Source organism: Collinsella sp. An2, assembly GCF_002160065.1.
Taxonomy (GTDB): Bacteria; Actinomycetota; Coriobacteriia; order Coriobacteriales; family Coriobacteriaceae; genus Limicola.
Genome location: NZ_NFJW01000008.1, coordinates 1 through 115,343, shown reverse-complemented (window position 1 = coordinate 115,343; position 115,343 = coordinate 1). Strand labels below are relative to the sequence as shown.

The window sequence follows — 115,343 nt, the reverse complement described above, 5'->3', positions numbered from 1 at the left end:
CAGCAAGAACGGGCACCAGGGCTGCACCCACATGCCCGCCTCCGAAGATATACACACGTCCTTCGGCGGCAATCGGCAGCATGAAGCGCCGCCCGTCAAACGTGGGCTTCGTGCAAGCGAGCGCCGCGTCGAAGGCAGCCGCATCGAATGCGTCGGGCAGCATGATGGCGCCGCAGGTCGAGGAATCATCGCGCATCTGCTCGAGCACATGGCGCTCCTCCTGGGTCGTGTGCATTGAGGCGACCGCGCGGCCGCCATCATCGGCAACAACCGCTGCTGCAGGGTCGTCGGGGTCCTCAATATCGATAACGAGCACGGCGTGCGAGCCTTGGCGGCGGGCACGAAGCAAAGCATTCAACCCCGTCATGCCCGGCAACAGGTTGAGCAAGCACACCAGAGCGTCGCCGCCGCAAATCATGCCTGTGTCACTCTGCTCGCCGTCCATGGTGTAGCTGCGAACGCACGAGCGCGCCGCCCCAAGCGCCCTACGCGCCTCTTTGACCACCAAGCGCTCGAGCGCACCGCCCCCGACCGTACCCTCGACCGACCCATCTTGGCACACGGCAAGACATGCACCGGCTTTTCGAGGCGATGAGCCATGCGTCGCGATGAGCACGCAGAGCTCCACCGCGCGTCCGGCCTCCAGCTCCTTCTCGATGCACTCGAGCAGCTGCTCATCCATGTACGTTCGCCTCTTTCTCGCCCGTTGTGCGACCTGCTCTCGCCGCCCAGCCGCCTAGCCTCGCAGCGCTCCGGTAAGCGCCAGCACCGCCTCAAGCACTCCCCCGCCCACAGCACGGGCCTTATCGGACACGCTGAAGCAATGCTCCACCACGCCGCGCGGATCGATGTCCCCCGCCTTCATGCCCGGCGTCACCGAAACTCCGGGGGCCAAGAGGCCGCGCAGCACGCCGTCGATCGTGCAGGTCATCGGGATGCCCGCAACCGTTGCAGCCACATCCCCCGCATGCACCACGTCGCCGATTTCACGCACCGGCTCGAAGCGCCCCTCGGCCGGCGCGCGCAGCACGCGGTCGGCACCGTGACCCGCGATAATCCCCGGCACGCCCGTGTTAGGAATCGCGGACCCCTCCCAGATAACGCGCCCCAGGTAATGACCGCGCTTAGTCTCAACGACAGCATGACAATCAAGACCCGCCGTAAAGCCCGGACCTACGCCCACAACCGCCGGGGCGTCCGTGATGTGCGTCCCCAGGTTGCGCTTGGCAAGGATCGCATCAACGAGCGCATCGGGCGAAAGCTTCGAGACGCATGCCGCATCCGGGTCCACCAGCACGGCGATCTCGCCCTTCGCGAGAATGGCACGGGCCTTGTCCACATCGGCGGCAAACCGTGCGCGAACGCCCTCGACCTCCATCGTCCCCAGGCGAATGGCCTCGGAAAACGCGACCGTACGGCGCACCGTGGTAGGACGGGCGATGTCGCACATCACAACGCGGCACCCCGCCGCATGAAGGCGCACGGCAATGCCTGTCGCCAAGTCCCCGGCGCCTCGAACGACGACCAACATAGAAGCCCCTTCCCAGCGCGCCCGCGCGCTACAATCGCTCGTACCCAACAGTGTACCCGCCGTCGCGCGTCGGGACCTGCGGGAAGCCCCTATCCAGTCGATGTGTTCATGGGAGGAAGCATGGTCGAGCAACTATCCTTCGAGGCGCTCCCCGAAGCCCTGGGCATAGAGCGTGGCATCGCGGCCGTCGTGGGCAGCGGCGGCAAGACAACCACCCTCTCGACGCTTGCCCGCCTGCTCACCTCATGCGACCAGCCCTCGCAGGGCGTCGTCCTTACCACCTCGACACATATCCGGCCCTTCCCCTCCACGCCGCTCTACACGGGCGACCGCGTCGACGAGCTGGCCCAGGCGCTGCGCTTGCAGTCCGTCGTATGCTGTGGAACGCCCGTCGAGGACGGCAAGCTTGCAGCCCCGTCCCTCCCCCTCGACAAAATCGCCGCCGTCGCAGAGCACGTGCTTGTAGAGGCGGACGGCTCGCGCGGGCTGCCCATCAAGGCGCACGCCCCCCACGAGCCGGTTATCCCACGTCACACGCGGTCGCTGACAGTCGTTGTCGGCCTCGACGGATTCGGAGGAACTATCGCGGCAGACGTGCATCGCCCCGAGCGATTCTGCGCGCTTGGAGAAGCGCGGCCGGACGATGCCGTGACCCCCGAGCTTGTTGCACGCGTGCTCAGCCGCGAACTCGAGGGCGGCGCGATCCCGATCCCCGCAGGTGTGACGCCGCACGTGCTGCTCACCCATGTGGAAACGCCTGGGGACCTTGAAGATGCTCAGCGATTCCAGGCATCCCTAGGACGAGAAGTGCTTGCGGTGAATTATCCTCGCGAGGCTCTGTGGCGCATCTCCTGACAGAGAGACGGGCACAGCATCAGGCACCGCAGCCGCCCGGACGCACGGCGGCGGCACCCGTCCCACCGACCGGGCCGCGGCTGCTCAGCGCGCAACGTAGGCGCCCGGACGCTCGCCCGTAGGCTCGCCGTCGCGTGCCACAAGCCGCCCGTTCACAAACACCAGATGCGCCCTACCATGCGCCTCGAAACCCTCATAGGGGGTATAGTCGACCGCCTGCTGCTGCGTCGCAGCCGATATGGTCCATCGCGCCGCGGGATCCCACACCACCACGTCGGCGTCGGCGCCCTCGGCAAGCCGCCCCTTACGGGGCCACATACTGAAGACGCGCGCCGGATTCTCGCTCATAAGACGCACGAGGTCGCAGGGGCCCAGCTCGCCCTCGAACGTCGTGGCGATCACCGCCGGCCGATGCTCGATGCCCGGCCCTCCGTTCGGGATCTTCGTGAAGTCCCCGCCCGCCTCCGGACGGCCGCGGTCCTTCTGACCGTGCAGGTTGAACGAGCAATGGTCGGTCGCAATGGTCTCAATCTCGCCAGCAAGCACCGCCTGCCGAAGCGCGCGGCGGTCCGAGGGTTTGCGCAGCGGCGGGCTCATAACGTATTTCGCCCCGGCAAACCCGTCGTCGCCCTCTTCCAGATACCGTTCGTCATCGAGGACCAGGTACTGCGGGCACGTCTCCACATGGATGTTCTGCCGGCCGCGCGCCTTTGCCTCTCGGATGGCGCGAAGACCGAGCTCTGTGGACAGGTGAACCACGTTTACCGGAGCATCGCCCGCCAGATGGGCAAGATAGAGCAGGCGCGAGATCGCTTCCGCCTCGACCGCGGCGGGGCGGCTTAGCGGATGTCCCTCGGGACCGACGATGCCCTGCGAAATCACCCTGCGCTGCAGCTCGTTGACAAGCGTGCCGTTCTCGCAATGCACGCACAGCACGCCGCCGCGGTCGCGCACGGCCTCGAGAACCTCCAGCGTCTGTGCATCGTCAAGTCGCAGATGGTCGTAGGCCAAATAGGTCTTGAACGAGCGGACGCCGCCGGAGCAAACCTCGTCCATCTGTTCGAGCGAACCTTCGCCCCATTCGGAGATAGCCATATGAAACGCGTAGTTTGCGGTGCAGGTTCCATCGGCGCGGCGATGCCACTCCGCAAGGGCATCGGGCATGGTCACGCCGCGATCGGCGGTGGCGTAGTCGACGATGGTCGTGGTGCCTCCGCACGCCGCCGCGCGCGTGCCCGTCTCGAAGCTGTCCGCCGTCCAGTCCATACCGGTCCAGCATTGCAGGTGCGTATGACCGTCGATAAATCCCGGCATGACCCAGCAGCCGGCAGCATCGTGCACCTCGTCACCTTCGGCAGGCGCTATGCACGAAGCGATGCGGGCGATATGCCCACCCTCCAAAGCGATGTCTCCACGAACGAGCCCCTCGGGAAGGACCAGCGTGCCGTTGCGAATGATAATCATGGATGCCTCCTCTTGAAGTCGTGGACGAATACGGTGAGCTGCCCAACGGACCATGCGCGAACATACCTAAGTCGCGTCCCCGCGGCGGGAAGGTGCAGCGTCATGCGATGGATGCTGCACTGCAGCGAACTGCAAGAGCGCGCCCATCCTTAGGAAAACGCAGATCGAAGCCCCTCGCAACAACCTTTCTGCACACTCGCTTCGGAAAAGGGCGTCCTTTTCCGGAACCGCCGAGCAGGCCCTTTTGCGCTAAGCTGTCTACCTGGGGTTTTACTAGGCGGGCAGCCCGGTCTACTCGGCCAATCGCGTTTTGGACGCCCTTTTCCGAAGCGAGCTTGCGCGAGGGGCTCAAAGGCGACCATCAACCGGCGCTTCCTGAGGTTGGAATGTGCGACTCCCTGCAGGCAAGCACGCGCTCTAGCGCTGCAAGGTCCGACGGGGTGTCCACATCCCACAGCTCCTCAGGGCTTTGCGCCTCCACAAGCAGAACGTGCCCCGCTTGGGAGAGAACCGCGCTGCCGCCTTGGCTGCCTGTAAGCGCCATGAGCTGCGGGAAGAGCCATGCAGGAAAGAGCACGGGGCCGCCGGGGGCTCCGCGCCAGCCAAGCCGTACAGCAGCGTCAGGACTTGCCGCGAAGGCAGCGTACAGCCGCTCGAAGCCCTCGCGTGCAACAAGCGGCTGGTCTCCGGGCAAAAACAGACAGCCGTCCCACCGATCAAGCCCAACCACCAGGCCAGCACGAACAGCCTCGCTTCGCAAGCTGCCGTTGTGAAGCACCACGTGCGCACCCAGGTGCTCGCAAAGCCGCGCCACCTCGGGCCAGCGCGTTGCCACCACCACGTCGAAGGGCGCCCGCTCCCCCGCCGCAAGCACCGAACTAACGGTGCGCTCGATAAGGGGCGCGCCTCTAAGGGGGGCGAGGAGCTTCCCCGCACCGGGCTGGAGCGACGAAGCAGAACGCGCGTCTTCAACAGGAATACCCGACGCGGCAGACCCGGCCGCATCGCCGCGCGCGCAGGCCTCGGCAAACCTCCGGCCCTCCCCCGACGCCATGACCACGCATCCGATGCTCATGCGCCCCTCCTACCGTACGTCGCGAGTGACCTCTCTTGCTGCATCCACCATAGCAAATCGGGGTGTCCGGCAAACCGGACACCCCAAATGGATACGATGCTAGGCGCGGGCAATACGCGTGCCTGTCTTGCCGGCTAGGCCGTCTGCTGCCTTCTCGAGCAGGGTGATGAGCGACGTGCGCCCCTCCTTGCTCTCGACAAACGCACTCGCCGCTTGCACCTTCGGAAGCATGGAGCCAGCTCCAAACTCACCGGCAGCGGTAAGCTCGGCGGCGCGCTCGGGCGTCAGGGTGTCCAGCCACTCTTCGTGGTCGGTGCCAAACCCAATGGCCACCCGCTCGACTGCCGTCAGGATGACGAGAAAGTCGGCGTCAAGCTGCTCGGCCAGCTTCTCGGCGGCGAAATCCTTGTCGATCACGGCCGCCGCGCCCTTGAGGTGATGAGCTCCGGTCGGGATGACCGGGATGCCGCCACCGCCGCAGCACACGACGACATGATCGGAGTTCACGAGCGACGAGATCGTGTCGAGTTCAACGATCGACACCGGCTTGGGGCTCGCCACCACGCGGCGGTAGCCCTTCTGCTCGTCATGCATGAACTCGTAGTCGCGGTCGCGCGTGAGGGCGTCCGCCTCGTCCTTGCTCATAAATGGACCGATGGGCTTCGTCGGGGTCTTGAACGCGGGGTCATCGGGATCCACCTCGATCTGGGTGAGCACCGTCGCCACGCCCTTCTCGATTCCGCGGCCCAGCAGCTCCTCACGCAGGGCGTTCTGCAGGTCGTAGCCGATGTACCCCTGACTCATGGCACCGCAAACCGACAGCGGGCAGGGAATGTACTTCTCGGGGTCGCTGCGGGTAAGCTCGGCCATGGCGTTGGCGATCATACCCACCTGCGGGCCGTTGCCATGCACGATGACGACCTCGTTGCCTTCCTGAATCAGGTCGGCGATGGCGCGCGCAGTGATCTTCACGGCAGCCATCTGCTCGGGAAGGTTGGAGCCCAGAGCGTTGCCTCCAAGCGCCACGACGATACGTTTGCTCATACTCTCCTCCTTCTTCGCGCACGGTGACGCGCGATGCTTGAAGTCTTGGTCTCCTTGGTCTCAAAACAGCGATGCCCGGGCCGACACGCGCGGTCGCGCATCCACCCGGGCACGCCGGATCGATCGATTGCATGTGAAACGGCGAGGCGGCCGCGCGGCGTCGGCCCGTTCCGCGGTTTGGTAAAACCGTGGAACCAACTACGCCTGGAACCAGCGGGGCTTCGCGGCCTCCTCGAGGGCGCGCAGGGTCTCGACCGGGTTCTTGACCTTCTGCAGGAAGATCATGGCCGCGATAGCGTACGGCTTGTAGCTGGCCTCCTTGTACATGCCCACGCGATGCATGTCGAAAACGTCGGCCATGACCTCGCCGTGCTCGCAGGACACGCCGGAGATGTCGGCCGGCAGCGGATGCATGAAGATCGTGTCGTCACCATGGGCGGTCTTCGCCATGAGCTCACGCGTGGAGCACCAATCCTTGTGCGTGGCGTTCTGGGCGAGCAGCTCCTTCTCGAGCGCCGCGATACCGGCGTCGTCGCCCTCGGCGTAGAGGTTCGTGCGCTTCTCCATGGCGGCATAGGGAGCCCAGCTCTTCGGAATCACGATGTCCGCGCCCTCGAAAGCCTCCTCCATCGTGTTCACCTGACGGAAGGTGCAGCCGGACTCGGCGGCGTAAGCGCGCGCGGCCTCCACGCGGTCGCTCATGAGGTCGTAGCCCTCGGGATGCGCCAACGTCACGTCCATGCCAAAGCGGGGCAGCAGCGAGATGAGCGACTGCGGGCAGCTGAGCGGCTTGCCGTAGGAAGGCGAGTAGGCCCAGGTCACCGCGACCTTCTTGCCGCGCAGGTTCTCCAGGCCGCCGAACTCGTTGATGAGGTAGAGCATGTCAGCGGAAGACTGCGTGGGGTGATCGGAGTCGGACTGCAGGGAGATGAGCGTCGGGCGATGATCGAGTACGCCGTCCTCGTACGCCTCGGCCACAGAGCGAGCGACCTCCTCCATATAGGCGTCGCCCTTACCGATGTACATGTCGTCGCGGATGCCGATGACGTCGGCCATGAACGAGATCATGGTCGCGGTCTCGCGGACGGTCTCGCCATGGGCGATCTGGGACTTCTTCTCGTCGAGGTCCTGCAGCTGCAGACCAAGCAGGTTGGTGGCCTTCGAGAAGGAGAAGCGGGTGCGGGTGGAGTTGTCGCGGAACAGCGACACGGCCAGGCCGGAGTTGAAGATGCGCGGAGAGATGTTGCGCTCGCGCAGGTTGCGCAGCGCCGCAGCAACCGCGTACAGGGCGCGCAGCTCATCGGTGGTCTTGTCCCAGGTGTGCAGGAAGTCGGCGTTGTACATGCCGGAGAAATCGAGCCCCTGGAGCTCGTCGAGAAGCGCAGAGAAATCCTTGGCCATGAGTGTTCCTTTCTGTGGAAGCCGTGTTATCGAAAACCTTGCAGGTCAGAAAATGCCCGCAAGCGTCGTTGCGGCGAGGCGAGCTGCCCCGGACGGGGAGGCCGAGCGCCTAACGGTAGCGCTCGGCGGATGAGGGACAAGGCCCCGCCACAACGACGCGCTGCGTCAAACCTACTTGATGTCGTTATCGGTGGCGCCGGCGCGGAATACGGTCACGTCGCCGGTCTTCTTGGACGGGTCATAGAGGTTGAGAGCCGCGGTGTAAAGCGCCGCGCAGGTCACGAGGTCCTGCTTGTAGGTGACCTCGTTGGGTGCGTGCGCCTGGCTCTCGGCGCCCGGGCCGAAGCCGACGCACGGAATGCCGTAGCGACCCTGGATGGAGACGCAGTTCGTGGAGAAGGTCCACTTGTCCGTGAGCGGACGGCCCTCACGCTTGTCCATGCTGGCCGCGCAGCCGATGCGCTCGTCGCCAAAGAGGGCGCGATGCGCGTCGACAAGCGCCTGCACGTGCGCCGCGCTCTCGGCGTTGATCCAGGTCGGGAAGTAGGCCTCGGTCTCGAAGACGGTGCCCTTCCAGCTGGGACGGTCGTACATGTACATGGAGACCTTGACGTCATCGCCATACTTCTTGACGGACGGCAGGTTGCGAATCTCGTCCAAACAGGAGTCCCAGGTCTCGCCGGCGGTCATGCGGCGGTCGATGGAGATGGCGCAGGAGTCCGCCACGGCGCAGCGCGACGGGCTGGTGTAGAAGATCTGGGAGACGGTGCAGGTGCCGCGGCCCAGGAAGCGAGCGTCCTGGTAGTGCTCGGGGTTGTACTTGGGGTCGAGCATCTTGACGAGACCCTTGATATCGGTCGACTCGTCGCAGCCGTTGTTGTTGAGCGCGCGCACGTCGGCGATGATGTCGGCCATCTTGTAGATGGCGTTATCGCCGCGATCGGGCGCCGAGCCATGGCAGGAGACGCCGTGGACGTCCACGCGAATCTCCATGCGGCCGCGGTGGCCGCGGTAGATGCCGCCGTCGGTGGGCTCGGTGGAGATGACGAACTCGATCTTGTTGCGTGCGTCCTCCGGACCGTCGAAGTACTTGTTGACGATGTACTGCCAGCACATGCCGTCGCAGTCCTCTTCCTGGACGGAGCCGACGACCATGATCTTGTAGCCCTCGGGGATGAGCCCCAGGTCCTTCATCATCTTCGCGGCGTAGGTGGCACTGGCCATGCCGCCCTCCTGGTCGGAGCCGCCGCGGCCGTAGATGAGATCGTCGGTCTCGTAGCCCTCGTAGGGGTCGGCCTCCCAGTTTTCGCGGTTGCCGATACCCACGGTGTCAATGTGGGAGTCGATGGCGATGATCTTGTCGCCCTCGCCCATCCAGCCGATCACGTTGCCCAGGCCGTCGACCTCGACCTTGTCGAAGCCGAGCTTCTCCATCTCGGCCTGGATGCAGGCGACGACCTCGCCCTCCTCGCAGGACTCCGACGGATGGCTGATCATGGCGCGCAGAAATGCGGTCATGTCGGAGCCGTAGCCGGCGGCGGCTTTCTTGATGGCGTCAAAATCGAGTTCCTTGATCATAGGGCTCAGATCCTCTCTTTGGATGTTGGTGAACGTGTCGGGCGGGCGGGAGGCCCCATATGCCTCCGTGCTCAAACATCCTCACGCTTCGCGCTGCGGAACTGCGCGCGGAGGCATATGGGGCCTCCCTCGCACGGCCGATTTTCCTCAGCGTCCGGTGCGGCGGACAATCGTGCTGCAACTCAATCGATCTGCCACCCTCTCTCGTTGCGGAAGGGAAGATGGCGCGTCGCTTCGCGACGCCTTTAGCAGGAGGGGTAGGCGCCGTTCCAGACGACGTTGCGGTAGTTCACCGGGTCGGTGTCGCCCTCCGTGGAGAACAGCAGCACCGAGCTCTGGTCGGTCAGGCCGATGGCTTCGCGCAGGTCGGCGTACTCGTCGGACTCCATGATCGTGGTGATGAGGCCCGCACCCACGGCGCCCGACTCGCCCGAGATCACACGCGGGTCGCCCGCAAGCGGGGCGCCCAGCACGCGCATGCCCTTGGCCGCAACCCAGTCGGGGCAGGAAACGAAGACGCTCACATGGTTGCGCAGGATGTCCCAGCCAAGCGTGTTGGGCTCACCGCAGGCAAGGCCGGCCATGATCGTGGGCATGTCGCCGTCCACGATGCGGGGCTCACCGTCGCCGGCCACGGCTCCCTTATAGAGGCAGGCCGCCTCGGAGGCCTCCATGACCACGAAGGTCGGCGGGTTATCGGGGAAGAGATTGGCGAAGTAACCCACAACGGCGCCGGCCAGCGATCCTACGCCCGCCTGCACGAACACGTGCGTGGGGCGCTCGACGCCGGCAGCGGCGTACTGCTCGGCCGCCTCGGACGCCATGGTGCCGTAGCCCTCCATAATCCAGGAGGGAATCTCCTCGTAGCCCTCCCAAGCGGTGTCCTGAACGATTACGCCGTTCTCGCAGGCGTCGGCCTCGGCGGCGGCCATGCGGACGCACTCGTCGTAGTTCACGTCCTCGATGGTCACCTGCGCGCCCTCGGCGGCGATGTTGTCGAAGCGGCTCTTCACAGAGCCCTTGGGCATGTGCACGACAGCCTTCTGGCCAAGCTTGTTCGCAGCCCACGCCACACCGCGGCCGTGGTTGCCATCGGTTGCGGTGAAGAAGGTGGCCTGACCGAAGTCGCGCGCGAGCTCCTCACTCGTGAGGTAGTCATAGGTCATGTCCGAGACAGGCTTGCCGATCTGCTCGGCGATGTAGCTCGCCATGGCAAAGGAGCCGCCCAGAACCTTGAAGGCGTTGAGGCCAAAACGATAGCTCTCGTCCTTCACTGCAAGGTTCGCAAGCCCCAGGTCGGCCGCAAGGGCATCGAGCTTGGCCAACGGGGTGACCGAATACTGGGGAAAGCTGCCATGGAAGGAGCGCGCCGCCGCAACATGCTCAAGCGACATGATGGAGAGATGCTCGTCGGCACTTTTCTCCATGCGGTTCTTTACCCATTCGATCTTGCTATGCGCCATAGGTACAGCTCCTTCGAGACTCAAGACGATACTGTCTGTCGTGCGGACATGTCCGAACGCTTTGTTCGTCAAGCAAACTTTTTGTTTGACATCCATGTTGTACCACGCGGACATTACCTTGCGCAAGACAATTCGTAAGGGTCTGTGGACGGATGATTTCTGCCGGTAAACGGTTTTCTAGAGGTGGGAAGTGCGATAACGCTACACACATAACAAACTTTTTGTTAGGTTACCTTCAGAGCTATTGAGGAGGCATACATGACCGAACTCCAGATTGACTTCTATCGGCGTCTTGCAAAGGCCCTCGCCCTGCAGTTTGGGCCGCGCTGCGAAGTCGTGGTGCACGACCTTGAAGCGGACGACCTCGACCACGCCGTGGTGGCCATTGAAAACGGGCATGTAAGCGGCCGCAGCGTGGGCGCCGGCCCGTCGCACGTCGTACTCGAGGCTCTGCAAAGCGACCCGGAACAGCTTCACGACCGCGCGCCCTATCTCACCAAAACGGTTGATGGACGCACCCTGAAGTCGAGCACCGTCTTTATCCACGACGATGAGGGCAAGCCGGTGGGCATTCTGGCCATCAACTACGACATCACGCTTATGGCTGCCCTCGAAGACGAGCTGGCCTCCTTCACCCAGACGCCCGGCGACCATGAGGAAGAGCCCGAGGCCATCACCCGCAACATCGCAGACCTCCTTGACGACCTTCTGGCCGAAAGCGTTCGCCACGTTGGCAAGCCCCCTGCGCTCATGACAAAAGAGGACCGCATTCGCGCCATCGGATACCTCGACCGGCGCGGCGCCTTCCTCATCAGCAAGTCGAGCGAGCGTGCCTGTGAGTTCTTCGGCATCTCGAAGTACTCGTTCTATTCGTACCTCAATGAGGCCAAGGCCGAAAGCACTGAATAGCGGCCAGAACAGCGTCGGCTGACAAACAAAGCAGCGTCGGCGGGCCAAAGCAGCGTCGGCGGACGAAAAAACGGCATCGGCGGACGAAGGACGCAGAAGGACGCAACCTTGCAGCAAAAGCAACCCAATGGCTACCATAGTGCGATGTGTGACATGCCAAACCGCAGCAGGTAGCTATAAGGGGGTCTCATGGATGAGATGGTGACCACGGCGACGGATGCGGCGCCGAAGGTAAGCATCATCGTTCCCGTATATAACGCCGAGGCGCACCTTGAGCGGTGCATTGCAAGCATCCTCGCCCAGGACATCGACGACTTCGAGCTCATCCTTGTCGATGACGGATCGACCGATGCCTCGGGCACCATCTGTGACATCGCCGCTCGCGACGACGAGCGCGTACGTGTGATACACCAGGACAACGCCGGGGTCTCTGTGGCACGCAACGTCGCCCTCGACATTGCGCGGGGCACCTACCTGCAGTTTGTAGACGCCGACGACTGGATCGTCGCCGAGGCAAGCCGGCTCATGGTGCGCGCCGCCGAAGAAACCGGCGCGGATATGGTGATCACCGACTTCTTCCGCATTGTCGACAAACTCGCCTCGCGCAAGGGCGACATCGATCTTGACCGAACGATCACGCCCGAAGAGTACGCCGACTTCATGATCGAGAACCCCGCCGACTACTATTATGGCGTGCTCTGGAACAAGCTCTTCCGCCGCGATGTGGTGGAGCAGCACCACCTGCGCATGGACCCCGAGCTCAGCTGGTGCGAGGATTTCATCTTCAATATGGAGTACATCGTGCACACGCATCGCATCTATCCGCTGCGCGTGCCGGTGTATTACTACGTGAAGACCAAGGGCTCGCTTGTAAACAAAAGCCTCTCTATGGCAAACATCGTGCGCATGAAGCTTTCGGTCGTCGAGTATTACGACGACTTCTTCCGGCGCCTCTACGACGAGGCCGATTACGAGGCGCGACGCGGCGAGATTCGTGGCTTCCTGTTTACCTACCCCCATGACGACAGCGCCATCGGCGTGCTGCCCAGCACCAAAAAGCTCGGCCGCGAACGCGTGCGGGCGCAGGTGACACCCGGTACCGAACGACATCCGTTGGGTCCGCTCTACTTTATCCAGAAGGCATGGCTGCGCTCGCTGCAGGCGGTGGCGGACCGCTTCGACCTCGAACTTCGAGATGTCCAGGTCCTTGCCTACCTGCACTTCGCGGGCGGTATGGCCGGCCTGAGCGAGCTCGTGGACTTCCTGGATGTGCCCACAGTGACCCTTGCGCCCACCATCGCGGGGCTTGCCGCCAAACAGATCGTCAAGGTTGGGCCCAACGTGTCGGCGGTCTTCGACCGCGTCGCCGAGGCCGACGATGAGAGCAAAGTCGCCCAGGTACTTCGTTCGCTGAGCGACAAGTTGGACCTGGGACCCAAGGGTGCCCATGCTGCCGAGACGCGTCTGCGCGAAAGCCGGGGAGACGGCGAGGATACCATTCCCCTCGCCACCATTCGTCTCTACAAGATGCCACGGCATCTAACGGATGCGCTTGATCGAGCCGCCGACGATGTTCGAGAGCGTTGCTTCAAGGGCCTGAGCGCCACCGAGCAAAAGCAGGCCGAGGCACTCTTTAAGCGCGTGGGAGACAACGCTCGCCGCCTATTTGGAGAGAGCTAGGACACCTTAACGCTGGGCCTGATCGCGCGCGCCTCATGCAGAGGTCGGACAAGCCACGCGAGGTGCACGGGCAAGCACGGGCCGGCGGCTCCCCCTGGTCACATTTCTTGTGCGCTGGGCAAGGCCATCCCCAGCCGGCATGCCTGCTGGTCATTTTGCCTGCCCGCTGGGCATAGGCGCATGGGCCCGGGAGCCTTCTGGTCAAATCTCTCGCCCGCTGGGCATAGGCGACGCGCCGATGTCCTCCGCTTGGTCAATTAGGCCCTTGGCTGGGCATGTCCGCGGCATAAGTCGGTCGACGAACACCCTACCAAACCCACGATTATGCCCAGCACGCAGCTTAATTGACCACGCAAGCGCTCGCGAAAAGGCTCGCCATACCCAGCGGACAGGCATTTTGACCACGAGAGTCCATCGCCAACAACAGCGCTGCCCAGCGGAGCTGCTTTTTGACCAGCGGTCCCGCCCCAACGATGCACGCGCACCCAAGCGAAGGCCCTTTTGACCAAAGCCAATCTGAAGCCGACGGCATGGATGACCAAAGCCGGTCTGAAGCGGGGGTGCGGACGATTTCCTGGACAGGCCAAGGCAGCCTGAAGCCGGCCAGCATGGTTGGCCAAAGCTATCCCGAGGCCGGCCTATGCACCTCAAACGGAATCTCTCAACGAACCGAAGCGGCCAGGCGCTTGCGACGCATGACTCGGTTGAGGATCTCGGCCGAGCACACCATGACGACGAGCAGCGCACCAAGGTAGACAGGGTACAGCCGCACATCCACATTCTGCGCGATAACGCCGAAGAACGGCGACATAAGCAGCGAGCCGATGTTGGCGAAAGCCATCTGCATGCCGGTGAGCTCAAGCGCCACATCGTCTCCAAAGCGAGCAGGCGTCGCATGGATAATCGAGGGATAGATGGGGGCGCACCCTACGCCCAGCAGCACGAGCCCCGGCATGAGCAGCGCATCCTGTCCCGGCAGCATGACGGCGATAAGGCCAAGTGCGATTAAGACCTGACCCAGCCGAATCATGTTGTGCTCGCGCACCTTCATGGAGATGAACCCGCTCACCGCACGCCCGGCGGTGATTCCAATGAAGAACAGCGACGCCCAACCAGCGGCAACGCCGGCGTCGATCCCACGCCCCAACGTGAAATAAGTTGCGGCCCATGTCCCGCAGGTTCCCTCAAGAGCGCAGTAGCAAAAGAAGCAGATGAGAACCGGCAGGACCCCTTCGACCTGCAGAAGTTCGCGCCGCGTCTTGTGCGAGCGGTGCTCCAACGTTTCGGTACCCGGGCTCGGAAGCTTGCGATCGCGCCACAGTGGAAGCGAGAGCGTAAGCACCACGGCGATGGCGACTTGGATACCGCCCAACACGAGAAAACCCTGAGACCACCCCGCGCCAGCCAAGCATTGCGCCATGATGAGCGGTCCCGCGCTTGCCCCCACACCCCACATGCAGTGCAGCCAATTCATGTGCTGGGACTCGTAATGTACGGCAACGTACGAGTTCAGCGCGGCGTCGACGGCGCCCGCTCCAAGTCCATAGGGCACCGCAAGCACGCAGAGCTGCCAGAACTCCCCTGCAAGCGAGAACCCCACAAGGGCCGCTGCCGTGAGCACCACGCTCAGCACGGTAACTTTGCCGGTACCCAGGCGCTCGACCACGCGCACCGACATGAAGCTCGAAAAGATCGTCCCCAACGAGATGATCATGGTGATGCCGCCCACCCATGAGATGCCAGCGTGCAGGTCGGCCGACATCACCGGCCAGGCAGAGCCTATGGCAGAGTCGGGCAGACCCAGACTGATGAACGCAAGATAGATGATGGGGAGCAACCCAACAGGCATGGCAGACCTTCCAGACGACATCGATGTATGACCGCGCCAAACGACTCCGGCGGGCCCGGTCGGTGCAACCCGCCCATGATAGCAACTCGACCACAGGGGACAAAATACCCGTCGCGACCGTGGGTATAATGGTGAGCGTTGCTGCGAGGCGCTGCCCGCGTGACCTCGCCCGCCACAAAGGAGAAACCACATGAAGAAGACCTCGTTCATCGTGAACTTTATCGTCTGGGCTGCAATCGTGTTTGGCACGACGGCGTTTCTAGCCTGGTATCACCTCACCGACGCCGACCAGGTCGCGACGCTCGTCGCCAGCTCTCCGGTCGCTCAGGCGGGCACCGTGCTCGCCGCACCCTTGCTGCTTTACGCCATGGGCGTGGTGCTGGGCCTGTTGCTCGTCTTCTTCAAGAAGATTGAAATAGGTCGTACGTCAAGACTTGTCCTGCGCGTGCTCGCCATCCTCGCGCTCGTCCTCTTTGTCCTGGCGGCCATCCCCTCGTTTGCTCCCTCTATGACCAGCGTCTTCGAGCTTCCCATAGTCGTCGTGGTGTACGTCTCCATGGCCGCACCGATTCTCATCATGATGTTTGGCCTCTTCTATGCACTCGGCATTGCGCCCGTCGACTCCTCGCGGCGGGGCCCGTTTGCGAAGTACCTCCCAGACGACCACTTCGAATAACCCAAACGATCCTATCCGCCCTCGACCCTTCTCATCGCCATGACCACTATTTCGGACCTTCTCACTTCACGTCAGAGCGCAGCCGCGACGCAGCGGGCCGCCACAGAGACGCGTGACCGCTTCGTTCGGCTCTCGTTCTATCGGCTCGTGTGGACGTTTGTCATCTGCAGCGTTGCCGGGCTTTTCATCGAGACGCTGGTCAGCTACCCCATCGACCATATGTGGAAGAACCGCGCCGGCTTCGTTTGGGGACCGTTCTCCCCCATCTACGGTGCGGGCGCCGTGATTCTCACGCTGCTGCTCAACCGCTGCGCCGCCCTTCCCAATCTGGCAATCTTTCTCATTTCCGCCGCCACGGGCGCCACCTTCGAATACATAGCAGGATGGTTTTGGGAGAGTGCCTTCGGAATCGTGGCGTGGAGCTACCGAGGGCAGCCGTTCAACATTGGCGACCATACCTGCCTGGGCATGGCTGTGGTTTGGGGCCTAATCGGCCTTGTCTGGATCCGCTACCTGCTTCCCCGCGTGGTACGTCTCTCGGATATTGTGCCCAAGCGGCTGCGTCGGCCTGTCGCGGCTGTTGTCTTCGCCTTCCTTGTTGCAGACGCGATCACCACGGTGGGCGCGTTTAACTGCTGGTATCAGCGAAGCGCCGGCGAGGTGCCCCAGACGCCGGTGCAGATCTACTTCGACCAGCACTATGGCGATGACTTCATGAACAAGCGCTTCCAAACGATGTCGCTCTACACGAATCTGGCGGATCGAACGGACTGAGCAAGACGGCGAAGAGACGCATACTTTGGCAGGGACCCCTCAGTCCCCCGCCCGGCACAACGTTGCCAAGGGCCTCTGGGGTGAGCTGGCACCGAACTGGCACGGCGCTCTCTTCCCGTCCGATAACCCGGTAGCCTGCGGCAACGGACAGAAAGCCTAGAATGGCCACCTGCTCAGCACGCGCTCGATCTCATCCTTGTTCCTCAGAGCGGCAAGCCACGCCTCCGGTATGGCGTCATACCCCCACACGATGCCCGCCAAGCCGCCGGCGACAGCCGCCGTGGTATCGGTGTCCCCACCCAAGTTCACCGCCAAAAGCACCGCCTCAGCATAGCTGCTCGCCGTGCCAACACACCAACGGGCCGCCGCGAGCGTGTCGCCCACGTACCCGCCCGAGCGAATCTCGTCTCGTTGCAGATCGGAATGCGCTGGCGCCTCGCCGTCGATGAGTCGGATAGCATCTGTCACGAGCTCCCAGCAGCATGCCTGCGAGAAACGATGGGCATGCGTGATGGCAGAGACAGCTTCTACCTCCTCGACGGTTACGCCCGGCACAAACGCTAGGGGCAGAATGCGCATGAGCGAACCGTTCCCGTTGCTGTATTCGTCATCCAGTCCGCGGCCCAAGCGCAGCGCCTCCCGCGTGGTGTTGCCGATGTCGAACGTCTCGCCGTTGCAGGTGTACGCGTCGCCGTGCGCCCATGCTCGGAACTTCTCGCGCATGTCGTCGATATCGACCCCACCGCAATCCGCAATCGAGTCCATCGTGGCCAACGTCATGCTCGTATCGTCCGACCAGGTCCCGGCGGGTTGTCTCCATGTACCACCGCCCGTCATGCCGGTGCACGTAAACGTATCGCGATCGCAAAACTCGTAGGGCACGCCCAGCGCGTCGCCCACCGCCAGTCCGTACACCATGCCCTTAAGCGTGTCGTTCATACGACCCTCCTATCAAACCACATTAGGCGCGGGACGCCGGGGCGCCCCGGTTGTCATCAAGCTCCTGCAACCGCCGAAGCCAGCGCGCGATACAACCCGTCTGGAAAAAGCGCAGCAGCGCGCCGTCGCAAAACCGCTCCGCTCGCACAGCACCCACAAGCAATGCCATCACAGCCCTGCCGTCGAGCGCCGAGACATCGGCCGCCTCCATGGATTCAATCCCCCACTTCAACCCGTTGCGCTCAAGGATGTCTCCGTAGTGCCTGAGGCCGAACTCTTCATGGTCGTTGACGAAGGCATAAATCGCGTCCTCGACGTCGATTGCCAAGCGGCCGTACTCGACATAAGGCATCTGTTTGGGATCATCCATCGTTCCAGTATGCTCATGGTCGAAGAACCATACGCCGTACGTCTCGTCGCCCTCGACGAGCGGGATGAATCTGGTCAGACTCTCGTACATGGGCACTCCGTTTCTATGCCATTAGTTTTGCCTGTCCGTCTTGGCATCTGTGAGGCAGTAGACTCCTATCACGCTCTCCAGCGCGCCGTAATACGAGGGAATAGTCTCGCACTTGAATATGCAGTCGAGCTTCGCAGAAGGCAGATGCACACGGTCGTCTGCCGTTTGAGTCAATTGTAGGCGAGGGGGTTCGACGTCGGGGTTCGATACGGTGATGTAATTTGCTGCAATCCACACGCCAGTTGAGAGAATTGTAGCAATCCACACGGAAAGGCCCCTCTAAACAGGCCTTGAGCGTGTGGATTGCTACAGTACGCAGCGGTCTCAATACCCAAGCGTGTGGATTGCTGCAGAACGCAGCGGCCTCATTCCTCGACCTGGCGCAAAGGAGCCATCGCAGTCAGCAGAGAAAGGGCCGGTTACGAGCAGCGAAGAAAGGGCCGTCACGGACGGTAGTACGTATGCTCCAGCGGCAGCTTTGTCCTGAGCTCGCCATCGAAGACAAAGTAGGCGCCCGCCACGGCAGGAGCCGTCGGGATGGCCGCGATCTCGCCGATGCCCTTAGCGCCGTAGGCCACGGGCAGCAGCTCGTCCTTCTCGACGTAGATGGCGTGGACGTCCGGAATGTCCGGCGCACGGAAGAGCCCCAGTGTGCCGAACTTCACCTGCGGCACGCCATCCTTGCAGGGGAAGTCCTCCGTAAGCGCATAGCCCATGCCCATGAGCACTCCGCCCTCAATCTGTCCCTGGATGGAGATCGGGTTCACCACGCGGCCCGAGTCGTGCGCCGCGTAGACCTCAGACACACGGCCCTCGTCGTCCAGAATGACCACGTGCGTAGCGAAGCCGTAGCACACGTGGCTCTTGGGATTCGGCTTGTCCGCGCCCAGCTTGTCGGTCGGCTCGAAGTAGACGTAGTCGAACTCGCAGCCCTCCAGCGCCTCGAGCGCGGCCACGGGGTCGGCAGCCCGCGCGTCATCGATCCAGCCGGCGTTCACCGTGCCGTCCGCATACGTCGAGGTCACGCCGTCGCCCTCAGCACATACCGGCCCGGTCGGGGCAGCCTCGCCACGCTCGACCGCGCACATGGCGTCGCGCATGAGGCGTGCCGCACCGCGGACCGACTCGCCGGTGATGACCGTCTGGCGTGAGCCAGACGTGGTGCCGGAGTCCGGTGCGTTCTCGGTCGAGCACTCGCCGTTCTTGATGCGCGACAGCGGCAGCCCGGTCGCCTCGGCCACATCCTGCAGAAACACCGTGTTGCAACCCTGACCGATATCGCTCGTCGCCGAGCATACCACGGCCACGCCGTCCTCTACGCGGATGTTGCAGCGACCCTTGTCCGGCAAGCCCACGCCCACACCGGCGTTCTTCATAGCGCAGGCGATGCCCGCGCGCTCCGGATGCGCCTCGTACACGTCGCGCACCGCCTCGAGCGTCTCCTTGAGCGCGGTGGAGCAATCGGCAATCTGGCCGTTGGGAAGAACCTTGCCCGGCTCGATCGCGTTGCGGTAGCGAATCTCCCACGCCGAGATGCCAACCTCCTTGGCCAACAGGTCGATAAGCATCTCGAGCGCGAACTCGCTCTGGCACACGCCAAACCCACGGAAGGCGCCGGCCGGCGGGTTGTTGGTGTACCAGCCGTAGCCGCGAATGTCGGTGTTCTGGTAGCAGTACGGCCCCACCGAATGGGTGCAGGCACGCTCCAGCACCGGCCCGCACAGGCTCGCATACGCGCCGGTATCGAAGTTAATCTCGCAGTCCAAGCCACAAAAGATGCCGTTTTCGTCACACGCGAGCGTGAACGTGCCCTCCATGGCGTGGCGCTTCGGATGGAAGTTGATGGACTCCTGGCGCGTGAGACGGCACTTCACGGGACGACCGGTCTTGTAGGCAGCGAGTGCGGCGAGATGCTGGACGCTCACATCCTCCTTGCCGCCGAAGCCGCCGCCCACGAGCATGGTCTCGACGACCACACGCTCCGGCTCGTCGTCCCAACCGAGCATGTGCGCGCACTCCTTGCGCGTATCGTAGGCACCCTGGTCGGTGGAAAGAACCTTCACGCCGTTCTTATAGGGAAACGCCACCGCGCACTCGGGCTCCAAAAATGCATGCTCGGTCGCCGGCGTGCTAAAGCTGCGCGTCACCACGTGCGCCGCGTTGGCAATCGCCGTCGCAGCGTCGCCGCGCACCACGTGGCGGCTCTGGCAGATATTGTCCTCAAGCTTCACGCGCTCGCCAAACGCGAGAAAGCCGTCATGGATGAGTGGGGCGTCCGGACGCCGCGCCTCGGCGATGCTTCGCACGGGCTCGAGCTCCTCGTAGTCGACCTTCACGAGCCTCTTCGCGCGCTCGAGCGTGGCAGGGTCCTCCGCCACGACCAGGCAGATGGCGTCGCCCATGCACCGGGTGATATCGCCTTCGGCGATCATGACGTCCCAGTCGTAGATAAGATGTCCCACCTCGTTCACGGGCACGTCGGCTGCCGTGAGCACGGCGATGACGCCCGGCAGCGCCTCGGCGCGCGCTGTGTCGATCGACAGCATACGGGCGCGCGGGTACTTGGAGCGCACCGCACTCGCGTACGCAAGGTCGGGGAAGTCCGTCTCGTCGATGTCGTCGGGGTACCTGCCGTATCCGAGCACCTTCGGGCGCACGTCGACGCGGAAGGCGCGCGTACCAACACCATAGTCGTCGCCGCGCTCCAGGTCGGGGTCGATCTGGGCGTCGCCGCGCAGCACGGCGGCTGCCAGCGAGATGCCCTCGATGATCTTCTTGTAGCCTGTACAGCGGCACACGTTGCCGCGAATCGCCTCTTTGATCTCATCCTCGGTGGGGTCGGACACGCGGTGGATGAGCGCCGCGCCGGACATCACCATGCCGGGAATGCAGAAGCCGCACTGCACGGCGCCCACTGCGCCAAATGCGTACACGAAGGCCTCCTGCTCGCGCTCGGGCAACCCCTCGACGGTCACGATGGAGCGTCCATCCGCGAGCTTTGTCGTAAGCACGCAGGCCTTTGTCGCGCAGTCATCGACAAGAACGGTACAGGTGCCGCACGCGCCCTCCGAGCAGCCATCCTTGGCAGAGTGGATGTGCAGGTCGTCGCGCAGATAGCGCAGAAGCGACTTGTTCTCGCTGGTAGAGCGGGTAATTCCGTTTACTGTGAACATGTAGGTCTTCTCAACCTTGGCCATAGCACTCTCCCCCTCCGTCAGCGCGCGGCATAGATGCCCAGCGTGTCGTGGATCACGTGCTTAGGACACTTCGTCGCGCACATGCCGCACGAGATGCATCGCCCGTAGTCGATTGCCGCCTGGCCGTCTGCAACACGCATGGCTCCGCAAGGACAAGAGCGCTCGCAGGCGCGGCAAGCGATGCACCCCTCGGGAGCGACCCAGATCCTATGCCGTTGCTCACCCATAGTTGCTCTCCTCACCGTCGATCACCTGGTGAACGAGACGCATCCGCCGCGCAATACGTGCGAATCCGCAGATGGGGAAACGTTCCCACACATCGATTATCTCAGGAGCGCGCCCATGAACGCGGATACATCCATGGGCGTGCGAAGGCTTTACATTAGCGTTCGGCCGATGGCCCCAGCAGATAGCCGTAGCGGTCGCGGACCGCGATCACGACCGAGCGGAACTCGTCGACAAGGCCGCACGCGGCATCGTCCACGTCGTAGACCTCGGTATCGCCCGAGAGCCGCACGCGGAACGTTCCGTCAGGCAGCCGGCAGAAGCCGTCGTTCTCGCTCGCATCCATATCCTCCACGCTCCAGAAGATCGTGGGCTTATTGCGATAGGGACGACCCTCATAGGGGCAGAAGACGGCGCAGTTGCCGCACTCGTTGCACATGCCGTCCACGTGCACGATCTGTTTGCGCTTGAAGCCCGGCACCTCGATCACGACGTTGGCACGGTTCGGACAGACCGTCATACAGGCGCGGCAGGCCAGGCAGTCCAGGAAGGGAAGCTCGGCCGGAAGCGAGCGCTTGCCCTGCGCATGCTCGGGACGACGATACCTATCCCCTGCCACACAGGACTCGTCGAGTGCCGCGACGGCCTCGACGTCCACGTGGCGCTTGCCAGAGCCCGTCACCAGCCCCACGTTCTCGGCCATCTTGGCAAAGCGGTCGTAGCCCGAGGGGCGCAGCAGCGCCGTCGCGAGCGTGACCGGCCATACGCCGGCTTGGTAGAGCTCGGCGATGTTGTTCTCGTCGGCGCCGGCGGAGAAGGAAATGTGGATGTTGCCCTCGAACGTCTTGGCGATGCGATGCACCACGGCGATCGCCAGCGGGAAAAGCGCCACGCCCGACATGTACATCTGGTCGGAAGGCAGCTCGTTGTAGGTCACGTTCACCGGCAGGGTGTTGCACACCTTGATGCCAAACTGACGCCCCTCGCCCTTGGCGACTTCGATGAGCCGGCGGAACATCGCCTCCGCATCGTCCCACTGCAGGTCCTTCTCGAAGTTCGTGCGCTCCATGGAAAGCGCACCGTAGCCAAGGCTGTCGAGACGCTCGCGCACGAAGTCGTATCCCATAAGGGTGGGATTTACCTTCACGCAGGTATCGAGTCCCTTTTCGACGAGTAGGTAGCGCACGATGGCCTCGATCTGCTCGGCCGGGCAGCCATGCATGGTGGACACCGTCATAGAGGTGCTCACCTGCGGGCTGATGGACTCTACGAAGGCGGCGTCGACATGCTCAAAGCGGTCGAGGTTCGCAAGCGCCCAGGCGCGGCACTCTTCCCACGCCGGCGTGTTGCTCGCGTCCTTCATGCCCTCGATGAAGCCATCGACCTTCGGACTCTGGATGCCCTCGAGGTCATAGCCCACGCTCATGTTGAAGATGAAGCCGTCGTCTGCGCCCAGGCCCCATTCGCGGCCGAGCAGCTTCGCCGCAAACCAACCCTTCACGTATTCGCCCAGGGCGTCTTCGCAGGTGAGCTCGGTCGACCACTCGCAGTTGTAGCACACGTCTCCCGGGGCGATGCAGGGCTTGGGGATGCACGCCGTCATCTCGGCGCCGTCCATGACCTGCACGGTCTTGAGCTCGAAGAAGCGAGCCCCCGCGTAGTAGCCGGCCACCAGGTTCTGGGCCAGCTGGGTGTTGGGACCCGCCGCCGGGCCGAAGGGTGCCTCGATGCGCCCGCCAAACAGGTCGATGCCGCTTCCCGGCTCATAGGACGCACTCTTCTTGACGCCAAACACGGTGCCCTCGGCGTCGTGCTCGCTCAGCGCCCAATCCATGAGCTGCGCGAATGGCATGGGTTTCATGATGTCGCTCATAGTTCCCCTCCTGATCTGCCCCGTTGGAGTCGGGTCCCGCCGGGGCATCGTTCGTTGGCGGCGGCAACCTTATGCACCACGCTGCGTCATGGTCGCCGCAGCCGCCTGCCGGCGGCGATGCCGGCCTGGCGGCGCGCTTGGACCCGTCCCAGGCACGCCGCCGCTCGTTGCTAGTAGGTACGCCCGTTGAGGTCGCCCCACAGGCGCTTGGCCTGCTCGAGCGTCCAGGCGTCGATGCGCTCCTCGTCAAGGTCGACGAAGGCGCGGTCGCGATAGAGCACGCGTCCGTTCACGATCGTGGTGCGGCAGCTCCTGCCCATCATGCCAAACAGGATGTGACCGTCGATGTTCTCGCCCGAGAAGGGCGTGAAGCGCGGATAGTCCATGACCACCACGTCCGCGGCGGCGCCCGTCTCCAGCACGCCCAGAGTGCGCCCGAAGTAGCGCGACGCCATGCGTGCGTTGTTGGTGAAGAGCATGGTCATGGCCTCGCCCCAACCCACGTTGGGCATGGCGGCGTTGTGCCGCTGGATGATGAGGAAGACCTTCAGGCTCTCGAGCATATCGTGCGTATAGGCATCGGTGCCCATGCACACGGGAATGCCGCGGCGGAAGAACTCGAGCACCGGAGCGCAGCCCACGGCATTGCCCATGTTGGACTCGGGATTGTTCACGATCCACGTGCCCGTCTCGCGCACGATGTCCATTTCGGCAGGGGTCACATGGATGCAGTGCCCCAACATGGTATCGGGCCCCAGCAGGCCGTGCTGCAGCAGCCGCTCGACCGGCGGAATGCCGCCGCGGTTGGTGCGGGAGTCCCACACGTCGTTCATGCCCTCGCAGACATGGATGTGGAAGCCGGTAAGTCCGTTGTTGGCCTCGGCCATCTTGTCCATCGTCTCGTCGGAGAGCGTGAAGGTGGCATGCCCGCCAAACATGGCGGCGATCATGGTGTTGCCCTGCTTGCGAGCGTCTGCCGCCCACTGCGCGAACTCGGCGTTCTCGCGAATCGCCTCGTCACACTTCTGCTGACCGTCGCGATCGGATACCTCATAGCACAGGCAGGAGCGCATGCCGCACTCCTCGGCCACGTCCTTGATGGCAAAGAGGCTGCCGGGAATCTCCGCATAACTCGCATGATGGTCGAAGATGCAGGTCACACCGTTGCGGATGGATTCCAAGATGGTGGCATAGGCGCTTGCCCGCGTACCGTCCATATACAGGTTGCGGTCGATCTTCCACCACTGCTGCTCGAGGTTCTCGAGGAAGTTGTGAGGGTCGCACCCCTTGATGGAAAGCCCGCGCGCCAGACCGGAATAGATATGGGTGTGGCAGTTGATAAGGCCGGGCATGATCACGCCGCCCTGCGCGTCGAGGTACTCGGCACCAGGATAGGCGTCGACGATGTCCTGCTCCTCGCCCACCGCGACGATGGTGTCGCCGTCGATGGCGACGGCACCGCGCTCGATGAACGGGCAGTCGGGAGTGCGCGTGACAACGGGGCCGTTGGCTACGATAAGCATACATACCTCCCTAGGTAGACGGCGCGCGCCCGGAATGGCACGCGCCGCTCGGTCACAATCAGCGCGGTTCCTCGGATGTCTCGAGGCGCGCCTGCTCGGCTTCGGCGATCGCCTCGGCGTCCTTGGGCAGCACCAGGTTCAAGATGATGGCGCAGATGGCGGATACGACGAGCTCGGAGGCACCGAAGACACTCGACACCCACTCGGGCATGCCGGGGCCGGCCAGGCAGCCGGACACGTGGTAGATGCCCAGGCCGAGGGCGATGGAGGTGCCCACGATGAGCTTCTTGCGCTGCGTAAAGCCGCCCTCGATGATGAGGTCGAGGCCGGAAACCGTGATGGTGGCGAACACGCTGATCACGGCACCGCCGAGCACGGGCTGCGGAATGCAGGTGAGCAGCGCGGCGAGCTTCGGCAAAAAGCCGGCGACGATGAACACGATGCAGGCGAAGGTGAACACCAGGCGGTTCTTGACACCGTTCGAGATGATGATGCCGGTGTTCTGCTCGTAGGTGGACTGCGGGATGGCGCCGATGAACGCGCCCAGGATGCTCATGATGCCGAGCGATACGATGCCGCCGGTGTACTCACGGCTGGTAGGGATGCGGTGGTCAACCGCGTTGGTGGTCATGGCGACGCCGCCCATGTTCTGCAGGCAGTTCACCACGTAGACGATGGCCGCCGTGGCCATGGCTGCCGGCGCGAAATCAAGCTGGAAGTGCAGGATTCCGGGCAGGGCGACCCAAGAGGCGTCGGCCAGGTTGGTGAGGTCGAGCATGCCGAAGGGAATGGACACGATGGTACCGATGATGATGCCAAACAGGAGCGAGCCCTGGCTCAGCATGCCCTTCGTGAAGTTGGTGAGAATGAACACCACGATAAAGGTGATAATCGCCAGCAGCCAGTTGAGCGGGCTGCCAAACATGGGCGTGCCCTCGCCGCCGGCCATCCAGCGCACGGCGATGGGATACAGCGACAGGCCGATCGTGAAGATCACCGTACCGGTCACGACCGCCGGGAACAGGTGCTTGATGTATTTGATGAACAGGCCTACGACGATGGCCACGATACCGCCCACGATCTCGGCGCCCAGGATGGTGCCGATGCCAAAGTCGGCGCCGATGGTCTGGAACACGGGGACATAGGCGAAGGCGGCGCCCATGATGATGGGCAGACCGGTCCCGATGCGACCAAAGAGCGGGAACAGCTGCAGCAAGGAAGCCACGCCCGTCATGATGAGCGATGCCTGGATGAGCAGCGTCTCATCAGCTGCAGACAGGTCGCAGACGCCCGCGATGATCATCGCCGGCGCCACCACGCCCATGGCAGACGCCAGAACGTGCGACAGGCCAAGCGGGATAATCTGGACAAGCGATGGGCGGCCTTCCCAGGTGAAGAGGGGGTTCTGCTCCTGCCCCTCCTCCGGTTTCACGGTGGTTGACTCGGACATGACGTTCTCCTCTCGTGCAGCGGGCGACGCGGCCGCCCGCATGAGCCCTATGCATGTCTCCACCGCCAGCGAGACGGCCTGCAAAGAGCTCTGAATCCGTGAGGCCATTATAAGATAATAAATTCTTATAATTACGTGCAACGTTGCCACGAAGCAGACCAAATCACTGTTGAGACGCTCTGTTTTACCAGCTAAATGGCTGCAAAAGAAAAGTTTGGTCGAAAGAAAATATGTACTGCTAACGAACCGTTTACGGGCGCAAACCTACCGTTGACACCCGGGTGTGAATACGCTGAGCGAGAGCTGATGAGAAGCCTCGCAACATGAAGCCGCAGAACTATCGGAGCCGTGGGCTCCAATGCGGGTCGGAGCCGTGGCTCCGGGCTGGGCCGTGGGATATTTGCCAAATGTACCCGTCCCCAATGGCAATCGGAGCCGTGGGCTCCGGGGCGGGGCGGCCGGACGCATGCCGCCCCGCTCATACCGAACGCCGCGTATCGATTAATCCTCGCTGTCATCCTCGGGAATCACGATGTTCAGCAGGAAGACGACGATAAAGGCAACCATCAGCGAGCTGCCGAACACGTTTTGAACGAGCTGCGGCATGAACTGCAGGATGTCCGGCACGGCATCGATGCCCACGCCCAGCGCGAGCGCGACGCCGACGATCATGCGGTTGCGGTAGTTAAGCGGCTGCTCGGTGAGCAGCTGGATGCCCGACAGCGTGATCGCGGCGAAGACCGTAATCGTCGCGCCGCCCAGCACCGGCTGTGGAATGGTGGCCATGAGCGTCATGAGCTTTGGGCAGAAGCCCGCGATGAGCATGATGACGCCGACGATGGCGAACACACGCTTGGCAACGACCTTGGTGGTGCAGATAAGGCCCACGTTCTGGCTATACGGGTCGGTCGGCAGGCCGCCGATGCAGGCGCCGATCATGCCGCAGATGCTCTGCCCCTTAATGGCGCCGCCCAGCTCCTTGTCGGTCGCGTCGCGACCGAAGCCGCCGATGGCGGTCGAGGAAACGTCGCCGATGGTCTGTACGGCTTGCACCACATACATGAGGATCATCATGATGATGGCATCGACATGGAACTCGAGTCCAAAGTGGAATGGCATGGGAACCGATACGAACGCAGCGTCGGCGACGGGCGAGAAGTCCACGATGCCGCCCATGAAAAGCGCGATCACATAGCCCACCGCAATACCGATGAGCATGCCGGAAACCTTGATGAGGCCCTTGCCCAAAAGGCTGCACACCAACGTGACGGCGAGCGTGACAAGTGCGAGGATCCAGAACTGCGGAGAGCCGAACGTGCCTGCAGCCTGTGCCGCAGACCCGCCGCCGAAGTAGTTAAGGGCGGTCTCGTAGAGCGAAAGGCCGATGGCGACCACGACGGTGCCGCAGACGATCGGCGGGAAGAACCGCCGAATCTTGCTCATGAACATACCGATGAAAATGGAGGCGAAGCCTGCCACCAGCTGCGATCCAAAGATGGCCGCGATGCCATACTGCGTGCCGATGAGCGTAAGAATCGGCATGTAGGCGAAGGCCACGCCCATGACGCTTGGAAGCCCCATGCCGAAGCCCATCACCGGGTAGAGCTGCAGCAACGTCGTGATGCCGCCGATGATCATGGCCGCCTGCATGAGGATGGCCTGGTCGCCAGCCGAAAGGCCACAGGTCCCCGCAATGAGCATGGGCGGCGTGATGTTGCCCACCAGCATTGCCAGGACATGCTGCATCGCTTGTGGAAACGCCTCTGCGAACGACGGCTTGCCGTCTAGCTTAAAGAGTTCGCCTCGTTCCTGAACAGTTGTCTCGTTGGTACCCATGTGTTCTCCCCTCTTCCACGCTGGGTAGCTGTCCTGCGCGCTCCGTACGCGCCCGCAGGTAGAGACATTGTACCGGCCCAAACAGGCGACTGCGGCCCCAGGTTGGCAAATCCCGTACGGTTTGCGCGATTTACCTGCGGTTTCATCGTAATGTAACGCATTATTGACACCAGGGCAACGCACAGGAAACCATTCACTCGCCATTGGGGACGGGTACAAATGGCAGGGGGGTGCTGCGTGGCGCAGAGGACGCAGATAAATTATCATCGATGGTATCGAATACGCGATGCCGAGCACCATAAGGAGAGAGCCCATGCATGAAGCCGTTGCCGCCATGATTCCGCTGGTCGATTTCCTGGAGACGGTGCTTGGCTCCAACAACGAGATCGTTCTGCACGATTTCAGCGACCTTGAGCACTCGGTCGTCGACATTCGCAACGGCCGTGTATCGGGACGAAGCACCGGAGCACCCGCGACCGACTTCGTCCTCAAAGTGCTCAATGACGAGGCGTTTGCCGCGGGCGACCACACGGCAAGCTATCTTTCGCATAGCGTTGCTGGCAAGCCGCTTCGCTCCGCCTCGTATTTCATCCGCGAGAACGACAAGATCGTCGGCATGCTCTGCATCAACACCGACACATCGCTCATCGACGAACTTGAACGCCTTACCACGAAGATCGGCTCAGTCTACCATGCGATGTCCAAGGAGACGACGCTGAACGCCGAGGACGCCGCAGCCAGCGTCGAGCATTTCTCAACCTCCACAGATGAGTTGGTGCAGCGGTGTCTGAGCACCATCGAAACCTCGACGGGAAAACCGGTCGCAGCGTTTTCCGCCGACGACCGCCTGGACGCCGTGCGGCAGATGGACGCCGACGGGGTGTTTCTGCTCAAAGGCGCAGTGGCCCAGGTCGCCGAGACCATGGGCATCTCGGAGCCGAGCGTCTATCGCTATCTGCAAAAGATACGCCGAGCCTGACAGCGCACAAAGAAGCGTCAGACCCGGCATATACAACCGATCGTATGTAGGAGGCACCCCGAGGGATGCCGCTGCGCAGGCTAGCCGCGAACGGCGACGACCTCGATCTCGACGAGACCGCCCATGGGGATGTCCTTCACCGCAAAGCAGCTGCGCGCGGGATACGGCTCGGAGAAGCAGGAAGCGTATACCTCGTTGACCTGCGCGAAATCCGCGATGTCTGCCAGAAGGACCGTGGTCTTGACCACGTTGTCATAGGAGAGGCCCTGGCTCTCGAGCAGCGCACCGATGTTGGCAAGCGACTGCTTGGCCTGCTCGACGACGCCCTCGGCCAGCTTGCCCGTCTGCGGGTCAAGTCCAAGCTGGCCCGACAGGAACACCAGCTCGCCCGTCGCGATGCCAGCAGAATACGGGCCGACGGCCTTCGGAGCGTTCTCGGAAGTCACAACGGTCTTGCTCATGGTTGTTCCGCCTTTCATATCTGCATGCGGCCGTGCCGCGCGGATTGATACCATCCTTACTGTAATAAAAAATTATTATTCGTCAAGACAAGACCTTACGACGCACGCACGCGCACGCGCGGGCCTCCCGCATACTCCCCCACCGTGCCGATGCGTTGAACGGCCGGGACGACGCCTTCAAGATCGGCAAGAAGAGCATCGGCATCCTGTGCGTCCACGGCAAAGAGAAGCCCGCCCGAAGTCTGCGGGTCAAAGAGAGCGTCCGCCATAGCAAGCGGAAGCTCCGGGTCGATGTCGACCTCGGCCTCCGCATACCGACGGTTGCGATAGACGCCAGCAGGCAGAATGCCCATGCTGGCAAACTCGAGCGCCCCGGGGAGAAACTGGAGCGCATCGGCATAAAGCGTGACGCAGGTGTCGGAACCCTGGGCAAGCTCCAGGCAATGTCCCAGCATGGCAAAGCCCGTGACGTCCGTACAGGCATGGATGTCGTGCCCGCGCGCCGCCTCGGCTGCCGCCTTGTTGAGCGTGCACATAAGGCCCTCGACCTCGCGGCGCGCCTCGTCGCCGGCAAGTTCTCCCTTGAGCGCGGTGGTGATGATGCCGATGCCGACTGGCTTGGTGTAGACAAGCACGTCCCCGGGGCGTGCGGTATCATTGCGCAGCAGGCGCGCCGGATCGATGACGCCTGTCACCGACAGACCGTACTTGGGCTCGGCGTCATAGATGCTGTGACCGCCCGCCACGACGGCGCCCGCCTCGGCGACCTTCGTCGCTCCACCGCGCAGCATCTCTCGCACGGCCTCCGCAGGCATGTCCTCGGGCACCGCCATGATGTTGAGCGCCGTCACCGGCGTGCCCCCCATCGCATAGATGTCAGAAAGCGCATTGGCCGCAGCGATCTGCCCAAACACAAAGGGATCGTCGGCGATGGGCGGGAAGAAGTCGAGGGTCTGAACGATGGCAAGATCGTCGGCAAGGCGGTAGACCGCCGCGTCGTCGGCATGGTCGAACCCCACGAGCAGGTTGGGGTCGCGCACGGCAGGAAAACCCTCGAAGAGTTGGGCGAGCTCGCCCGCCCCCACCTTGGCGCCACAGCCCGCGCAATCAGCGAGCTTCGTAAGCTTGACCTTGGTCTCCACAGCATCCACGTCCTTTCGCATCACACCAAAAGCGTATAGAGCCCGTCGGGCACCAGGTGCCCCTCGACCGCCGCCAGAAAGGCGGCGCGCGTCTCGTCATCGGGCGGCATCGACCACGCGAGACCGCATTCCGCGGTAATCTCCACGGGAAGCGGAATGATACGCCCCGGCACCCCTGCCTGCTGGCAGAGTCGTTCCGCCTCCATAGCGTCGAAGGTGCTGGTAAACGAGACGACGGTATGCGGTGTCCGAGGGCGCGGCGGGCGCAGAGCGGCGAGCAACATGTCAGCCCACCTCGCGGGCGATGTGGCAAAGCGCGTCGAGTGCCGCATCCACATCGTGCTCCGTGGTGTACCAGCCAAATGAGAACCGCACCGCACCGCGGTCGAGCGTACCCAGAGCGGCATGCATGCGCGGCGCGCAATGCAGGCCGGCACGGGTGGCGATCCCGTAGTCGTAGGCCAAACGGTCCGCAAGCGTCGACGAATCGAGGCCCGCCAGATTCATGGCCACCACGCCGGTGTGGTCATGTCCGTCATGGATACCATAGACCTCAACGCCGGGTATCTGGCCAAGCCTATCCACAAAGCGCGACCGCAGCGCTCGCTCATGCTCCTCGACGCGCTCGACTCCCAGGTCAAGCAGCACGTCAAGCGCCGCAGCAAGCCCCGCGAGCCCCTGCGCGTTCATGGTGCCCGCCTCAAGATGCTCGGGATAGCTCTCAGGCTGGAGGGGCTCGGCACTCTTCACACCGGTGCCGCCATGAACCAGCGGCACAAGCTCCACGCCGGGAGACACAGCAAGACCGCCCGTGCCCTGCGGTCCCATGAGGGCCTTATGCCCTGTGAAACACACGATATCCGCCCCGATGGCACCCATGTTCACCGGAATACAGCCAAGCGACTGCGCAGCATCGAGCACGGAGACGGCTCCGTGCGCGTGTGCCACGCGGGCAAGGGCTGCGACATCGACCACCGCACCCGTGAGGTTCGAGGCATGCGTGGCGATGATGGCCCGGGTATTCGGCCGAAACATGCCGTCAAGGTCCTCGGTATGGAGGTGTCCCGCCGAATCGGCCGGCAGATGGTCCACCTCGATCACGCCGCGGCGTTCAAGCTCGTTGAGCGGTCGAAGCACCGAGTTGTGCTCGAAATCCGTCGTGATCACATGGTCGCCCGGCCGCAGCAACCCAAAGATCGCCGTGTTGAGCGCCATCGTCGCATTGAGCGTGAACGCCACGCGTTCAGGATGCTCAAAGCCAAGAAGGCGCGCGACGCGCAGGCGAGCACCGGCAACGGAACGCGCGGCGGCCAGGTCATCGGCCGAGGCACCGCGCGACGAGCTGCCCGCGTTCGCCATGGCATCAAGCACGGCCTGGGCTACCTCGGGCGGCTTCTGAAGGGTCGTTGCAGCGTTGTTGAGGTAGATCATGGCCATCTCGCCTAGAGTGTCACCTTGCGGTCGGGTCCAAGAATGATCTCGGATATCGCATAGAGGTTCGTGACCCCGCCCACGGCAAGCTTCTCGCGCAGGCCATGGAAGTCCAGGCAGGTTCCGCAGGTAAGAATTTCGCAACCACGGCGCTCAAGCTCGCGGATATCGTCGAGCAGCGGCGACCCCTCGCAGGTGAGCGGCGCGCCGCCGTTGTAAAAGACCATGCGATGAGGCGGGTTGTCGGCCTGCGACATGGCATAGACGAGCCCCTTGATGAGGATGCCGCCCAGCTCTTCGGACCCCCGCCCGAAGGTCGCAGAACCCACGAGCACCGTCGTCGGCACATCTGTGGGCTCGGGCACCGGACACGCGATGCCGGCCTCGGCAAGCGCCGCCTCGTCCCCCGCCGGATTCTCTGCAGCGGCGGCGGGAACGCCGGAAATCTCGACCGCCCAACCGCCTTCGATCTCAGCGACAGCGACCGAACCCTGTTTGCTTGCCGCCAGACGCTTTAGGTTCTCAACCGCCACGGTATTGTCCACGCGGACGCGCACCGCGCCTTCCGCCTCGGGCTTCTTCAGAGCCCGCATGGCCAGGATGACAGGCTTGGGACAGGTCATGCCAAACGCATCGATCTCAATCATCGTTCATCCTCCTTCTTGGCACCGCTGCCGTCGCGGTGATACACGAACCAATAGCCCATGGCAACGATTAGAGTCCCGCCCACGATGTTGCCGAGCGTCGAGGCGCTCAGGTTGTAGAGGACGCCGGCGGCGTTCAGCGCGTTCGCGCCTGCGACCTCCCCGCCGAAGCCCAGCGAGGCCATAAGGGCGCCCATGGGCAGGAAGAACATGTTGGCAACGCAGTGCTCGAAGCCGCAGACCACGAATCCCGAGATGGGAAGTAGGACGCCCACAACCTTATCGACCACCGACTTGCCCGCAAAGCCAATCCACACCGCCAGGCATACAAAGACGTTGCAGAGCACGCCGCGGAAGAAGATCTCGCCCCACCCGAGCGTTACCTTGCCAGCGGCGATCGAGACCATGGACGTGGCGACCGCGCCGCCGTTAAGGCTATACGTGCCCGCCAGGTAGACGAGCGCCACCACGACGAGAGCGCCGGCAAGGTTGCCGAGCCACACCACGACCCAGCTGCGCAGCAGCTCCTCGGGCATGATCAGGCGCGACCGTAGCGCGCACACCATGAGCGCGTTGCCGGTGAAGAGCTCGGCCCCGCACAGCAGCACCAGCACAAGCCCCAGGCAGAAGCACAACCCGCCCACCACGCGCTGCGGGGCCCACGAGAGCGTCGTATCGGATAGGACGACCGTGAAAAAGAGACCGCCGAACGCAATGAACGCCCCGGCAAACATGGCGAGGACAAATGCCTTGGACACCGGCATGTGGGCTTTGGTGACCCCCACGCCTTCCACTTTCGCCTCGATCTCTGCGGGTGCAAGACATTCCGGCGAGGGCTGTTGCAGCCCAGCGCGCTCCGAGAGCATGTCGTCGCACTTCGTATCCTGTGAAGCCATGCGGCCTCTCCTTCCTTTCACCACGACACGTGCGCCGCAGGAACATGCGGCGTCCCATCCAGCATAGCGTGACGGCACCCCTTCCCGCTCTGAGGGCTGCATTTTTCTTCTCACGGTCATGTTGAAACGGACGGGTTTGGACCCCGACCTCAGCGCAACGAGGGCCACGCATCTCAGAAAACGAGCGGCGGCGTCACCGGCTCAAGGTGATGGCGACCTTGGACGTGCGCAGCAGCTTAGCGGCACACAAGATGGATGCGACGGGCGTCGAAATGCATGCGCAGCACGTCGCCCGTCTGGGGAAGCTCCGCCGGATCTGCCCCCACCAGGTTGACGCGCCACTGCAGGCGGCTCGGAGCATCAACGCGCGGAGGGTCAAGCAGCACGAGGCGCTCGAACCGCGAGTCGCTCACGCGCGAGACGGTGAGGTCGTAGGTGTTCTGGCCCGGCTCGCGCCGGTTGTCGCGATGGAAATATGAGGCGCGTACGCCCAGGTAGGCAACATCGTCTGGCACCGGCGCACCCACGTCGAAGACCATGCCCCAGTCCAGCGCCTCCACACGCGTGGGCCCGACCTTCCGCGCGCGCGACGTATTCTTGCATCCCGTAAGGCGCAGCGTCGCGAGCGTCTTCGGGCTTCTCATGAGCTCGGAGGGAGTGCCTTCCTCCTCAACGCGTCCGTCGTGCATGACCACGATACGATCGCAGAGCCGGCACGCCTCGTCGATGTCGTGGCTCACGTAGAGCACCGTTGCCCCCACCACGTCAAAGAGGTCGAGCATATTCTGCTCGAGCGCGCTTTTGAGATAGGAGTCCAGCGCCGAGAACGGCTCGTCGAACATATAGATGCCCGGACGCGCGGCGATCATGCGCGCCAGAGCGACGCGCTGCTGCTGGCCGCCCGACAGCCGCGACGGATAGCGGTCGGCATACGCGGCCATGCCAAAGATGGCGAGGTAGCGCCGGGCAAGGTCCGCGCGCTTTTCGGCGGACAGCTTGCCGTCCATGCCGGCACAGACGTTTTGCGCCACAGTGAGATTGGGAAACAGCTGGTAGTTCTGGAAGAGCAGCGCCGTCTTGCGCTGCTGCGGCGTGAGGTTGATGCCGCGCTCGGCGTCGAAGAAGGTGACGCCGTTCACTACGATGCGTCCCTCGTCGGGAGTCTCGACGCCCGCGATGCAGCGCAGAGTGCAGCTCTTGCCGCAGCCCGAGGCGCCGAGCAAGGCCACGCGCTCCTCCCCTGCCTCAAGCTGAATGTCCAGGGAGAACCCAGGGTACGCCTTCCGTATGTCCAGCGAAAGCGACATCTAGCGTCTCCCTTCCGACGACGGGCTCACATTCCCACCGGACGTGCCGCCCGTAACGCCAGAGGGTGCACCGCCACCGGCACGCTCCTCGTCCGCAAGCAGAGCCCGCAGCGCCTCGCGGTCGATCACCAAGGCGTCGCCGCCCTGCGACTCCAAGCCGTCGCTTGCCGTCGAAGGCTCGTCGCCACCGCGCCGCGCATCAACGGCAAGCTGGCGCCGCTCGGCACGCGTGAGACCACGCCGGCGATAGGCCTGCGAGTGCGCGGTGTAGAGGTTGATGAAGAGGATCACCAGGAAGCTGAAGACGATGACCACGACCACCCAGAAAAGCGCGACCGAGCTGGAACCTCCCATCCACTGGAAGTAGATGGCGATGGGAATGGTCTGCGTGACGCCGGCGTAGTTGCCCGCAAAGAAGAGCGTGCAGCCGAATTCGCCCATGGCGCGCGCAAACGCCAGCACCGTTCCCGCGGCGATGGACGGCCAGGCAAGCGGCAGCATGAGCGTGCGGAAGATACGCGCCTCGGACCACCCCAGGGTTCGCGCGGCATCGAGCATGGCGGGGTCGAGCGCCTCGAAGGCACCGAGCGCCGTGCGATACATGAGCGGGAACGACACCACCACAGCGGAGACCACGGCGGCGGGCCAGGTGAACACGATGTCGATGCCGTGCGCGATGAGCCAGCGCCCGATGGCCGTAGACTGCCCAAAAAACAGCATGAGCAGAAAACCGCAGACCGTAGGCGGCAGCACCATGGGGATGGTGAAGACCGAATCGAGCACGCCTTTGAGACGGCTCGAGGTGCCCATGGTCTTCCATGCAGCAACAAGTCCCAGCACAAAGGTGAAGACGAGCGCGAGCGCCGAGGTCTTGAGCGAGACCCAGAACGGCCGATAGTCGATGCCCCCAAAGAACTCCTGGGCCTCTTCAAAGAAGGTCGGCGTCGCCTCGCGCGCCGCGGCCCCGGCCGAGACGAGAGCAGCGTTATCACTCCACAGCACCGCGTCACCCAAATCGAGTCCCAGGCTGGTTGCAACGTCGCCGGGGTCTGCCCCGTCGGGAAGCTCCGCCGGCACGACCGAGGTGTAGCTGCGCCCGGCAGCCTCGACACAGAAACGATAACGGTAGGCGCCGCGCACCACCTCGGCATCGCTCGTTACCGTCCAGGGCTTGTCCGCACCTTTCAGAAGGGCGCCGCCGCGCGAATGCGTCTCGTCCAGCTCTTCGATAAGCGTGCGAAGCGCCGAAACGTCGTCCGGATCGTCGATGGCAAAGCCGGCCGAGGCGGCTGCCTCAGTATCTACATAGACGAGCACCTCATCGGATGTGTTGACCACCACCAGGTCGTTGCCCTCGGAGAGCGGCAAGCGGTACCCAAGGTCCACGTCCTCTACCGCGCGCTCGGTGCCGGCATTGTTGCGCACAAACCCGTTCAGGCCAAACCCCGCCTCGTCGTCGACCGCAGAATCCGCCACGGCCCGCTCGTCCTGGCTGGATGTCGACGCGTCCTGCGCCCAAGCAAGACTCGGGTGCGCCGGCACCAGCAGGCACGCCATAGCAAACGTGAGCGCGCACACCAGGCGCAGAAGGAGGGACAGCGCCGCGGCGCCGCCCCTCATGCTTGCGTTGTCGATGTCTGCCATGAGCCCGAAACGCATAGGAACCTGCGCTATTTTGCCAGCTCGAAGCCGTACTGCGACCAGATGGCCAACGCGTCCTCGTTTTCCATGCAGAAGGTGATGAAGTCCTGCGCGACGTCGGGGTTCTTACTCGTGGTGGCCACTGCACCGGGGTACACGATGGCACTATGCGCCTCGGCCGGAACGGTGTAGACGACCTTCAAGCCATCATACCGGTAGACGTCGGAGGTATAGACGAAGCCGATGACGCACTCGCCCGAGGACACGTACTGCGCCGCGGTACCCACGCTGTTCGCCTGGTTCACACGGTCGGCGATCGATGCATCGTACACGCCGTTCGCACCCGAGTCGTCGCTGTACAGGCCAACCGAGGCAAGCGACTGGTTGGCGTATTTTCCTGCAGGCACGGCGCCCGGCTCGCCAATCGCAATGTTGCCGTCGATGTTCACGATGTCCTCAAGGGAGTCGATCGTGATGTCGGAGTCCTGAGCAGCAACGATCACCAGGTCGTTCACAAACATGTCGACGCGGGTGTCGGGATCAACGAGCTCGCCATCCTCGGCGTCATCCATGGTGCCTGCAGAAGCGGTAATGAGAACGTCCACCTGGGCGCCAGCCGTCATCTGCTCCACCAGATCGCCCGAGCCACGAAACTGCGTGTCGGCGAAGGTGGTACCGGTCTCGTCGGTGAAGAGCTCTTGGACCTTGGGCATGGCCTTCTCGAGGGAGTTGGCGGCGAAGATCTGCAGCTCGACCGCGTCGCCATCGGTTGCCGTCGGCTTGGAGCTGCCGGCAGAGCCCGTAGGAGCCTGCGCATCGTTGTTGCAGCCCGCCAACATACCTGCCGCCGCGGCTGCGGCGCCCGACTTAATCAAAGTCCTGCGGCTCATCATGTGGTCGAACATATCGTCCCCTTCCCTCGTCGCCGTCCGTGCGGCGTCCCGTATATCCTCATGTCGAATTATACTCAACTAAGAATAATATGGCAGCATAATTGTTTTCAGTGACCGCCGCCCGCCGTCATTTTCGCCGCGTGCTCGAGCTGGTCGTAGATACCTTCCCAACTCTCACGTGCCGCCTTGGTCGACCCGGGAAAATTGATCACCAGGGTGCCGCCGCGCTGCATGCAGACGGCGCGCGAGAGCATGGCGCGCCGCGTCTTGGTCATGGAGTAGGCGCGCATGGCCTCGGCGATACCGGGCACGTCGCGGTCGCACACCGACCGGGTCGCCTCGGGCGTCACGTCGCGCAGCGAAAGTCCCGTGCCGCCGCATGTGATCACCACGTCGACATGGCGTTCGTCCGCAGCGTCAACGATCGCACAGGAAATCTCCTGCTCGTCGTCGCGCACCACAACATGGCTTGCAACCGACCAGCCTTGGCCGCGAATGAGCTCTTCGAGCGCCGCACCGGCCTCGTCCTCGTCAAGGCCGCGCGTATCAGAGCAGGTGACGATAGAAAAACGCAGGTCCATGGCTACCTCCTAGATAACTGCACCCTCGGGAAGGTCGATGCGCACGCACGGAACCTCGTCGCCCGCGCTATAGCCACGCATGCCCTCCGGCACCATAAGCAGGCAGTTCGCGCGGTGCATGGTTCCCAGCAGGGCGGAATTCTGACTCTTGGCAGAACGCACCTGCAGTTTTCCATCTGCATCCCGCGACACGCACGCGCGGTCGTAGAAGCGACGCTCCTGGCGCTTGGTAACGTCATGGAGCACCTGAGCCGTCTGGACTGGACGCTCAAACGCGGTGTGGCCAAGCATCTTGCGAATAGCCGGACGTGCAAGCATCTCGAAGCCCACGGCCGCCGCCGCAGGATTGCCCGAAAGACCCAGGAACGGCACGCCATGCAGCAGGCCAAACGTAATGGCCTTGCCCGGACGCATGGAAATGCGGTCGAAAAGCACCTCGCCCTCGCGCCGCGCAAGAGCCGTCACGTAGTCGTAGTCGCCGGCCGACGCCCCGCCACTCGTCACGACGAAGTCGCAGGTCTGGACCAGCAACAGCACCGCCTGCGCAATGGAGGCCTCATCGTCCGGCGCGATACCGCCAAACCGCACCTCTGCCCCCGCCTGGATGGCCGCCGCCAAAAGGACCGACGAGTTTGCATCGCGAATCTGGCCGCGCGCAGGCACGGTCGAGGGATCGACGAGCTCGGTGCCGATCGAGAGGATGCCGACCACCGGCGCGCGGTGGACCCGCACCTCGGCGCAACCTGCCGAAGCGAGCAGCCCTGCACCGGCGGCCGTAACGACCTCGCCCGCCTGCATGACCACCTCGCCCGCATGAGCTTCGAGACCGGCCTCGCGCACATTGTCGCCAACGCTGGCAGGAGCATGGAAGGACACCTTCGAGCCCTCGTTGCCATCGCCCTCGAGCACCTCGACGATCTCGTATTTCACCACGGCGTCGGCACCTGCAGGCATGGGCGCGCCCGTCATGATGCGCACCGCCTGGCCGGGCTTGACCTCGCCGTCAAAGACATGCCCCGCCGCCTCGTGGCCCACGACGTCCAGCACGACGGCAGCCTGCGACGAAGCCTCGGCGAGGTCGGACGCATGCACGGCATAGCCGTCCATAGCGCTGTTGGCAAACGGAGAAAGGTCAATATCGGTCGTCGCGTCCTCAGCAAGCGGCAGCCCCACCGCGCGCCACGCCGGAACGACCGTCGTATCCAAAAGAGCCACGTGGTCGAGCACGATGGCGCGCGCCTCCTCGAGCGGAATCATGTTCTCCTGCATATGCTTCCCTTCCCTCGCCGGATGGTGACCCGACGCTCGCAGCAATATTCTCGAACAAGTATAATGCTACCTCGCGCGTTACCATACCAGAGCCTCACCTCCTCTACGCGCCGTCCCACCTTGTGCTCTGTCCTATAATGGCTCCCGTGCGTCCGTGCACAATCCACCCATTCGAAGGAGCCCCATGCCCGTGCCTCAACAGAACGCGTCGCTTGGCGACCATCATGGCCATGGAATCGTAGACCTCATAAGCCACGAGCTCATCCGCACCGAGCGGTCGCTTGCCGCAGACACGCGCCGAGACCTGGGCAACATGCGTGCAACCCTGCGCACGCTCGCGCTCACCGTCGTCGTTTCCGTGCTCATGGGCGCGGCGGCATGGGCGTTCTTGTCGGCGCTCGAGCTGGTCACTGCTGCACGCGAACGCAACCTGGCGCTTTTCGCGCTGCTTCCCGTGGTGAGCGTCGCCACCGCATGGGTCTACCGCAACCATGGTCTTCGAGCCGCGCGGGGCAACAACCTCGTGATCGACAGCTCGCTCGAGGGGACCCCCATTCACGCCCGCATGGCAATCCTCACCTTTATCTGCTCGGTCGCCACGCACCTCGCGGGAGGTTCGGCCGGTCGCGAAGGCACGGCCGTACAGATCGGCGGCACCATCGCAAGCAACGTGGCAGGTATCTTCAAGCTGCGTGGACGCGATCGCCAGGACGTTATGCTGGGCGGTATCTCCGCTGCCTTCGGCGGCGTCTTCGGCACACCGCTCGCCGGAGCATTCTTCGGCATGGAGATGTGCACCGTCGGTAAGCTCAACTATCGCGCCGGCCTTTATTGCCTTGCGGCGTCGTTTATCGGCGACGCGACGGCACGTGCGCTCGGCGTCTCCCATAGCTGGCAGACCATAGCGAGCGTTCCCGCCATGGGGCCTGTAACGGTTGTGGCCGTGGTTGTTTGCGCCGTCGCGTTTGGCCTCGTGGCACGTCTGTTCTCGCTTGCCATCCGCGTCGTCAAGCGCTTCTATTCCCAGCGGTTCCAAAACTATCTGGTCGCCGCACTCGTCGGGTCGCTCGTGCTGCTTGCCGTCTACGTCGCCGGCGACCTCTTTGCCTACGGCGGCCTTGCCGAATGGCTCACGGGCGCGGGCTTTCGCGGCGAGACCTCCTGGACGGATGCCCTCATCAAGCTCGTCATGACCGCGCTCACCCTCGGTGCGGGCTTTCAGGGTGGCGAGGTGACGCCGCTCTTCGACATCGGCGCCGCTTTTGGAGGATGGCTCGGACAGATCACCGGGCTCGGCCCCAGCTTCATGGCCGCGCTTGGCATGGTGGGCGTGTTCGGAGCCGCCCTCAACGTACCGGTCACCACCATCATGCTTTCCATCGACATGTTCGGAGGCCAGGCGGCGCCCTACATGGTGATCGTCGCCTTTATCAGCTATCTCGTCGCGGGACATCGCGGCGTCTATCCCGCGCAGCGCATCGTCACCTCAAAGCGTCGCTCGCTTGAAGCCGACGAAAACCTGACGGTGGACGAGGCAATCCGTCGCCACGAGGCCGCCGAGGAGAACCTCGATGTCTAGCGAGCGGAATGCCCGCTCCCCGCTGGGACGCGTCCTCATCATCGCCAACCCCGCCGCACATTCCGGAGACGCCCGCGAATCCGCAGAGCACCTTCGGCGATTTCTTGCCGAACAGCTCCCCGACAAGGCCTCGGCCACCCTCGTTTACACCGAGCGTCCCCGCCACGCGGTCGAGCTCGCTCGCGACGCCATGGGTTTCGACACCGTGGTCGCCCTGGGTGGTGACGGCGTGGTCCACGAGGTGGTCTGCGGGCTCATGCAGCGCCCCGCGGCCGATCGGCCGACGCTCGGGGTGGTTCCCGTGGGCTCCGGCAACGACTACGCCCGCACCCTCGGGCTTCCGCGCGGCGCGCACGCAGACATCTCCTACCTGCTTTCCTGCGAGCGCGTATCCATGGATGTCGGACGTATCGACGTGATGGACACAGGCGCGACAGCAACAGAGTATTTTGTAGAGACCTTCTCGATCGGCCTCGATGCGGCCATCGCTCTCGGCACGCAGGAGCTCCGCAAGAGCAGCCCGCTCTCGGGTACGGCGCTCTATCTGGCCAGCAGCTTCTCGGTGCTCGGCCCCGGCTATCGCAGTTTCCCTGCGCGTATCGCTATAGACGATGAAGCTCCCCGCGCGTGTGACCTCATCTTTATGGCCGTCCAGATCGGCCCGACCTACGGCTCGGGCTTTCGCATCTGTCCTCAAGCAGACCCGACCGACGGCCTGTTCGACACCTGCCATGCCGTCGGCCCCGTGTCTCGCATCCGCGCCATCCCGGTCTTTGTACGCGCGAAAATGGGCAGGCATGTGACCTCCCGGCTGGTCACCATGGGCCAGGCACGGCGCGTAGCGTTCACCCTGGGCGGTGACGACTATCCCATTCAGGCGGACGGAGAGCGCATTCACGCACGGCGGCTGACGGTAAGCATGGTGCCACATGCCATCTCCGTTCTTCGGCCCAACAACACGCGTCTCTGATACAGCGCGCCGCGAACAGGAACCTTCGACATGTTGTCGCTCCATCGTGAGCAACAGCGCCTCAAACGCAGCAATCCACACACATCGCAGACCCAGCGCGTGGATCGCTGATGCTCTCCCTGCCGCACCACCGTTTGCAGCAGGGTCATGTGCCCGACAGACGAATGCTATTCGATGAAGGTGAGCTCCCCTGTCTCACCGTCCATGGCCGAGATGCGAGCGAGTGACTCCACCCGGAAGCCGCGCGAGCGCAGCGCGTCGCCACCGCCCTGAAACGCCTTCTCGATGGCGATGCCGATACCCTCGACGGTGGCTCCCGCCATATCGCAGAGACGGATGAGACCCTCGAGCGCGCAGCCATTTGCCAGGAAGTCGTCGATGATGAGGACGTGGTCGTCCGGCGAGAGGAATCTACTTCCCACGATGACCGGATACTCGCGCTGCTTGGTAAACGAGTAGATGGTGGTGGCAAACTGGTCGCCGTCCAGATTGATGGAAGGCGCCTTCTTTGCAAAGACCACCGGCACGTTGTTAAAATGGCGCGCCGCGACGCACGCGATACCGATGCCCGAGGCCTCGATGGTCAAGATCTTGCTCACCGGTGTGCCGGCAAAACGCCGTGCCCACTCCTCGCCCATCGCATCGAATAGCTGGACGTCGCACTGGTGGTTAAGAAAGGCATCCACCTTGAGCACGCCGCCCGGCTTGACAACGCCGTCTTTGAGAATACGGTCTTCCAACAACTTCATGGCGCTCCCCTTCGCCCGTGTGAATGAATTGTAAGCAGAATACCACGCGGAGGCTTCGTCACAGGTGTCGGTCGAGCCAGTCCAGCACGTCGGCATATACAGCAGCCCGCCCCGGCTCGTTGAGAATCTCGTGGCGCATGCTCGAATAGATATGCTCTTCGACATCGCTGAAGCCGGCGTCGCGATACTGTGCGACCGCGCGCCGAACGCCCGCACCACAGTCCCCCACAGGGTCCTCGGCGCCCGCGATAACCAAAAGCGGCAGCTCGCGCGGCACAGATGCGAGCAGGTCCCGTCGCTGTGCGTCGCCCGCGAGCGCAGACACCGCCGCATAGCCTCCCACGGTGAACACCTGGCCGCAGAGCGGGTCGTCGAGATAGGCCTGCACCACCGCAGGGTCGGTCGAAAGCCAGTCGTTTCGCGTGGCGGCGCCCCTGACGGCGCGGGCGTAGGCCCCAACCCCCAAGGCATCGATCAGATGGCTGCGATAGCGCTCCCCCCGCACGGCGGCAATGAAGCGCGTGAGCACCCGGCCCACATCGGTGAGAAGGCGCGGCTGCTGGCCCGTGCCGCATATCACTACGCCAGACAGCCCTTCGGGATAGCGCGTCAGATACACGCGCACCATGAAACTGCCCAACGAGTGTCCGAACAGGACATAGGGCACGTTGGTGTAGCCCGCACGCGCAAGCATCTCGACCGTACGCGTCTGGAGGGTGCGCATGTCGGACAGAAGCATATCGACCCCGCCGTGCAGAGGGATGTGCCCCAGGTCATCTGGGCCGGAGGCGGTCAGGCCGTGGCCGATATGATCGTTCGCACATACTGCGAACCCCGCATCGGTGAGCGTCTGGGCAAACCCCGTATAGCGTCCAATGTGCTCGGACATGCCGTGCGCCAGCTGGACCACGCCGCGCAGCGCCGTCGATGGGCCCGTCGCATCGGCGGCATCGGGCAGCCAGAGCATCGCATGGACCTTCGACGTCCCGTCCGCGCTGGGATATCTCAGCTCCTCAGACCGCATGCCATCCCCTTTCCGTACCCCGGGTCGCGGTGTGTCGCGACGTTGTGATACACCAAGCCCCAGACGCCCGGTTCTCAGAACAGGCATCTGGGGCGTAAGCGGCAACTCTTGCTAGATGGTGTCGAGCGCCTGGTCGACGTCGGCAATGAGGTCGTCGGTGTCCTCGATGCCGCACGAGAGACGCACCATGTCCGGCGCGATGCCGGCGGCGGCGAGCTCCTCGTCGTTCATCTGGCGATGCGTCGCGTTTGCGGGATGCAGCACGCAGGTACGGGCGTCGGCCACGTGCGTCGCAATCTGCGCGACATGCAGGTTCTTCATGAACTGCTCGGCCGCGGAACGACCGCCCTCAAAGCCGAAGCTCACCACGCCGCAGGTTCCGTTCGGCATGTACTTCTGGGCAAGCTGATAGCTGGAGTCGGACGGCAGGCCCGGATACTTCACGAAGCGGACCTTCGGATGGTCGTGCAGGAACTCAGCCATTGCCTGACCGTTCTTCACGTGCTGCCTCATGCGCACGTGCAGACTCTCCAGGCCACTGTTAAGGAAGAATGCATGCATCGGCGACTGGATCGGGCCGAGGTCGCGCATGAGCTGAGACGTCGCCTTGGTGATGAACGCGCCGCCCTGGCCGAACTTCTGCGTGTAGACGACGCCGTGGTAGGTCTCGTCGGGCGTGGTGAGGCCCGGGAACTTGTCGGCATGGGCATCCCAGTCGAAGTTGCCGGAGTCCACAATCGCGCCGCCGACGCAGGCGCCGTGGCCGTCCATGTACTTGGTGGTGGAGTGCGTCACGATGTCGGCGCCCCACTCGAAGGGCCGGCACATGACCGGCGTCGGGAAGGTGTTGTCGACGATGAGCGGCACGCCGTGGGCATGGGCCGCCACCGCGAAGCGCTCGATATCGAGCACGTCGAGCGCGGGGTTGGCGATGGTCTCGCCGAAGACTGCCTTGGTGTTGGGCTGGAAAGCGGCCTCGAGCTCTTCGTCGGTGCAGTCGGGCGCCACGAAGGTGCTCTCGACACCCATGCGGTGCATGGTGTGAGCGATCAGGTTGTAGGATCCGCCGTAGATGGCCGAGCTCGCCACGATGTGGTCGCCCGCTCCGACGATGTTGAAGAGCGCGAAGAAGTTTGCCGACTGGCCTGAGCTCGTGAGCATGCCGGCCGTGCCGCCCTCAAGCTCGCAGATCTTGGCCGCAACGGCATCGTTCGTGGGGTTCTGAAGGCGCGTGTAGAAGTAGCCAGCTTCTTCAAGGTCAAAGAGCTTGCCCATGTGCTCGGACGTATCGTACTTCCATGTGGTGGACTGATAGATGGGCACCTGGCGCGGCTCACCGTCTCCGGGTCGATAACCGCCCTGAACACAGGTCGTTCCAATATGCTCTGCCATTCGTTCACTCCTTCGCGCAACGGTCTCGATTCATCTGCGCCGGCAATCGCCAGCAACAGATAAGCTTAGCTGCTTACGATGGACCCCGACTGGCCGGAGGCCATTCTTAACACAGTTGCCACCGTGCTTCCCGAAACGGCAGGTGCCGCCCAGGAATGTCGGCACCCTCAGACGTTGCCCGCCGGATCCAAGCAACAGGCCCGACACCTCACAGCATCGAACTGTGCCACAATAGGTGGTCTTTGAGCATGAAATCACCGAGGCCGGCGCTCGCCCGCGTTCGCGCGCCAGTCATGCACGTACGCCGCGCCACAGAAAGGATCGCCATGACCGAAGAGAACCTCGCCACCATCGCCCCGCAACTTGTCGACCAAGCCCTCGCCCTGCGCTCCGAGTATGGCTACAACTGCGCGCAGGCGATAGCATGCGTGCTCGCTCCCCTGGTGGGCGCCGATGCCGATGCCGCCTATCGCCTCTCCGAGGGCTTTGGAAGCGGCATGGGCGGTATGACCGAAACCTGCGGCGCCATCTCGGCTGCCGTCATGATCCTCAGCCAGCTGACCAGCGCCGGCACTGAACAGCCTGGCACCACGAAGGGCTCCACCTATAAGCTCGTTCGTCAGCTGATCGACCGTTTTGTCGAGCAGAACGGAACCACCATTTGCCGCGAGCTCAAGGGTGTCGGCCGCGAGGGCGGCGCGATCCGCAGCTGCCCTGGCTGCATTGAGGACGCGATTCGCTTCTCCTGCGACATCATCGACGCAAGCCGCGCGTAGAACAGCCAGGGTCCCGGTTTTCAGCACAGGCACATTCCTTCAAACAGTATTACACGCCTTGCAGCCGAGAGCCCTCAAACAAAGGTACGTGCCTTCAGGTGAAATTACGTGCGCTCAAACGAAGTTGCGTGCGCCGTTTTAAAGTTGATAGAGCTTTAGGGCCATTTTCAGGTGTCCAAAGACCAAAAAATGGACGAATCCGTCTATCAACTTGAAAAGGCCGCACGCAACTTCGAGAGAGCGCACACGTAAGGCGCTCGTCCCTCACCCGCCGCTCACTTAGAACTCGGCAAAGCGCGGCTTTCCGACCTCAACCTGCTCGCGTCCAGCGAACCGTTCGGTCAGAGCTGCCAAAAACGGAACCTCGTCCCCCTCTTTGAAAACCACATGGATAGCTACCGCATCGGTAAAATCGCTCGATGAGACCTTACCGCCAGCCTGTTCGATCAAATGCAGCATCTGGTCGTAATGGGAATAGGCCACCCCAACGTCCACCGGAACCACCGACGTCATCTCTACAAGCATTCCCTGCGCACGGGCGACTTCGATAGCCTCTTGAGCCGCCGCTGTATAGGCGCGGACGAGCCCTCCGGGCCCCAGCAGCGTTCCTCCAAAGTAACGTGTCGTCACGCAGCACACGTCGCGCAGGCCGGCTCCTCGCAACACCTCAAGCGTCGGCATGCCGCTCGTACGCTGAGGCTCACCGTCGTCGCTCGCACGCTCGCGGCCATCGGCCAAGATCCAAGCCGGCACGTTGTGGCGCGCGTCGTAGTGCCGCGCCCTCACGCGAGCGATGTGCTCCGCCGCTTCGTCTTCGCTCTCAACGTGGACCAACTGGGCGATAAAGCGGCTCTTTCGGTCGTCGTACTCGGCCTGCGCCTCATACCCCGCACGAACCGTGATATAACTTTCCATCGTACGCCCCGCTCCTCGCCGTTCGCCTTAATGTGTCCGCACCCCATTGTATCTGTGAGCCACATCGCCGCCAAAGCCCAAGCGCGGCTACGCTCTGCAACCTCAGCGTAAGACGGCTGCCGCCCCACATAAAACAGCGCCGTAGCAAAAGCGGCCCCGAAGGACCGCTCGCTTCAAACCGAATTACATACAGGATGATGAACTCACCCGCGGTGAAAACGCATTAGGAGTTCTTCATCACGATGCTGTCGACCGTGTCTGCCACGCTCTCGCAGCAATCGACGCAGTACTCCATGAACATATACACCTCGCGCCACGCCAGAATCTCCAGCGGATCGGTCGAGGTCGTATGGAGGGTCCTCATAGCCTTGATAAACAGGTGATCCGCCTCCTCCTCGAGCGAGTTCAGGGCGATCACGTGGTCGTGCAGGGTCTTCGAGCGCTTGAAGTGAGCCATCTCGCCCAGGAGCTCACGCATCTCCTCGCAGCTGCGGCAGATCATATCCACCATCTCGTGCGCGTCGGGACGCATGACCTGGATGTTGTCGAAGTACAGGCGGTGCAGCACACCCTCGATGCGATCGGTCACGTCATCCAGGTGCTGGCTCAGCAGGGCGATGTCCTCGCGCTCGATCGGAGTTACGAACGCGGTGATCAGTGCGTCGCGCACCTCATGCTTCTTCTCGTCGGCAGACTGCTCGATCTCGTGCATGGCGTCAAGAGCCTCGCCGATGCGATTGGGATCGTAGTTCTTAGTCACCTCGGAAAGCAGGTGCGCAGCCTTACATGAAAGGTCCGCGCATGCGATGAAGGCGTCAAAGTAGAACGCGTCATTCTTCCTGGCCATGATAGTTCCTCCTTGCTTGGAGAGTAAGCGATCGCGAGAGTGGCGTCGCCCGCCTGTTCGAACGGCTGGCACACGCCGAGGCCGCTCGATGAGAACCGACGAAAATATGGTGCCTAGAACACCATCATAAAGAGCTTAGCCATCACAAAACTGATGAGGCCGCAGCCCGGGAACGTGAAGACCCACGTGAGCATCATGTCTTTGACCACCGAGAAATTGATGGCCGAGAGACGCTTCACCGCGCCTACGCCCATGATGGCGCTCGTCTTGGTATGTGTCGTGGATACCGGAATGCCGGTCAGCGTCGAGAGCAGAATGCAGATGGCACCGGCGAGGTCGGCCGAGAATCCCTGGAAGGTCTCGAGCTTCACCATGTCCATGCCAACGGACTTGATGATCTTCTCGCCACCGACGCTTGTGCCCACGCCCATGGTCACACTGCAGATGAGCATGAGCCAGACAGGGATGACCGCACCCACCAGATCGGGCTGGCCGTTGCAGAACGCCACGCCCAGCAGCAGCACGCCGATGAACTTCTGGCCGTCCTGCGCTCCGTGCATGAAGCTCATGGCCGCGGCGCCGAAGATCTGCGCGTACTTGAAGACCTTGTTCGTACGCCGACGGTCCATGTTGGCACAGATGATGGTAAGCAGCTTGCAGATCACCCAGCCAAGCGCAAATCCAAGGGCGAGGCTCAGCACGAGGCCGTAGATGACCTTGATCCACTCCTCGCCGTTTACGCCGTCCAGGCCGCCCTGCACCGCGAGCGCCGCGCCAGTAAGGCCGGCGATAAGGCTGTGGCTCTCGCTCGTAGGGATACCAAAGATCGACGCACCGACGCTATAGACCACGATGGAGAACAGCGCGGCACAAAGCGCCACAAGCGCCATATCGGTGTTGGTGCCAAAGTCGACCATGTTCGAGATGGTCGAAGCGACCGACGAGTTGACGAGGGTCATGATGAGCACGCCCAAGAAGTTGAAGACCGCGCTCATGATGATCGCCGGGCGAATATTGATGGTTCGCGTGGTTACTGCTGTCGCAATGGCGTTTGGGGCATCGGTCCAACCGTTGACGAAGATGACGCCCAACGTGAGCAACACCGTGATAGCGAGGATAGGATTGGAGGCAAGCTCCTGCAAAAACAATCCCAACGTCACGTCCAAAACGTTCCACTCCCCCAGTAGATGCAAACTGGACCTCGACGCACCGGGATCTGGCTCCGTCAGCGGGACGGGCGACCCGCAGGGACGGCCGAGAGCGCTGTGTAAAGAGAAAGTCAGCTGATTATGTGGGCAAACTGTCTCATTTGCGCTACAACAGGGTAACACTTTACTTTTCTCTAGCCAACAGCTTACGCATGTGATTGATTGTAAGGGTTTTGTAAGCCGATTCCTGATATACCCTGTTCGCGGGTGAGGGGGTTGGTGAATGAGCGCGCTCGGCGGGCGTGAGGCAGACGCGCGGCTGCTCTCGGCGGCGGCTCGAAGCAGCGTCTAGGAAAACGCTGATTACAGCTTCCTTGCGCCTCCTCATGCTCACTCGCTTCGGAAAAGGGCGTCCGAAACGCGATTCGCCGAGTAGACAAGGATGCCCGACGGACAAAACACCTGGTAGATGGCTCGGAGCTTAAGAGTCTACTCGGCGATTCCGGAAAGGGACGCCCTTTTCCGAATCGAACGTGCGAGGGGCCGCCGCGAAAGCTCATATTCAGTGTTTCCCTAGCGACGGCTCGATACGGCAACTAACTACGACAGGCGGCAACTTGCAGCCCTTCGCAGAATATGTGCACCCCTGAGAGCGGCAAACAGACATGATACAATACCTCCCGCAAAGCGGGCCAGACGGTCGCGCGACCGGCGCTTCGGCGCCGGCGTGAGGAAAGTCCGGGCTCCACAGGGCAGGATGCTGGCTAACGGCCAGGCGGAGCGATCCGACGGAAAGTGCCGCAGAAAAGAAGACTCCCACCTGCGCGCAAGCGTAAAGGGAAAAGCTGAAACGGTGGTGTAAGAGACCACCAGCGTCGTGGCAACACGGCGGCTGGGTAAACCCCATCCGGAGCAAGCGCGAATAGGGGCGCTATGGGTTGGCCCGGCCCGCGCCCGGGTAGCGTGCGAGGAGCCGCGCAGCGATGCGTGTGCCAAGATAAATGACCGTCCTCGACAGAACCCGGCTTACAGGCCCGCTTTGCACCTCTCTCCCAACAATCGGCTGTATCACTTCGTATGCATGGGCGCACACGGGGATGTATCGCGCCTGGGCCCGATTCCACGTCTTGGACCCAGCCTCACGCCTGAACCCGATTCCGCGCCTGAGACCCGGCCCGCGCCGTGCCCCCGATTGTGCTCAACTACAAACGCGAAGCGATGCTCTGCGCGCAATCATTGGGGTATAAGGTTGCCGACACGCCAACCGCAACCGATGGGAGCCCCATGTCTTTCACCGATCTTACCCGCGCCCGCTATTCCTGCCGCTCCTATGAGAAGCGCGCCGTCGAGCCCGAGAAGCTCGACGCAATCATCGAGGCGGGCCGCATCGCGCCATCCGCCCACAATAACCACCCCACGCGCCTTGTCGTCTGCGACACGCCCGAGCTGCGCGAGAAGGCTACCAAAGCGGCGCATCACTTTGCTAAGGACGGCAGCGTCTTCGGTGCGCCCGTGGTGCTTCTCGCCTGCGCCAAAACCGAGGAGGCCTGGGTGCGTCGAGGCGACGGCATGAACTCGTCGCTCATCGACACCTCGATCGTGGTCGACCAGATGATGATGCAGGCCGTGGAGCTGGGGCTGCAGACCTGCTGGGTCTGCATGTTCGACCCCGACATCGCGCGCGAGGAGTTTGGGCTTTCCGCCGACACGCTGCCGGTATCCATGCTCACCCTGGGCTATGCAGCAGACACCATCGCCGAGCCCGATGCCCGCGAGGCCCGCTGCATCCCTCGTAACGAGTTCGTGCTCTAAAAAACTACGTCACCTATCCCACACCTAAAGACAAAAGTGCCGCCCCGAGAGGAGCGGCGCTTTCTATGCAAACTCTCTGTGAATGGGCACAGGCCTAGTCCAGGTCATCCATGCCGAAGTTGTCGAGCGGCGCGAAGGGGTCGGCCACCGGAGCCGCAGCGGGCGCGGGCTCGGGATCGGACGCCGGAAGCGGAGCGGGAGCAGCCGCAGCAGAGCCCACCGGCGTAGAGGACATGAGCTCGGGCGGGAACGAGTTCTGGGCATCGTCCATGAAGTGCTGGATGAGCTTGATGTACTCGGCCTTGAACTCCTCGCGGGAAGCCTTCAGGCGATCGATCTCCTTGATCTCCTCCTGCTTCTCCTGCAGCGCCTGGCGAATGACGTCGCGGGCCTTCGCGTCGGCCTCGTTGGCGATGCGCTCAGCGTTCTGCTGAGCGTCGTTGATGATGGCCTCGGCGGTCTGCTGCGCCGAAATAAGGGCCGCAGAGATCTGACGCTCAGAGGCGGAAATGCTGGGCTGGACAGGAGCAGGAGCCGTCACCGGCTGAGAGGCAAGCTGGGCCTGGGCGTCGGCGAGCTGCTGCTCGGCGGCATCGAGACGGTTCTTAAGATCGACGATCTTGGAAAGCATCGCGTCGACCTCGGCGGAAACATGCTCCAGGAAGACATCGACCTCGGCGGGATCATAGCCGCGCTTGGCCTCGGAGAAGGTCTGGGCCTGAATGTCTGCAGGTGTGATAGCCATGTCTGGTACTCCTTTTCGTCGCGTGAGCAAGCCGATCCATGCACGGCTGCCCTGCGTTTCCTAAACGATTATACCTATTACAAATCGAGCGATGAGATTGAGCGCAAGAATCGCAATAACCGGCGAGAAGTCTAGGCCGCCCATCGGCGGAATGATACGCCGGAACAGACCCAGAAACGGCTCGCAGATAGATTGAAGCACCACAGCGATGTCATATGCCAAGCCACCCTCGCGCAGAGGAAACCAGCGCAAGATGATATAGATCAGAATCAACATCTCGTAGAAGTTGACGAGCGTGCTGATTAGCTCGGCGAGCGAGTATGCGGTAATGATGAGAACCCCCTGTTATTTCAGGTAGCCGTCGTCGCGCAGCTTCTGCAGGTCGGAGTTTTTGACCTCGCAGCCGGCAGGCAGAACCATGAAGATGCGGTCGCCGACCTCCTGGACCGAAGCGCCCAGGCCGCAGGCGAAACCGTAGCTAAAGTCCAGGACGCGCTTGGCGACCTCGGTGCGCACGCCAACAAAGACGAGGGCCACGGGCTGCTTGGTGCGCACGCGGCGAACGACCGTCTCGACGTCGTCATAGCTCTCGGGACGCAGGATGTAGGCGGGCAGCTGCGGCGTCGCGTTCAAGATCGCGCTCGCGTGCTGAGCCGTCTCGACCGCAGACGGGGTGGGAGCCGGCGTCGAAGCCTGGCTGCGCACGGTCGCCGCATAGCTCGAAGGCGTGTCGTAGGCACCCGGACGATAACCGTCCTGACGCGAAGGCGGGTTATACGTGGTGGCATGACGGTCGGCGTCGCCCACGAGCTGACCGGAGCGGGTATACACCGCCACGGACTCAGCCTCGCCGCGGCGCGTCTGGCCCAGGATGCCGTTCGTGGAAGGCTCGGAGCCGCTGTATCCGCCGCCGCTGTAGCCATCGGCGGATGTCCCGTAGCTATCCTGCTGATAGCCGTCGGAGTAACCGGCGCCGTCGTAGTAGTCGTCACCATAGCCGTCGTCCTGGCCATAGCCGTCCTGCCCATACGAGCCCTGGTTCTGACCGAACGGAAGCCTACTCTTGATATCGTCTAAGAAGCTCACGTCTCTCAACCTCTCTGCGTGCACGATGGATGAGCGGTGCGGTAAGGACAACGCTAGTTCGTCTATTCTAGCTCAAACGCCGGGTCAAACACCACCCTGCCCAGGCGAACGAGCGTAGAGCCCTCCTCGAGCGCAATCTCGAAGTCCTCGCTCATCCCACAGGACAGCTCGGGCAGGCTCATGTCGGCGTAGGTTGCCTCAAGCTCGTCGCGAAGCGTCCTGAGTCCCGCGAACGTCTCGCGGGCACGTCCTTTATCCCCACGGGGGGCCATCGTCATAAGTCCCTCGATGTGAATTCCACGAAGTTCGCGCAGCGCGTCCATGGAAGCGCGCAGGTCGTCGGGGGCAAAGCCGGACTTGGAGGCCTCGCCCGAGACATTCACCTCCAACAGCACGGGCTGCGGAGCCGCAAGAAGCCCCTCCCCCATGCGCCGCTCGGCACGGGACGAGACGGCCTCGGCAAGATGCAGCGAGCTGATGGAGTGGATGCAGGCGGCCCTGCCGAGGACGGCGTTGATCTTGTTGGTCTGCAGGTTGCCGATCATGTCGAAGCGAACGTCCTCGCTTACGCCGGCGGCCTCGAGTCCCTCAAGCTTGCGCACGAGCTCCTGGGGCCGGTTCTCGCCAAAGAACCGATACCCCGCTCGAATCGCATCGAGAACCTGCTCGACACCGACGGTCTTCGACACCGCCATGACCTTCACATCGGACCATGAGCGCCCCGCCCGCGTCAGCGCGGCATCAGCCCGAGAGATGATCTCCTCGCGACGGCGGCGAATCAGGTCGAGATATTCAGTCATGGAACACACCCTCTTTATCACGTTGGTACGCCTTCATACTAACGCAGGGCGCGACCCCGTGAAACGGAGCCGCGCCCTGGACACGCAAGGTTTATAAGCGCACAGAGGCGATGGCCTAGGCGTCGAAATCCTCGTCGTCGGACTCGTCGTCATCGTCGTCGTCCTCGTCGACCGGGTTCTCGATGAGCGCCTTGAGCTCAGGGGTGACCTCGTCGACGGGAATGTCGGCCACATAGGCGGCATCGATCTCGGGGCGCAGGATGACGCCCTCGCCGGACGGCACGCGCAGCGCCTCGAGCTCATCCTCGTCGAAGCCCGCGATGTCGACGCTGTTCCAGCGCTGCCCCGTAAGCAGGAACATGATGCGGCTCGCGGCGTCGATGCTGTACTGCGCGCAGCGGTCGAGGTAGCGGGAAACCATGATGACGCGGCGGAAGTCGTCATAGGAGCGGTCGTCGGCCAGCTCGACCGAGGACATGCGGTTGAAGGCGCGGAAGAACTCCTCGTAGATGCTGTGCGCCGACTCCTCCTGGCCGCTCAGGGTGCGCAGCAGGGTCAGGTCGTTGGTCACCAGCACGGAAGCCGCGGTGCCCATGACCTTGTAGACGCTCGCCGCCTCCTGGTTCACAAGATCGATGAGCTCGGCAGGAAGCTCGATGTCGGTCTTCACCTTGAGCTTTGCGGCGCGAGCGACACGCTGCACCTTGTCGCACATGCGCTGCAGGCAGAAGTCGGTATAAATGAGGGTCTGAAGCAGGCGGAAGTCGGAAGCCACGGGCGCCTGCGTAGCGATGAGGTTGTAGCAGACGGCCTCGAGGTTGGCGCAGCGGGCGTCGATCTTGAGGGTCTTCTTCTTGGTCTTGGAGGCGAGCTTCTTGTCGCCCTCAACGAATGCGCGCACGGCGTCATGCAGCGTGAGGTCGATCGCCTCGTAGATGGAAAGCATCTCGTGACGAGCCTCGATGAGCTGGCGAGAATACAGTTTACGCATGTCAAAACTCCAATCAGTGTGTGCACAAAACGCGCCTTCCGCCCGTGGGGCGGCAACCGGCGCCTAAAAGCGACCGGATGGTACGGCCCGCGGGACGTCGCCGCGCGAGACGCGGGAGCCTGCTGTCATACCCTGGTTAAGTGTAGAAACTCACCATTAAGGATTTGTAAGGAAACGGCTAGCGAACGGTCTGCAATGAGCTCGCCATCGCAGGGTGTCTCCCATACACGCAACAAGGTGTCCCGCCCTAGCAGAGCACCTTGTTCTTGTCGCATAGAGACTGATTGGTGAAGGTCCTAGCCGCGCAGCATGGCGATGGCGCCGTGGCGCCCGCACCTGCCGTTCTCGGCCCGATACGAGAAGAAGCGGTCGTTGTCCTTCATGGTGGAAAGGCCGGTGTCCCAGATGTCCTCGTCGGCCACGCCGGCATCCCTCAGCGACGCCCGAATGCATGCCGAGAGGTCAAGCAGGCGGCCCTCCCCCACCCGGGTATTCGGGAAGCTATTGCGGAAACGCTCCATAAGCTCCTCGGAGACCTCGTATTCGTCACCCAGGATATGGGGGCCGATATATGCCCGGATATCTTCAGGGCGGCATCCCGACGCGCGGACAAGCTCGCGCGCAGCCAACCCCGCAATACCCGCGACGGTGCCTTTCCATCCCGAATGGACAACGGCAAACGCGCACGGAGCGACGAGGACCACGGGCACGCAGTCGGCGAAACACAAAAGCACAGGTACGTCGGAAGCGGTGCATACGACGGCGTCTGCCCCTGCGGTCGCCTCGGCGCGCGCAACCTCAACGGCGGCAGGCGCGTTGTCGGCAATCGTCACGATATGGGAGCCGTGCACCTGGTTGGGAACGATCAGACGATCTGCGAACGGCTCGGCACCAAGGGCGGCAAGCACGCGCCGACGGTTCTCGGCCACGGCAACTGGATCATCCTCGACATGGGTGCCCAGGTTGAGCGACGTATACGGCGCAGACGAGACGCCGCCAGTGCGCTCGGTAAACCCAAAGGGAACCGGCCCCTCCAGGTTGCCCACAAGCGTCACACCGCCCCGCGTCACCCGCTGCAAGATATCCCGTCCGTCACTCTTCATGACTCCTCCTCCTTATCCATCGTGTCGCCGACGCTCCTCGGCAAGGTGCGCCACCGCATACGTACACAGCACATGTACCCAGAGTGGCGCATCCACGCCACAGCTCACGATTCCAACACGCCTGCCCCTCACACAAAAGCCCCTGCCGTCAGCATGACGACAGGGGCTCCGGAACGGACGTGTAAATGCTCTTAGAACGAGCCACGCTTCAGGAAGTCGGGCAGCTCAAACTGGTCGTTACCGAAGTTGGGAACCTCGGTGCCACCGATGTTGCGCGTCGGAGCAGCCTTCTGAGCGGGAGCCGCATGCGAGCCAAGCGAATCGCGCTCGGACGACTTCGACGAGCTCGAGGTGAAGAGGTCGTCCTGACGGTTGACGTTGGAGTCGGAGAAGCCAGTCGCGATGACGGTGATGCGCACCTGATCGCCCAGAGACTCGTCGACGACGGTACCGAAGATGATGTTGGCCTCGGGATCGACGGCGTTCGCAACGAGGTCGGCGGCGTCGTTGATCTCCTGGATACCCAGGTCCTTGGAGCCGGCGATGGAGAGCAGCACGCGCGTGGCGCCATCGATGGAGCTCTCGAGCAGCGGGCTGGAGATGGCCTGCTGGGCAGCGTCCACGGAGCGGTTGTCGCCAGAGGCGGTACCGATGCCCATCATGGCCGTACCGGCCTGCTTCATGATGGTCTTGACGTCAGCGAAGTCCAGGTTGATGACGCCCGGCACGGTGATGAGGTCCGTGATGCCCTGGGTGCCCTGGGACAGGACGCCGTCGGCGTTGGAGAAGGCCTCGAGCATGGTGGTCTTCTTCTCGGCCGTGGCGAGCAGGCGGTCGTTCGGGATGACGATGAGGGTGTCGACGCTCTGGGACAGCGTGCGGATGCCCTCCTCGGCGGCCTGCTTGCGCTTGCGGCCTTCGAAGGTGAAGGGCTTGGTGACAACGGCAACGGTCAGCGCGCCGACGTCGTTCATAGCGATGTCGGCGACGATGGGAGCAGCGCCGGTACCGGTGCCGCCGCCCTCGCCGGCGGTGATGAAGACCATGTCGGCACCTGCAAGGGCCTCGGCGATGTCGTCACGGGACTCGTCGGCAGCCTTGCGACCCACCTCGGGGTTCGCGCCAGCGCCAAGGCCACGGGTTAGGTCGGTTCCGATGTGAACCTTGATGTCCGCATCCGAGATCGCAAGCGCCTGCGCGTCGGTGTTAATGGCAACGAACTCGACGCCGCGGATGCCCTCTTCGATCATGCGGTTGACCGCGTTGGTACCGCCGCCGCCGACGCCGACCACTTTGATGACGGCAAGATAATTGTTGATCTCGTTCTCGTGCATGTCGGTCCTCCGATAAACGGTACTGCGGGAAACTATGTCAAACTCTAAGGTTCAAGTTTACATGAAACGTCGAGGTAGACCGCCTTATATTTGCACAAAATGCAGGTAGCGGTCAAATCCGGTCTCCTGGATTGTGGAATTGGCGAACAATGCGCAGGTGGCGGCGGCAACCGTTCGCCGAAAAGATGCGGTCATCAACTGTCGGGTGCACTGCGGAACGAATAGTTGTCGGGCGTACGGACGTTGATATAGGTCACACCCTGCTCCTGTTCGAGCAGACGAGTCACCACGCGCTCCTTGAGAGCGATGTCGGTGGGCTCGCCGAGCGACACCTCGACACCCGAGTCCAGATCTGCCGAGATCGCCTCTTCCGAGGTGAGCGAGATCTCTTTGATCTGCGCGATGAAGTCGCTCGAGAAGCCGCGTGCATACTCGAGACCCGCAAGAATCACCTCGGAGGTGACCTCCTGGCCCGAGACAGGCTCCACGTCGGAGGCGATATCGGTAAACAGGACCGCACCGTCACGCCGCGCAAGGGCCTGCGCCGCAGCAAGACCGGTGAGCGTCTGGGTTCCGTCGGGATTGTTTGTGACCTCCCCCTCATCCGTCGTGTCGGCGCCCTGGTCGCCCGTCCCGTCCGACGTGTCGCCGGAGGCGTCTCCATCGGTCGCAGCGGCGTCGTCCCCAGAGGTCTCGGTGCCGGAAGCTTGATCTTCCGACGTCGCGTCGTCACCGCTTGCCGCGTCGGTTCCGTCCGCGGCGTCGCCCGATGCGGCGTCACTGCCAAGCGTGCTTCCTGCGGCGCTGCCGGAATCGGAGACGATGTTGCCGTCGGCGTCGACGGTCACGGTGAGCGAGACGGGCGAGATCCATTTGTTATCGCTGCTAATGGCCCACGCGACGTCGCTTGCCGTGATATAGGCGATGGCCGAGACGTCCCATTCGGTCGGCGTGATCACGAGCGTGTCGGGAAACTCGCGCTCGATGGTCACCCCGCTCACCCAAGGATTCGACTCCAGCGACGAGGCGATCGCCGACTCGTTGACGTTGAGCAGCGTGGTGCCGGCGGGCACCTTGATGAGCTGTTGGGCTGTCTGCTGGGGAATGTGCTCGCTGCCGTTCACGATGACGTTGGTCGCCGTGAAGAGGGCGGAGTTGACCACGACGATTGCAACCACGGCAACCAGCACGAGGGCGCCGGCCGCTGCGGCGACCACCTTGCCCGGAAGGTGCGGACGAGGGATGCGGGAGATGACATTGCCCAAAAACGCAAAGGGCGCAGCAAGGGCAGACAACGGGCTGCGGCCCGCAGAGGTGGGCTTCGACGCGACCTTATGCCCCGAGGTGGGAACGGAGGTAAGCGAACGCCCGGGCGTCATGCGCGGCGCGGTGCGCTTGCGCGCGGTCGCGGCCGGCATCTTCGAGCCGATGACCTTGGACGATGGCGCAACGTGCCCGCTCGACGCTTGCGGGCGGAGGGCCGCGGCCTTCGCCGAACCCCGCTTGGTGGGCTTCACGGCGGGCTTCGCCGTAGCCTTCACGACAGAGATAGCCGCAGGCTTCGCAGCGGGCTTTGTCGCGGGTCTTGCGGCGGGACGCTGGACAGCCTTTGACGCAGGAGTGCGCACCGCCGAGGAACCCTTCGGCGCGGAGACGCGGCGAGAGGTCGAGGCTGTCCCCTGCTTAGTGGAGAGCGCAGGCTTGCGCTTGGGCGTCGCGGTATAGGAACCGATGGGTTTTCGAGCCGGCGCGGGAGCAGGCGTGCTCGCCGGGCGGCTCTTGCTGCTACGCAGGTTCGCCGACTGTCGGCGCAAACCCGTGGCTTTGCGGAAGGTGGGCTTCGAGGCGCTAGAACCCGAGGAATTTAACTTCCGGTTGAAGCTCGACGCCATACGCCTCCCGCACCTTTCCATAGACGTGTCGAATGACCGCCGCAACGTCGGAGGCCGTCGCGGTGCCCGTGTTGATGATAAAGTTACCGTGAACCTGAGACACCTCTGCCCCGCCTACGGAAAAACCCTTCAATCCACAGTCCTCTACCATCTTTCCCACACTTCCCTCAGGTGGGTTCTTGAAGACCGAACCGCACGTGGCGCTCCCAATCGGCTGCGTACGCCGACGCCGCGCCAAGAAACGCTCCATCTTCTCGCGAATCTCACCCTTGTCGGCAGGATGTAGGCGCAGCGTAGCCTCGAGCACGATCTCGTCGCGCGGCAAGCCGCACTCACGGTAGCCCCAGGCAATCTCGTCATGCGCGTAGTGACGCATACCGCGACCAGGCTGGTAAGTCATGACGTCCTCGATGACCGAGCCGATCCACTCGGTACGTGTTCCCGCGTTCATGGATACCGCGCCGCCCATGGTGCCCGGTATGCCCATGGCAAACTCGAGGCCGGACAGCCCCTTGGAGTACACCTCGTTCACCAGACGCGCCAGAATCACGCCCGCACCCGCCGTGACGGTACGCCCGTCCTCGGCAAGCACCGTGCGCATAAACTCACGCCCGAGGGTGACCACCGCTCCCTCGTAGCCCTCGTCGGCAACGAGCAGGTTGGACCCACGCCCAATGATGACCCAGGGCACGCTCTCACGGTTGAGCGTCTCGATGGCGCGGCGCAGTGCATGGTAGCTGTGGCAGGTGATGAACAGCGCCGCCTTGCCGCCGATGCGGTAGCTGGTGTGGCGCGCAAGGCGCTCCTGCTCTATGACATCGGTGTCGATGGCACCGGAAAGCGACATGACGGCGTTGAACAATCCCATGGCCGGCTACTCCGCCTTGGCGGACGAGGTCTTATAGTCGATGAACTCAGGTCCGACGGTGGTCACGTCGCCGGCGCCCATGGTGATGAGCAGGTCTCCCGGCTCGACAACCTCAGCAAGGCGCTTGGACACAAGCATCCGGTCGCCCACGTAGATGACCTCCTTGCCGGGATGGCGCGTGCGCACCTTGTCGGCAAGCATGCGGCTCGTGACGCCGGGAATCGGCATCTCCCCGGCCGAGAACACGTCGATGAGCACAAGGCGGTCGGCATCGGCAAACGCGTCGGCGAAGTCGTCGGCAAACGCCTGCAGACGCGAATAGCGATGCGGCTGGAACACGACGTCGACGTGCTTGAAGCCAAGCGAGCGCGCGGCCGCAAGCGTCGCCTTGATCTCGGTGGGATGATGGCCGTAGTCGTCCACCACGGTGACGCCGTCGACGTCCCCCACGTGCGTGAAGCGACGACGAACGCCCTTGAAGCCCGAGAGCGCCTCGGCAGCGCGGGCCACATCGAGGCCGAGCGCCTGCGCTACCGTAAGCGCGGCGGTGGCGTTGAGCAGGTTGTGCACGCCCGGGTTCGCCTGGATGGACACCTGGTGCTCAGAGCCGTCCGGGAAGCGAACGGTGCACGAGGCGGAAAGCTCATGCTGGACGACGTGCGGCGTGCACACGACGTCGTTTGAGGAGTCGGTGCCGTAGGTCACCACACGGCGACCGCTCGAGTGGGCAAGCTCCGCCAGATGCGGCGTGTCGCCGCATACGATAACGGTGCCGTCCTCGCCCACCAGGCGCATGAACTCAACGAAGGTCCGCTCGATGTCCTCGAGCGAGTCATAGTGGTCAAGATGGTCGGCCTCGACGTTGGTGACTACCACGACGTTGGGATCGAGGTAGAGAAACGAGCTGTCCGACTCGTCGGCCTCGCACACGAAGAAATCGCCCGAGCCGTTGCGCCCGTTGGTGTCGTATCCCTCGACGATGCCGCCGATGAGGAAGCTCGGGTCCTCGCCCATGCGGTCGAGCATGGTGGCGCACATGGAAGACGTCGTGGTCTTGCCATGCGTGCCCGCGATGGCGATGGTAGTATGCCCATGCCCCAGCGCAGAGAGCATCTTCGCGCGCGGCCAGACGGGAATGCCCAGCTCGCGAGCGCGTACCAGCTCGGGGTTGGTCTCGGGAATGGCCGTGGAGACCACCACGACGTCCGGGGAAAGCTCGTCGATGGTCTCGGCGTGATGTCCCACGCGAACGTCGACGCCAGCGCGGGTGAGCTGGCGGATATAGCGCGAGGTCTTGAGGTCGGATCCGCTCACGGCGTAGCCGCGCTCGTGCAAGACGAGGGCAATGCCGCTCATGCCGGCGCCGCCGATGCCGATGAAATGCGCACGCTTAAAGGTCGATGCCGTGGGCGCGCTCGAAGTATCTGCCATGCGGATATACTCCCCTTCGAATATGGTCGATGCATATCCTTGACACTTTACCGCAACTTGACGCGACGTGCGACGAGCAGGGTCTTCGGCACTTGTGGCTTAAAGCTCCTCGAGCGCGTCGGCGAGGCGGGCCGCCGCCCGGTCCTGCCCAAGGCCGCGGGCGGCCTCGCGCATCGCAGCGCGGGCGTCCGGGTCGGACAGCAGGCCCACGAGGCGCTCCTCGAACTCCTGAGAATCGATCTGGGCGTCAGGGAACATGACCGCTGCGCCCGCGTCCACGAGATATCGGGCATTGGTGGTCTGATGGTCGGCCGTCGCAAACGGATACGGCACCAAAACCGAAGGTACCGCAAGGGCAGCGATCTCGGCGACCGACGAAGCCCCCGAGCGCGAGAGCACCAAATCCGAGGCGGCAAGGACGTCGCCCATGCCATCGATATAGGACACGACGTGATAGCGTTCGCGCTCCTCGGGCGTAAGCGCAAGGGCGGCCACGGTGGCATCGTAGTCGTCGGCGCCGGTGGAGTGCAGCACGTGCACGCCCTCCAACCCCAGCAGGCGGTCCTTCAGGGCAACCATGCGCGTGTTGATATGATGGGCCCCGAGCGAGCCGCCAAAAACCAGCAGCAGCGTGGCGTCGGCGGGAACGCCCAGCGATGCCCGACCTCGGGTGCGGTCACCGGCAAGGACCGAGCCGCGCACGGGATTTCCGACCATCTTCACCACGTCGGGATTGGCTCCGTGCTTCTCGAAGACCTCGGCCACGCTTGGCTGGGCGATACCGATAAGCGAGGCCCCCTTTGCGGACTGCTTGTTGGCAAGGCCCGGAACCGAGTTCTGCTCGTGAAGCGCATAGGGAATGCCCAGGCGCGCCGCCGCGCGGACAAGCGGGAGCTCGACATAGGCACCAAAGCCGATGACCACATCGGGACGAAGCGAAGGATCTTCCTTGAAGGCGCGAACGAGCCTGCGCTCTTCATGCGCCAGATGCACGAGCGCGGTCACAAGCGTCCAGGGCTTCTGACGGTCGAAGCCGGTCACGTTGACGGGATAGAAGGCAAACCCCGCCTGAGGAACCAGCTTGCCTTCAAGACGACGGGTCTCGCCAAAGAAACGCACCTCGTGCCCGCGTGAACGGAGCTCCTCTGCAAGCGCGAGGGCCGGGTTCACGTGCCCTGCGGTACCTCCCGCCGCAATGGCGATCCTTCTCTTATCGGTCATAGCGTCTCCCCCTTGGCGACCTGGTCGTCCGGCTGCCGCCGGGCGCGTATCCTCCCCTGTCGTATCCCACGCGCGGGCCGCTCGAACGCAGCCGGTCCGCGGGGTCGTTTCCCAAATCTATGCGCGAGCGCGCCGATGAGCTCGCTGCACCGCGCGCATCCGAACGCATGGAGGCAAGCGGCGTGTTGCGGCCCGACGAGGGGCGACGTCCCTCGCGGCGCCCGCCATCAGCGTCTGCATCGCGACGAGTGCGCGCATCGGGACGACCGGACGCCCCGTCCAACACCGTGAAGCCGCCCGACCGGGAAGAGCGCGGATGCGCCTCGCCGGCGGTACTCTCGTCCACCACGGCGAAGTCGTCGCGGCGCACATCGTAGACGGTCTTGGGATTGCTCTCAATGGACACCCGGAGAATAAGCCCCATAAGGATGAGCGAGGCGATCATGGACGAGCCGCCGTACGAGATGAACGGGAGCGTCTTGCCGGTCATGGGCGTCACGCCCAGGATGCCGAGCACGTTGATGAGAAACTGCATCGAGATGAGCACGATCGAGCCCGACGCGATGAGGCGCCCCTGGATGCTCGGCGACTGCCAGGCGATCTTGAAGGCGGCATACACCATGACGGCGAACACGGCGAAAAACGCCAGCGTGCCCACCAGTCCCAGCTCCTCGCCGATGATGGCCAAGATGTAGTCGTTATGGGCTTCTGGCAGGTAGTTGTACTTCATCGTGGAGTTGCCGACACCGCGCCCGAACAGCCCGCCCGAGGCGAACGCCATGATGGCAAGCGTGGCTTGGTAGCCCGTGTCGTACGGGTCCTCCCACGGGTCGCCCAAGAACAGGCGGTCTGCGCGATAGCTCGATGACAGGATGAGCACAAGGACCGCGACGACACCGACTGCCACGATGCATCCGATGAGCTTGTAGGAAAAGCCTGCGAAATACGCCATGCAGAAGACCGTGGCCCCGATGATGAGGCAGGTGCCCATGTCGGGCTCCAGGATGATGGCAAGCAGCGGCGCGAACACACAGGCGCCGAGCATGATCAGGAAGGTCTGTGTGTTGATGGACTCGATCTCGTAGTATTCGTAGAAGATCTTCGCAGCGGTGACCACGATGATCGACTTGGCAAACTCGGACGGCTGGAACTGCTGTCCCGCAATGACGATCCAGCGGCGTGCACCGCCCGCGTCACGGCCGATGGCAAGCACCAAGAACAGCAGGAACAACATGCCGAGCCAGACCCACCACACGACATCCGTGCGCATGGCGGCAAGGGGAACGCGGCTCACCGCGATCATGCAGATGAGTCCCACCGCGATGAAGATCGCCTGGCGCTGCAGGTAGTACACCGAGCTTCCGGTCTCCTTGAGCGCCTCGACCGACGAGGCCGAATACACCATGAGCAAGCCGAACCCCAAAATGGCGGCAAGGCAGGCGAGAAAGACGATGCGCGGGCGCATGATGCGCGCGGGCACGCCGGCGATGAGACGCTCGCCCAGGGCGGAGTGCTCGCCGTCGCGACGACGCGTGCGAGGACGGCCGGACGCGGCACGCCCCCTCGATTGTTCGACAGCGCCCGTCGGCGCATCCGTGCTATTCATGGGCTACCTAGCGTTCGTCGGACGCGGCGGCGCGAATCTCGTCGAGATAAGCCTTGAAGGCGCGGCCACGCTCTTCGAATCCAGAGAACTCGTCGAAGCTCGAGCAGGCAGGCGACAGCAGCACGACGTCGCCGCGCTCAGCAAGGTTGCGCGCGACGTCGACGGCGTCGCGCAGGTTTTCGGCCTCGGCCACCTCGAGCTCGTGCGTATCGTCGGCATCGAGGAAGGCCTGCAGGAACCGCGAGCGGGCCTCGCCGAAGCACACGACGGACGCCACGGTGGACCGCACCACGGCGCGGGCGAACTCCTCAAGCGGGGTGCCCTTGTCATGGCCGCCCACCAGCAGCACCACGCGATCGTGCGGAAACGCCGTGAGCGCCTTTACGACCGCATCGGTGTTGGTGGCCTTGGAATCGTTGACGAACCGGACGCCGTCGATCGAGCCGCAGGGCTCGATACGATGCTCAAGCGGCTCGAAGGAGCGCAGCCCCTCGCGAACACCCTCGGGCGCAGCACCCACGAAGAGCGCGGCGGTCGCAGCGGCCAGCGCGTTCACGACGTTATGGTGGCCGGCAATCTTGAGCTCGTCAGCCGAGACGAGCGGGGTCTCTTCCCCACCCAGACGCACCGTAAGAACTCCGTCCCGAACAAAGGCAGCATCAGGCGTGCCCGGATCGGTTACGGAAAGCGACAGCACACGCCTGCCCGGAGCCTCGATGAGACCCAGGTGCTCGCAGACGCCCTCGTCCTCCACATCGACGACTGCCAGGTCCTGCTCCCCCAGGTTCTGGAAGAGCCGGCACTTGGCACGGGCGTAGTTCTCGTGGCTGCGGTGCCACGACAGGTGGTCGGGCGTGATGTTGAGCAAAATGGCGACCCGGGGATGAAGCTCCTCGGTCGTGGCCAGCTGATAGCTTGAGAGCTCTGCGACGAACCACTCGTCCGCCCCACGCTCACCCACGCGCGAAATCGCGGTGTCGCCGATGTTGCCCACAGCCGACGAGACCATACCGGCAGCATGCAGCAGGTGATTGGTCAGCGCGGTCGTGGTGGTCTTGCCGTTGGTCCCCGTGATGCCGATCCAGCGCTCCGGCGTCAGCCGGTAGGCGAACTCCGGCTCGCCCATGACCTGCGCCGCGTGTGCGCGGGCGCTTGCGAAGAAGTCAGAGAACTCCGAGATGCCGGGGCTCGTGACACAAACGTCAAAGGACCCCTCGATATCCTCGGTGCCGTAGACGAACGTGGCGCCCGCCGCTTCGAGGGCGCGCGTGGCGTCCGTGGGGGTGGACGTCGCGCCGCCGTAGACGGTCACGCCGGTCACGCGGTCGGATCCGTGGGCAAGCGCCCAGCGGACGATGTCGAGGCCCGTGGTGCCCTGGCCGAGCACGAGCAGGCTGAATCGATCAGGAAGAGACATGCGAACTCACTATCCCAACTGGAAGAACAGCGCCAGGCCCAGCGCACCGAAGGCGGCGGCCACAATCCAGAACCGGATGACCACCTTGGTCTCGGCCCAGCCCAGTTTCTCGAAATGATGATGGATGGGCGCCATGAGGAACACACGCTTTCCGGTGGCCTTGAAGCTTAGGACCTGAATCATGACGGAAAGGGCCTCGATGATGAAAAGTGCGCCCACGATGAGCGAGACGACCTCGGTGTTGGTCATGATGGCCACGCACGCAAAGGCGCATCCCAGCGCAAGCGATCCGGTATCGCCCATGAAGATGCTCGCCGGATAGCAGTTGAACCACAGGAATCCCAAGCAGGCGCCTGCACACGCGGTGCAGAAGACCGACAGGTTGGGATCGCCGTGCAAAAACGAGATGGCAGCCATGATGAGCATCGCAATCATGGAGGTGCCGCCCGCAAGCCCGTCCAGGCCGTCGGTGAGGTTCACCGCGTTGGACAGGCCCGCGATGAGCAGCCAGGTGAACATGACGTAGAGCCACGGAATCTGGAACGGCTCTCCGCCGAGCTCAAACGAGGTGGTGAGCACGCCGAGGTCGATGGTAAAGCCGCCCGGGAAGCGAACCTCGGGGGCGACGCCGCACCAGTTGACGGCAAGCAGGCAGAAGACGACGCAAATGAGCGTGAGGCCGATCATCTTGGCGTGCGGGGTAAGGCCCAACGAGCGCCCATGCGACACGGACGTGCCGTCGTCGATGAGGCCGAGCAGGCCGCAGGCAAGGGTTGCGACGAGCACAAGCACGAGCTCGGTCGTAAGGCGGCCCAGCAGAATGCAGGTGACGGTCACCGCCAGCAGGATGATCACGCCGCCCATGGTGGGCGTGCCCTGCTTGATGAGGTGGCGCTGGGGTCCGTCTGCGCGCACCTGCTGGCCGATGCCCTCGACCTTGAGCAGACGAATCCAGAACGGCATGAGCACCGCGGCGATGATCGCGGACACGCCGAGCGCCAAGAAGGCCTGGAACGTGGGATACATCGGGTTACCGAACATCGGCGCACACCCCCTCAACAAAGCGGTCGAGCCCCACGGCATGCGAGCCCTTCACCAGAACGGTGTCGGTCGCCGAGAACGTGGACCCCCATCGTGTAAGCGCAGCATCGACGTCGGGCATGTGGGAGACGCGGTCCTCGGGAAGCCCCATGAGGCGTGCCGCGGAAGCCATGTGCTCCGCGTCCTTGCCGCCGACGCATACAAGCTGGTCGAGCTTCTTGGCGGCGGCGTAGGCGCCCACGAGCTCGTGAAGGCGCGGGGCCTCGTCGCCAAGCTCGCCCATCTCTCCGAGCACGGCAACGCGTCGGCCCGCCCCATCAAGCCCGCAGAGCAGATCCAGGCCTGCCGCCATGGACTCGGGGCTTGCGTTATAGGAGTCGTCGATCACCGTCGCGCCCGAAGTTGCATGGCGCAGCTCCTGGCGATGCCCGGTGAGCTTCAACGAATGGAATACCTGGTCGATCTCGTACTGCGCGATGCCGAGCCTATGGGCTACAGCCGCAGCGTAGAGCGCGTTCGGCACCGCCTGCGCACCCGTGATCGAGAGCCCCGTGTGATACTGGGACCCGTTCTCGAGCATGATGTCGAACTCGGGGCAGCCGTCGGCGCCCACCTGGATATCGCGCGCCCACACATCGTCGTCTTCGCTCATGCCGGCAAGCAGCACGTCGACGCCGGCCGGGCGGGCGAACTGCTCGATGATAAACGGCGTGAAGTCGTCCTCGCCGCCCAGAACGAGCAGCGAATGATGCCCCTCGAAGTTCTCCGACGAAGGCGGCATGCCTGCGAGGACCTCTGCCTTGGCGCGGGCGATGTTCTCCCGGCTGCCGAGCATGCCGATGTGCGAGGTGCCGATCTTGGTGATGATGGCGTAGGTAGGCTGGGCGCAGCGCGACAGACGCTCGATCTCGCCGAACGAGTTCATGCCCATCTCGAGCACCATGACCTGCGTATCCTTAGGAGCCGAGAGAATGGTGAGCGGCATGCCGATGAGGTTGTTGAAGTTGCCCTGCGTGGCATGCACGCGATAGCGGGTCGCCAACAGCGCGCTCAGGATGTCCTTCGTCGTGGTCTTACCCACCGAACCCGTCACGGCGACGACCGTGCACTTCATGCGGGCGCGATAGCCCTGAGCAAGCCTGAGCAGGAACTCCTCGGCGTCCTCTACATAAAAGACCGCGCACTCGTGGTTGTCCGCAAGCCGGATGAGCTCGCGCGTCGGCTCCTTGGTAAGAACAACAGCACCTGCCCCGGCCTCGATGGCCTGGGACGCGAAGTCGTTGCCATCCACGCGCTCCCCCGGAAACGCGACGAAGATGCAGTCTTCGGTGACCTCACGCGAGTCGATCACGCAGCCACGGCACACGCGGTCGGCGTTGCCGGTATACGGCCGGGCCCCCGTAACCCGCTCGATGTATTTAACGGCTATCTCTACCATGCAGCACTCCTTATTAGCCTTTACTGCAGCAGATTATTGTACCTAAGCGGGATGCCTCCATCGTGCACGCCTTATGGAGCCGCCGACAGCTTCGCGTAATCCCCCATCATCGCGTCGGCTTGATTCCGAGCGTGTTGAGAGCGCTCGACATGATGGTCCTAAAGGGAATCGCCGCCGCGTTCGAGCCGCTCGGGGTGCCGTCGAGGGTGATGTACACCGCCACCGCCGGGTTGCTCGCCGGCGCGAAGCCCAAGAAGGACGCCATGTACATGTTGGCCTCGTAGCCACCGGTCTCGCTCGCGCGCTCCGCCGTGCCCGTCTTGCCCGCCACGTCGTATCCCGGGACCTGTCCATAGACACCGGTGCCCTCGTCGACGACGGTCACCATCATGGAGGTGACCTGGCTTGCCGTGTCCTCGCTCACCACCTGGGTCTTGCCGTCCGACCAATCGACCTCTTCACCCTCGCTCGACTTCAGGAAGTGCGGGGTGCAGCAGACGCCCTTGTTGGCCATGGCGCACACCGCGCGCATGGTCTCGATGGGCGCGATGGCGATACCCTGGCCAAAGGACATCGAGCCCAGGCTCGAGCCGTCGTAATCCTCGCGCTTGCGCACGATGCCCGCAGACTCGCCCGGAAAGTCGATGCCGGAGTTGTGGCCGATTCCATAGGTGTCCAGATATTCGGCAAAGCGGTCGGCGCCGATCTTTTCTCCCACAAGCACCATGCCCGTGTTGGATGAGCGGCGCATGATCTCGCGCAGGGTCATGGTCATGCCGTAGGGGCGCTTGTCGGCGTCGGCAACCCAGTCGTCGCCCACCTTGATGGTCGCCGGCACCTCGAACGTGGTGTCGGGGGTCACCAGGCCAAGCTCGATAGCCATGCCCGAAACGAGCGTCTTGAAGACCGAGCCCGGCTCGTAGGCGTCCGTCACCACGCGCAGGTTCATGTCCGCCGCGTTGGTGTTCGACAGATCCGTCTGGTCGTAGGTCGGATACGAGCAGCACGCGAGGATCTCGCCCGTCGTGGGATCTGTGACGATGGCAGAGCCGTACTGCGTATTCGTCTCCTGCACGGACTGCGCCAGGGCATCCTCAGCCACGCGTTGAATGTTCACGTCGAGGGTGAGGACGATATCGATGCCGTCTTTTGCCGCGACCTTCTCGTAGGCTCCGCCGGCAATGTAGGAGCCGTCGCGTGCGCGCTCGCGCACGATGGAGCCGTTCTCACCCGTCAGAATGTCGTTGTACTGGGCCTCCAGGCCCGACACGCCCTCGTTGTCCATGTTCACGACGCCGAGCACCTGCGAGGCGAGGTTGCCATAGGGATAGACGCGCTTGATGGCCTGCTCGAACTCGATGCCCGCGATGTCGCGGTCCGCGAGCTCGTCGGCAATCTCCTGGTCGACCTGGCGCTGAATATAGACAAAGGTGGTGTCGCGCTCCACCTTCTCGCGGATGTCTTCCTCGTCGGCGCCGAGCACTTCGACGAGCGCCTTCACAGCCTCGTCGGTATCCTCGATAAGCTTGGGGTTCACATAGACGTTCTGGCATTCCACGCTCGATGCGAGCACGTTGCCGTTGCGGTCATAGATCGTGCCGCGCTTGGCGTAGAGCGTCTGGCTTGAGACGCGTCGCTCGTCGGCGCGCTTGCGGTAGGTTTCGCCGTTGACCACCTGATAGTCGACAAGACGCACCACGCCGCACGCGAGCGCGAAGCCCAGCGCGCCCGCCACCACCGTGCGGCGCGAAACCCTCTCGTGGGCAAGGTCGCTATGGAGCAAGTCGGTTCGCGGCCGGCTTCCGCGCTGGCTGCGCTGGCCTCGCGAGCCGCCAGAACCGCCCCTACCCGAGCCGCCGCCCCCTGGGGAGCGGCGGTTTCCGGTGCTGTATCGATTGTCGTATCGGTTGCTATACCGACTGCCGCGGTCATCTCCGCGACGTCCGTCACCGGACCCGCGGTATCCGTCACGAGCCATGTCAGGGCCTCCGTTGTTACTGGGCCTGCGAAGCGGCGTCCGTGGTCACAGGTGCGCCGCCACCATCGACGTTCGCGTCGACGCCGCTGGCCGCCGCGTCGCTCACGTCGATCGTCACGGTCTCCTCGGGCTCAACCATGCCCAGCGTGCTCGTCGCAAGATCGCGGACGCGGGTGTCGGCGCCGTAGACGGAGCGCATGACCTCAAGGCTCGAAGAGGTATCCTGAGCGGCCTCGAGCTCGTTGGTGGTCTGGGCGCTTGCGTTGAGCGCTGCGGCAGTGGCGCTCGCAATGGTAACGCGGGCAACGCCGATGATGCAGAACAGCGCCATGAGGACGCAGAAGATCTTTACAACGTGGGTGAATGCCGGGCTTACCGTCTGGTTTGCCTCGCGGGCCGCTCCGGTGTAGACGTCGAAGCGGGGACGCTCCCCCGCCCGGGGCGCACGCGGCGAGCCGAGCGGGGACAAGGGCGCCGGCGCGGCCTGCATATCATAGGCGAATGCTGCGTTTGAGGTGTTGATACCCATGATATGCGGCCTCCCCATCCCTAGGATGTGTGTCGTGCGTTTAAGCTGCGTTTATGGTGTGGCGGGATGGGGCCATGAAGCGTGTCGCCCGGAGGGTCAAATCCGTTCGGCGACGCGTATCTTGGCCGATCTCGCACGCGGGTTGCGCTCCACCTCTTCGGCTTTGGCAACCAGCGGTTTGCGGGTGATGACGTCAAGTACCGGCACGTTGCCGCACACGCATACCGGAATGTCCGGCGGGCACGTGCAGCCCCGACTCTGCTCTTGGAAGAGGTGCTTGACGATGCGGTCCTCGAGCGAGTGATACGAGATGACGCAGATGCGCCCTCCCGGATTGAGCCAGCGGACCGCCGCCTCAAGCCCCCGCTCGAGCACATCGAGCTCGTGGTTGACCTCGATGCGAATCGCCTGGAAGCTCTTGCGGGCGGGATGATGCCCGTGCCGGCGCGCTGCAGCCGGAATGGCTGCCTTGATCGCGTCGACGAGCTCCCCGGTGGTGCGGATGGGCTCCTTCTGCCTGCGGCGACAGATCTCGCGGGCGATCTGGCTCGCGAACTTCTCTTCGCCGTAGACGCGAAGAATCCGGGCGAGGTCGGCTTCGGTATAAGTGTTGATGACCTCTGCTGCGTTTAAGGGGTTGTTACCCGGATCCATCCGCATATCAAGGGGGGCGTCCTCGTGATACGAGAAGCCCCGTCCAGGGATATCGAGCTGCGGGCTCGAAACGCCTAGGTCGAACAGGATGCCATCGACACCCGGTACCTCTGCAGAGCAAAGCAGCTCGTCGAGGTCTCCGAAGTTGCCCTTCAGGAGTCGGTGTGGGGTGTCCGGCGCCTCCCGGTCAAGCCGGTCGGACGCCGCAGCGAGCGCCATGTCATCCTGGTCGATACCAAGGAGCAGCCCATCCGAGCCAACCTCGCGTGCCATATGCACCGAGTGGCCGGCCCCGCCGAGCGTGCAGTCGCACACCACGGCACCTGGTTTGAGCTGCAATGCTTCGAGCACTTCCTGAAGCATGACGGGTTCATGCCGATATGCTTGTGTCAACGTTCCCTCGGCCATGTCCGGTCCCCCTTTCGAACCTTACGAGAAGAAGAGCGCCATGAGCTTGTCCTGCGACTCTGCAAGGCGCTTGTTCCACGTCGCACGGTCCCAGACCTCCAGATGGTCGGCGTTGCCAACCACCGTGACCTCGCGCGAGAGGTGTTTGCTCGCACGAAGCGTGTCCGAGAGGCCTATACGCGAGGCGGAGTCGATATCCATCGGCGCCGCCATCGCGTTGAGCATACGTCTGAGATCCTGGTCTTCCGGGCTGCGCGGGTTAAATCCCCCACGCTTCTCGAAAAGGCTGTCGACCCAGTTCCCATACTCGCTCTCAGAGAACACGTACAGGGCCTCGACATCCGGGGCGGGCAACACGCGAACATGCTCACCGAGCTCGTTGCGGACGGCTGCAGGCAGGGAAAGGCGACCTTTGGCATCGAGATTGCGCTCGTATGTGCCGGTCAGCATCACTGCCGCACCCCTCCTCTCGGTTACTCGGCGGGTATGTACGCGGAGAACCACTCCGACTGTCGACGGTTTTTATCTTATGGTCTCGACTCCCCCGTTGCAACATTTTTTCCCACCTTCTCCCCCAACGGTCCCCTTTGACCCCTCGAAGTGAGATGGCACATTCGTTCGGCTGTTTTGAAGCAACACTATATGTTGTGTTTGGAATGGGTTATTCTTGCCAGATATCGGGCATGCTCAGCAAAGCTAAACCTTCGAGTTGAGGTTGAACCGAATTTTACGTGTCCCCCGAGAAGTTGTGTCGAAACAAAGAATCCGCAGGTCAGAGCGGTGGGAGCTGGTGGGAGGTGCATGACCAGGGGAAACGCCGCACGTCTTGTCGGCGCACGGGCGATGCCGGCTTGCGCGTGGACCTATATATGGTGGTCAACCCTGCCCATTTGGCGCCATGCGATGCCCCACCGGCTCCCACCGCGCTGCAACCGCAGGTTGTGTGTCGCGGAATACAGACAAGTTGCCGACACGCTGCGGTAGTCAATGGTCAGTACTGGTGCCGCCTGGGTACAGGCGAGCTACACGGGGATGGCTCGCGGTCAAAGGGCCTGCCGCCTGGGCACAAGTAAGGCGCCCAGGGATGCAGCGATGGTCAAAAGATTCGCCGTTTGGGTACGGGCGAAGCGTTCGGGGAGAGATGATGGTCGAAAGAAGGGACCTCTGGGCAGACGACATCCCCCCGAGGCGTCACTCCTGGTCAAATTGCGCATCGCCTGGGTAAAAATGATCGACTTTAATGCTGCGAGACCCTTTGACAAGCTCCTGGACTGCCCAGGAGAGACACACATTGACCACCACCCCTCCTCCACCGCAGGGTTCCTGCCCAGCGGTAGCATGTATTGACCATGCAGAAAGGAGGCGGGGCGCCCCGTGGAAGTTGGGGGCGCCCCGTGGAAGTTGGGGGCGCCCCGTGGAAGTTTGGTAGTCGAATCGTCCAAACGAGAGGCGCTTTCGGGGATTATTTGGACGGAAGACGCACCCAACTTTCTACGAGGGCACCGAACTTCCGACAGCAGCCCCGACTCGCGGCGGAGAAAACGGGCGAGGGACCGCACCCGCCTCGAGAGACGACCAGCCCCTACTCCCCCGCCAGCAGTCGCATCATGAGAGCCGCGGCCTGAGCGCGGGTAGCGGTGCCCACCGGGTCGAGGATGGCGGGCGAGCCGTCCGCGCGCTCGACGCCGGAGACGACGCCCGTCGCCACCGCCCAGCTCATGCACTCGCGGGCCCAGGGGGAGACGTCCGTCGCATCCGGGTAGTCCGAGAGGTCAGCGCGCTGCGACGTGTCCTCCCCGCGCAGGGCGGCCCAGCGCATGAGCACCGCTGCGGCTTGCTCGCGCGTGAGGGCGCCGTCGGGGTCCATGAGGGAGGTGCCGTCGTAGCCGGAGAAGAGTCCCTCGGAGACGGCCCAGGAGAGGGTCCCAGCGTACCAGGCGTCGGGGTCAGCGTCCGTGAAGCCGTCGAGCGCCGAGGGGTTGCCGGGGGCGGCGCCCTCGACGTTGGAGATGATCGTGGCCAGCTGGGCGCGGGTGAGCACGTCGTCGGGGCCCATGAGGCCGGTGCCGTCGTAGCCGTGGAGAACGCCGGCATCCACGGCCCAGTCGATTGCGTCGTGGTACCACGCGCCCTGGTCGACGTCGACGAAGCCGTGCGTCGCGCAGAGCTCCCCGCCGTCGCAGCCGAAGGAGACCTCGATGATCACCTTGCCCGCGGGCTGGACGAACGACCACGTGCCGTCGCCGTTGTCGACGACCTCGACGGGCTTCCCGTCCTTGTCGGTCACCACGACCTCGCGGACCTCCTGCCCCTCGTCGGGGACCGGCTCGACGGTGACCGTCTGGTCCTTATGCGGGCGCGCGGGCGAGACCTCGACGGTGCCGCCCGCCCCCGCGTCGACCGTCGGCGGGTAGGTCGGCACCGGCGGGGCCGAGTAGGAGACATCCACGGAACAGGATGCCTGCCCCGCGCTGTAGTTGACGGTCTCGGACGAGGTGGCCATGAAGGTGTATTCCGTCGACCGGTTGGGCAGGTAGGCCTCCCACGAGGAGCCCTCCCCCGTCACCGTGATAGACGAGTCGGAGCACGAGACTTCTGCCGCCGCGCCCTCGGGAAGCCCCTCGATCGTAAGGACCACGCGCCCGCCGCCCAGCAGCTGGCCGTGATCTGCGGCGAGCGACAGCCCGGGACGCGCCTTGAGGATATTTCCAGTGACGTTGCCCGGCAGGGCGATGTCATAGAACCCGGCAATGGTGTCATTCGACCATGTGGGGGTGGTGCCCAGAGTGATGGACTTACCCTCCCCCGCGTTCGCATCGCTGAAGCTGCCGGCAACGGTACCCGTAAAGCTATCGCCATCCACCAGCACACCGTTATCAAACGCCAAGCTAACCGTGACGTCCGTCGCGCTGTCGTACGTCTTGCTCGGCGTACCGGAGACGGAGGCGGTAGCCTCCTTCCGCTTCAACGTCACGGTAACGCTTGCCTCGCTGGCGACCATGTTGGTGTCGCCGTTGAACTTGACGGTCAGCGTGTTGTTCCCGACGGACAGGCCCTTGTCCGCCGTGTTGTACGTCAGGGTGTAGGAGCCGTCCGCGTTCTTTTTGCTCGTACCGGCAAGGAGCTTATCGCCGTTGTAGAGCTCAACGGTGTCGCCATTCGCGTCCGTCAGTAGGTCAACGAGCCTGTGCAATCCCGCGAGCAGTGTATTCTGCGCTGGTGCCTCCCCTGTGGCACACGGTGCTACGGTAAGCGTGAGGGTGTCGCCGTAGGTGAGGCTCGCGCTAGACGGCTCGACCTTTAGTTCGGTACTGCTCTGCATGATGGAACCGGTAACGCCGGTGGGGGCGGTGACCGTGTACCAGTCCGTGTCGTTGCCGCTGGTTCCCGTAATGCTAACGGTGACGGGGATATTTGTCCCCACCCCGGCGCTTTGGTAGGTACCGGTGCCAGTCACGATGATGTTATCTGTGCTCTTTACAAGATCGTCCGCAGCCACGGCCAGAGAAACCGCCGCGTCGGTGTTGCCGTTGTAGACCTTGGTAATGGCGCCCTGCACCTGCGCCGTTACCGCCTTCTTGTTCAGGGTGATCTGCACCGTGGTAGAGCCGCTGTTTAGAGTGCTGCTGCCGCCGTATTTTACCGTGAGGGTCTGCGGCTGGCCTGTCGGGATAGCCTTGTCAGCGGTATTGTATTTCAGGGTAAAGCTGCCGTCGGTGACATTCGCCGTGGCAATCAGGCTATCATTTCCCGACACATACAGCCCCACTTGATCCTGCGCCGGTTCGGTGATGGCGTTGATACCGTTGCTGGCCGCTGGCGGCATGCTGGAGGCGGCAATCGTGCCGGTGACCGTGATGGTGTCGCCGTAGGTGAATGTGCTGGTCTGGTCCTCGCCCTTGTATGTAGTGGCCGTGATGTCCGGCGTACCGGCGTTGATGGTGATGGACAGGCTCGCAAGGTCATGTGGGTTTTCACTGCCGGGCGCGCCGCCTTGTATGGTTGCCTGGACGGTGAAATTGTGGTTGGCAGCCGTCCCCTCTGGCGTGCCCGTGATGGTGCCGTCGTTGCTCAGTGTCAATCCGGCGGGCAACGTGGAGCCGGTAGCAAGCTCCCAGGTCACGGTCTTGCCGGTCTCCACATTGGCTTTCAGGGCTTGGGAATAGTACACGCCCACCGTTCCGTCGTCCAGGCTGGTGGTCATAATTTGTGGCAGGGTGGTGACGGTCAGGCCGGTAGTGCTGGGATCGGATGGGTTATAGTAGTCATTTCCGGCGTATCGGGTGTAGAAGGTGTAGTCTGTGCCGGGGTTCAGGTTGGTAAATGCGGCGCCGTCCTGCCAGTGGCCTGGCTCAGTCTCCGTACCTGTCACATAGCCGTATTGAATCTCGCCATAGGTGCCGATGTTGCCATCAGAAACTGTATTCAGCGTTATGCCGGTTTCAGATCGACTGGATGACGAAATGGGCCCAACTGGCGTTGCGTCGGTCGTCGCCTTGGACACGGTGAGGGGGGCGGTGCCGGTGTTCCCCAGCAGGCCGGCGCCGCCGCTGTAGACGGCGGCGATGGTGTAGGTGCCGGGTTTCCAGTTGGCGCCGGTCAACTCCAGCTCATACGTTGCGGTGCCGTTGGATACATTTGCGGGCGTGCTGTTCAGCGGGGCGCCGGTTGTATCCGTTCCCTGATAGAAGGTCACGGTGCCGTCATTGACCACCCCGGAGCCGCCTGCGACCGTGGCCATTGGAGTAACGGTGGAGCCGTAGGTGGCGGTGGCGGGGGTTACAGTCACGGAAACTGTGGCCGGGCGTTGCGGTGTAATGCCGCCTACCGTGCCGGTGATCGTCCCATAGTCCTCAATGGTGCCGCTGTTGGTGAAGGTGCCGCCGTCCTCTACGGTAACGGTGCCTTCGTTGGTCAGCGTTGTGCCGCTGGGCACGGTCAGGCTGGCGCCGCTGGGGATGGTGAGGGTGTAACCCTCCGGGATGGTCACATCGTCGGGGAGGGTGACGCTGCCGTAGACGGTGCCGCTTGTGCCTTCAAATACCACGCCGTTTTGATAGTTTTTCGAGGCGGTTCCGCCTGCAGTTACCGACACCTCGTTGGCAAATACCACTGCGCTGTTTCCGTTGACGGTAAAAGTTGCGGGACCAGTGCCGCTATTTTGGAGTGTGATTGAGTTTACGTCAACGACGCCCCCAGTAATATTGAGAGTACATCCAGTACCGCCATTCAAAGTTCCAGTTATGGCAATGCTAGATACCGTCACATGTCCGCCAGAGATAGCAAGTTGAACTTGACTGCTGATTTTTCCGCCTGCAACAAAATTTCCACTTGAAATGGTCAACTTACTACCTGAAGTCGATATATCTCCCGTTACTGTAATATTACCAGCAAGCGTTAAATCCCGATCTGATGTAATACTTGTTCCATTGCCCTGTGTCACTGTGAACTTGTCGCTTTGTTCAGACTGACCAATGAGACTTAGGATGGCATCAGTAGTCGTTTTAGTTTGATTTGCCTCCGTGGTATAGGTAAAGCCAGTTTCTTCTGCCGCCAGCGTCGTCATGCCATTGAACACGGCAAAGAGGTCGTTGATAACCTCCGTCCCGGTGATCTGCTCTTTCTGCTCGTCGGTAAGGGCGTTGTAGGCCTCGTAGGTCGTCTGCACCTGGTCGTAAACCGCCGATTGTTCGTCCTGGGACATCGACGCCAAGGCCTCCGCCGTGGGCAGCGCGTCAATCAACGCCTGCACGGTATCGCCGTCAGCGGGCGCCCCCATTCGAACAGTAGCACCTAGCACCTCGGAAAGCGTCGCCGCCTGGGCCACAGATTCGCCCAGCGCACCCGGGACCACACACCACGCCAAAAGCGCCGCAAGCACCAACGCGAGAACGGACATTGCGTGAGCGCGGCAGCGTCCCCGCTCCCCCGTCAAATGCTCAGAATGAGCGTCCCCCCCCCCAGAACGGGAATTCAATCACAGAACGGAGCATGGCGGCACCGGCCTTTCCTCAGCTGTCCGACACGCAGGCGAACAGCACAAACACACTATCTGGCATCAACGTAGCGAAAATGCTGCCCCTGCGCAAGCACGTCCGTCCGAACGGTTGTCAACACGTTCGAATGGTCAAAAGCGGTCAAAGATGCGCCACCTCAGCAATGCCCCATCACGCTCGCGGGTGCGCGGCCAGATAGACCTCGCGCAGCTGTGTGCGATCGACATGCGTGTAGATCTGCGTGGTCGAGATGTCCGAGTGGCCCAAGATCTCCTGAAGGACGCGAAGGTCCGCTCCACCCGCAAGCATGTGCGTGGCAAACGAGTGACGCAGCGTATGGGGATGCAACCCCTCGATACCGACGACCGATCCATAGCGCTCACACACCGCATATACCGTCTGTCGAGAAAGTCTGCCACCGTTTTTGTTGAGAAACACCGCCGACCCCGCTGCGGCGCGACGCGCATGGGCCGCAAGCTCGTCCCGAGGACCCGCGAGATACGCCTGCAGCGCCGATGCGGCCGACCCCATGATGGGCACGAGGCGCTCTTTCGATCCCTTGCCGAAGACGCGCAGATATTCATCGTCGAGATATATGTCGCGAAGGTCGAGCCCCACCAGCTCGCTCACACGCAGGCCGCAGCCATAAAGCACCTCGAGCATCGCGCGATCCCGAGCACCGGCAGCGGTAGCGGGAAAGGGCTGCTCCAGCAGCGCGCGAGCCGCCTCGATCGAGATGTAATCTGGCAACCGGTCACTTTTCTTTGGTAGGTGAATCGTCGAGGTGGGATGGGTGGTCGCAATGCCTTCACGCACCATGAAGCGGTGAAAGCCCTTCGCCGCGCTGAGCGCACGCTCAACAGAGGAATCGGCGTAGCCTCCGGCGCGACGGTCGGCAACAAACGCCTCGACGTCCGCACGGGTCACCTGGTCGGGCTCGCGTATGCCCCGCTCGGCCAGAAAAGCGCAGTACGTCGTGAGGTCACGCCGATATGCAGCGACGGTGTTGGGCGACAAGCCCCGCTCGACGGAGAGATGGTCCAGATAGAGCCCCACGGCATCGCCCAGCGGCGTGCCGCCAAGCGATGCTCCCCCGTCCGTCCCACCCGACGGCACGGGAGCGGAAGCCCCCGCCCCGGCAGACACCGGAGACGGGGGCTTGCCCACCATATCGTTGTTGAACGGCCTGGCCACGAATGCCCTAGTTCGCAGAAGCGTTCTTGGGCGTGATCTCCGTGCGATCCATTCCCTCATGGTTCGCGATCGTCGCGCGCATGAACTCACGGAAGAGCGGCTGCGGCTTGGTCGGGCGGCTCTTGAACTCGGGGTGCGCCTGCGTAGCCACAAACCAGGGATGCACCTCGCGCGGCAGCTCGATCATCTCGACCAGGCGCTCATCCGGCGAGATGCCCGAGATCACCAGGCCGGCGCGCTCCAGCTCGTCGCGGAACGCGTTGTTGAACTCGTAGCGATGACGATGGCGCTCGTAGACAAGCTCCTCGCCGTAAGCCTCACGCACCAGCGTGCCCTCGGCAAGACGCGCCGGATAGGCGCCAAGACGCATGGTGCCGCCCTTCTCGGTCACGTCCTCCTGAGAGCTCATGAGGTCGATGACCGGATGCTCGCAGTCGGGCTCGAACTCGGTGGAGTTGGCGTCCGTGAGGCCGGCGACGTCGCGCGCGAACTCGCACACGGCCACCTGCATGCCCAGGCACAGGCCCAGGTACGGAATCTTGTTCTCGCGAGCATAGCGAGCCGCGGCGATCTTGCCCTCAAGGCCGCGCACGCCGAAGCCGCCGGGTACGACGATGCCCGATGCGCCGCCGAGCACCTCCTTCGCGGTCTCCCACGTCAGCTCCTCGCCATCGACCAGCTCGACCTCGACATGGCGGTCGAAGAAGATGCCGGAATGATGCAGCGCCTCGATCACCGACAGGTAGGCGTCGGGCAGCTGGGTGTACTTGCCCACCACGGCGACCTTGATCTTGTCCTCGTGGTTGTTGGCGTGGTCCTGCTTCTGCAGGAAGGTGTACCAGTCGTCCATGTGGCGCTCGCGCGGGTCCAGCCCCAGGCGCTCGCAGACGCGCAGGTCGAAGTCCTGCTCGGCGAGCATGCGCGGCACGTCATAGATGCTCGAGCAGTCCTCGTTCGTAAAGACGCAGTCGACGTCCACGTCGCAGAAGCTTGCGATCTTGGCGCGGATGGAGTCGTCGATCTCGTGGTCGGAACGCAGGACGATGATGTCCGGCTGGATGCCAAAGCTGCGCAGCTCCTTCACGGAATGCTGCGTCGGCTTGGTCTTGACCTCGTGAGCCGCAGAGATGTACGGCACGAGCGACACGTGGATGTAGCAGACGTTCTCGGCGCCCGCGTCCTTCTTGTACTGGCGAATCGCCTCGACGAACGGCTGGCTCTCGATGTCGCCGATGGTGCCGCCGAGCTCGGTGATGACGACGTCGGAGCCGGTCTGCTCCTCAACGCGGCGGAACTTGTCCTTGATGGCGTTCGTGACGTGCGGAATCACCTGCACGGTACCGCCCAAAAAGTCACCGCGACGCTCGCGTGCGATGAGGCTCTTGTAGATGGCGCCCGTGGTGAAGTTGGAGTCACGGGTGAGGTTCTCGTCGATGAAGCGCTCGTAGTGGCCGAGGTCGAGGTCGGACTCGTAGCCGTCCTCCGTCACGAAGACCTCGCCGTGCTGGAACGGGCTCATGGTGCCGGGGTCCACGTTGAGGTACGGATCGGCCTTCTGCATGGTCACCTTATAGCCGCGCGACTTGAGCAGACGCCCCAGGGAGGCGGCTGTAATGCCCTTGCCCAACGACGAAACGACGCCACCGGTGACAAAAATGTGCTTGGTCATTCGTTTGTACCTACGCTTTCCCGCTTGGAACCCGTTAGTCCTTACGGGTCTTTATCGTAGCACTTAGCAGCACGGCAAACGGGCGTCACAGACGCTTTCTTTTTTCTCGCAACATTTTGCACGGACGAGCGTGCCGCCGCAGTGAGACGCGGGCTGACATACCACCGCCGGCGCACCCTGTTCGCAATTGACATTTGAGAACGGGAGTAAATTACAATAGGGTGTCCTAACGGAGAACGTTACCGCACAGAATGAAGGGGTCATTCATGTATGAACTTCAAACGCAACATCCTTCGACCAATGCGGCTGCGTTTCTCTCCAAGCTCACCGAACATCAGCTGTATGCCCGAGAGTTTTTCAACAAGGAGCTCCTGAACTCGATAAACCAGATGAGCTCCCCCGACAATATCGCCTTCTATTACTTTAACACCCACGGCCAATTCCTCTCCGTCCTCACGCAGGACGGTCTTACCCTCAAGGCCGACAGCCCGTATGCCAGCTATGCCGGTCTCGACGTGGTGCGTCATACGGCGCATCGAGATGCCGTACACGATCACCTGACCTATTTCAACACCACGCCGCGCCTCTACAAGTCGACCGACGTCATCAGCGGCGACCATTACGACGAGTCATCCTATACGGCATACATCGAAGAGCACTTCGGCTGCCATTACAGCGTCACGCTTGCCTTTGGCATGTTTGCCTATATCCAGGTCGTCCTCTACAAAACAAAGGAGCACGGCGACTTTACCCAAGAGGAAATGAACTGGCTCGAGCAGCTTTACATCTATCTTGCCAGCGCGTACAGGACATTCAAGAAGTACGAGCAGTCGAATATCATCGCTGACATCATGTCGAAAGTCATCGATAGCGGCGAGCGCGCGTTCTTTGTCTGCGATGACTTCTCGCACATGCTGAGCTGCAATGAAATGGCCGAGAACTGCCTGGATGAGCTGCTGGGCCCTCAAGCGCTCGACACCATGAACCCTGAGGATACCTGCCCGTGGCTACCTTTTCTTATTGACGCTCATGAAAACGAGCCCGCTGGATCGATCCACGAGCACACCATCAAGGACTTCACGTTTCGGGTGCGCGTCTACGACCGGACGTATTCCAACGGCATCGTAGACCGATACTACTGGGTCACCATCTTGCGCAAGGGCGAGCAACAGAGTCACGAAAAGAGTTCTCCCCTGTCGCTATTCACCCGCTCCGAACAGCACGTGGCATCGCTGCTCGACCAAGGCCTCACCTATCAGGAGATCGCCGACGAGCTCGTCATCTCGTTCCACACGGTCAAAAAACACGTGCAGAGCATCTATAAGAAGTGCGGCGTCAAAAACCGAGCCCAGTTCTCCTGTTGGCTCAAAAAAGCGCGAAAGGCATAGGTCTCCTTGGGCTGTGTGCCCCGAACGGTCGAGGCGTGAAACGCTCATCACGCTACATCAAACCCATCGACGCTATCAGGGTGATGATAAACGAGTTGATGACCGGGAAGATAGCGCCCAGGATGAACTCGTGGTAATAGGCGTTCCGATACGTCAGGTGGCAGTAGTTGAGACGGTTGATGGCGTTGCCGTTAAACGGCATGGTGTCGAGCCCGTAGCACGAGACGTTCACTATGCGATGGATGACCTCGGGCGATACTCCCATGGCAAGAAAGCGGTCGCCCAGGGCGCCGAGAGCGATGCCCTCTCCGCCCGCGGCAGAACCCGTGATACCGGCAACAAGGTTGCACGAGAACCAGAGCTGGAAGAGCGGCGGCCCCGGCAGATTGGCTAGGTTATCAACCAAAAACTTGAAGCCCGGCGTGAGCTCCACTACCGCGCCGAACCCCACAACCACCGCCACGTTCATAAGCGAGCCGATGGTGGACTTGCAGCCAGATTGCAGGGTGCTGCTGAAGTTCTCGAACTTGTTGTGGTAGAGCACAAGGCATACCACACACCCGAGAATAAGCGCCACATAGGGCTCAAACGAGAGAACGTTCATAGCAAAAAGCAGCACGATGGAAGGGGTAAGCGCCTTCAGCAGCTGCAAGTTGCTGCAGCTTGCCGTAAGCACATCCTCATCCAGGGTGTCGACGTGCCGTTCCATCTCGGCACCCGTGAGCATATAGCCCTCGCCGCGGCGCTCGCACTTGCGCACGGCATACCATATATAGCACGCTCCAAAAATGATGCAGTTGCCCGTAGCGATAAACCCCAACACCGGGGCGGCCATGGGGGTCGTGCCCAAGTATTCAATGGGGATGAGGTTTTCTATGCAGGGCGACCCGGGCAAGGTTGCCGTCCACATGCAACCGCCATACACAATGATCGGTATGACAAAATGCCAGGGAATGTCCAACCGCTTGAAAATCTGACGACAAATAGGCGCAATGGTGAACACCACCACAGCTCCGCTCACACCGCCCAGCGACAGCAGGGCGGTCACGATAGAGAGCCCCATAATCACCAAGAACTTAACGTGCTTGCCGCCAAAGCGCTCTGCCAAGTTGCCAAAATAGACGGCAATATCACGCGCGGCACCGCAATCGGCCAGAAGCGCGCCCATGATACACGCCGGCAAAAACAGCATGAAGTTAGAAATGATGAAGCTGCCGAGCCCCTGCGCGAATGCGCCATCAAGAGTCTCGAACAGCGGTAAACCAGATGTAGCAATGACGATGGCACCCGCTACAGGTGCCACGACAAGGATGGGAAAGCCTTTCATCGCACCGATGACGAGAACGATAAAAGCGACCAAAATCCCGAATAAACTAAGTATGACTGGGTCCATAGGACAACCGTTTCCAGTAAGGGCGACAGAATGGGCCAAAGAGGGAGCGAGGTGCCAGAGAGACACAGCAGCACCTCGCCCACAATATATGAGTCGCTAGTCTACCTGCGGCTCAAGCGAAAGAAGGCGACCGCCGGTGCGTTCGTTCAAGGCGGCGATCTCGTCAACGATGATGCCCAGCGTGGGGCAAACGGTGACGCCCGCATCCTTGAGTGCGGCGACCTTGGATTTCACGGTGCCCATGCCGCCGGAGACGATGGCGCCGGCGTGACCCATGCGCTTGCCCTCGGGAGCGTACATGCCCGCAATGTAGGCAAAGACCGGCTTTGTAAGGCCGATCTCTTTGATCTTCTGAGCGCAGAGCTCCTCGGAAGCGCCTCCGATCTCACCGATCAGCACAATGGCGTCGGTGTCGGGGTCGTCGGCAAAAAGCTCGATTGCCTCGGCGTGGTTGGTACCAATGACCTGGTCGCCTCCGATGCCGATGCACGTGGAGAGGCCGTAGCCCTTAAAGGTGAGGTTCGAAGCCGTCTCATGGGTGAGCGTGCCGCTGCGGGAGATGATGCCGATGTGGCCCTTGCCATAAATGTAGTCGGGCATGATGCCGATCTTGGACTTGCCGGGCGAGATGATGCCGATGGTGTTGGGGCCGATCACGCGGGCGCCGCGCTCGCGAGCATCGGTGACGATGGCAAGTGCATCAAGCACCGGCACGAACTCGGTGACGATGACAAGCAGCTTGATACCGCCCGCCAAGGCGTCGAGAGCGGCCTGCTTCACACCCTTGGGCGGAACGAGCAGCATGGCGGACTCAACCTCGGGGAACTGCTCGCGGGCCTCGGCCACGGTCTCGAACACGGGGACGCCTTCGACCTCCTGCCCGCCCTTGCCGGGCGCCACGCCGCACAACAGCTTGGTGCCGCTTTCAAGGGTGCGCTTGGTATGGATGCGGCCCTGCTTGCCCGTGATGCCAATGATCATGACGGGCGTGGTCTCATCGATAAGGACGCTCACCTACATCGCCTCCTTGATAGCCATGAGCTGCTTTACCGCCTCGTCGGTGGTGCCGAACTTCGTCTGGGCAAAGCCGAGCTCCTCGTAGATCGCCCAGCCCTGCTCTTGATTGAAGCCGCGGGATTTGACGACAACCTTTTTGCCGTCACCGAACTCCTTGTAGGCGCGCGCAATACCTTCTGCCATATCGGCGCAGTTGTTGATACCGCCGAAGACGTTCACGAGAATGTAGTGGGTGTTCTCGTTTTGAAGCAGGATGCGCATGGCCTGATAGGTCTTCTCGGCCGTGACGCCGCCGCCCAGGTCGAGGAAGTTGTTGACGCGTCCGCCATAGTGGCGGATGGTGTCGGTCGTGGCCATGCCGATACCCGCACCGCCGGCCATGGTGCCGATGTCACCCTCGGGATCGAGCTCGACGTAGGTGAGGTCGTGGTCGCGGGCGTCCTGCTCCTGCGGAGAGAGCTTGCGCTCCCGGCGCGGCAAGATGATGTAGTCGCCCTGGCGCACGAGCGAATTGTCGTCGATGACGAGCTTGCAATCGATGGCAAGGAGGCTGCCGTCCTCCAGCACCACGAGCGGGTTGATCTCGAGGGTGGTGGCGTCAAGCTCGAAACAGGCGTGCGTGAGCTTCTCGGCGAAGCCCGCCACATCCGAGATGCGCTGCTCGGTGAGCTCAAACTGCTCCGATGCCTTCGCGCAGAACGCGCCGGCGTCAAACCCGTGGGTCACATCGAACCGCATGAGCTTCTCGGGCTCGTTGGCAGCGAGGTCTTCGATCTCCATGCCGCCGAAGGGCGTGAAGAGCATGACGAGCGCGCGGCTCTTGGCGTCAAGCGTGATGCCGAGGTAATACTCTTCGGCGATGGGCAAGAAACCGGTGACGGCAATGCCCTCCATGACATGGCCGTTGATCTCGATCTGCTCGATCTCCTTCTTGGCCTTGAGAAACTCCTCTTGGTTCTTCACGACCTTGACCGCACCGTGCTGGCCGCGATGACCAGCCATGATCTGGCCCTTAAGAACGCAGGGGAACTCCAATCCCGCAGGCAACTCGTCCCCCTCGACAAGCGGCGTGGGATTCACCGGAATACCGAAGCGCTCAAGCTGGCGCTTGCCCTCTATCTCTAGATAATCCATTCATATCCCCTTTCATGCGGGGAACCGACACCGCGGCTCCCCGCACGCATTGAATCTGGACCCGGTCGCCACGCGCCCGGAATCGCTACGTCCTCTTACCAGACCTTGGAGGGGTCGGGCATGTAGGACTCCTCCAGCGGGTATCCCACACGCGTGATGTTCATGAGGTGGGTGTAGCTGAAGTTGCCGCTGAAGCTGTTGTTGCCCCAAGAACCGCAGCCGAGGGTGGTGGTGGGACCAAACCAGTTGGTGGGGCTGCCGCCGCCCGTGGTGCCGGCAGGCTGGTTGACCACGCAACGCGACACGGAGCACTGGATGGCGGCATACTCGACGTGCTCGGGGGTGTTGGAGTGCACGCAGATGCTGTGGCCCTTCCCCTCGAACTCGAGGTTCTCGACCATGTAGGAAACTCCCTGTTCCCAACTATCGTAGGGATACACGGCGCAAACCGGGCAGAGCTTCTCGCGGCAAAGCTGCTCGGCGGAGCCCACGGCGTCGGCCTTCACGAAGATGACGCGCGTGTCCTCGGGAACCTCGACGCCCAGCTTCTCGCCCACCTCGTGCGCGGAGAGGCCCACGACCTCGCGGGACAGCGGGCCATTGCCCGGGAAGAGGCCCTCGCGAATCTTAGCAACGCACTCGGGATCGTCGATGTAGCAGGCGCCGTGCTTGCCGACCTCTTCGACGAACTCGTCGTACGTGGAGGTCGGGACGAACACGGTCTGCTCGCCCAGGCAGATGAGGCCGTTATCGAAGCTGCGGCCCACGATGACCTTCTCGACGGCATCGGACATGTCGACGTCCTCGTCGATGATGCACTGGACGTTGCCCTGACCCACGCCCAGGGACGGCTTGCCGGAGGAATAGGCGGCCTTCACCATGGCGGGGCCACCGGTGGCGACCACGATGTCGGCAGCCGCCATAAGCGCTGCGGAGTTCTCCAGGGTCACCTGCTCAAGACCGAGCACAAGGTCGCGCGGCAGACCGAGCTTCTCAAGCTCGTCCTGGAACAGCTGGACGCACTTCTTGGTGATCTCGACGCAGCGAGGGTGCGGCGAGAAGATGACGGAGTTGCGGGTCTTGAGCGCATAGGCGGCGTTGCACATGGGGGTCACGACCGGGTTGGTCGAGGGGATGATGGCGGCAACGACGCCCATGGGCTTAGCGACCTCATACATGTGATGCTCGTCGTCGCGGGAGATGACACCGACGCTCTTCTTGTCCTTCAAGAACTGCCAGAGCAGCGAAGCCTTGTTGCGGCACTTGGCGATCTTGTCGGTCTTGTTGCCCATGCGGGACTCGACGGCGGCCTGGGGGCCAAGCTCCTCGGCGTTATCGTAGACGACCTTCAGGATGGCACGCGCCGCAGCGTCGGCCTGCTCCTGAGTCATGAACTCGATCTCTTTTTGGGCTGCCCGAGAGCGAGCGACGAGTTCTTCTACAGATGAAGCATTCTGAACGTCAGACATGGCGATGTTTCCTTTCTGGAAGCGAATGGACGTGCCATCCGCGAACGTGGAGACCTATGCGCGCAATCGCGCGCATCGAAAAGCGAGAGCTATTGGATGTGAGGATCTGATGACCCGTTACAGAACCGAGAACGCAGGCCAGAACTGCATGAGCGCATACCCGAGCACAATGACGATGACCATGCGGGCAAGCATCATGGGCAGGCCATACTTGAGCATCTGGCCAGCCTCCAAACCGTAACCAGCCGGCACGGCGCGGATTGAGACGGGCAGCAGGAACTCTGCGTCGAAGGCCATAACAACGATGCACCAATACGGAATGGGGTTGAGACCCAGCTGCGTGGTAAGCGCGATGACCAGAGGAACGGCAACAGCTGAAGAAACCGTAGAGCTCGTGAGCTCGGCGATAAGGCAGGCCAGCACGACGAAGACAATGATGGTGGTAAGCCCTCCGTCAAGCGAGAAGCCCTGAAGAATGGTGGCGATCACATTCGTCGCGCCGGAGCCGTTGATCAGCGTACCGATGGCAAGACCGCCGGCGAAGAGGTACATCATGCCCCACATGACACCCTTTTGAGCGTCATCCCAGCCCATAAGCGGCTGCTTCTTGTAGGTGAAGATAAACGACAGCATGCCCATGGCGACAAAGATGTAGGCAGGAACCAGGTCGGGAAGAATGCCTGCGAACAGCGGGCGGCAGAGCGCTCCCAAAAATGCGATGGCGAAGAAGATGCCGACCATGGCCTCGTTGGGCTTCATCTTGCCCATGGCCGCGTAGCCCTCGCGGAAGAACTCCTTGGAACCCTTGAGCGGCTCGACGTTGCGGAACATGAACATCATGATGCCGAAGAAGGCGAGCATAGCCACAATGGTGTAGGGCAGGAAGCGAATAATCCAGTCGAAATACATCACTTCGATGCCAAGTTGTTCCTGCAGAAGCGAAATCGCCGTAACATTCATTGCGCCACCGAGCGGGGTGATGATGCCGCCGAGCACCGTACCCCAGCAGATGGCCAAGAAGATGGGCGGACCCGAGGGGCAGTCCTTGAGGCCCTCGTAGCCTGCCGCCCGGAACATGGCGAGTGCAAGCGGGCAGAACAGCGACACCACGGCAATGTTGGGAAGAACCGCCGAGAACAGCATGCTCGCGATAAACCACACGATGAGCTGCGAGGTGAGCGACGGGCCGACAATAGCAAGAATCTTGTATGCCACGCGGCGGTCAAAGCCGGTAGCCTTCCACGGCACCGTGAGAAGACAGGATCCGAAAACAAGTACGATGCTCTCGGAGAAGTACTGAGAGATGACGTTCGCCATGGGGACGATGGAGAACAGGGCGTTCACCGGAATGGGGAGCAACGCCGTGACCGTAAGGTCAACGGGGCGGGAAACCCACCAGAACACCATCCAAAGCAACGTGCCCACTGCCTGGGCGCCGGGTCCGCCAAACACGTCGGACAGCCCCAACGCGCATGCTGCGAACAGCGCAGGACCGATAATGAGGTAGATGACTCGTTTCGTAAAGTCCATGCCGCAGCCTCTCCTTTCACATTGAACAGACCGAACAAATGAGCCTCACCCCGCGCGCTCGGGCGCCATTACACGCAGGTCAAGCTATCGCCATCGGGCCTGCGCCCGAATCGCGATCACACGATGTCACGCAGCGAGAACAGACACGGTGCAAACGACCGGATATCTCGGGTGACCTGTAGTTTTTCAAGAGCCGTTGCGTGCAAAAGTATATGGATGAGCCACGACTTCATGCGCCCCCAGAAACCGAGATGGGCCACCCGTCCCCAAATATGGGTAATTCGGGTACCAGACGTCGCCGCGGCGCGCCAATTGGCCCATCCGGTTCCAAAAATGGGCAACTCGGCCACTTACCCTCCAAGCAATGCGTGCGTACCTTGTTTTTTATCGAACGGGTTTGACCCAGCTACAGCAGCAGGAGGGAAACTACCATGACGTGCAGCGGTATCGTGTTCAACGTCCAGCGCTACACCATCCACGACGGCCCGGGACTGCGCACCGAGTTCTTTCTCAAGGGCTGCCCGCTCCACTGCCGCTGGTGTTCTAATCCCGAAAGCTGGAATCCCAACATCCAATACGGCGTTTACCGCAGCAAGTGCATCGGTCGCGACAAATGCGGCGCCTGCATAGATGTCTGCGAGCATCCCGAAGGCCTCATCTTCAAAAAGGACAAGCTCGATCGCATTGACTACAGCCTTGTCCCCGATTGCAAGCCGCTCTACGACGAATGCCCGTCGGACTGCCTCAAGCAGTGGGGCCGCGAGATGACGGTGGATGAGTGCATGAAGACCGTCATGGCCGACAAGGACTATTACGAGCAATCGGGCGGCGGCGTGACGGTCTCGGGCGGTGAGCCTCTGCTGCAAAGCGAATTTGTGGCAAAGCTGTTCGAGGCCTGCCACAAGGAGGGCGTCCAGACCTGCTGCGAGACCACCTTCCACGTGGGCTGGGACGCCATCGAGCGCGTGCTGCCTGTGACCGATATCTTCATTACCGATATCAAGACCATGGACACCGAGGTGCACAAGGAGTACATCGGCGCGGGCAACGAGGTGATCCTCGACCACATAAAGCGCGTCGTGGACGCCGGCGCAGATCTCATCGTGCGCATCCCTGTCATCCCCGGCGTCAACGATGACGAAAAGAACATCTCCGCCACGGCCGACTTCATCCTAAACGAGCTGGGCAATCGCATTCAGATACTCCAGCTGCTGAGCTTTATGCGCCTGGGTGTTGAGAAATACCAGTCCCTGGGCATGCCCTACGGCATGCGCGGCATCAAGGTCGAGCGCAAAGCGTTCCAGAAGCACGTTGAGGACATTGCAGAGTACTTCGCCAGCCGCGGCATCCGCTGCCGCGTGGGAAGCAACGACGAGAAATAGGGTATCCATGGCGGGAAACCCGCCGGACCATAAAGGAGGGTTTGTATGCAAACCGTTGACATGGCAAAGCAGCAGCACACGGATGCGTGCGGAACCGAGCCTTATGACAAGACCTACAGCCTTGGCTATCAGGTCCATCATGAGGATTGGTCTCCGTTCCCCCGTGTCAACCACCTGCGCCAGACGTTCCTCGACCGCGAGTACTACATCGACGTCGAGCGTCTTCGTCTCGTGACCGAGGCGTACCAGCAGCACGAGATCGCCCCGCGCAAGCTCCAGTGCGCCTGGGCGTTTGACAACGTGCTGCGCAACTGCAGCCTGTTCGTCTACGACGAGGACCTGATTCTTGGCGAGATCGCCGCGCCCGCCAAGGCTTCCCCGATCTACCCCGAGTTCTCTGTCGACTGGATCATCAAGGAGTCTCAGAAGGAGCTCGCCAAGGACGTGCCGGTCTTCTGGGAGCGCGAGCACGACCAGTTCTATTACCGCAACGAGGAGGAGCGCCAGGAGGCTATTGAGCTGTGCGCCTGGTGGAAGGGCAAGACGGTTGAGGACATCATCAATTGCCGCCTTGACCACGACCAGCTCAAGGGCTCCGAGGTCGGCGAGAAGATCTTCCAGACCAACCTCTACCACTACGCGGGCACCGGCCACCTCGCCATCGACTATCCCCGTCTCATGAGGCTCGGCTTCGACGGCCTTATCGACGAGGCTAAGAAGTACCTGGCCGCGCTCGACTACAGCGACCCTGAGTTCGGCGACAAGCGCGACGAGTATCAGGCCATGATCATCATGTACGAGGCGACCAAGGCCTATATCGAGCGCTATGCCAAGCTCTGCGAGGAGAAGGCCTCTGAAGAGGCCGACGACACCCGTCGCGAGGAGCTTGTGGCCATGGCCGCCAACTGCCACGCCATCGCCGGCCCCGCGCCCAAGAGCTTCTGGCAGGCCCTTCAGCTCTTCCAGATCGCAACGGCGCTCATTCAGGTCGAGGGCAACGGCCACTCCATCTCCTATGGACGCATGGACCAGTGGCTCTACCCCTTCTACAAGGCAGACATCGAAAGCGGCGCCATCACCAAGGAGTTCGCGCTCGAGCTGATCGAGGTCGAGTACGTCAAGATGAACAACCCGACCAAGCTCAAGGACTTTGGCTCCATGGCCGTTCGCAACGGCCGCGGCTTTGGCGGCGAATCCCTCACCATCGGCGGCGTGGACCGCGACGGCAACGACGCCACCAACGACCTCACCTTCCTCATGCTCGAGGCTTCCGCCCATACCCGCATGATGAACCCGTGGGTTGCCGTCCGCATGCATGAGGACACCCCCTACGAGCTGGTTGTAAAGACGGTCGAGTGCGTGCGCGCCGGCTATGGCCACCCCAAGATCTTCAACGATGGCCCCGCCATCAAGGGAATGATGCGCAAGGGCATGACGATCGAAGAGGCGCGCGACTACTGCGTCGTCGGCTGCGTTGAAATCGACCTTCCGGGCAAGGAATACGGCTGGCATGACGCCGCCTACATCAACACGCCCAAGATGATGGAGATGGTCCTGAACGGCGGCAAGAGCCTGAAGTCTGGCGAGCAGCTTGGACCCAACACCGGCAGCCTTGATACCTATGAGACCTTCGAAGAGGTTCTGGCTTCCGTCGATGAGCAGTTTGCTTACTGGACCGACCAGATTTGCAGCAGCCTGAACATCATCGACGCCGCCCACCACGACCGCAAGCCGCTCCCCTACGTCTCCGGCTTCTATGAGGACTGCATGGCCTCCGGCCATGACCTCGTTGAAGGCGGCGCCAAGTACAACGGCATTGGGCCCCAGGCAGCTGGCATGGGAACCTGCGCCGACTCGCTGTGCACCATCAAGCAGCTCATGTTCGACGAGAAGAAGGTCACCGGCGCCGAGCTTTTGCAGTGCGTGAAGGACAACTGGGAGGGCCACGAGAAGCTTCTCGCGCTCGTGAACAGCTCTAAGGTCCACCACTACGGCAACGACGACGACTACGCCGACGACCTCTTCAAGTGGATGTTCGAGTGCTACTGCCGCCACATCGCCGGCCGTCCTACGCGCCGCGGTGGTCAGTTCAACCCCGGTGTCTACTCGGTAAACGCCAACGTGGCCATGGGCCTCAACACCTTTGCCACGCTTGACGGCCGCAAGGCAGGCGAGCCCATCTCCGACAACATGGCCCCTGTTCACACCGACGCCGGCTCGCACGACACCGAGGGCCCGACCGCCCTGGTGAACTCCCTCGCGAAGGTCGATCACAGCCTTGCTTCCAACGGAACGCTCATGAACATGCGCTTCCCCGAAGATGCCGTCTCGGGCACCCAGGGCCGCGACAACCTCGTCAGCTTCATTGAAGCCTACATTCGCAGGCAGCCCATGCATGTTCAGTTCAACATTATGAGTGCCGCCAAGATGCGCGCAGCCCAGAAGCACCCCGAGGACTACAAGGACATGCTCGTTCGCGTGGCAGGCTATTCCGCCTACTTCGTCGAGCTCGGCAAGCCTTTGCAGAAGGACCTCATCCAGCGCACGGAGCTGCACTTCTAAGTTCTATCCACGCCTATAAGGCCCCAAGCAGTGCCCATCGTCCTCCCCGGTGGGCACTGCCCATGGATACACACCGTACGAAAGGTTGCTCATGAACACGTTCAGCTTCAAGATCCCCCAAACGGTCGAATTTGGGCTGGGAAGCCTCAGCCGAATTCCGGATATTTTGAAGGGCGAGGGCTCTGACCACGTTTTTCTTGTTTCCGACCATGGACTCGAGGGAATCGGCGTTGTGGACAGAGTCGTCGGCATCATCGAGGACGCCGGCATCACGTGCACCCGGTTCCTTGACGTAATCCCCAACCCCACGGTTGAAGTGGTCGAGAGCGCGGCTCGCCTCTTTGCGGAAAGCGGGGCAACAAGCCTTGTCGCGCTCGGCGGCGGAAGCCCCATGGATGTGGCGAAGGCGGTCGGCGTGCTCGCGACGTTTGGCGGCAGCATCACCGACTATGAGGGTGCCGATAAGGTTCCGGGACGCATTCTCCCCCTGCTCGCTATCCCCACAACAGCGGGCACTGGATCTGAGGCTACGGCATCTGCCGTGGTCACCGACACCAAGCGGAATTGCAAGTTCTCGGTAATCAGCTACAACATCCTTCCCACTCACGCCATTTTGGACCCGGAGCTCATCATGACCGCCCCGGCAGGCGTTGCTGCCTCCTGCGGTATCGATGCGTTCATTCACGCTATGGAGGCTTACGTCTCGCGCCAGGCCTCCCCGTTCACCGACGCCATGGCCGAGAAGGCCATGGAGCTCATCGGCGGCAACATTCGCAAGTTTGTCGCAGACCGCTCAAACCCCGAGGCCGCCAGCGCCATGATGGTGGGTAGCAACCTCGCAGGCATCGCCTTCGCCTGGGCTCGCCTTGGCAACATCCACGCTTTGAGCCATCCGGTCAGCGCTTACTTTGGCGTGGCTCACGGCGTCGCCAACGCCATTCTCATGCCCTATGTCGTTGCGTTCAACGCCCTTGCGGATACTGGACGCTACGAGAAGATCTACAACTTCGTGCGCGAGGGGCACGGCCCGGTCACATCGTTCCGTCCTCAGATGCTTGTCGACGAGCTTAAGAAGCTCAACGCCGACCTCAACATCCCGGAGCATCTCTCCGATGTGGGTGTCACGGATGAGCACTTCGAACAAATGGCTGCAGACGCCATGAACACGGTCAACGTCATCGCCAACCCGCGCATGACGACGCAGAAAGACTTGGTAGCACTCTACAAGCAGGCGCTGTAGACGCCGCGCCACAAGCGTCCCATATCACTTCGGCCGCGTTGGCCCTTCAAACGGACTCGCGCGGCCGTCGTTGTTAAGGTCGGAGAGATTGGGGTTCGCCAACGCCCGCGGCGCCTCTTTTCACCCGCAGCCCACCCGGAGCCCCCGCACGGCACGGGACATCACTTCTGCGCGTAGGTCGCCCAGAACGTAGGGATTCCCAGCTCGTGCAGACGGCCCTCACCATTCGTGTCCTCATAGAGGTCTACCAGGTGGAACCCCGCCTGAATCTGGCCGCGAATCTGCTCGTCGAGCGTATGCGAGAACTGCATCCCCCACTCGGGAAGAGACTCCGCCGGAATGAGCGAGGGGTCGCGCAGCGGGTTGAACGGCAGTCCGCGGATGATGCGCTCCTCGTCGTCGTCCACCACATAGTTGAAGCCGTTGTCGAGCCCCGCAAGCAGGCGGCCACCCGGCGACAGCACGCGGAAGCACTCGCGCCACACCGGCAGGACCTTCTCGATGTAGCAGTTTGAGACCGGATGGAAGATGAGGTCGAACTCCCCGTCGTCAAACGGCAGCGGGCGGGTCATGTCAGCCCGCACGCAGCGGATCTCGTAGCCCTCGCGCTCGGCCACCATGCGCTCCGACGCGATCTGCCGCTCGGAATAGTCGAGCACCGTGCACTCGGCGCCCATGGCCGCAAACTGCGGCATCTGCTGGCCACCGCCCGATGCGAGCCCCAGCACGCGCACGCCGCGCATGTCGTCGGGCAGCCAGCTGTGCGGAACCTCGCGCGTGGGAGTGAGCAGCATGGACCAGTCGCCCGAAAGCGCCGCCAGGTAGCGCTCGTGCGAGATGGGCGTTCCCCACTCCCAACCGTCCTCGACCCACTGGTCGACGATCCGCGCGTTGAGGTCGGTGTACGACCCCTCCTCGCCAACCTCCTGTGTGTCCTCGCCGTCACGCCGCTCCATATCCATATCTGTCTCCTTACGAGCCTGGTTGAAATGTTTGGACCTCGACGCTTTCCTGCCGGCACCCGGTAATCGTCAACGCTCAACAATACTCCAGAATGAGCCACGATTCTGGGGCGAAACTGAGCGTTGGCGAAAACGGCGCTCGCCGACGCTCAGTTTCGCCGCGACAGCTCAGCCCGCAATCAATCCCTCGACTCTGACACCCCGGGCCCCTACAGCAAGGGCCGGCGACGAGCCGACCCCGTAATCCCCTATTTGTGGTAATACCCACTGCGCTCGAACTTGGGCTCGCAGCACACGTTGATGCCGAGCTTCTTGAGCAGCGCCTCGTCCGTGGCGGAGATTATCACCGAGAAGAAGGCGTCGCAGCCGCGGAGCTTCGGCAGCCCCTCGAGCACGCGCTCGGCAACCTCGCTGGTGGCCGAGGTGATGGACAGCGCGATGAGCGTCTCGTCGGGATGCAGACGCGGATTGCGGCTGCCCAGCTGCGAGGTCTTGAGTCGGCTGATGGGCTCGATGGCATCGTCGCTAATCACCTCGAGCTCGATATCCACACCCGTGACAGACTTGAGCGCGTTCATAAGCAGCGAGCTCGCCGCACCCAGGCGCGTCGAGGTCTTGCCCGTCACCACCGTGCCGTCCGGCAGCACCATGGCCCCGACCGGCGCTCCCGTGGTCTCCTCCTTCAGAAGCGCCGCAGACCGGGCGGGCGAGAAATCCTTCGAGACGCCCGCCTTCTTCATGATGAGCTTGAGCTTGTCCACGTGGTCCTGGCCCATGCCCGTGCGCTTGACGTTCACCGCCGAGGTGAAATACCGGCGCACGATCTCCATACGCGCCGCGTCGCAGCACGCCTCGTCGTCGGTGATCGCGAAACCGACCATGTTCACGCCCATGTCCGTCGGGCTCTGGTAGGGGCTCTCCCCCGCAATCTTTTCCATGAGCGCGCGCACGACGGGAAACGCCTCGACGTCGCGGTTGTAGTTGACAGTGGTCTTGCCGTAGGCCTCCAGGTGAAATGGGTCGATGATGTTGGAGTCATCCAGATCGACCGTCGCGGCCTCGTAGGCGATGTTCACCGGATGCTTGAGCGGCAGATTCCACACCGGGAAAGTCTCGAACTTCGCGTAGCCCGCGGCCACGCCGCGCTTGTGTTCGTGATAGAGCTGCGACAGGCAGGTGGCGAGCTTGCCCGAGCCGGGGCCCGGGGCGGTCACCACCACCAGGGGGCGCGACGTCTCGACAAACTCGTTTCTGCCGTAGCCGTCTTCGGAGACGATGAGGTCGATGTCGTGCGGATAGCCCTCGATGGGATAGTGCAGTTTGCAGGTGATGCCGAGGTCGGTAAGACGCCGGCGGAACACGTCGGCGGCAGGCTGACCCGAATACTGGGTGAGCACCACGGCCGCGACGGCCAGGCCGTTCGTGCGGTAGATGTCCGCAAGGCGCAGCACGTCCTCGTCGTAGGTGATGCCAAGGTCGCCGCGCGCCTTGTTCTTCTCGATATCGTTTGCGTTGATGGCGATGATGACCTCGATGTCGGACGCGAGGCTCTTGAGCATGCGGAACTTGCTGTCGGGCTCGAAGCCGGGAAGGACGCGGCTCGCGTGGTAGTCGTCGAAGAGCTTACCGCCGAACTCCAGATACAGCTTGCCGCCGAACTGCTCGATACGCTCCTTGATGCGCGCAGCCTGCAGCTCGATGTACTTCTCGTTACTGAATCCCTGGCGCACGGCGCATCTCCTCTCGACGGATGGTCTTATGGGGTCCGTAACCCACACGAACGAACCCACCGCCGCGATTATACCTAAGGGAGGTGTTTGTTCATGACCCACGCAGGAGGAGGCGTCCGTCCACTACAAAAAGTGCGGGTTCCGGGTACTCTCCCGCCCGGAACCCATCCCCGTAGGGGCCCGCGACATGCATGTGCCGGAGAGCGGCAGCGGACTCTACCCTCGCCAAGCTGCTCAAACGCGTTCGCGCCCTACCCTCGTCAAGCTGCTCTAACGCGTTCGCCCCCTCCCGCGCACGGAACGGGAGGGGGCAGAAAGGTAGGGTCTCACCGGGCTCGGAACGCGTTCATCCGCGCCCGGCTAGACGATACGGGAGGCGGGCACCGCGGAAAGCCGCGTCCCACGGTCCGAAGCGCCTGGTCTTAGATGACCATAAGCGCCACGGTGCAGATCACCGCAGATACCACCGAGAGCACCACGACGACCTTCACGGCGAACTTAAGCCACGTGGTCCACTCAATGCGCGCCAAGGCAAGGCCACCCATGATGGCGCCGGACGTCGGGGTAAAGAGGTTCACCACGCCGATCGCGGAGCTGAAAATCATGACCATGACCTCGGGCGAGAAGCCCAGCTGCGCCGCAAGCGGGCCCATGATGGGCATGGAAACGGTCGCCATACCGGACGTCGACGGAATGAGGAACGAAAGCCCGAAGTACAGCAGCCATGCCAGCGGGGCAAAGAGCACGCCCGAGACGCCGGCGAGCGCGTTGGCGGCCGCATCGAGCACGAAGCGGTCAAGGCCGGTCGTGGCCATGAGCACCGAGATGCCGCGCGAGAGAGCGATGATCAAAACGACGCTCATCATGTCGGCGGCGCCGGTGATGAAGGTGTTCACGATCTGCTTCTCGGAAAGCCCACCCACGATACCGATGACGATTGCCATGACGAAGAACCACGTGGAAGCCTCGTCGAAGTACCACTGGCCGATGGGCAGGCCGGTGATGAAGGCGGACCAACCTTGCGAGGTCTCGACCTCGGCCGCCGAGGTGCCCTCAACAACACCGTCCATGGTAGTCACGGTGCCGTTGTCCTCGTCATACGCCGCAGCTAGGTCGTCGCTCGTAATGGGGTCAACAACTTCCTCGTAATTCGCGCCGGCATTAAAGAAATCGGCTACGCCCTGGTTAAGGTCGCCGATGGGGATGAAACCCAAAATCATGACTACGAACGTGAAGGCGAAGATAATGAGGCAGCCCTTCTGACGGCCGGTGAGTTTCACGTCCTTGTTGACCTCGGCAGCAGCCGCACCGTGCGCCTCCTCGGCGTCATGGAGCTCCTGCATGGAGAGAAGCGTCGAGCCCTTGTCGGCCTTGACCTTCTTGGCGTAGCGCATCACGAAGAAGATCGAGATGGCGGTGGTGACGACCCACAGAATGGCGCCCAGACCGATGATGATGGTCTGGTCGGCCACGATGCCCACGCCACGCAGGGAGTCCACCGCGGCACCCACGGCAAACGGGTTCACCGTGGAGCCCAGGCAGCCGCAGCCCGCGCCCAAAAGCACCGTTGCGGCGCCCACGAGCGGGTCAAAGCCGGCGGCCATCATGGTTGCGGCGAGCAGCGCATAGAACGGGACCGTCTCCTCGCACATGCCATAGGTGGTACCGCCCAGCGAGAAGATGATCATAAGGACGGGAATGATCATGAGCTCGTTGCCCTTGAGCTTCTTGACCAAAACAGCGATGCCGTTATCGAGGGCACCCGTCTCGGTCATCATGCCCAAAAAGCCACCGAGGATCATAACGAACAGACATACTGGCAAGGCGTCGGCAAAGCCTTTCACCGGCGCGGTAAAGAAGTCGCTGAACTTTGCTGCCGTAACGTCGGGAGAGAATCCGGCGACGATGGCGGTAATGATGGCAACGATGCCAAGCAGGATAAGAAGAATGGTAAAAGAAGATAGCATACCACGCTTTTTCTTCTGAGCAGCGGCCATATTCTCATCCTCCTTTCTGTTCACATTGTTTCAAGCGCGCTCGCCCTCAGCCGTGCCGTGCAAATCCATTCAGAGAGCAGCGCGCAACGGGTCCGTCGAACCCGTCAGGAAGTCGACGGACCCGGAGCTTCCGGACGCGCTACTTCAGCGTCGCGTACATGACAGCCTTGATGGTGTGCATGCGGTTCTCGGCCTCATCGAAGACCTTGGACTTCGGCCCCTCGAAGACCTCGTCGGTGACCTCCATCTCGGTGACGCCGAACTTCTTGGCAATCTCAGCACCGGTGGTGGTATTGGTGTCGTGGAAGCTCGGCAGGCAGTGCAGGAAGATCGAAGAAGGATCGGAGAGATCCATGAGCTCCTGGGTGACGCGATAGGGCTCGAGCTGGCTGATGCGCTCGGTCCAGACCTCGTCGGGCTCGCCCATGGAGACCCATACGTCGGTGTAGATCACGTGTGCGCCGGTGCAGGCGGCCTTGGGGTCCTCGGTGAGGGTGATGGTGCAGCCGTTGGCGGCAGCGATGGGCTTGCAGGCCTCGACCACGTCGTCGGCGGGCATGCACTCAGCCGGACCGCAGGCAACGAAGTTCATGCCGAGCTTCGCGCAGACGACCATGAGCGAACGCGCCACGTTGTTCTTGGCATCGCCCATGAAGACGAGGGTCTTACCCTTGATGTCGTAGTTGAAGTTCTCCTGAATGGTCAGGACGTCGGCGAGCATCTGGGTGGGATGCCACAGGTCGGTGAGGCCGTTCCACACCGGCACGCCGGACTTGGCGGCGAGCTCCTCGACGTCCTCCTGGGCAAAGCCGCGGAACTCGATGCCGTCATACATGCGGCCAAGCACGCGGGCGGTGTCCTCGATGGACTCCTTCTTGCCCATCTGCGAGCTGCCCGGATCGAGGTAGGTCACGCCCATGCCGAGGTCCATGGCGCCGACCTCGAAGGCGCAACGGGTGCGCGTAGAGGTCTTCTGGAACAGCAGGACGATGTTTTTACCCTCGAGGTAGCGATGCGGGGTGCCCGTGCGCTTGAGGTCCTTGAAGTTGCGAGAGAGCTTGAGCAGGTACTCGATCTCTTCAGTCGTGAAATCGAGGAGGCGCAGGAAGCTGCGACCGGAGAGGTTCACACCCATGTTCGTTCCTTTCGTATCAGGGTCCGTGCATTGAGGGCGAATTCGCCCAAAGAATCAGAATAACCGCAGTCGCACTCTTACGAGATCCAATCTGCAATGGAAACAACGGGGTTTTGGGACCCATCGATTCGGCCCCAACACCACCAGGGCCTTCCGGGGCCACTACAGTCAGCCCCGGACACCCACAGGGCTTCCCAGGTGCCGCAGATTGCCGTGAAAGAGGAGGGAGGACGCCTAAGGGCGCCGACCGACGATTGAGCGGCAAGGTGCGGTACCTGGGGAGGCCGTCATTACAGGTCTTCGCGCCAGAACGGCATACTCATGCACCGCGGGCCGCCACGGCCGCGGGAGAGCTCTGCCGAGGGCACCACGAGCAGCTCCATCCCCTCCTTGTAGAGGACGTCGTTGGTGACGGTGTTGCGCTGATACACGCAGATCTTGCCGGGCGCCACCGCGAGGGTGTTGGAACCGTCGTTCCACTGCTCGCGCGCCGCCGCGATGGGGTCGCCGCCACCGCAGGGAATGAGCTTCACCGCGTCGATGCCCAGGGCGCGGGCCAGGATGTGCTCGAGCGTGTCGGTGGTCTCCTTGATCTCGACCTCGCCGGGATTCTTGCCCGGGGTGAGCTTGAACACCTGCAGGGTGCCCATGATGGCAGGATGAATGGTGAACTTGTCCACGTCGATCTGCGTGAACACCGTGTCGAGGTGCATGAAGGCGCGGGACACCGGGATGTTGAACGCCAGGATCGTGTCGATCTTGGAGTCGGAGTTCCAGAACATGTTCTGTGCCATGACGTCGATCGCCGCCGCCTGGGTGCGCTGCGAGATGCCCACCGCGATGGTATGCTCGTTGATGTTGAGCACGTCGCCGCCCTCGGTGTGGAACGAGGAGTCGCGACGGAAGTAGAGCGACGTGTTCTTATAGTCGGGGTGATACTTGAAGATGTACTTGCCGTAGATGGTCTCGCGGTTGCGGGTCACGGAGTACATGCGGTTGAGGTTGACTCCGTTGCCCACCACGGCGAACGGGTCACGCGTGAAGTACAGGTTGGGCATCGGGTCGACAAGCAGGTCACTTTCGGTCTCGACGTTTACCAGAGAGTCGAGAGTGACAGAGCTCGTAAGCGGAAGCTCGACCTCGGCCTTGGTGATACCGGCCATGGTCTTCTTGACGAACTCGAGGTTGTCCGTGATGGACTCAAGCAGCTCGCGCACGGCGGCGGGAGCGATTTTGCCCTTTATGCCCGCCTCGGCAAGCCACTGATTGAGAAACTCCTCGCGCGCTTCGGGCACGGCGTCGAGCGCCTCTGCCATGAGCTGCTCGAGATAGAGAACCTGAACTCCCTGGTCGCGCAGGATCTGAGCGAAGGTATCGTGCTCCTGCTGGGCTACCTCCAGAAACGGGACGTCATCGAAGAGCAGCCGTTCAAGCTCGTCGGGCGGAAGGTTGAGAAGCTCGTCGCCCGGGCGATGTAGGCACACCTTTTTCAGGGCGCCAATCTCACTTGTCACATGCAAGCCTTTGGTCATCGTCCTCCTACCTTTCTGTCAGGACCCCGAGGGGACCGTTGGTCTCGCCCTATCCGTGAGGGCGGTGTGTACCGACATCCATAGATATATCCAGAATCGCCTCTGTTGTCGCACTTGCCCCTGAACGGTATAAAAGCGAACGGGAACGGTATATTATGTAACAAATGCCCATAAGACACTCTTGTACAATAAAGCGCATTTACGTGCTTGAATTCTTTTTTGTAAAGATTCCGTGGTGATTTCTTTTGTATATTTTAATCTGATTTCTGAATAATGTTTCCTCCTTTATGAGTTTGTGGGCAGAAACGGCCGACCCTTATTCCCGTTTATAGCAATTCAGGTTTTTAGGAATAATATTCAATAATCCCCTCTCTGCAACCGTTTGCGGGCCCATTTGGACCGCTTGCCCTCCAAGCCGCATTGGCCCCGACGGCGCGACCGCCGCCGAGGCATGAGCATACCCGTCCGAAAGCCCCGCTCACACGTGAGGACGAAACACATGCAGACACGCCCCCTGCCCACGTAAGGCTTTCATAAAGCTTTGTGTCCGACGAGCCCGCCTGCCTTCGAACGCCGTATAAAGGGAGGACTATACTTTCATGTAACCCCGTTGTGCCCCTGAGGCGCAACGGCAGTCAAATGTTCACGACGTCGCGGCGTGGCGCCGCGTGAGACGAGGAGACCATGGCAGCGAAGGCCGACAAGAAAGCGAAGGACAAAGGCGACAAGAAGCACAAGGGCGGCGTGACCGAGATTCCGCGGTCCGAACGCTATGACTTCTCCTACACCCAAAACCGCGAGCTCAGCTGGCTGCGGTTTGACAACCGCGTGCTGGACGAGGCGTTCGACACCACGGTACCGCTCTTCGAGCGCATCAAGTTCGTCGCCATCTTCGAGTCCAACCTGGACGAGTTCTTCATGATCCGCATCGGCGGGCTTTCGGACCTTGCCACCCTGAAGCGCCAGCCCGTGGACAACAAGAGCAACATGACGCCGTCCGAGCAGATCGACCGCGTCTTCGAAACGCTGCCGCCGCTCATGGAGCGCGCCACGGGCGTCTTCCACTCCATCGAGTCGAGCCTGGCATCGTGGGGCGTCCATCGCGTCACGCCCGACAACCTGGCTGGCGACGAGCGGACCTTCGTGGAGCGCTACTTCCAGTCCTACGTCTCCCCCATCATCTCGCCGCTGGTCATCGACCCGCGCCACCCCTTCCCCAACCTGCGCAACGGCGCGCTGTACCTGGCTTGCGGGCTGGACAGCGTGGACGAGGGACGCCTGCTGGGACTCATCGAGATCCCCTCGTCGATGAACCGTGTCGTCGAGATTCCAAGCGCCCCTGGCGAGTATCGCTACATCCTGCTCGAAGACATCATCCTCACGTGCCTGAACAGCTGCTTTGGTTCCTACACCCCGCTCGACCGCGCCGTGATCCGCGTGATTCGCAACGCCGATATCGATCCGGACGGAGAGGGCGTCGAGGAAGAGGAGGACTACCGCCTGCACATGAAGCGCATCCTGAAGAAGCGCCTACGCCTGCAGCCGGTATGCCTCAACGTGAGCGGCTCGCTCGAGCCTTCCACGCTCAAGACCATCCGCAAGTCCCTCGACCTCACGAGCCGCGCCGTCATGGTGCGTGACATCCCGCTGGACCTGGGCTACGTCTACAGCCTCGAGAGCCATCTGCCCGAGACCTCGCGCTCCGAGCTCCTGTTCACCCCGTTCCGTCCGCAGCCGAGCCCCATGTTCCAGCCCGGCCGGCGCATCTGTGACCAGGTGATCGAAGGCGACAAGCTGCTGTTCTACCCGTACGAATCCATGAACACATTGCTTGACCTCATGCACGAGGCCGCCTTTGACGAGGCCTGCATCTCCATGCGCATCACGCTGTACCGCGTGGCCAAGCAGTCGCGACTCTGCGAGGCGCTCATCGACGCCGCGGAAAACGGCAAAGAGGTCACGGTGCTCATGGAGCTTCGCGCGCGCTTCGACGAGCAGAACAACATCGAGTGGGCCGAGCGCCTGGAGGAGGCCGGCTGCACCGTCATCTACGGCTCCGAGGGCTTCAAATGCCACTCCAAGATCTGCCAGCTCACCTATCGCCACGGCATGGCGCTCACCCGCATCACGCTGCTGGGCACGGGCAACTTCAACGAGAAGACGGCGCGCCTGTACTCCGACTTCATGCTCATGACCGCGCATCCCGGCATCGGAGAGGACGCCAACTCGTTCTTCCGCAACCTGGCGCTTGGCAACCTGCGCGGGCACTACCGCTATCTGGGAGTCGCTCCCGCGGGCCTCAAGCCCATGGTCATGAACGGCCTCAACCGCGAGATCGAGCGCGCGCTTGCCGGCGAACCCGCCCGCGTGTTCTTCAAGATGAACTCCCTCACCGACCGCGAGATCATCGACAAGATCGTCGAGGCCTCGCAGGCAGGCGTGCAGGTGGAGATGATCATCCGCGGCATCTCGTGTCTGCTGCCCGGCATTCCCGGCAAGACCGAGAACGTACACATCCGCTCCATCGTGGGCCGTTTCCTGGAACACGCACGCGTGTACTCCTTCGGCGTCGATGCGGACATCATCTACCTGTCCTCCGCCGACATGATGACCCGCAACACCGAGCACCGCGTAGAGATTGCCTATCCGGTGCTGGACCCTGCCTGCCGCGAGCTGGTACGTGGCTATGTCCAAGCCCAGCTTGACGACAACGTGAAGGCGCGTGAGCTCTCCAGCACGGGCGAATGGGAGAAGATCAAGCTCGCCGAAGGCGAGAAGCCCTTCAACTCGCAGGAATTCCTGCTGGCTCAGGCATATGCCCGCGCCGCGGCCGCCGAAGAGGCACGCAAGGCGCACCATGCCAAGGTGGCCGTGGGTGAGCAGGAGCGCGAGGCCGCGGCCGAGACGCTGCGTGCCGCCGAGGAGGAGACCCGCGAGCATGCCGCCGAGGCTAAGCACGTCGCCTCAGAGGGCGAGGTCGAGTGCTTGAAGCCGACCGCTGCAGCTGAGGACGCTGACACGACTCCGAAGGCAGCATCGACGGATGCGGATGCGCCGGCTCAGCCGGCCGCTGACACCGAGGTGGCCTCGACCGCCGCGCCTGCCGCCGAGGCCACCTCTGCCGCCGAGTCCGCCTCCCCAGCGCCCGAAGTGACTCCTTCGAAGCCGATGGCTGACGAGGCCACGTCCTCCGCGCGCCCCGAGCACACCTCTTCCCCGGCGCCGGCCTCACCACAGCCCACGAGTGAGATTCCCGTCCAGGCAACGCTCATCGAGCCCGAGCAGCCCACCGGCTCTCAGCCGGCAACCGACGCGCCCAAGACGCCGGCTTCAAGCGCCGCCGCCACGCGCACGACCTTGGCCAAGCGCCAGCCCGGACGGCTGCGCACGGGCCTTGCCCTCATCGGCCTGGGCATCAAGACGCTCATTCGCGGCAACGCCGACTCGTCGGGTCGACAGTAAAGGCGCACACGGGCGGTCCCACCATCGCTCACCCCCGCGCTGCGTAGCCTTACCAACGATCGCGCTTGCCAAGCGCCCGGTGCGTAACAGCATCGGGCGCTTTTCGTGGACGTCCTGGCAACGTACGAAAAGCACCCTCTCAGTTCGCCGCCCGCGCCGCCACGGCGGTTTTCTTTTGCGCTCAGAGGCCATGCGCCTGCGACCACGACGAACACGCTACACTTGTCCAGACGACGATTTCGCAGAAAGGGATATCCATGAGACTCACCATCGAACGCATGGCCTACGGACCGGACGGCCTCGCTCACACCGAGGACGGCAAGGCTGCCTTCGTCTCGGGGGCCGTTGCGGGCGATGTCGTAGAGGCGCGCGTGGACCGGGAAGACGTCTCGCTCATCCGCGCCACCGCCGAAGAGATCTTGGAACCCTCGCCCCATCGCACCAAAGCCCCCTGCCCCTTTGTGGGGGTGTGCGGCGGATGCCCCTGGGGCGCCCTCAAGCGCGACACGCAGCTCGCCGCCAAGGAGGACAACCTTCGCTCGGCTCTCGAGCGCATCGGCAAGTTTGACCACGACGAGGTTGCCGAGCTCGTGCAGCCCATCCGCTACACGAAGGATGCCTGGGGATACCGTAACAAGGTTGAACTCGCGCCGTCCTTCTCGAACGGCCGCATGCGTCTGGGCATGCACGGCCTCGACCCCAACCAGATCATCTCGGTGGACTCCTGCCCCCTCTTTGAGCAGGCATATCCCCGCGCCATCAAGGCGGTTGCCGGAGCCCTGGGCTACCTGGGCAACTCACGCGACCTTTCGCTCGAACGCGTCGGCGTGCGCGCAAGCCGCCGCACCGGCGCTCTTGAAGTCGCCCTCTGGACGCCCACCGGCTCCTTCCCCCGCGCCCACGTGTCTCGCGTGCTTGAAGACGCCCTGTCGCCGACAGGCATCGTGCGCGTCATGACCAAGGGTGAGCAGCGAGCGCGCCGCGTGAGCAAGGTCGAGCTCCTCGCCGGCACCGGTTCCTGGACCGAGCAGATCGCGGGCGAGCGCATGCGCATCTCGGCGCCCTCGTTCTTCCAGGTAAACACCCCGGCAGCGGAGATCCTTATCGACCTGGTCATGGACGCCCTCAAACCCGGCCCCGAAGACCTCGCCATCGACTTGTACTGCGGGGCGGGCACCTTTACCCTGCCGCTCGCCCGTCGCGCGGACTACGTTGCCGCGGTCGAAGCATACGGCCCTGCCGTGCGCGACCTGCGTCACAACATCGACGCCGCACACCTGGACAACGTCGACGTCATCGGCGGCGACGCCGTGCGCGAGTTTCCCGACCAAGACGCAGACGTGCTCGTGGTCGACCCGCCACGCGCTGGCCTTGCGCCCGAGGCGGTCTCGCTCATCGCGTCCACCTCGGCGCGCGACGTGGCCTATGTCTCCTGCGATCCCGCAACGCTCGCACGCGACCTTGCGCGCTTCCGCAGCGACGGCACGTTCCGCCCCGTCTCCGTCACGCCGGTCGACCTCTTCCCCCAGACCTTCCACTGCGAGACGGTCGTCCACCTTACACGTAACAAGTGATGCCGCTTGCCCCCAGCGCCCGCATTGGCGTGCCTATTTGGGTATAAGCGCAGTTGATGTACCGCGTCGAAAGGATTTCCCATGTCTGCTGTTGCCATCTTGGTTGCCGATGGATTCGAGACCATCGAGTGTCTGACCGCACTCGACGTACTGCGCCGTGGCGGCGTGCGCGCCTCGCTCATCTCGATCATGGCCACCCGCGAGGCGGTGAGCGCCCAGCAGGTGAACATCGTGTGCGACTACACCCTCGACGAGGTCGACATGTCCGAATACGACTACATCGTGCTGCCCGGCGGCATGCCCGGTGCCAGCAACCTGCGCCGCGACCAGCGCGTTTGCGAGCTGGTGAGCGAGTTTGCCGCCAACAAGCACGTGGCGGCCATCTGCGCCGCACCGTCCATTCTGGGCGAGCTCGGCCTGCTCATCGGCCGCAAGGCGACCTGCTTCCCAGGCTTTGAGAGCTCGCTTCCCGCCGGCACGTTTGCCGGACCCAAGACGGTCGTCGTCGACGGCAACATCATCACGGCATCCGCCATGGGACAGGCCTTGCCCTTCGCGCTTGCGATTCTGAAGGACATCGCCGGCGAGAAGGCCGTCGAGAAGGTTCGTGAGAGCATCCAGCTATGATTCTTGCCTCGCAGTCTCCCCGCCGCGTCGAACTCATGCGCGAGGCGGGCTACGACTTCCAGACCATCCCGGCAGACATCGATGAGACGGCCCTTCCCGACGAGGGGCCGGCAGAGCTGGTCGGCCGCCTTTCGCGCCTGAAAGCGCATGCGGTGGCGTCCGCTCATGCCCAACCGGGCGAGCTCGTGGTTGCCGCCGATACCGTGGTCGCCATCGACGGCGCGATCCTGGGCAAGCCGCTCGACGCGAACGACGCATGTCATATGCTGAGACGCCTCTCCGGCAGGACGCACCAGGTCATGACGGGAGCATACGTGATGCGCTGCGAGCCGGAATATGCAGCACAGGAAACGGATTCAAGCGACGAAGCCGACGGGACATCCATCGGCTTCGTCGAAGTCACCGACGTCACGTTCTATCCCCTGTCCGATGATGAGATCGAGCGGTACGTCGCCAGCGGCGAGCCGCTCGACAAGGCAGGCTCCTACGGCATTCAGGGCACGGGCGGACGCATGCTCGTGCGCAAAATCGACGGCGACTTCTACAACGTCGTCGGGCTTCCAATCGCCCGCGTCGCTCGAGCCATCGACCAGCTTACGGCGGGGAGCACCCACGCGTAGGGACCCACCTGACGCACAGCACCGCCCGATCGCCTGCCATTGGACGGCGACGTCTCCGGCACAGATAGCACAACAACAGGGCAGGAATCTCACAGCTCGAACCGCCCCAAACCGTTATTGGAAGGAAGCCCATGACCGACACCGCATATCGCACCATCGGCATCAACGAAGTCGACGGTTTTCTTATTGGACACAGCACCAACCGCGAGGCGGGAACCGGTTGCACCGTCATCGTCGCCCCTCAGGGTGCCACCGGGGGCGTCGATGTGCGCGGAGGCGCTCCGGCGTCGCGCGAGACCGATCTGCTGAAACCCGAAAACACGGTCAATGTGGTCCACGCCGTCTGCCTATCGGGCGGATCGGCCTTTGGACTCGAAGCCGCATCTGGCGTAGCGCGCGAGCTTGAAGCACGCGGCATCGGACTGGACACCGGGGCGGCGCTCGTCCCCATCGTCTGCTCGAGCTGCATCTTTGATCTCGCCTTCGGCGATGCCACCATACGTCCCGGCGTCGCTGAGGGCATCGAGGCCACGCGCGCGGCCTTCTCACATGCAGGCGAGCCGATTGCCGAAGGCGTCGTGGGCGCTGGAACCGGTGCCACTGTCGGCAAGCTCAACGGTCCCGCCTGCGCCATGAAGGGCGGTCTGGGGGCGCGGGCCATCGCCGTGGGCGACCTTACGGTAGGTGCCGTCGCCGTCGTGAACGCCTGCGGAAACGTCGTCGACCCCGCGACGCTCTCACCTATCGCCGGAATGCGCACCGCTCCGGACTCCCATGAAATCGCAAGCATGGAGGAAGCGATGCTTGGGCAGGGCGCAGCGACGCGCATGCCGCTCGACCGCACCAACACCACCATCTCGTGCATCGTCACCAACGCCCGTCTCACCAAGGCACAGGCGACCAAGGTCGCCCAGATGGCAGCAGATGCCTATGCTCACGTCATTCGTCCCACGCACACCACCAACGACGGCGACACCATCTATGTGCTTGCCTCCGGGACCCTCGACGAGGAGCTGCCGCTCGATATCATCGGACTTGCGGCGACGCGCGCCCTCGAGTCCGCGCTCGTTGCCGGCGTCACCGAGGCGACCTCGCTCCACGGGATTCCCGCCGCCCGCGACCTTGCCTAGCGGCTTGCCGCAATACGGCCCTACCGACACGGTTCAACCCAGCCGTTACGGCCTCACCCTTCTCGCGACCCGCGAAATATGCAGATACAAAAAGCGCCACGTGACATACGTGGCGCTTTTTCTAGTTGAACTTAAAAATCTTACCCGCCAGGTGGTAGATGCCGATGGTGACCTTGTCTCCCACCTTGGTCGGCAGGTTGGTGCCGACTCCCAGAAGACCCCACCGGGCATGGCGATACATGCGCTCGTCGAACGCTCGCAAATCGGCCCACAGCTGCTTAAGGTTGTCCGGCATGGCAGGGTCGTCCGAAAGCTTCGTGAACACCGAGCAGATGGTCATCATCATGGTGAAGTAACCCATCATGTAGGACCGCAGCCGCGAGCTCTTCACGTCGTCAAACAGATGATAAGACCTCATCATGATGCGCGTGACGCGGAACTGCTGATCCAGGCGCTTGACCATGGTCGACTCGTTGACGCTCTGGCCCTCGCGGCCGATGAAGTACCGATACAGGTCGATATCGGCATAATAGAGCGTGTGGCACAGCGGCAACGGCACATAGGCATAGATGTTATCCACGTAGAACGTGTGCGCCGGCAGCGGAAGGTTGGCCGAGCGCAGCACGTCGGTGCGATAGCACAGACTATGCATGAGCAGATTCTGGTCGGGACGGAACCGGCCGATCTGATCCCACGTGAAGATCTTCTTGCGCGGCAACGCCGAGCGATAGCTGATGGCGGTGTGCTTATGCTCAAAGACCTTCTCGTACACGTAGTTCGAGATAAAGAGGTCGACACGCGTGCCGCGTTGAACGAATCCGCGCAGGATGGACAGCATGGTAGAGAGCGCCGCGCTATCCAGCCAGTCGTCGGAATCGACCACTTTGTAGTAGATGCCCTGGGCCTCACGAAGTCCAGAGAGCACAGCTATGCCGTGGCCTCCGTTCTCCTGATGCACCGCGCGGATGATGCCCGGATAGCGTGCCTCCCACTCGTCGGCCTTGGCAGGGGTCTCGTCCTTGCTGCCGTCGTCGACGATGATAATCTCGATGTCACCCGAATAGCTACTGCCCTCGAGAATCGAGGTAATGCAGCGATCCATGTCCCCCGCCGAGTTATAGCAGGGAATGCCAAACGTGATGATTTTACGCATGGCAGGCGATGATCTCATCCGAGAGCTCGAGCGCGGAGGCGGTCACGGCGTCCATATCGTAGTAACGATACTCGGCCAGACGACCCACCGGATGGAAGTTGGTGAGGTTCTGGACGCGGTCCAGATAGCGCTCGTAGAGCTCCTGGTTCTTGGGGTCGATGATCGCATAGTAGGGAGTCTGGCCGCTGCCCGGCTCGTAGGCGTGGCTGTACTCCTTCATGATGGTCGTCTTGCCCGGAACCACCTGACCGGTCATGTTCTTGAACTCGGTGATGCGGGTGAAGTCCTCGCTCGTGGTGTAGTTCACGGTGCCGACGGGCTGGAACTGATCCATATCCAGCGTCTCGAACTTCATGTCGAGCGTACGGTACGGCAGCGCGCCCAAATCGAGGTTGAACAGCTCGTCGAGCGGACCGGTGTAGACGATCTCGCCGCCGTAGCACTTGCCGCACACATTGACGTTGGTCTCGCCGATCTCGAAGATGTCACGCGCGTCGACGTCGCAGAAGACGTCGATGAGGTCGTGATCGAGCATGTGCTCGAACAGCGCCGTGTAACCGGCAGCAGGCATGCCCTGGTACGGCGCCTGCGGGAAGTAACGGTCGTCGTCGCCGATGAAGACGGGGACGCGGCCGGTGACCGACGGGTCGATCTCGTCGGGGGTCTGACCCCACTGCTTCATGGTGTAGTGCAAAAAGACGTTCTCGTACACGTAGTCCGCGACCTCCTGGAGGTCGGGGTCGTTCTTCTTGCGCAGCTCCATGATGGGAACCTTCTTGTTCTCACCAAAGGTGTCCACGAGCTTGCGATAGAGCTGCTCGCCGCGCTCGTCGCCAAACGCAAGCTTGAGCGACGTGTGGTTGAACGGCACCGGCATGAGCGTGCCATGGATGTTGGCAAGCACCTTGTGCTGGTAGTCGGTCCACTTGGTGAAGCGCGACAGGAAGGTGTGGACGCGCTCGTTGTAGGTGTGATAGATGTGCGGACCATACAGGTGCACGAGGATGCCGTCCTCGTTCTCATAGTCGTAAGCGTTGCCCGCGATATGGTTGCGGCGCTCGAGCACCGCTACGCGGAACCCCGCGCTCTCGGCAAGGCGCCGGGCGCACACGGAACCGGCGTAGCCAGCCCCCACCACGATCATGTCGTACAGGTCGGGGTTGAATGACTCAGGTAGACCAGAATGAATCTGCATCGCTGCTCCTCGCAGGCTCGACTAACCGTCTTTGGACGCATGGCGCCAATTGTTAGAGGGATTATAGCGCTGTCGGACGTATAATATGCCCTGCCACACAAGGAAAGCTCAACCTGCCCCAACGACAGAGCTTCCTCCCAGCTCAAAGGGTATGGAAGCGCTTCGCCCGGTGAGGAGAGCCCGATTTCGAGGAGAATCCATGAGCGATTTCCTATCCCGTATGAAGGCTGCCGCAAAGGCGGACATGAAGACCATCGTCCTGCCCGAGGGCGAGGACCCGCGCACCATCGAGGCGGCGAAGAAGATCGTTGCCGAAGGCCTTGCGAACCTCGTGATCCTGGGCGACCCGGCGAAGATCGACGTGGAGGGTGTCACCGTCATCGACCCCACCTCGCCGACCGCTCCCAAGCATGAGGCCTATGCCCAGAAGTTCGCCGAGCTGCGCGCCAAGAAGGGCGTGACCATCGAGCAGGCCCGCGCCCAGATGATGGACGCCACCTACTACGGCACCATGATGGTCAAGATGGGCGATGCCGACGGCCTCGTCTCCGGCGCCTGCCACTCCACCGCCAACACCCTGCGCCCGGCGCTGCAGATCCTGAAGACCGCCCCGGGCACCAAGCTCGTCTCGGCCTTCATGGTCATGTGCACCAAGACGCCCGAGTTCGGCGCCGACGGCACGCTCGTGTTCGCCGACTGCGGCCTGAACATCGACCCGACCTCCGACGAGCTCTCCGAGATCGCCATCGCCTCTGCTAACTCCTTCAAGACCTTCATGGGCGACGTCGAGCCCAAGGTCGCCATGCTCTCCTACTCCACCATGGGCTCGGCCGGCGGCGACACCGCCAAGAAGGTCCAGGAGGCCACCGCGTTCGCCAAGGACAAGGCTCCCGAGCTCGCCATCGACGGCGACCTTCAGCTTGACGCCGCCATCGTGCCCGAAGTCGCTAAGCTGAAGGCTCCCGAGTCCACCGTGGCCGGCCATGCCAACGTGCTCGTGTTCCCGAACCTCGAGACCGGCAACATCGGCTACAAGCTGGTCCAGCGTTTCGGCCAGGCCGAGGCGTACGGCCCCATCCTGCAGGGCATCGCCAAGCCGGTGAACGACCTCAGCCGCGGCTGCTCTGCCGACGACATCGTGGGCGTCGTCGCCATCACCGCCGTCCAGGCCCAGATGGCCGAGTAACGCGCGCCAGGGCTGCATGGCTACCAGACAGCTACCAGAAGACAGCTGCCAGACGGCACGCGGGTTTTCATACCCTATGGTGCAGAAGGGGGCTCCGGTTCGTCCGGAGCCCCCTTTTCGCGTGCGCCCGATCTTGCCTGCACAGCAGCGAGATAAGGTTCACTGCGATGGATCCCCGTGCGATGGGATCTCTGGCCTCCAAAGCCAGCTCCTTGAGGGCGCTTCTCGCCAACGTGCTGCACCCCGCTTGGTCATTTTCCTCGCCCTCTGGGCCTGCTCGGCACATGTAGAACGAGCTGATGGTCAAGAATGCTGCCCGCTGGGTAAGCTCGACGTAATCGGGGCGAGTCGATGGTCAAAACTGTGGCCCGCTGGGTACTCGAGAGACACCGGAGATGCAAGTGTGGTCAATTCGGGCGAGGGCTGGGCATGGGCCATGCCGCGTGGGGATGCGGATGGTCAAAACCGGCGCCGCCTGGGCATCCCCGGTGCTCCCTGGAGCCGCAAACGCCCTTCGGAAGGGAGCATGTCTGCCCAGGAGGCGAGGAAATTGACCTGGAGCGTCACCCGATCGCGAAATGCATGCCCAGGGGTCGACCAAATCGACCAGAGGCCCTCCCCTTCCGCCCTCGCAATGCCCAGCAGGCGGACAAATTGACCACGTGGGTGTCCCAATCGCTTATCCCTGCCCAGCGGGCGCGCAATTTGACCAGCAGCGAGCCTCGCAGCAGCAGGCCCTCAGCCACCACAACCAACAGGCCTTCGACACCACCACAACCGGCAGACGCCGCGGCGATGGGTCCCAGCCATTACGGCCAGCAGTCCCGCTACGATGAATCCCCGCTCGCCAGCAGTCAGCTAACAGACAACAGGCGGGCGGCAGTGCACATGCTCATCCCCTGCCGCCCGTCTTCGTCGTGCTATCCGCGGCCCAACAGGTCAAGAACACGACGCTTATGCTCAAGAAACTCCTCGGTGAGGGTGTAGCCGGACCGCTCGCCGCGCGGACACACGATGTGCTCTGCACCCACAATACGCGTCGGCTCGCCCGCCTGCGGAGCACCCCTCATGACGTAGATCACGTCCGCTATCTCAAGGGCCTCGTCGATGTCGTGCGTGACCATGAGCGCCGTGGTGCCAAACCGTTCGGCGACGTCGAGAAACCAGGTATGCATATCCGCCTTGGTAAAGGCATCAAGCGCCGAGAACGGCTCGTCAAGGAGCATGAACTTTTGCGAGAAGAGATAGCTGCGCAGAAGCGCGGCGCGCTGACGCATGCCTCCCGAGAGCTCGGCAGGCCAGCGATCGGCTGTACCCGCGAGCCCAAAGGTATCAAAGTACTCAAGCGCCTTCGCACGAGCCTCACGACGCGGAACCCCGCGAAGGATGAGGGGAAGAGACACGTTGTCGACGATGGTCTTCTCCGGCAACAACAGGTCCTTCTGAAGCATGTAGGCGAGCTTTCCGGGATGTCCGGTGATATCGGCATCGTCAAGCATCACCCGCCCCGTGTCCGGCAGCGAGAGCCCTGCGACCACATGGAACAGCGTGGTCTTTCCGCATCCCGACGGGCCGAGCAAGCAGGCAGCCGCGCCGGAATCTACAACAAGGCTCACGTCGTCGAGCACCTTGAGCCCATCGAATGCAACCGATACGTTCTCTACTTCGAGCCTAGCCATACTGGCTACTCCCCTCTTCCGCCCGCGACGCTAGGCAATAAACGAATCCGTCATGCCCGCGCCGGAAGCAATCTCGGGAGCGAAGCCCTGCTCGGACACCCAGGAGAAGAAGGCATCCCAACGGCTCTGATCGATCTCGCCCCAGCTGGGCGCATCGGCCTGATACTGGTCGGCCAGATACTCCTGGCTTGCATGGACAAGCTCGGAGTCCAGCTCGGGAGCCGCCGCAAGAAGCACCTCGGCCGCGCCGTCGGGGTCGGAGATGCAGTCTTCGTAGCCCTTGCGCGTCGCGTCTACAAACGCCTGGACAACATCCGGATCGGAGTCGATGAGGTCGTTGTTAGCGATGATGACCGGCGTGTAGAAGTCAAAGACGGGGTCGATATCGGCAAACGCGAAGTAGTTGTAGTCGATTCCTGCGAGCTGGCACTTCACGCCCGCCCACGCCCAGTAAATCCAAATGGCATCCACCTGGTCGGTCTGAAGCGCCGTCACCTCGTCGGTCACCGTGGAGGGAACCATCTGAACGCGCGAGAAATCGCCGCCGTCTGCCTCGACGCAGCGCTGGATCACGCCTTGCTCGATGGGCATCTCCCAGGTGGCATAGGTATGGTCCATCATCTTGGCAGGGCCCGTGATGCCTTTGTCCTTGCGGCTGATGATGCCCGAGGTGTTGTGCTGGATGATGGCGGCCACCGCCGTGACCGGCAGCACGGAGTCGCCGGAGACATAGGAAGCCATCGTGTCTTGGAATGAGACGCCGAACTGAGCCTCGCCGGTGGCCACGAGCGAGTCCGCACCGTTCTCGGGACCCTGGACGATTTCCACGTCAAGGCCGGCATCCTTGTAGTAACCCTTCTGGGAAGCCACATAGACGCCGGTGTGGTTGGTATTGGGCGTCCAGTCGAGCACGAAGGTGACTTTCCTGAGGCCGCTTCCCGCGTCCGCTGAGCCTGCGGAGCTGCCAGATGCGGTGCTGCCGGCACCGTTTGAGCATCCGGCAAGCGCCGTCGCACCCATCATACCAAGGCCAGCAATACTCGCCCGCACGAGGCTGCGGCGGGAGATGGGTCGCTTTGCACATGCGGCAAACAGATCGTGTTGATGCATGATAGATCCTCCCTATCGGCGGGCGCGGCGCTCGGCGCGCTCCCACGGCATAGCAATGCGGCGAACCAAGCCCACCAGCCACATCAGCACCAGCGACATGACCGAGATAAGCAAAATCACCGCGAACATCTTGTCAAACGAATACGCTTTACGGACGCGCGTCATGTAGACGCCCAGGCCTGAGAATCCGCCCAGCCACTCGGCGATCACCGCGCCCACGATGGCGTAGGCGGCCGAAATCTTGAGGCCCGAGAAGAAGTGCGGCAGCGCAGCCGGAAGCTTCGCATGGCGCATGATCTGCAGACGCGTCGCGCCCATCGAGCGCATCAAATCGATGGCGTCCGGATCGACCGAACGAAACCCGTCGAGCAAACCCACGGTGATGGGAAAGAACGTCGAAATAACGATCAGCACCACCTTGGGCAGCATCCCATAGCCAAACCACAGCACGAGCAGCGGTGCGATCGCAACCGTAGGGATGGTTTGGGTGAGCACCACGAGCGGATAGAACGCACGGTAAAGCGTCTCGAAACGGTCCATCAGAACCGAAGCCGTAAAGCCAAGAACGATGCCGAGCGCCAGGCCGGCGAGCGACTCGATAAGAGACGTCGCCGCATGACCGGCAAGCAGCTGCCAGTCGGAGACGAGCGCCTTCACCACCGCTACGGGGCTCGGCAGCAGAAAGGCCGGAATCAACCCCGCCGAGCAGACCAGCTGCCAAACGCCTATAAGCACGATAAGCGTGACCGGAGCCGCAAGCGCTTGAAGGCCTCCTGTCGCGCCCTGCGCGCGCGAGCCTGCGCTCGTCTTATGCCTCATGCTCATGATACTTGCCGATCTTCTGCTCGGTCGTGAGCACGCCCTGCTCGGGCGCATAGAAGATCTTGGCGTAGGTGGCGACCTCACCGGCACCAGCCTCGGTGCAGATGCGGCTTACGCCCGCCAGCACCTCCATGCACAGGTCATAATCACCCTGAATCGTCGTTTCAAACGGCCCCACATAGGCATCCGGGAATTTGGTCTGAATGTAGGCAATCGCCTCATCGACGATGCGGCACACCTCGTCGTTGCCGCCGACATTTTGCGGCAGAACCTGAATTGCTACGCTAGCCTCCATGGTGCTTCCTTTCCGGAGCGTCTGGCCCCTTTCTTCGTAGGGGCCCATCAAGGCTATCGAGCGGTCCCTACGCCGGCATTACCCGGATCAGGTTATCGGGTCGAAGCGGTGACGGTCATATCCGTCCGATCTTCCTCTCAGCCGGGCTCCCCCAGCTCCCCGTGTGTACGATGACTAGTATAGCGAAGTCGGCCCAACGCGGCGCGCATTTCGCTTTGGCTGAGCGTTGGCAACCGTCTTTGTTTGATTTGCAAGTTCATCGAAACGCTTCCAGGACTCAGCGGGACATGTCCCGCTGAGTCCTGGAAGCGTTTCGCGCTAGCCTCCCGGACGGGGGCCGGATCGGCCGGCCCGCGAAGA

92 protein-coding genes, 1 other RNA gene and 1 riboswitch (1 of these 94 running past the window's edge) are annotated in these 115,343 nt (G+C 62.8%); of the genes, 21 read left to right on the top strand and 72 right to left on the bottom strand.

From position 1 onward, the window contains the following. Together B5F33_RS06760 and yqeB are read right to left on the bottom strand one after the other, a co-directional pair. Positions 1–682, bottom strand: the 5' portion of a protein-coding gene (locus B5F33_RS06760; protein WP_087411045.1) for an XdhC/CoxI family protein. Its footprint begins 425 nt before the window's first position; the window shows 682 of its 1,107 coding nt (coding positions 1–682); it begins with the start codon at positions 680–682; the stop codon falls past the left edge of the window. Positions 683–736: 54 nt separating this feature from the next. Next, positions 737–1,531, bottom strand: a complete 795-nt coding sequence (gene yqeB, locus B5F33_RS06755; protein WP_087411044.1) for a selenium-dependent molybdenum cofactor biosynthesis protein YqeB — start codon at positions 1,529–1,531, stop codon at positions 737–739. Positions 1,532–1,651: 120 nt separating this feature from the next. On the opposite strand from yqeB, the gene yqeC reads away from it, so the two are divergent. Beyond that, complete coding sequence (gene yqeC, locus B5F33_RS06750; RefSeq protein ID WP_158095326.1) at positions 1,652–2,386, top strand: selenium cofactor biosynthesis protein YqeC; 735 nt, start codon at positions 1,652–1,654, stop codon at positions 2,384–2,386. Between the two features lie 84 nt (positions 2,387–2,470). On the opposite strand, the gene hydA is transcribed toward yqeC, so the two are convergent. From hydA to dpaL, 6 genes are all read right to left on the bottom strand, one after another. Then, positions 2,471–3,850 carry a dihydropyrimidinase gene (gene hydA / locus B5F33_RS06745; RefSeq protein ID WP_087411043.1) on the bottom strand — a complete coding sequence of 460 codons (1,380 nt, stop codon included), beginning with the start codon at positions 3,848–3,850 and terminating at the stop codon, positions 2,471–2,473. 361 nt (positions 3,851–4,211) lie between these two features. Further along, complete coding sequence (locus B5F33_RS06740; RefSeq protein WP_087411042.1) at positions 4,212–4,925, bottom strand: nucleotidyltransferase family protein; 714 nt, start codon at positions 4,923–4,925, stop codon at positions 4,212–4,214. 99 nt (positions 4,926–5,024) lie between these two features. Beyond that, positions 5,025–5,969: a carbamate kinase gene (gene arcC / locus B5F33_RS06735; protein ID WP_087411041.1), complete on the bottom strand. Its 945-nt coding sequence runs from the start codon at positions 5,967–5,969 to the stop codon at positions 5,025–5,027. Positions 5,970–6,167: 198 nt separating this feature from the next. Next, entirely contained in the window at positions 6,168–7,370 is a 1,203-nt protein-coding gene (gene ygeW, locus B5F33_RS06730) for a knotted carbamoyltransferase YgeW (RefSeq protein ID WP_087411040.1), read from the bottom strand. Between the two features lie 171 nt (positions 7,371–7,541). Then, positions 7,542–8,945: a YgeY family selenium metabolism-linked hydrolase gene (locus B5F33_RS06725; protein WP_204214438.1), complete on the bottom strand. Its 1,404-nt coding sequence runs from the start codon at positions 8,943–8,945 to the stop codon at positions 7,542–7,544. Positions 8,946–9,193: 248 nt separating this feature from the next. Then, the gene (dpaL, locus tag B5F33_RS06720) at positions 9,194–10,411 is read right to left on the bottom strand and encodes a diaminopropionate ammonia-lyase (RefSeq protein ID WP_087411038.1); all 1,218 of its coding nucleotides are present in this window, start codon (positions 10,409–10,411) and stop codon (positions 9,194–9,196) included. Positions 10,412–10,669: 258 nt separating this feature from the next. Here dpaL and B5F33_RS06715 point away from each other — a divergent pair, with 258 nt between their 5' ends. Together B5F33_RS06715 and B5F33_RS06710 are read left to right on the top strand one after the other, a co-directional pair. Next, complete coding sequence (locus tag B5F33_RS06715; RefSeq protein ID WP_087411037.1) at positions 10,670–11,320, top strand: helix-turn-helix transcriptional regulator; 651 nt, start codon at positions 10,670–10,672, stop codon at positions 11,318–11,320. A gap of 189 nt (positions 11,321–11,509) precedes the next feature. Beyond that, positions 11,510–13,000, top strand: a complete 1,491-nt coding sequence (locus B5F33_RS06710; RefSeq protein WP_087411036.1) for a glycosyltransferase — start codon at positions 11,510–11,512, stop codon at positions 12,998–13,000. Between the two features lie 661 nt (positions 13,001–13,661). On the opposite strand, the gene B5F33_RS06705 is transcribed toward B5F33_RS06710, so the two are convergent. Next, complete coding sequence (locus B5F33_RS06705) at positions 13,662–14,849, bottom strand: MFS transporter (RefSeq protein WP_087411035.1); 1,188 nt, start codon at positions 14,847–14,849, stop codon at positions 13,662–13,664. A 190-nt stretch (positions 14,850–15,039) separates the two neighbouring features. Here B5F33_RS06705 and B5F33_RS06700 point away from each other — a divergent pair, with 190 nt between their 5' ends. Next, complete coding sequence (locus tag B5F33_RS06700; protein WP_087411034.1) at positions 15,040–15,525, top strand: hypothetical protein; 486 nt, start codon at positions 15,040–15,042, stop codon at positions 15,523–15,525. A 39-nt stretch (positions 15,526–15,564) separates the two neighbouring features. Continuing rightward, entirely contained in the window at positions 15,565–16,299 is a 735-nt protein-coding gene (locus B5F33_RS06695; protein WP_087411033.1) for a putative ABC transporter permease, read from the top strand. Positions 16,300–16,455: 156 nt separating this feature from the next. Here B5F33_RS06695 and B5F33_RS06690 read toward each other — a convergent pair whose 3' ends face one another. The 8 genes from B5F33_RS06690 to B5F33_RS06650 all read right to left on the bottom strand — a co-directional run bounded on the left by B5F33_RS06690 (position 16,456) and on the right by B5F33_RS06650 (position 27,802). Further along, the gene (locus tag B5F33_RS06690) at positions 16,456–17,238 is read right to left on the bottom strand and encodes an ADP-ribosylglycohydrolase family protein (protein ID WP_087411032.1); all 783 of its coding nucleotides are present in this window, start codon (positions 17,236–17,238) and stop codon (positions 16,456–16,458) included. A gap of 22 nt (positions 17,239–17,260) precedes the next feature. Next, positions 17,261–17,698, bottom strand: a complete 438-nt coding sequence (locus tag B5F33_RS06685) for a DUF6508 domain-containing protein (protein WP_087411031.1) — start codon at positions 17,696–17,698, stop codon at positions 17,261–17,263. A 443-nt stretch (positions 17,699–18,141) separates the two neighbouring features. Further along, complete coding sequence (xdh, locus tag B5F33_RS06675) at positions 18,142–20,895, bottom strand: selenium-dependent xanthine dehydrogenase (RefSeq protein ID WP_087411029.1); 2,754 nt, start codon at positions 20,893–20,895, stop codon at positions 18,142–18,144. Positions 20,896–20,912: 17 nt separating this feature from the next. Then, complete coding sequence (locus B5F33_RS06670; RefSeq protein WP_087411028.1) at positions 20,913–21,122, bottom strand: 4Fe-4S binding protein; 210 nt, start codon at positions 21,120–21,122, stop codon at positions 20,913–20,915. A 155-nt stretch (positions 21,123–21,277) separates the two neighbouring features. After that, positions 21,278–22,993, bottom strand: a complete 1,716-nt coding sequence (locus tag B5F33_RS06665) for a 4Fe-4S dicluster domain-containing protein (protein WP_087411027.1) — start codon at positions 22,991–22,993, stop codon at positions 21,278–21,280. A gap of 170 nt (positions 22,994–23,163) precedes the next feature. Then, positions 23,164–24,516 (bottom strand): putative aminohydrolase SsnA, encoded by a 1,353-nt coding sequence (ssnA, locus tag B5F33_RS06660; protein WP_087411026.1) that lies wholly within the window; start codon positions 24,514–24,516, stop codon positions 23,164–23,166. A gap of 58 nt (positions 24,517–24,574) precedes the next feature. Continuing rightward, positions 24,575–25,966, bottom strand: a complete 1,392-nt coding sequence (locus B5F33_RS06655) for a solute carrier family 23 protein (RefSeq protein WP_087411025.1) — start codon at positions 25,964–25,966, stop codon at positions 24,575–24,577. 501 nt (positions 25,967–26,467) lie between these two features. Beyond that, positions 26,468–27,802 carry a nucleobase:cation symporter-2 family protein gene (locus B5F33_RS06650; RefSeq protein ID WP_087411024.1) on the bottom strand — a complete coding sequence of 445 codons (1,335 nt, stop codon included), beginning with the start codon at positions 27,800–27,802 and terminating at the stop codon, positions 26,468–26,470. Positions 27,803–28,115: 313 nt separating this feature from the next. On the opposite strand from B5F33_RS06650, the gene B5F33_RS06645 reads away from it, so the two are divergent. Then, positions 28,116–28,781 (top strand): helix-turn-helix transcriptional regulator, encoded by a 666-nt coding sequence (locus tag B5F33_RS06645; RefSeq protein ID WP_087411023.1) that lies wholly within the window; start codon positions 28,116–28,118, stop codon positions 28,779–28,781. A gap of 80 nt (positions 28,782–28,861) precedes the next feature. Here the strand turns inward: B5F33_RS06645 and B5F33_RS06640 are convergent, their stop codons facing one another. The 11 genes from B5F33_RS06640 to glp all read right to left on the bottom strand — a co-directional run bounded on the left by B5F33_RS06640 (position 28,862) and on the right by glp (position 39,046). Next, entirely contained in the window at positions 28,862–29,242 is a 381-nt protein-coding gene (locus B5F33_RS06640; RefSeq protein ID WP_087411022.1) for a RidA family protein, read from the bottom strand. A gap of 95 nt (positions 29,243–29,337) precedes the next feature. Further along, a complete protein-coding gene (selD, locus tag B5F33_RS06635) occupies positions 29,338–30,384 on the bottom strand; it encodes a selenide, water dikinase SelD (RefSeq protein WP_087411021.1) in 1,047 nt (348 codons plus the stop codon). Positions 30,385–30,404: 20 nt separating this feature from the next. Then, positions 30,405–30,668: a DUF3343 domain-containing protein gene (locus B5F33_RS06630; RefSeq protein ID WP_087411020.1), complete on the bottom strand. Its 264-nt coding sequence runs from the start codon at positions 30,666–30,668 to the stop codon at positions 30,405–30,407. A 1-nt stretch (position 30,669) separates the two neighbouring features. Continuing rightward, on the bottom strand, positions 30,670–31,815 hold the full coding sequence (locus tag B5F33_RS06625; RefSeq protein WP_087411052.1) for an aminotransferase class V-fold PLP-dependent enzyme: 1,146 nt from the start codon (positions 31,813–31,815) through the stop codon (positions 30,670–30,672). Between the two features lie 11 nt (positions 31,816–31,826). Further along, positions 31,827–32,462, bottom strand: a complete 636-nt coding sequence (yedF, locus tag B5F33_RS06620) for a sulfurtransferase-like selenium metabolism protein YedF (protein ID WP_239284907.1) — start codon at positions 32,460–32,462, stop codon at positions 31,827–31,829. Beyond that, a complete protein-coding gene (locus B5F33_RS06615) occupies positions 32,459–33,355 on the bottom strand; it encodes a formate/nitrite transporter family protein (RefSeq protein WP_239284905.1) in 897 nt (298 codons plus the stop codon). Before B5F33_RS06615 ends, yedF begins: the two co-directional genes overlap by 4 nt. 236 nt (positions 33,356–33,591) lie before the next feature. Next, complete coding sequence (locus B5F33_RS06610) at positions 33,592–34,662, bottom strand: ATP-binding cassette domain-containing protein (protein ID WP_087411019.1); 1,071 nt, start codon at positions 34,660–34,662, stop codon at positions 33,592–33,594. Continuing rightward, entirely contained in the window at positions 34,663–36,306 is a 1,644-nt protein-coding gene (gene modB, locus B5F33_RS06605; RefSeq protein WP_239284903.1) for a molybdate ABC transporter permease subunit, read from the bottom strand. It abuts the gene before it with no gap. Positions 36,307–36,332: 26 nt separating this feature from the next. Then, on the bottom strand, positions 36,333–37,208 hold the full coding sequence (gene modA, locus B5F33_RS06600; protein ID WP_087411018.1) for a molybdate ABC transporter substrate-binding protein: 876 nt from the start codon (positions 37,206–37,208) through the stop codon (positions 36,333–36,335). Between the two features lie 95 nt (positions 37,209–37,303). Further along, positions 37,304–37,777, bottom strand: a complete 474-nt coding sequence (locus tag B5F33_RS06595) for a MogA/MoaB family molybdenum cofactor biosynthesis protein (RefSeq protein WP_087411017.1) — start codon at positions 37,775–37,777, stop codon at positions 37,304–37,306. Positions 37,778–37,786: 9 nt separating this feature from the next. Next, the gene (gene glp, locus B5F33_RS06590; protein ID WP_087411016.1) at positions 37,787–39,046 is read right to left on the bottom strand and encodes a gephyrin-like molybdotransferase Glp; all 1,260 of its coding nucleotides are present in this window, start codon (positions 39,044–39,046) and stop codon (positions 37,787–37,789) included. Between the two features lie 190 nt (positions 39,047–39,236). Between glp and B5F33_RS06585 the strand changes: the two genes are divergently transcribed. Together B5F33_RS06585 and B5F33_RS06580 are read left to right on the top strand one after the other, a co-directional pair. After that, positions 39,237–40,625 (top strand): chloride channel protein, encoded by a 1,389-nt coding sequence (locus tag B5F33_RS06585; RefSeq protein ID WP_239284901.1) that lies wholly within the window; start codon positions 39,237–39,239, stop codon positions 40,623–40,625. Continuing rightward, entirely contained in the window at positions 40,618–41,595 is a 978-nt protein-coding gene (locus tag B5F33_RS06580; RefSeq protein ID WP_087411014.1) for a diacylglycerol kinase family protein, read from the top strand. Before B5F33_RS06585 ends, B5F33_RS06580 begins: the two co-directional genes overlap by 8 nt. Positions 41,596–41,762: 167 nt before the next feature. Here the strand turns inward: B5F33_RS06580 and B5F33_RS06575 are convergent, their stop codons facing one another. The 3 genes from B5F33_RS06575 to B5F33_RS06565 all read right to left on the bottom strand — a co-directional run bounded on the left by B5F33_RS06575 (position 41,763) and on the right by B5F33_RS06565 (position 44,760). Then, positions 41,763–42,344 (bottom strand): xanthine phosphoribosyltransferase, encoded by a 582-nt coding sequence (locus tag B5F33_RS06575; protein WP_087411013.1) that lies wholly within the window; start codon positions 42,342–42,344, stop codon positions 41,763–41,765. A gap of 58 nt (positions 42,345–42,402) precedes the next feature. Further along, entirely contained in the window at positions 42,403–43,368 is a 966-nt protein-coding gene (locus B5F33_RS06570; protein WP_087411012.1) for an alpha/beta fold hydrolase, read from the bottom strand. 111 nt (positions 43,369–43,479) lie between these two features. Next, complete coding sequence (locus tag B5F33_RS06565) at positions 43,480–44,760, bottom strand: O-acetylhomoserine aminocarboxypropyltransferase/cysteine synthase family protein (RefSeq protein ID WP_087411011.1); 1,281 nt, start codon at positions 44,758–44,760, stop codon at positions 43,480–43,482. A 326-nt stretch (positions 44,761–45,086) separates the two neighbouring features. Here B5F33_RS06565 and B5F33_RS06560 point away from each other — a divergent pair, with 326 nt between their 5' ends. Continuing rightward, a complete protein-coding gene (locus B5F33_RS06560) occupies positions 45,087–45,536 on the top strand; it encodes a C-GCAxxG-C-C family protein (RefSeq protein WP_087411010.1) in 450 nt (149 codons plus the stop codon). Between the two features lie 279 nt (positions 45,537–45,815). Here B5F33_RS06560 and B5F33_RS06555 read toward each other — a convergent pair whose 3' ends face one another. The 3 genes from B5F33_RS06555 to B5F33_RS06545 all read right to left on the bottom strand — a co-directional run bounded on the left by B5F33_RS06555 (position 45,816) and on the right by B5F33_RS06545 (position 48,464). Next, positions 45,816–46,451, bottom strand: coding sequence for a YigZ family protein (locus B5F33_RS06555; protein WP_087411009.1), 636 nt, complete (start codon positions 46,449–46,451; stop codon positions 45,816–45,818). Positions 46,452–46,674: 223 nt separating this feature from the next. Continuing rightward, complete coding sequence (locus B5F33_RS06550) at positions 46,675–47,298, bottom strand: DUF47 family protein (protein WP_087411008.1); 624 nt, start codon at positions 47,296–47,298, stop codon at positions 46,675–46,677. A 113-nt stretch (positions 47,299–47,411) separates the two neighbouring features. Continuing rightward, positions 47,412–48,464, bottom strand: a complete 1,053-nt coding sequence (locus tag B5F33_RS06545) for an inorganic phosphate transporter (protein ID WP_087411007.1) — start codon at positions 48,462–48,464, stop codon at positions 47,412–47,414. 666 nt (positions 48,465–49,130) lie between these two features. On the opposite strand from B5F33_RS06545, the gene rnpB reads away from it, so the two are divergent. Both rnpB and B5F33_RS06535 read left to right on the top strand, forming a co-directional pair. Further along, positions 49,131–49,491: RNase P RNA component class A (gene rnpB, locus B5F33_RS06540), an RNA gene on the top strand. Between the two features lie 239 nt (positions 49,492–49,730). Beyond that, the gene (locus B5F33_RS06535; RefSeq protein ID WP_087411006.1) at positions 49,731–50,258 is read left to right on the top strand and encodes a nitroreductase family protein; all 528 of its coding nucleotides are present in this window, start codon (positions 49,731–49,733) and stop codon (positions 50,256–50,258) included. A 94-nt stretch (positions 50,259–50,352) separates the two neighbouring features. Here the strand turns inward: B5F33_RS06535 and B5F33_RS06530 are convergent, their stop codons facing one another. The 22 genes from B5F33_RS06530 to B5F33_RS06420 form a co-directional block, all read right to left on the bottom strand. Then, positions 50,353–51,003 carry a DivIVA domain-containing protein gene (locus B5F33_RS06530; protein WP_087411005.1) on the bottom strand — a complete coding sequence of 217 codons (651 nt, stop codon included), beginning with the start codon at positions 51,001–51,003 and terminating at the stop codon, positions 50,353–50,355. A gap of 60 nt (positions 51,004–51,063) precedes the next feature. After that, entirely contained in the window at positions 51,064–51,306 is a 243-nt protein-coding gene (locus B5F33_RS06525; protein ID WP_255376257.1) for a YggT family protein, read from the bottom strand. A 42-nt stretch (positions 51,307–51,348) separates the two neighbouring features. Beyond that, the gene (locus B5F33_RS06520; RefSeq protein WP_087411003.1) at positions 51,349–52,089 is read right to left on the bottom strand and encodes a cell division protein SepF; all 741 of its coding nucleotides are present in this window, start codon (positions 52,087–52,089) and stop codon (positions 51,349–51,351) included. Positions 52,090–52,151: 62 nt separating this feature from the next. Beyond that, positions 52,152–52,889: a YggS family pyridoxal phosphate-dependent enzyme gene (locus B5F33_RS06515; RefSeq protein WP_087411002.1), complete on the bottom strand. Its 738-nt coding sequence runs from the start codon at positions 52,887–52,889 to the stop codon at positions 52,152–52,154. Between the two features lie 115 nt (positions 52,890–53,004). Continuing rightward, entirely contained in the window at positions 53,005–53,880 is an 876-nt protein-coding gene (locus tag B5F33_RS06510) for a PhoU domain-containing protein (protein ID WP_087411001.1), read from the bottom strand. A gap of 296 nt (positions 53,881–54,176) precedes the next feature. Further along, complete coding sequence (locus tag B5F33_RS06505; protein ID WP_087411000.1) at positions 54,177–54,983, bottom strand: polyphenol oxidase family protein; 807 nt, start codon at positions 54,981–54,983, stop codon at positions 54,177–54,179. Between the two features lie 191 nt (positions 54,984–55,174). Next, a complete protein-coding gene (gene ftsZ, locus B5F33_RS06500) occupies positions 55,175–56,317 on the bottom strand; it encodes a cell division protein FtsZ (RefSeq protein ID WP_087410999.1) in 1,143 nt (380 codons plus the stop codon). Positions 56,318–56,511: 194 nt separating this feature from the next. Further along, a complete protein-coding gene (locus tag B5F33_RS11020) occupies positions 56,512–57,834 on the bottom strand; it encodes an FtsQ-type POTRA domain-containing protein (RefSeq protein WP_239284897.1) in 1,323 nt (440 codons plus the stop codon). Between the two features lie 331 nt (positions 57,835–58,165). Next, positions 58,166–59,077 (bottom strand): UDP-N-acetylmuramate dehydrogenase, encoded by a 912-nt coding sequence (gene murB, locus B5F33_RS06485; RefSeq protein WP_087410996.1) that lies wholly within the window; start codon positions 59,075–59,077, stop codon positions 58,166–58,168. 6 nt (positions 59,078–59,083) lie between these two features. Further along, positions 59,084–60,508, bottom strand: a complete 1,425-nt coding sequence (gene murC / locus B5F33_RS06480; protein WP_087410995.1) for a UDP-N-acetylmuramate--L-alanine ligase — start codon at positions 60,506–60,508, stop codon at positions 59,084–59,086. A gap of 99 nt (positions 60,509–60,607) precedes the next feature. Further along, positions 60,608–61,729, bottom strand: coding sequence for an undecaprenyldiphospho-muramoylpentapeptide beta-N-acetylglucosaminyltransferase (murG, locus tag B5F33_RS06475; protein ID WP_087410994.1), 1,122 nt, complete (start codon positions 61,727–61,729; stop codon positions 60,608–60,610). Further along, complete coding sequence (locus tag B5F33_RS06470; protein ID WP_087410993.1) at positions 61,719–63,335, bottom strand: putative peptidoglycan glycosyltransferase FtsW; 1,617 nt, start codon at positions 63,333–63,335, stop codon at positions 61,719–61,721. Before B5F33_RS06470 ends, murG begins: the two co-directional genes overlap by 11 nt. A 7-nt stretch (positions 63,336–63,342) precedes the next feature. After that, on the bottom strand, positions 63,343–64,752 hold the full coding sequence (murD, locus tag B5F33_RS06465) for a UDP-N-acetylmuramoyl-L-alanine--D-glutamate ligase (RefSeq protein WP_087410992.1): 1,410 nt from the start codon (positions 64,750–64,752) through the stop codon (positions 63,343–63,345). Between the two features lie 9 nt (positions 64,753–64,761). Next, positions 64,762–65,793 (bottom strand): phospho-N-acetylmuramoyl-pentapeptide-transferase, encoded by a 1,032-nt coding sequence (gene mraY / locus B5F33_RS06460; RefSeq protein WP_087410991.1) that lies wholly within the window; start codon positions 65,791–65,793, stop codon positions 64,762–64,764. After that, positions 65,783–67,231, bottom strand: a complete 1,449-nt coding sequence (gene murF / locus B5F33_RS06455; protein ID WP_087410990.1) for a UDP-N-acetylmuramoyl-tripeptide--D-alanyl-D-alanine ligase — start codon at positions 67,229–67,231, stop codon at positions 65,783–65,785. Before murF ends, mraY begins: the two co-directional genes overlap by 11 nt. Before the next feature lie 106 nt (positions 67,232–67,337). Continuing rightward, on the bottom strand, positions 67,338–69,014 hold the full coding sequence (locus tag B5F33_RS06450; RefSeq protein WP_343215922.1) for a penicillin-binding protein 2: 1,677 nt from the start codon (positions 69,012–69,014) through the stop codon (positions 67,338–67,340). Positions 69,015–69,225: 211 nt separating this feature from the next. Beyond that, positions 69,226–69,738 (bottom strand): cell division protein FtsL, encoded by a 513-nt coding sequence (locus tag B5F33_RS06445; RefSeq protein ID WP_087410988.1) that lies wholly within the window; start codon positions 69,736–69,738, stop codon positions 69,226–69,228. A 96-nt stretch (positions 69,739–69,834) separates the two neighbouring features. Beyond that, positions 69,835–70,800 carry a 16S rRNA (cytosine(1402)-N(4))-methyltransferase RsmH gene (gene rsmH, locus B5F33_RS06440; protein WP_087410987.1) on the bottom strand — a complete coding sequence of 322 codons (966 nt, stop codon included), beginning with the start codon at positions 70,798–70,800 and terminating at the stop codon, positions 69,835–69,837. Between the two features lie 21 nt (positions 70,801–70,821). Continuing rightward, positions 70,822–71,250: a division/cell wall cluster transcriptional repressor MraZ gene (locus tag B5F33_RS06435; protein WP_087410986.1), complete on the bottom strand. Its 429-nt coding sequence runs from the start codon at positions 71,248–71,250 to the stop codon at positions 70,822–70,824. A gap of 1,132 nt (positions 71,251–72,382) precedes the next feature. Beyond that, positions 72,383–75,913, bottom strand: coding sequence for an S-layer homology domain-containing protein (locus B5F33_RS06430; RefSeq protein ID WP_158095325.1), 3,531 nt, complete (start codon positions 75,911–75,913; stop codon positions 72,383–72,385). Positions 75,914–76,967: 1,054 nt separating this feature from the next. Next, complete coding sequence (gene xerD, locus B5F33_RS06425; protein ID WP_239284895.1) at positions 76,968–77,990, bottom strand: site-specific tyrosine recombinase XerD; 1,023 nt, start codon at positions 77,988–77,990, stop codon at positions 76,968–76,970. A gap of 7 nt (positions 77,991–77,997) precedes the next feature. Beyond that, positions 77,998–79,659, bottom strand: a complete 1,662-nt coding sequence (locus B5F33_RS06420) for a CTP synthase (protein ID WP_087410984.1) — start codon at positions 79,657–79,659, stop codon at positions 77,998–78,000. Between the two features lie 266 nt (positions 79,660–79,925). Here B5F33_RS06420 and B5F33_RS06415 point away from each other — a divergent pair, with 266 nt between their 5' ends. Further along, on the top strand, positions 79,926–81,047 hold the full coding sequence (locus tag B5F33_RS06415) for a helix-turn-helix transcriptional regulator (RefSeq protein ID WP_158095324.1): 1,122 nt from the start codon (positions 79,926–79,928) through the stop codon (positions 81,045–81,047). Between the two features lie 52 nt (positions 81,048–81,099). Here the strand turns inward: B5F33_RS06415 and B5F33_RS06410 are convergent, their stop codons facing one another. The 5 genes from B5F33_RS06410 to B5F33_RS06390 all read right to left on the bottom strand — a co-directional run bounded on the left by B5F33_RS06410 (position 81,100) and on the right by B5F33_RS06390 (position 87,590). Next, on the bottom strand, positions 81,100–82,350 hold the full coding sequence (locus B5F33_RS06410; RefSeq protein WP_204214433.1) for a GntP family permease: 1,251 nt from the start codon (positions 82,348–82,350) through the stop codon (positions 81,100–81,102). 186 nt (positions 82,351–82,536) lie between these two features. Next, positions 82,537–83,454, bottom strand: coding sequence for a succinate--CoA ligase subunit alpha (sucD, locus tag B5F33_RS06405; protein WP_087410981.1), 918 nt, complete (start codon positions 83,452–83,454; stop codon positions 82,537–82,539). After that, positions 83,455–84,591 carry an ATP-grasp domain-containing protein gene (locus B5F33_RS06400; RefSeq protein WP_087410980.1) on the bottom strand — a complete coding sequence of 379 codons (1,137 nt, stop codon included), beginning with the start codon at positions 84,589–84,591 and terminating at the stop codon, positions 83,455–83,457. 95 nt (positions 84,592–84,686) lie between these two features. Next, the gene (locus tag B5F33_RS06395; protein WP_087410979.1) at positions 84,687–86,060 is read right to left on the bottom strand and encodes an aldehyde dehydrogenase family protein; all 1,374 of its coding nucleotides are present in this window, start codon (positions 86,058–86,060) and stop codon (positions 84,687–84,689) included. Between the two features lie 117 nt (positions 86,061–86,177). After that, the gene (locus B5F33_RS06390; RefSeq protein WP_087410978.1) at positions 86,178–87,590 is read right to left on the bottom strand and encodes an SLC13 family permease; all 1,413 of its coding nucleotides are present in this window, start codon (positions 87,588–87,590) and stop codon (positions 86,178–86,180) included. A 431-nt stretch (positions 87,591–88,021) separates the two neighbouring features. On the opposite strand from B5F33_RS06390, the gene B5F33_RS06385 reads away from it, so the two are divergent. The 3 genes from B5F33_RS06385 (at position 88,022) to B5F33_RS06375 (ending at position 92,774) form a co-directional block, all read left to right on the top strand. Beyond that, complete coding sequence (locus B5F33_RS06385) at positions 88,022–88,972, top strand: glycyl-radical enzyme activating protein (RefSeq protein WP_087410977.1); 951 nt, start codon at positions 88,022–88,024, stop codon at positions 88,970–88,972. Positions 88,973–89,017: 45 nt separating this feature from the next. Beyond that, positions 89,018–91,534: a formate C-acetyltransferase/glycerol dehydratase family glycyl radical enzyme gene (locus tag B5F33_RS06380; protein ID WP_204214431.1), complete on the top strand. Its 2,517-nt coding sequence runs from the start codon at positions 89,018–89,020 to the stop codon at positions 91,532–91,534. A gap of 91 nt (positions 91,535–91,625) precedes the next feature. Continuing rightward, a complete protein-coding gene (locus tag B5F33_RS06375) occupies positions 91,626–92,774 on the top strand; it encodes an iron-containing alcohol dehydrogenase (protein ID WP_087410976.1) in 1,149 nt (382 codons plus the stop codon). 161 nt (positions 92,775–92,935) lie between these two features. Here the strand turns inward: B5F33_RS06375 and B5F33_RS06370 are convergent, their stop codons facing one another. The 5 genes from B5F33_RS06370 to arcA all read right to left on the bottom strand — a co-directional run bounded on the left by B5F33_RS06370 (position 92,936) and on the right by arcA (position 100,130). After that, positions 92,936–93,736 carry a class I SAM-dependent methyltransferase gene (locus B5F33_RS06370; protein ID WP_239284892.1) on the bottom strand — a complete coding sequence of 267 codons (801 nt, stop codon included), beginning with the start codon at positions 93,734–93,736 and terminating at the stop codon, positions 92,936–92,938. A 248-nt stretch (positions 93,737–93,984) separates the two neighbouring features. Beyond that, complete coding sequence (locus B5F33_RS06365) at positions 93,985–95,466, bottom strand: DUF1846 domain-containing protein (RefSeq protein ID WP_087410975.1); 1,482 nt, start codon at positions 95,464–95,466, stop codon at positions 93,985–93,987. Between the two features lie 422 nt (positions 95,467–95,888). Then, entirely contained in the window at positions 95,889–97,463 is a 1,575-nt protein-coding gene (locus B5F33_RS06360) for a YfcC family protein (RefSeq protein WP_087410974.1), read from the bottom strand. A gap of 139 nt (positions 97,464–97,602) precedes the next feature. Further along, positions 97,603–98,598 carry an ornithine carbamoyltransferase gene (gene argF, locus B5F33_RS06355; RefSeq protein ID WP_087410973.1) on the bottom strand — a complete coding sequence of 332 codons (996 nt, stop codon included), beginning with the start codon at positions 98,596–98,598 and terminating at the stop codon, positions 97,603–97,605. Between the two features lie 290 nt (positions 98,599–98,888). Continuing rightward, positions 98,889–100,130 carry an arginine deiminase gene (gene arcA / locus B5F33_RS06350; RefSeq protein ID WP_087410972.1) on the bottom strand — a complete coding sequence of 414 codons (1,242 nt, stop codon included), beginning with the start codon at positions 100,128–100,130 and terminating at the stop codon, positions 98,889–98,891. A 684-nt stretch (positions 100,131–100,814) separates the two neighbouring features. Between arcA and ppk1 the strand changes: the two genes are divergently transcribed. The 5 genes from ppk1 (at position 100,815) to B5F33_RS06325 (ending at position 107,543) form a co-directional block, all read left to right on the top strand. Then, positions 100,815–103,592, top strand: coding sequence for a polyphosphate kinase 1 (ppk1, locus tag B5F33_RS06345; RefSeq protein WP_087410971.1), 2,778 nt, complete (start codon positions 100,815–100,817; stop codon positions 103,590–103,592). 257 nt (positions 103,593–103,849) lie between these two features. After that, complete coding sequence (gene rlmD, locus B5F33_RS06340; protein WP_087410970.1) at positions 103,850–105,166, top strand: 23S rRNA (uracil(1939)-C(5))-methyltransferase RlmD; 1,317 nt, start codon at positions 103,850–103,852, stop codon at positions 105,164–105,166. Between the two features lie 81 nt (positions 105,167–105,247). Beyond that, the gene (locus tag B5F33_RS06335; protein ID WP_087410969.1) at positions 105,248–105,793 is read left to right on the top strand and encodes a DJ-1 family glyoxalase III; all 546 of its coding nucleotides are present in this window, start codon (positions 105,248–105,250) and stop codon (positions 105,791–105,793) included. Further along, the gene (locus B5F33_RS06330) at positions 105,790–106,413 is read left to right on the top strand and encodes a Maf family protein (RefSeq protein ID WP_087410968.1); all 624 of its coding nucleotides are present in this window, start codon (positions 105,790–105,792) and stop codon (positions 106,411–106,413) included. The genes B5F33_RS06335 and B5F33_RS06330 overlap by 4 nt, the downstream gene beginning before the upstream one ends. Positions 106,414–106,544: 131 nt before the next feature. Then, a complete protein-coding gene (locus B5F33_RS06325) occupies positions 106,545–107,543 on the top strand; it encodes a P1 family peptidase (RefSeq protein ID WP_087410967.1) in 999 nt (332 codons plus the stop codon). A gap of 121 nt (positions 107,544–107,664) precedes the next feature. Here the strand turns inward: B5F33_RS06325 and B5F33_RS06320 are convergent, their stop codons facing one another. Then, entirely contained in the window at positions 107,665–108,696 is a 1,032-nt protein-coding gene (locus B5F33_RS06320; protein ID WP_087410966.1) for a glycosyltransferase family 2 protein, read from the bottom strand. Further along, a complete protein-coding gene (glf, locus tag B5F33_RS06315; RefSeq protein ID WP_087410965.1) occupies positions 108,689–109,891 on the bottom strand; it encodes a UDP-galactopyranose mutase in 1,203 nt (400 codons plus the stop codon). The genes B5F33_RS06320 and glf overlap by 8 nt, the downstream gene beginning before the upstream one ends. Before the next feature lie 199 nt (positions 109,892–110,090). Here glf and pta point away from each other — a divergent pair, with 199 nt between their 5' ends. Next, positions 110,091–111,077: a phosphate acetyltransferase gene (gene pta / locus B5F33_RS06310; protein ID WP_087410964.1), complete on the top strand. Its 987-nt coding sequence runs from the start codon at positions 110,091–110,093 to the stop codon at positions 111,075–111,077. A 920-nt stretch (positions 111,078–111,997) separates the two neighbouring features. On the opposite strand, the gene B5F33_RS06305 is transcribed toward pta, so the two are convergent. From B5F33_RS06305 to B5F33_RS06290, 4 genes are read right to left on the bottom strand one after another with little or no spacing between them, the layout of a single operon-like run. Beyond that, the gene (locus B5F33_RS06305) at positions 111,998–112,756 is read right to left on the bottom strand and encodes an ABC transporter ATP-binding protein (protein ID WP_087410963.1); all 759 of its coding nucleotides are present in this window, start codon (positions 112,754–112,756) and stop codon (positions 111,998–112,000) included. A gap of 30 nt (positions 112,757–112,786) precedes the next feature. Next, the gene (locus B5F33_RS06300) at positions 112,787–113,866 is read right to left on the bottom strand and encodes an ABC transporter substrate-binding protein (RefSeq protein ID WP_087410962.1); all 1,080 of its coding nucleotides are present in this window, start codon (positions 113,864–113,866) and stop codon (positions 112,787–112,789) included. A gap of 12 nt (positions 113,867–113,878) precedes the next feature. Next, positions 113,879–114,691, bottom strand: coding sequence for an ABC transporter permease (locus B5F33_RS06295; protein WP_087410961.1), 813 nt, complete (start codon positions 114,689–114,691; stop codon positions 113,879–113,881). Next, on the bottom strand, positions 114,675–114,983 hold the full coding sequence (locus B5F33_RS06290; protein ID WP_087410960.1) for a thiamine-binding protein: 309 nt from the start codon (positions 114,981–114,983) through the stop codon (positions 114,675–114,677). Before B5F33_RS06290 ends, B5F33_RS06295 begins: the two co-directional genes overlap by 17 nt. A 46-nt stretch (positions 114,984–115,029) precedes the next feature. Then, positions 115,030–115,146: riboswitch (TPP riboswitch) on the bottom strand. Positions 115,147–115,343 lie beyond the last annotated feature (197 nt).

Excerpts from the sequence above, each read along its gene's own strand:
- yqeB (WP_087411044.1), bottom strand. The coding sequence starts at position 1,531 with ATGTTGGTCGTCGTTCGAGGCGCCGGGGACTTGGCGACAGGCATTGCC.
- yqeC (WP_158095326.1), top strand. The coding sequence starts at position 1,652 with ATGGTCGAGCAACTATCCTTCGAGGCGCTCCCCGAAGCCCTGGGCATA.
- hydA (WP_087411043.1), bottom strand. The coding sequence starts at position 3,850 with ATGATTATCATTCGCAACGGCACGCTGGTCCTTCCCGAGGGGCTCGTT.
- B5F33_RS06740 (WP_087411042.1), bottom strand. The coding sequence starts at position 4,925 with ATGAGCATCGGATGCGTGGTCATGGCGTCGGGGGAGGGCCGGAGGTTT.
- arcC (WP_087411041.1), bottom strand. The coding sequence starts at position 5,969 with ATGAGCAAACGTATCGTCGTGGCGCTTGGAGGCAACGCTCTGGGCTCC.
- ygeW (WP_087411040.1), bottom strand. The coding sequence starts at position 7,370 with ATGGCCAAGGATTTCTCTGCGCTTCTCGACGAGCTCCAGGGGCTCGAT.
- dpaL (WP_087411038.1), bottom strand. The coding sequence starts at position 10,411 with ATGGCGCATAGCAAGATCGAATGGGTAAAGAACCGCATGGAGAAAAGT.
- B5F33_RS06715 (WP_087411037.1), top strand. The coding sequence starts at position 10,670 with ATGACCGAACTCCAGATTGACTTCTATCGGCGTCTTGCAAAGGCCCTC.
- B5F33_RS06710 (WP_087411036.1), top strand. The coding sequence starts at position 11,510 with ATGGATGAGATGGTGACCACGGCGACGGATGCGGCGCCGAAGGTAAGC.
- B5F33_RS06705 (WP_087411035.1), bottom strand. The coding sequence starts at position 14,849 with ATGCCTGTTGGGTTGCTCCCCATCATCTATCTTGCGTTCATCAGTCTG.
- B5F33_RS06700 (WP_087411034.1), top strand. The coding sequence starts at position 15,040 with ATGAAGAAGACCTCGTTCATCGTGAACTTTATCGTCTGGGCTGCAATC.
- B5F33_RS06695 (WP_087411033.1), top strand. The coding sequence starts at position 15,565 with ATGACCACTATTTCGGACCTTCTCACTTCACGTCAGAGCGCAGCCGCG.
- B5F33_RS06690 (WP_087411032.1), bottom strand. The coding sequence starts at position 17,238 with ATGAACGACACGCTTAAGGGCATGGTGTACGGACTGGCGGTGGGCGAC.
- B5F33_RS06685 (WP_087411031.1), bottom strand. The coding sequence starts at position 17,698 with ATGTACGAGAGTCTGACCAGATTCATCCCGCTCGTCGAGGGCGACGAG.
- xdh (WP_087411029.1), bottom strand. The coding sequence starts at position 20,895 with ATGGCCAAGGTTGAGAAGACCTACATGTTCACAGTAAACGGAATTACC.
- B5F33_RS06670 (WP_087411028.1), bottom strand. The coding sequence starts at position 21,122 with ATGGGTGAGCAACGGCATAGGATCTGGGTCGCTCCCGAGGGGTGCATC.
- B5F33_RS06665 (WP_087411027.1), bottom strand. The coding sequence starts at position 22,993 with ATGAGCGACATCATGAAACCCATGCCATTCGCGCAGCTCATGGATTGG.
- ssnA (WP_087411026.1), bottom strand. The coding sequence starts at position 24,516 with ATGCTTATCGTAGCCAACGGCCCCGTTGTCACGCGCACTCCCGACTGC.
- B5F33_RS06655 (WP_087411025.1), bottom strand. The coding sequence starts at position 25,966 with ATGTCCGAGTCAACCACCGTGAAACCGGAGGAGGGGCAGGAGCAGAAC.
- B5F33_RS06650 (WP_087411024.1), bottom strand. The coding sequence starts at position 27,802 with ATGGGTACCAACGAGACAACTGTTCAGGAACGAGGCGAACTCTTTAAG.
- B5F33_RS06645 (WP_087411023.1), top strand. The coding sequence starts at position 28,116 with ATGCATGAAGCCGTTGCCGCCATGATTCCGCTGGTCGATTTCCTGGAG.
- B5F33_RS06640 (WP_087411022.1), bottom strand. The coding sequence starts at position 29,242 with ATGAGCAAGACCGTTGTGACTTCCGAGAACGCTCCGAAGGCCGTCGGC.
- B5F33_RS06630 (WP_087411020.1), bottom strand. The coding sequence starts at position 30,668 with ATGTTGCTCGCCGCTCTGCGCCCGCCGCGCCCTCGGACACCGCATACC.
- B5F33_RS06625 (WP_087411052.1), bottom strand. The coding sequence starts at position 31,815 with ATGATCTACCTCAACAACGCTGCAACGACCCTTCAGAAGCCGCCCGAG.
- yedF (WP_239284907.1), bottom strand. The coding sequence starts at position 32,462 with ATGATTGAGATCGATGCGTTTGGCATGACCTGTCCCAAGCCTGTCATC.
- B5F33_RS06615 (WP_239284905.1), bottom strand. The coding sequence starts at position 33,355 with ATGGCTTCACAGGATACGAAGTGCGACGACATGCTCTCGGAGCGCGCT.
- B5F33_RS06610 (WP_087411019.1), bottom strand. The coding sequence starts at position 34,662 with ATGTCGCTTTCGCTGGACATACGGAAGGCGTACCCTGGGTTCTCCCTG.
- modB (WP_239284903.1), bottom strand. The coding sequence starts at position 36,306 with ATGGCAGACATCGACAACGCAAGCATGAGGGGCGGCGCCGCGGCGCTG.
- modA (WP_087411018.1), bottom strand. The coding sequence starts at position 37,208 with ATGTTCGACCACATGATGAGCCGCAGGACTTTGATTAAGTCGGGCGCC.
- B5F33_RS06595 (WP_087411017.1), bottom strand. The coding sequence starts at position 37,777 with ATGGACCTGCGTTTTTCTATCGTCACCTGCTCTGATACGCGCGGCCTT.
- glp (WP_087411016.1), bottom strand. The coding sequence starts at position 39,046 with ATGCAGGAGAACATGATTCCGCTCGAGGAGGCGCGCGCCATCGTGCTC.
- B5F33_RS06580 (WP_087411014.1), top strand. The coding sequence starts at position 40,618 with ATGTCTAGCGAGCGGAATGCCCGCTCCCCGCTGGGACGCGTCCTCATC.
- B5F33_RS06575 (WP_087411013.1), bottom strand. The coding sequence starts at position 42,344 with ATGAAGTTGTTGGAAGACCGTATTCTCAAAGACGGCGTTGTCAAGCCG.
- B5F33_RS06570 (WP_087411012.1), bottom strand. The coding sequence starts at position 43,368 with ATGCGGTCTGAGGAGCTGAGATATCCCAGCGCGGACGGGACGTCGAAG.
- B5F33_RS06565 (WP_087411011.1), bottom strand. The coding sequence starts at position 44,760 with ATGGCAGAGCATATTGGAACGACCTGTGTTCAGGGCGGTTATCGACCC.
- B5F33_RS06560 (WP_087411010.1), top strand. The coding sequence starts at position 45,087 with ATGACCGAAGAGAACCTCGCCACCATCGCCCCGCAACTTGTCGACCAA.
- B5F33_RS06555 (WP_087411009.1), bottom strand. The coding sequence starts at position 46,451 with ATGGAAAGTTATATCACGGTTCGTGCGGGGTATGAGGCGCAGGCCGAG.
- B5F33_RS06550 (WP_087411008.1), bottom strand. The coding sequence starts at position 47,298 with ATGGCCAGGAAGAATGACGCGTTCTACTTTGACGCCTTCATCGCATGC.
- B5F33_RS06535 (WP_087411006.1), top strand. The coding sequence starts at position 49,731 with ATGTCTTTCACCGATCTTACCCGCGCCCGCTATTCCTGCCGCTCCTAT.
- B5F33_RS06530 (WP_087411005.1), bottom strand. The coding sequence starts at position 51,003 with ATGGCTATCACACCTGCAGACATTCAGGCCCAGACCTTCTCCGAGGCC.
- B5F33_RS06515 (WP_087411002.1), bottom strand. The coding sequence starts at position 52,889 with ATGACTGAATATCTCGACCTGATTCGCCGCCGTCGCGAGGAGATCATC.
- B5F33_RS06510 (WP_087411001.1), bottom strand. The coding sequence starts at position 53,880 with ATGCGTAAACTGTATTCTCGCCAGCTCATCGAGGCTCGTCACGAGATG.
- B5F33_RS06505 (WP_087411000.1), bottom strand. The coding sequence starts at position 54,983 with ATGAAGAGTGACGGACGGGATATCTTGCAGCGGGTGACGCGGGGCGGT.
- ftsZ (WP_087410999.1), bottom strand. The coding sequence starts at position 56,317 with ATGCACGAGAACGAGATCAACAATTATCTTGCCGTCATCAAAGTGGTC.
- murB (WP_087410996.1), bottom strand. The coding sequence starts at position 59,077 with ATGGGATTGTTCAACGCCGTCATGTCGCTTTCCGGTGCCATCGACACC.
- murC (WP_087410995.1), bottom strand. The coding sequence starts at position 60,508 with ATGGCAGATACTTCGAGCGCGCCCACGGCATCGACCTTTAAGCGTGCG.
- murG (WP_087410994.1), bottom strand. The coding sequence starts at position 61,729 with ATGACCGATAAGAGAAGGATCGCCATTGCGGCGGGAGGTACCGCAGGG.
- B5F33_RS06470 (WP_087410993.1), bottom strand. The coding sequence starts at position 63,335 with ATGAATAGCACGGATGCGCCGACGGGCGCTGTCGAACAATCGAGGGGG.
- murD (WP_087410992.1), bottom strand. The coding sequence starts at position 64,752 with ATGTCTCTTCCTGATCGATTCAGCCTGCTCGTGCTCGGCCAGGGCACC.
- mraY (WP_087410991.1), bottom strand. The coding sequence starts at position 65,793 with ATGTTCGGTAACCCGATGTATCCCACGTTCCAGGCCTTCTTGGCGCTC.
- murF (WP_087410990.1), bottom strand. The coding sequence starts at position 67,231 with ATGGTAGAGATAGCCGTTAAATACATCGAGCGGGTTACGGGGGCCCGG.
- B5F33_RS06445 (WP_087410988.1), bottom strand. The coding sequence starts at position 69,738 with ATGGGTATCAACACCTCAAACGCAGCATTCGCCTATGATATGCAGGCC.
- rsmH (WP_087410987.1), bottom strand. The coding sequence starts at position 70,800 with ATGGCCGAGGGAACGTTGACACAAGCATATCGGCATGAACCCGTCATG.
- B5F33_RS06435 (WP_087410986.1), bottom strand. The coding sequence starts at position 71,250 with ATGCTGACCGGCACATACGAGCGCAATCTCGATGCCAAAGGTCGCCTT.
- B5F33_RS06420 (WP_087410984.1), bottom strand. The coding sequence starts at position 79,659 with ATGACCAAGCACATTTTTGTCACCGGTGGCGTCGTTTCGTCGTTGGGC.
- B5F33_RS06415 (WP_158095324.1), top strand. The coding sequence starts at position 79,926 with ATGTATGAACTTCAAACGCAACATCCTTCGACCAATGCGGCTGCGTTT.
- B5F33_RS06400 (WP_087410980.1), bottom strand. The coding sequence starts at position 84,591 with ATGGATTATCTAGAGATAGAGGGCAAGCGCCAGCTTGAGCGCTTCGGT.
- B5F33_RS06395 (WP_087410979.1), bottom strand. The coding sequence starts at position 86,060 with ATGTCTGACGTTCAGAATGCTTCATCTGTAGAAGAACTCGTCGCTCGC.
- B5F33_RS06390 (WP_087410978.1), bottom strand. The coding sequence starts at position 87,590 with ATGGACTTTACGAAACGAGTCATCTACCTCATTATCGGTCCTGCGCTG.
- B5F33_RS06385 (WP_087410977.1), top strand. The coding sequence starts at position 88,022 with ATGACGTGCAGCGGTATCGTGTTCAACGTCCAGCGCTACACCATCCAC.
- B5F33_RS06380 (WP_204214431.1), top strand. The coding sequence starts at position 89,018 with ATGCAAACCGTTGACATGGCAAAGCAGCAGCACACGGATGCGTGCGGA.
- B5F33_RS06375 (WP_087410976.1), top strand. The coding sequence starts at position 91,626 with ATGAACACGTTCAGCTTCAAGATCCCCCAAACGGTCGAATTTGGGCTG.
- B5F33_RS06370 (WP_239284892.1), bottom strand. The coding sequence starts at position 93,736 with ATGGATATGGAGCGGCGTGACGGCGAGGACACACAGGAGGTTGGCGAG.
- B5F33_RS06360 (WP_087410974.1), bottom strand. The coding sequence starts at position 97,463 with ATGGCCGCTGCTCAGAAGAAAAAGCGTGGTATGCTATCTTCTTTTACC.
- argF (WP_087410973.1), bottom strand. The coding sequence starts at position 98,598 with ATGGGTGTGAACCTCTCCGGTCGCAGCTTCCTGCGCCTCCTCGATTTC.
- arcA (WP_087410972.1), bottom strand. The coding sequence starts at position 100,130 with ATGACCAAAGGCTTGCATGTGACAAGTGAGATTGGCGCCCTGAAAAAG.
- ppk1 (WP_087410971.1), top strand. The coding sequence starts at position 100,815 with ATGGCAGCGAAGGCCGACAAGAAAGCGAAGGACAAAGGCGACAAGAAG.
- rlmD (WP_087410970.1), top strand. The coding sequence starts at position 103,850 with ATGAGACTCACCATCGAACGCATGGCCTACGGACCGGACGGCCTCGCT.
- B5F33_RS06335 (WP_087410969.1), top strand. The coding sequence starts at position 105,248 with ATGTCTGCTGTTGCCATCTTGGTTGCCGATGGATTCGAGACCATCGAG.
- B5F33_RS06330 (WP_087410968.1), top strand. The coding sequence starts at position 105,790 with ATGATTCTTGCCTCGCAGTCTCCCCGCCGCGTCGAACTCATGCGCGAG.
- B5F33_RS06325 (WP_087410967.1), top strand. The coding sequence starts at position 106,545 with ATGACCGACACCGCATATCGCACCATCGGCATCAACGAAGTCGACGGT.
- B5F33_RS06320 (WP_087410966.1), bottom strand. The coding sequence starts at position 108,696 with ATGCGTAAAATCATCACGTTTGGCATTCCCTGCTATAACTCGGCGGGG.
- glf (WP_087410965.1), bottom strand. The coding sequence starts at position 109,891 with ATGCAGATTCATTCTGGTCTACCTGAGTCATTCAACCCCGACCTGTAC.
- pta (WP_087410964.1), top strand. The coding sequence starts at position 110,091 with ATGAGCGATTTCCTATCCCGTATGAAGGCTGCCGCAAAGGCGGACATG.
- B5F33_RS06305 (WP_087410963.1), bottom strand. The coding sequence starts at position 112,756 with ATGGCTAGGCTCGAAGTAGAGAACGTATCGGTTGCATTCGATGGGCTC.
- B5F33_RS06300 (WP_087410962.1), bottom strand. The coding sequence starts at position 113,866 with ATGCATCAACACGATCTGTTTGCCGCATGTGCAAAGCGACCCATCTCC.
- B5F33_RS06295 (WP_087410961.1), bottom strand. The coding sequence starts at position 114,691 with ATGAGCATGAGGCATAAGACGAGCGCAGGCTCGCGCGCGCAGGGCGCG.
- B5F33_RS06290 (WP_087410960.1), bottom strand. The coding sequence starts at position 114,983 with ATGGAGGCTAGCGTAGCAATTCAGGTTCTGCCGCAAAATGTCGGCGGC.